General features: G+C 71.3%; 103 protein-coding genes, 1 tRNA gene and 1 pseudogene (1 of these 105 only partly in view). 59 read left to right on the top strand and 46 right to left on the bottom strand.

From position 1 onward, the window contains the following. The 5 genes in view from ABZ354_RS19220 to ABZ354_RS19200 are tightly spaced (at most 13 nt apart) and all read left to right on the top strand, a layout consistent with a single transcriptional unit that may run on beyond the window. Positions 1-341, top strand: the end of a protein-coding gene (locus ABZ354_RS19220) for a nitrate- and nitrite sensing domain-containing protein (protein WP_358658187.1). It extends 2,701 nt beyond the left edge of the window; 341 of the gene's 3,042 nt are visible here — the last part of the coding sequence; the start codon falls outside the window, past its left edge; it ends in the stop codon at positions 339-341. Continuing rightward, the gene (locus ABZ354_RS19215) at positions 338-841 is read left to right on the top strand and encodes a roadblock/LC7 domain-containing protein (RefSeq protein WP_358658185.1); all 504 of its coding nucleotides are present in this window, start codon (positions 338-340) and stop codon (positions 839-841) included. The genes ABZ354_RS19220 and ABZ354_RS19215 overlap by 4 nt, the downstream gene beginning before the upstream one ends. Then, positions 838-1,260, top strand: coding sequence for a DUF742 domain-containing protein (locus ABZ354_RS19210; RefSeq protein ID WP_358658183.1), 423 nt, complete (start codon positions 838-840; stop codon positions 1,258-1,260). Before ABZ354_RS19215 ends, ABZ354_RS19210 begins: the two co-directional genes overlap by 4 nt. Beyond that, the gene (locus tag ABZ354_RS19205; RefSeq protein ID WP_358658181.1) at positions 1,241-1,879 is read left to right on the top strand and encodes an ATP/GTP-binding protein; all 639 of its coding nucleotides are present in this window, start codon (positions 1,241-1,243) and stop codon (positions 1,877-1,879) included. Before ABZ354_RS19210 ends, ABZ354_RS19205 begins: the two co-directional genes overlap by 20 nt. Before the next feature lie 13 nt (positions 1,880-1,892). Beyond that, positions 1,893-3,155 (top strand): styrene monooxygenase/indole monooxygenase family protein, encoded by a 1,263-nt coding sequence (locus ABZ354_RS19200; RefSeq protein WP_358658179.1) that lies wholly within the window; start codon positions 1,893-1,895, stop codon positions 3,153-3,155. On the opposite strand, the gene ABZ354_RS19195 is transcribed toward ABZ354_RS19200, so the two are convergent. The 11 genes and pseudogenes from ABZ354_RS19195 to ligD form a co-directional block, all read right to left on the bottom strand. Further along, positions 3,119-4,318: an NlpC/P60 family protein gene (locus ABZ354_RS19195; protein ID WP_358658177.1), complete on the bottom strand. Its 1,200-nt coding sequence runs from the start codon at positions 4,316-4,318 to the stop codon at positions 3,119-3,121. The genes ABZ354_RS19200 and ABZ354_RS19195 overlap by 37 nt on opposite strands. A gap of 103 nt (positions 4,319-4,421) precedes the next feature. Next, positions 4,422-4,760 carry a hypothetical protein gene (locus tag ABZ354_RS19190; protein ID WP_358658175.1) on the bottom strand — a complete coding sequence of 113 codons (339 nt, stop codon included), beginning with the start codon at positions 4,758-4,760 and terminating at the stop codon, positions 4,422-4,424. Between the two features lie 10 nt (positions 4,761-4,770). Beyond that, the gene (locus ABZ354_RS19185) at positions 4,771-5,424 is read right to left on the bottom strand and encodes a TetR/AcrR family transcriptional regulator (protein ID WP_358658173.1); all 654 of its coding nucleotides are present in this window, start codon (positions 5,422-5,424) and stop codon (positions 4,771-4,773) included. A 49-nt stretch (positions 5,425-5,473) separates the two neighbouring features. After that, complete coding sequence (locus tag ABZ354_RS19180) at positions 5,474-6,412, bottom strand: diiron oxygenase (protein WP_358658171.1); 939 nt, start codon at positions 6,410-6,412, stop codon at positions 5,474-5,476. Between the two features lie 140 nt (positions 6,413-6,552). Next, complete coding sequence (locus tag ABZ354_RS19175; protein ID WP_358658169.1) at positions 6,553-8,013, bottom strand: penicillin-binding protein 2; 1,461 nt, start codon at positions 8,011-8,013, stop codon at positions 6,553-6,555. Further along, on the bottom strand, positions 8,010-9,506 hold the full coding sequence (locus ABZ354_RS19170) for an FtsW/RodA/SpoVE family cell cycle protein (RefSeq protein WP_358658167.1): 1,497 nt from the start codon (positions 9,504-9,506) through the stop codon (positions 8,010-8,012). Before ABZ354_RS19170 ends, ABZ354_RS19175 begins: the two co-directional genes overlap by 4 nt. Positions 9,507-9,549: 43 nt before the next feature. Next, entirely contained in the window at positions 9,550-10,083 is a 534-nt protein-coding gene (locus tag ABZ354_RS19165; RefSeq protein ID WP_358658165.1) for an SH3 domain-containing protein, read from the bottom strand. Between the two features lie 508 nt (positions 10,084-10,591). After that, positions 10,592-11,836: pseudogene (locus ABZ354_RS19160) on the bottom strand (ATP-binding protein); the annotation flags it as partial. Continuing rightward, positions 11,833-12,639: a hypothetical protein gene (locus tag ABZ354_RS19155; RefSeq protein WP_358658163.1), complete on the bottom strand. Its 807-nt coding sequence runs from the start codon at positions 12,637-12,639 to the stop codon at positions 11,833-11,835. The pseudogene ABZ354_RS19160 and the gene ABZ354_RS19155, both read right to left, overlap by 4 nt. Positions 12,640-13,017: 378 nt before the next feature. Beyond that, a complete protein-coding gene (locus ABZ354_RS19150; RefSeq protein WP_358658161.1) occupies positions 13,018-13,521 on the bottom strand; it encodes a dual specificity protein phosphatase family protein in 504 nt (167 codons plus the stop codon). Positions 13,522-13,768: 247 nt separating this feature from the next. Next, complete coding sequence (gene ligD / locus ABZ354_RS19145) at positions 13,769-14,659, bottom strand: non-homologous end-joining DNA ligase (protein WP_358658159.1); 891 nt, start codon at positions 14,657-14,659, stop codon at positions 13,769-13,771. Positions 14,660-14,721: 62 nt separating this feature from the next. Here ligD and ABZ354_RS19140 point away from each other — a divergent pair, with 62 nt between their 5' ends. The 3 genes from ABZ354_RS19140 (at position 14,722) to ABZ354_RS19130 (ending at position 16,713) form a co-directional block, all read left to right on the top strand. After that, positions 14,722-15,798 (top strand): Ku protein, encoded by a 1,077-nt coding sequence (locus ABZ354_RS19140; RefSeq protein ID WP_358658157.1) that lies wholly within the window; start codon positions 14,722-14,724, stop codon positions 15,796-15,798. A 300-nt stretch (positions 15,799-16,098) separates the two neighbouring features. Next, on the top strand, positions 16,099-16,485 hold the full coding sequence (locus tag ABZ354_RS19135) for a hypothetical protein (RefSeq protein ID WP_358658155.1): 387 nt from the start codon (positions 16,099-16,101) through the stop codon (positions 16,483-16,485). Between the two features lie 42 nt (positions 16,486-16,527). Then, a complete protein-coding gene (locus ABZ354_RS19130; RefSeq protein ID WP_358658153.1) occupies positions 16,528-16,713 on the top strand; it encodes a hypothetical protein in 186 nt (61 codons plus the stop codon). 573 nt (positions 16,714-17,286) lie between these two features. Here ABZ354_RS19130 and ABZ354_RS19125 read toward each other — a convergent pair. Beyond that, a tRNA-Arg gene (locus ABZ354_RS19125) sits at positions 17,287-17,358 on the bottom strand. Between the two features lie 275 nt (positions 17,359-17,633). Between ABZ354_RS19125 and ABZ354_RS19120 the strand changes: the two genes are divergently transcribed. The 26 genes from ABZ354_RS19120 (at position 17,634) to ABZ354_RS18995 (ending at position 44,819) form a co-directional block, all read left to right on the top strand. Next, on the top strand, positions 17,634-18,164 hold the full coding sequence (locus ABZ354_RS19120; RefSeq protein WP_358658215.1) for a response regulator: 531 nt from the start codon (positions 17,634-17,636) through the stop codon (positions 18,162-18,164). Positions 18,165-18,282: 118 nt separating this feature from the next. Then, on the top strand, positions 18,283-19,671 hold the full coding sequence (nrtL, locus tag ABZ354_RS19115; RefSeq protein WP_358658151.1) for an ArgS-related anticodon-binding protein NrtL: 1,389 nt from the start codon (positions 18,283-18,285) through the stop codon (positions 19,669-19,671). 22 nt (positions 19,672-19,693) lie between these two features. Beyond that, entirely contained in the window at positions 19,694-21,085 is a 1,392-nt protein-coding gene (lysA, locus tag ABZ354_RS19110) for a diaminopimelate decarboxylase (protein ID WP_358658149.1), read from the top strand. A gap of 204 nt (positions 21,086-21,289) precedes the next feature. Then, positions 21,290-22,618, top strand: a complete 1,329-nt coding sequence (locus ABZ354_RS19105; protein ID WP_358658213.1) for a homoserine dehydrogenase — start codon at positions 21,290-21,292, stop codon at positions 22,616-22,618. A 6-nt stretch (positions 22,619-22,624) separates the two neighbouring features. Next, a complete protein-coding gene (gene thrC / locus ABZ354_RS19100) occupies positions 22,625-23,683 on the top strand; it encodes a threonine synthase (protein ID WP_358658147.1) in 1,059 nt (352 codons plus the stop codon). Positions 23,684-24,053: 370 nt separating this feature from the next. Further along, positions 24,054-24,971, top strand: coding sequence for a homoserine kinase (gene thrB / locus ABZ354_RS19095; RefSeq protein ID WP_358658145.1), 918 nt, complete (start codon positions 24,054-24,056; stop codon positions 24,969-24,971). A 402-nt stretch (positions 24,972-25,373) separates the two neighbouring features. Then, complete coding sequence (gene rho / locus ABZ354_RS19090) at positions 25,374-27,425, top strand: transcription termination factor Rho (RefSeq protein ID WP_358658144.1); 2,052 nt, start codon at positions 25,374-25,376, stop codon at positions 27,423-27,425. Between the two features lie 398 nt (positions 27,426-27,823). Then, positions 27,824-28,045: a hypothetical protein gene (locus ABZ354_RS19085; protein WP_358658142.1), complete on the top strand. Its 222-nt coding sequence runs from the start codon at positions 27,824-27,826 to the stop codon at positions 28,043-28,045. Between the two features lie 207 nt (positions 28,046-28,252). Next, on the top strand, positions 28,253-29,467 hold the full coding sequence (locus ABZ354_RS19080) for an LCP family protein (protein ID WP_358658140.1): 1,215 nt from the start codon (positions 28,253-28,255) through the stop codon (positions 29,465-29,467). A gap of 131 nt (positions 29,468-29,598) precedes the next feature. Beyond that, complete coding sequence (gene rpmE, locus ABZ354_RS19075) at positions 29,599-29,820, top strand: 50S ribosomal protein L31 (RefSeq protein ID WP_053761958.1); 222 nt, start codon at positions 29,599-29,601, stop codon at positions 29,818-29,820. Positions 29,821-29,924: 104 nt separating this feature from the next. Then, positions 29,925-31,001, top strand: coding sequence for a peptide chain release factor 1 (gene prfA / locus ABZ354_RS19070; RefSeq protein WP_358658138.1), 1,077 nt, complete (start codon positions 29,925-29,927; stop codon positions 30,999-31,001). Positions 31,002-31,081: 80 nt separating this feature from the next. Continuing rightward, on the top strand, positions 31,082-31,921 hold the full coding sequence (gene prmC, locus ABZ354_RS19065) for a peptide chain release factor N(5)-glutamine methyltransferase (protein ID WP_358658212.1): 840 nt from the start codon (positions 31,082-31,084) through the stop codon (positions 31,919-31,921). A 52-nt stretch (positions 31,922-31,973) separates the two neighbouring features. Next, positions 31,974-32,621, top strand: a complete 648-nt coding sequence (locus tag ABZ354_RS19060; protein ID WP_358658136.1) for an L-threonylcarbamoyladenylate synthase — start codon at positions 31,974-31,976, stop codon at positions 32,619-32,621. Further along, the gene (locus tag ABZ354_RS19055; protein WP_358658134.1) at positions 32,618-33,295 is read left to right on the top strand and encodes a protein-tyrosine-phosphatase; all 678 of its coding nucleotides are present in this window, start codon (positions 32,618-32,620) and stop codon (positions 33,293-33,295) included. Before ABZ354_RS19060 ends, ABZ354_RS19055 begins: the two co-directional genes overlap by 4 nt. 69 nt (positions 33,296-33,364) lie before the next feature. Next, a complete protein-coding gene (gene glyA, locus ABZ354_RS19050) occupies positions 33,365-34,603 on the top strand; it encodes a serine hydroxymethyltransferase (protein WP_358658132.1) in 1,239 nt (412 codons plus the stop codon). Between the two features lie 139 nt (positions 34,604-34,742). Beyond that, positions 34,743-36,065 carry an MraY family glycosyltransferase gene (locus ABZ354_RS19045; RefSeq protein WP_358658130.1) on the top strand — a complete coding sequence of 441 codons (1,323 nt, stop codon included), beginning with the start codon at positions 34,743-34,745 and terminating at the stop codon, positions 36,063-36,065. Positions 36,066-36,394: 329 nt separating this feature from the next. After that, positions 36,395-36,832, top strand: a complete 438-nt coding sequence (locus ABZ354_RS19040; protein ID WP_358658128.1) for a hypothetical protein — start codon at positions 36,395-36,397, stop codon at positions 36,830-36,832. 273 nt (positions 36,833-37,105) lie between these two features. After that, positions 37,106-37,876 carry a F0F1 ATP synthase subunit A gene (atpB, locus tag ABZ354_RS19035; protein ID WP_358658210.1) on the top strand — a complete coding sequence of 257 codons (771 nt, stop codon included), beginning with the start codon at positions 37,106-37,108 and terminating at the stop codon, positions 37,874-37,876. Positions 37,877-37,950: 74 nt separating this feature from the next. Further along, entirely contained in the window at positions 37,951-38,187 is a 237-nt protein-coding gene (atpE, locus tag ABZ354_RS19030; RefSeq protein ID WP_309062190.1) for an ATP synthase F0 subunit C, read from the top strand. Between the two features lie 41 nt (positions 38,188-38,228). Continuing rightward, a complete protein-coding gene (locus ABZ354_RS19025; RefSeq protein WP_358658126.1) occupies positions 38,229-38,783 on the top strand; it encodes a F0F1 ATP synthase subunit B in 555 nt (184 codons plus the stop codon). Beyond that, the gene (locus ABZ354_RS19020; RefSeq protein WP_358658124.1) at positions 38,780-39,601 is read left to right on the top strand and encodes a F0F1 ATP synthase subunit delta; all 822 of its coding nucleotides are present in this window, start codon (positions 38,780-38,782) and stop codon (positions 39,599-39,601) included. Before ABZ354_RS19025 ends, ABZ354_RS19020 begins: the two co-directional genes overlap by 4 nt. A 155-nt stretch (positions 39,602-39,756) precedes the next feature. Beyond that, positions 39,757-41,346 (top strand): F0F1 ATP synthase subunit alpha, encoded by a 1,590-nt coding sequence (gene atpA, locus ABZ354_RS19015; protein WP_358658122.1) that lies wholly within the window; start codon positions 39,757-39,759, stop codon positions 41,344-41,346. 21 nt (positions 41,347-41,367) lie between these two features. Then, the gene (locus tag ABZ354_RS19010) at positions 41,368-42,285 is read left to right on the top strand and encodes a F0F1 ATP synthase subunit gamma (protein WP_358658120.1); all 918 of its coding nucleotides are present in this window, start codon (positions 41,368-41,370) and stop codon (positions 42,283-42,285) included. Then, on the top strand, positions 42,285-43,721 hold the full coding sequence (gene atpD, locus ABZ354_RS19005) for a F0F1 ATP synthase subunit beta (protein ID WP_358658118.1): 1,437 nt from the start codon (positions 42,285-42,287) through the stop codon (positions 43,719-43,721). Before ABZ354_RS19010 ends, atpD begins: the two co-directional genes overlap by 1 nt. A 111-nt stretch (positions 43,722-43,832) precedes the next feature. Beyond that, positions 43,833-44,207, top strand: coding sequence for a F0F1 ATP synthase subunit epsilon (locus ABZ354_RS19000; protein WP_358658116.1), 375 nt, complete (start codon positions 43,833-43,835; stop codon positions 44,205-44,207). Between the two features lie 165 nt (positions 44,208-44,372). Beyond that, positions 44,373-44,819, top strand: coding sequence for a DUF2550 domain-containing protein (locus ABZ354_RS18995; protein WP_358658114.1), 447 nt, complete (start codon positions 44,373-44,375; stop codon positions 44,817-44,819). Positions 44,820-44,936: 117 nt separating this feature from the next. On the opposite strand, the gene ABZ354_RS18990 is transcribed toward ABZ354_RS18995, so the two are convergent. The 3 genes from ABZ354_RS18990 to ABZ354_RS18980 all read right to left on the bottom strand — a co-directional run bounded on the left by ABZ354_RS18990 (position 44,937) and on the right by ABZ354_RS18980 (position 48,860). After that, entirely contained in the window at positions 44,937-46,763 is a 1,827-nt protein-coding gene (locus tag ABZ354_RS18990; RefSeq protein ID WP_358658112.1) for a glycoside hydrolase family 18 chitinase, read from the bottom strand. 184 nt (positions 46,764-46,947) lie between these two features. Further along, entirely contained in the window at positions 46,948-47,589 is a 642-nt protein-coding gene (locus tag ABZ354_RS18985; protein WP_358658110.1) for a response regulator transcription factor, read from the bottom strand. Continuing rightward, entirely contained in the window at positions 47,586-48,860 is a 1,275-nt protein-coding gene (locus ABZ354_RS18980) for a histidine kinase (RefSeq protein WP_358658108.1), read from the bottom strand. Before ABZ354_RS18980 ends, ABZ354_RS18985 begins: the two co-directional genes overlap by 4 nt. 152 nt (positions 48,861-49,012) lie before the next feature. Between ABZ354_RS18980 and ABZ354_RS18975 the strand changes: the two genes are divergently transcribed. Then, complete coding sequence (locus ABZ354_RS18975; protein WP_358658106.1) at positions 49,013-49,570, top strand: hypothetical protein; 558 nt, start codon at positions 49,013-49,015, stop codon at positions 49,568-49,570. Here the strand turns inward: ABZ354_RS18975 and ABZ354_RS18970 are convergent. The 3 genes from ABZ354_RS18970 to ABZ354_RS18960 are packed head-to-tail and all read right to left on the bottom strand — an operon-like array spanning position 49,567 to position 51,732. After that, a complete protein-coding gene (locus ABZ354_RS18970) occupies positions 49,567-50,139 on the bottom strand; it encodes a cob(I)yrinic acid a,c-diamide adenosyltransferase (RefSeq protein ID WP_358658104.1) in 573 nt (190 codons plus the stop codon). The two genes, ABZ354_RS18975 and ABZ354_RS18970, sit on opposite strands and share 4 nt — an antisense overlap. 13 nt (positions 50,140-50,152) lie before the next feature. Further along, positions 50,153-50,902: an ABC transporter permease gene (locus ABZ354_RS18965; RefSeq protein ID WP_358658102.1), complete on the bottom strand. Its 750-nt coding sequence runs from the start codon at positions 50,900-50,902 to the stop codon at positions 50,153-50,155. A gap of 47 nt (positions 50,903-50,949) precedes the next feature. Beyond that, the gene (locus ABZ354_RS18960) at positions 50,950-51,732 is read right to left on the bottom strand and encodes an ATP-binding cassette domain-containing protein (protein WP_358658100.1); all 783 of its coding nucleotides are present in this window, start codon (positions 51,730-51,732) and stop codon (positions 50,950-50,952) included. Between the two features lie 90 nt (positions 51,733-51,822). Between ABZ354_RS18960 and ABZ354_RS18955 the strand changes: the two genes are divergently transcribed. After that, positions 51,823-52,458 (top strand): TetR/AcrR family transcriptional regulator, encoded by a 636-nt coding sequence (locus tag ABZ354_RS18955; RefSeq protein ID WP_358658098.1) that lies wholly within the window; start codon positions 51,823-51,825, stop codon positions 52,456-52,458. A gap of 55 nt (positions 52,459-52,513) precedes the next feature. Here the strand turns inward: ABZ354_RS18955 and ABZ354_RS18950 are convergent, their stop codons facing one another. Beyond that, complete coding sequence (locus tag ABZ354_RS18950) at positions 52,514-53,161, bottom strand: 1,4-alpha-glucan branching protein (RefSeq protein WP_358658096.1); 648 nt, start codon at positions 53,159-53,161, stop codon at positions 52,514-52,516. A 355-nt stretch (positions 53,162-53,516) separates the two neighbouring features. On the opposite strand from ABZ354_RS18950, the gene ABZ354_RS18945 reads away from it, so the two are divergent. The 3 genes from ABZ354_RS18945 (at position 53,517) to ABZ354_RS18935 (ending at position 57,780) form a co-directional block, all read left to right on the top strand. After that, positions 53,517-54,365 (top strand): 3-hydroxyacyl-CoA dehydrogenase family protein, encoded by an 849-nt coding sequence (locus ABZ354_RS18945; RefSeq protein WP_358658094.1) that lies wholly within the window; start codon positions 53,517-53,519, stop codon positions 54,363-54,365. 181 nt (positions 54,366-54,546) lie between these two features. Continuing rightward, a complete protein-coding gene (locus tag ABZ354_RS18940; RefSeq protein ID WP_358658092.1) occupies positions 54,547-54,870 on the top strand; it encodes an STAS domain-containing protein in 324 nt (107 codons plus the stop codon). A 276-nt stretch (positions 54,871-55,146) separates the two neighbouring features. Then, positions 55,147-57,780 carry an ATP-binding protein gene (locus ABZ354_RS18935; protein ID WP_358658090.1) on the top strand — a complete coding sequence of 878 codons (2,634 nt, stop codon included), beginning with the start codon at positions 55,147-55,149 and terminating at the stop codon, positions 57,778-57,780. Positions 57,781-57,873: 93 nt separating this feature from the next. On the opposite strand, the gene nucS is transcribed toward ABZ354_RS18935, so the two are convergent. After that, the gene (nucS, locus tag ABZ354_RS18930; RefSeq protein ID WP_358658088.1) at positions 57,874-58,545 is read right to left on the bottom strand and encodes an endonuclease NucS; all 672 of its coding nucleotides are present in this window, start codon (positions 58,543-58,545) and stop codon (positions 57,874-57,876) included. A 290-nt stretch (positions 58,546-58,835) separates the two neighbouring features. Here nucS and ABZ354_RS18925 point away from each other — a divergent pair, with 290 nt between their 5' ends. Then, positions 58,836-59,228: an SCO5389 family protein gene (locus ABZ354_RS18925; protein ID WP_358658086.1), complete on the top strand. Its 393-nt coding sequence runs from the start codon at positions 58,836-58,838 to the stop codon at positions 59,226-59,228. A 70-nt stretch (positions 59,229-59,298) separates the two neighbouring features. Here ABZ354_RS18925 and ABZ354_RS18920 read toward each other — a convergent pair whose 3' ends face one another. After that, positions 59,299-60,327 carry an LLM class flavin-dependent oxidoreductase gene (locus tag ABZ354_RS18920; RefSeq protein WP_358658085.1) on the bottom strand — a complete coding sequence of 343 codons (1,029 nt, stop codon included), beginning with the start codon at positions 60,325-60,327 and terminating at the stop codon, positions 59,299-59,301. Positions 60,328-60,594: 267 nt separating this feature from the next. On the opposite strand from ABZ354_RS18920, the gene ABZ354_RS18915 reads away from it, so the two are divergent. Beyond that, positions 60,595-60,933 carry an ATP/GTP-binding protein gene (locus ABZ354_RS18915; protein WP_358658083.1) on the top strand — a complete coding sequence of 113 codons (339 nt, stop codon included), beginning with the start codon at positions 60,595-60,597 and terminating at the stop codon, positions 60,931-60,933. A gap of 19 nt (positions 60,934-60,952) precedes the next feature. Here the strand turns inward: ABZ354_RS18915 and ABZ354_RS18910 are convergent, their stop codons facing one another. From ABZ354_RS18910 to mce, 7 genes are all read right to left on the bottom strand, one after another. After that, positions 60,953-61,822: an ABC transporter permease gene (locus tag ABZ354_RS18910; RefSeq protein ID WP_358658081.1), complete on the bottom strand. Its 870-nt coding sequence runs from the start codon at positions 61,820-61,822 to the stop codon at positions 60,953-60,955. Continuing rightward, positions 61,819-63,078, bottom strand: a complete 1,260-nt coding sequence (locus ABZ354_RS18905) for an ABC transporter ATP-binding protein (RefSeq protein ID WP_358658080.1) — start codon at positions 63,076-63,078, stop codon at positions 61,819-61,821. Before ABZ354_RS18905 ends, ABZ354_RS18910 begins: the two co-directional genes overlap by 4 nt. A 131-nt stretch (positions 63,079-63,209) precedes the next feature. Next, complete coding sequence (locus ABZ354_RS18900; protein WP_358658079.1) at positions 63,210-63,980, bottom strand: ABC transporter permease; 771 nt, start codon at positions 63,978-63,980, stop codon at positions 63,210-63,212. Between the two features lies 1 nt (position 63,981). Next, positions 63,982-64,944 (bottom strand): ATP-binding cassette domain-containing protein, encoded by a 963-nt coding sequence (locus ABZ354_RS18895; RefSeq protein WP_358658077.1) that lies wholly within the window; start codon positions 64,942-64,944, stop codon positions 63,982-63,984. An 87-nt stretch (positions 64,945-65,031) separates the two neighbouring features. After that, on the bottom strand, positions 65,032-65,967 hold the full coding sequence (locus ABZ354_RS18890) for a cellulose-binding protein (RefSeq protein WP_358658075.1): 936 nt from the start codon (positions 65,965-65,967) through the stop codon (positions 65,032-65,034). Between the two features lie 182 nt (positions 65,968-66,149). After that, positions 66,150-69,998, bottom strand: a complete 3,849-nt coding sequence (gene scy / locus ABZ354_RS18885; RefSeq protein ID WP_358658073.1) for a polarized growth protein Scy — start codon at positions 69,996-69,998, stop codon at positions 66,150-66,152. Positions 69,999-70,231: 233 nt separating this feature from the next. Beyond that, complete coding sequence (mce, locus tag ABZ354_RS18880) at positions 70,232-70,672, bottom strand: methylmalonyl-CoA epimerase (protein ID WP_358658071.1); 441 nt, start codon at positions 70,670-70,672, stop codon at positions 70,232-70,234. Between the two features lie 148 nt (positions 70,673-70,820). Between mce and ABZ354_RS18875 the strand changes: the two genes are divergently transcribed. Both ABZ354_RS18875 and meaB read left to right on the top strand, forming a co-directional pair. Then, entirely contained in the window at positions 70,821-72,029 is a 1,209-nt protein-coding gene (locus ABZ354_RS18875; RefSeq protein ID WP_358658069.1) for an acetyl-CoA C-acetyltransferase, read from the top strand. Between the two features lie 131 nt (positions 72,030-72,160). Then, positions 72,161-73,117, top strand: a complete 957-nt coding sequence (gene meaB, locus ABZ354_RS18870; protein WP_358658208.1) for a methylmalonyl Co-A mutase-associated GTPase MeaB — start codon at positions 72,161-72,163, stop codon at positions 73,115-73,117. A gap of 153 nt (positions 73,118-73,270) precedes the next feature. Here meaB and ABZ354_RS18865 read toward each other — a convergent pair whose 3' ends face one another. Further along, entirely contained in the window at positions 73,271-73,891 is a 621-nt protein-coding gene (locus ABZ354_RS18865; protein WP_358658067.1) for a PepSY domain-containing protein, read from the bottom strand. A gap of 131 nt (positions 73,892-74,022) precedes the next feature. On the opposite strand from ABZ354_RS18865, the gene ABZ354_RS18860 reads away from it, so the two are divergent. Continuing rightward, on the top strand, positions 74,023-74,691 hold the full coding sequence (locus tag ABZ354_RS18860) for a response regulator transcription factor (protein ID WP_358658065.1): 669 nt from the start codon (positions 74,023-74,025) through the stop codon (positions 74,689-74,691). Further along, positions 74,688-76,208: a HAMP domain-containing sensor histidine kinase gene (locus ABZ354_RS18855; RefSeq protein WP_358658063.1), complete on the top strand. Its 1,521-nt coding sequence runs from the start codon at positions 74,688-74,690 to the stop codon at positions 76,206-76,208. Before ABZ354_RS18860 ends, ABZ354_RS18855 begins: the two co-directional genes overlap by 4 nt. 3 nt (positions 76,209-76,211) lie before the next feature. On the opposite strand, the gene ABZ354_RS18850 is transcribed toward ABZ354_RS18855, so the two are convergent. The 4 genes from ABZ354_RS18850 to ABZ354_RS18835 form a co-directional block, all read right to left on the bottom strand. Next, entirely contained in the window at positions 76,212-76,688 is a 477-nt protein-coding gene (locus ABZ354_RS18850; protein WP_358658061.1) for a MarR family transcriptional regulator, read from the bottom strand. A gap of 95 nt (positions 76,689-76,783) precedes the next feature. Further along, positions 76,784-77,581, bottom strand: coding sequence for an AIM24 family protein (locus ABZ354_RS18845; RefSeq protein WP_358658059.1), 798 nt, complete (start codon positions 77,579-77,581; stop codon positions 76,784-76,786). Then, entirely contained in the window at positions 77,578-78,228 is a 651-nt protein-coding gene (locus tag ABZ354_RS18840; protein WP_358658057.1) for an AIM24 family protein, read from the bottom strand. The genes ABZ354_RS18845 and ABZ354_RS18840 overlap by 4 nt, the downstream gene beginning before the upstream one ends. Position 78,229: 1 nt before the next feature. Further along, positions 78,230-78,862 (bottom strand): AIM24 family protein, encoded by a 633-nt coding sequence (locus tag ABZ354_RS18835; protein ID WP_358658206.1) that lies wholly within the window; start codon positions 78,860-78,862, stop codon positions 78,230-78,232. A gap of 261 nt (positions 78,863-79,123) precedes the next feature. Between ABZ354_RS18835 and ABZ354_RS18830 the strand changes: the two genes are divergently transcribed. The 3 genes from ABZ354_RS18830 (at position 79,124) to ABZ354_RS18820 (ending at position 83,483) form a co-directional block, all read left to right on the top strand. Continuing rightward, positions 79,124-79,471, top strand: a complete 348-nt coding sequence (locus tag ABZ354_RS18830) for a DUF3817 domain-containing protein (RefSeq protein ID WP_358658055.1) — start codon at positions 79,124-79,126, stop codon at positions 79,469-79,471. 160 nt (positions 79,472-79,631) lie between these two features. Next, the gene (locus ABZ354_RS18825; protein WP_358658053.1) at positions 79,632-81,524 is read left to right on the top strand and encodes a cellulose synthase catalytic subunit; all 1,893 of its coding nucleotides are present in this window, start codon (positions 79,632-79,634) and stop codon (positions 81,522-81,524) included. 3 nt (positions 81,525-81,527) lie between these two features. Next, positions 81,528-83,483: a kelch motif-containing protein gene (locus ABZ354_RS18820; protein ID WP_358658051.1), complete on the top strand. Its 1,956-nt coding sequence runs from the start codon at positions 81,528-81,530 to the stop codon at positions 83,481-83,483. Between the two features lie 25 nt (positions 83,484-83,508). On the opposite strand, the gene ABZ354_RS18815 is transcribed toward ABZ354_RS18820, so the two are convergent. Beyond that, positions 83,509-84,504 carry a glycoside hydrolase family 6 protein gene (locus ABZ354_RS18815; protein ID WP_358658049.1) on the bottom strand — a complete coding sequence of 332 codons (996 nt, stop codon included), beginning with the start codon at positions 84,502-84,504 and terminating at the stop codon, positions 83,509-83,511. Between the two features lie 187 nt (positions 84,505-84,691). Between ABZ354_RS18815 and ABZ354_RS18810 the strand changes: the two genes are divergently transcribed. The 3 genes from ABZ354_RS18810 (at position 84,692) to ABZ354_RS18800 (ending at position 87,390) form a co-directional block, all read left to right on the top strand. Continuing rightward, entirely contained in the window at positions 84,692-85,201 is a 510-nt protein-coding gene (locus ABZ354_RS18810) for a MarR family transcriptional regulator (protein ID WP_358658047.1), read from the top strand. 65 nt (positions 85,202-85,266) lie between these two features. Next, positions 85,267-85,605, top strand: a complete 339-nt coding sequence (locus tag ABZ354_RS18805; protein ID WP_358658045.1) for a DUF3817 domain-containing protein — start codon at positions 85,267-85,269, stop codon at positions 85,603-85,605. Between the two features lie 84 nt (positions 85,606-85,689). Continuing rightward, positions 85,690-87,390: a methylmalonyl-CoA mutase family protein gene (locus tag ABZ354_RS18800; RefSeq protein WP_358658043.1), complete on the top strand. Its 1,701-nt coding sequence runs from the start codon at positions 85,690-85,692 to the stop codon at positions 87,388-87,390. A gap of 105 nt (positions 87,391-87,495) precedes the next feature. Here the strand turns inward: ABZ354_RS18800 and ABZ354_RS18795 are convergent, their stop codons facing one another. Beyond that, positions 87,496-88,125, bottom strand: a complete 630-nt coding sequence (locus ABZ354_RS18795) for a TetR/AcrR family transcriptional regulator (protein WP_358658041.1) — start codon at positions 88,123-88,125, stop codon at positions 87,496-87,498. A gap of 285 nt (positions 88,126-88,410) precedes the next feature. On the opposite strand from ABZ354_RS18795, the gene ABZ354_RS18790 reads away from it, so the two are divergent. The 4 genes from ABZ354_RS18790 (at position 88,411) to ABZ354_RS18775 (ending at position 92,625) form a co-directional block, all read left to right on the top strand. After that, a complete protein-coding gene (locus ABZ354_RS18790) occupies positions 88,411-89,385 on the top strand; it encodes a tetratricopeptide repeat protein (protein ID WP_358658039.1) in 975 nt (324 codons plus the stop codon). A gap of 620 nt (positions 89,386-90,005) precedes the next feature. Next, the gene (locus ABZ354_RS18785; RefSeq protein WP_358658037.1) at positions 90,006-90,638 is read left to right on the top strand and encodes a DUF6230 family protein; all 633 of its coding nucleotides are present in this window, start codon (positions 90,006-90,008) and stop codon (positions 90,636-90,638) included. A gap of 189 nt (positions 90,639-90,827) precedes the next feature. After that, positions 90,828-91,391: a DUF6114 domain-containing protein gene (locus ABZ354_RS18780; protein WP_358658035.1), complete on the top strand. Its 564-nt coding sequence runs from the start codon at positions 90,828-90,830 to the stop codon at positions 91,389-91,391. Then, positions 91,381-92,625: a hypothetical protein gene (locus ABZ354_RS18775; protein ID WP_358658033.1), complete on the top strand. Its 1,245-nt coding sequence runs from the start codon at positions 91,381-91,383 to the stop codon at positions 92,623-92,625. Before ABZ354_RS18780 ends, ABZ354_RS18775 begins: the two co-directional genes overlap by 11 nt. 120 nt (positions 92,626-92,745) lie before the next feature. Here ABZ354_RS18775 and pyk read toward each other — a convergent pair whose 3' ends face one another. The 3 genes from pyk to pta form a co-directional block, all read right to left on the bottom strand. Beyond that, positions 92,746-94,173 (bottom strand): pyruvate kinase, encoded by a 1,428-nt coding sequence (gene pyk, locus ABZ354_RS18770; RefSeq protein WP_358658031.1) that lies wholly within the window; start codon positions 94,171-94,173, stop codon positions 92,746-92,748. Between the two features lie 141 nt (positions 94,174-94,314). Then, entirely contained in the window at positions 94,315-95,523 is a 1,209-nt protein-coding gene (locus tag ABZ354_RS18765; protein ID WP_358658029.1) for an acetate kinase, read from the bottom strand. After that, the gene (pta, locus tag ABZ354_RS18760) at positions 95,520-97,676 is read right to left on the bottom strand and encodes a phosphate acetyltransferase (protein ID WP_358658027.1); all 2,157 of its coding nucleotides are present in this window, start codon (positions 97,674-97,676) and stop codon (positions 95,520-95,522) included. Before pta ends, ABZ354_RS18765 begins: the two co-directional genes overlap by 4 nt. A gap of 359 nt (positions 97,677-98,035) precedes the next feature. On the opposite strand from pta, the gene ABZ354_RS18755 reads away from it, so the two are divergent. Then, complete coding sequence (locus ABZ354_RS18755) at positions 98,036-99,061, top strand: ATP-dependent 6-phosphofructokinase (RefSeq protein ID WP_358658025.1); 1,026 nt, start codon at positions 98,036-98,038, stop codon at positions 99,059-99,061. Positions 99,062-99,088: 27 nt separating this feature from the next. Here ABZ354_RS18755 and ABZ354_RS18750 read toward each other — a convergent pair whose 3' ends face one another. From ABZ354_RS18750 to ABZ354_RS18740, 3 genes are all read right to left on the bottom strand, one after another. Next, positions 99,089-99,979, bottom strand: a complete 891-nt coding sequence (locus ABZ354_RS18750) for a carbohydrate ABC transporter permease (protein WP_358658023.1) — start codon at positions 99,977-99,979, stop codon at positions 99,089-99,091. Between the two features lie 5 nt (positions 99,980-99,984). Next, positions 99,985-100,794 carry a sugar ABC transporter permease gene (locus ABZ354_RS18745; protein WP_358658204.1) on the bottom strand — a complete coding sequence of 270 codons (810 nt, stop codon included), beginning with the start codon at positions 100,792-100,794 and terminating at the stop codon, positions 99,985-99,987. Positions 100,795-100,919: 125 nt separating this feature from the next. After that, entirely contained in the window at positions 100,920-102,347 is a 1,428-nt protein-coding gene (locus ABZ354_RS18740; RefSeq protein WP_358658021.1) for an extracellular solute-binding protein, read from the bottom strand. 334 nt (positions 102,348-102,681) lie between these two features. Between ABZ354_RS18740 and ABZ354_RS18735 the strand changes: the two genes are divergently transcribed. After that, entirely contained in the window at positions 102,682-103,245 is a 564-nt protein-coding gene (locus ABZ354_RS18735) for a hypothetical protein (RefSeq protein ID WP_358658019.1), read from the top strand. Positions 103,246-103,595: 350 nt separating this feature from the next. Here the strand turns inward: ABZ354_RS18735 and ABZ354_RS18730 are convergent, their stop codons facing one another. Together ABZ354_RS18730 and ABZ354_RS18725 are read right to left on the bottom strand one after the other, a co-directional pair. Further along, the gene (locus ABZ354_RS18730; protein WP_358658017.1) at positions 103,596-104,273 is read right to left on the bottom strand and encodes a response regulator; all 678 of its coding nucleotides are present in this window, start codon (positions 104,271-104,273) and stop codon (positions 103,596-103,598) included. After that, complete coding sequence (locus ABZ354_RS18725; RefSeq protein ID WP_358658015.1) at positions 104,270-106,003, bottom strand: sensor histidine kinase; 1,734 nt, start codon at positions 106,001-106,003, stop codon at positions 104,270-104,272. The genes ABZ354_RS18730 and ABZ354_RS18725 overlap by 4 nt, the downstream gene beginning before the upstream one ends. 160 nt (positions 106,004-106,163) lie before the next feature. Between ABZ354_RS18725 and ABZ354_RS18720 the strand changes: the two genes are divergently transcribed. Together ABZ354_RS18720 and ABZ354_RS18715 are read left to right on the top strand one after the other, a co-directional pair. Then, the gene (locus tag ABZ354_RS18720; protein ID WP_358658202.1) at positions 106,164-107,633 is read left to right on the top strand and encodes a cation:dicarboxylase symporter family transporter; all 1,470 of its coding nucleotides are present in this window, start codon (positions 106,164-106,166) and stop codon (positions 107,631-107,633) included. Positions 107,634-107,887: 254 nt separating this feature from the next. Then, complete coding sequence (locus tag ABZ354_RS18715; protein WP_358658013.1) at positions 107,888-110,383, top strand: ATP-dependent DNA helicase; 2,496 nt, start codon at positions 107,888-107,890, stop codon at positions 110,381-110,383. 134 nt (positions 110,384-110,517) lie between these two features. Here the strand turns inward: ABZ354_RS18715 and glgB are convergent, their stop codons facing one another. The 3 genes from glgB to ABZ354_RS18700 all read right to left on the bottom strand — a co-directional run. After that, entirely contained in the window at positions 110,518-112,920 is a 2,403-nt protein-coding gene (gene glgB / locus ABZ354_RS18710) for a 1,4-alpha-glucan branching enzyme (RefSeq protein WP_358658011.1), read from the bottom strand. A 22-nt stretch (positions 112,921-112,942) separates the two neighbouring features. Beyond that, the gene (locus tag ABZ354_RS18705; RefSeq protein WP_358658009.1) at positions 112,943-114,364 is read right to left on the bottom strand and encodes a maltokinase; all 1,422 of its coding nucleotides are present in this window, start codon (positions 114,362-114,364) and stop codon (positions 112,943-112,945) included. A gap of 116 nt (positions 114,365-114,480) precedes the next feature. Next, positions 114,481-115,032 (bottom strand): alpha-glucosidase C-terminal domain-containing protein (locus ABZ354_RS18700; protein WP_358658007.1); only part of this gene is annotated, 552 nt, incomplete at its 5' end.

The raw sequence follows: 115,032 nt of genomic DNA, 5'->3' as shown, positions 1-115,032 counted from the left end.
CCGGCCCGTACGCCATCGGGCCCGACACACACGATCGCGCGCCCGACGAGGGCAGCGAGTCCGAGCCGCCGCCGGTCACCGAGAAGGGCCTGCCCAAGCGGACCCCCCGGATCAGCGCGCCCACCGAGGCACCGCGTCCGCGCGCCGGCTCCGTCGACGCCGAGGCGCTGCGCCGCAGACTGGGCGGGTTCCACCAGGGGGCGCAGGCCGGACGGCGTGACGTCGAGGTGGAGATCGCCGAACAGACCGCCCAGACGAAGGGGCCTCAGGCGGGACCGACTGGAGAATCCGGGGAATCCGAAGTAGCCACGGGGGGCACCGTCGAGGAGGCAAGCAGTTGACAGCTCCCACTACCTTCGGCCTGAGCACTGAGGCCCGCAACCTGCACTGGCTGCTGACGAACCTCGTCGAGGAGGTGCCCGGCATCCTCTCCGTCGCGGTGGTGTCCTCCGACGGTCTGCTGCTGCTGTCCTCGGACCCCGGCCGCAACGCCGCGGCACGCGAGGCACGCGGCGGCACGGCCGGCGGCCCGCGCGGCTCGGCGGCGGACCTCGCCACGATCGTCTCCGGCATCGGCAGCCTCACCATCGGCGCGGCCAAGCTGATGGACAACGGCCCCGTCCGGCACACCATGGTGGCGATGGAGGAGGGCAGCCTCTTCGTCATGTCGATCAGCGACGGTTCGCTGCTCGGAGTGCACGGCTCCGCGGACTGCGACATGAGCGTCGTGGCGTACCACATGGCCCTGTTCGTGGGCCGTGCCGGGCACGTCCTGACGCCCGAACTCCGCAGCGAGCTCAGAAAATCCCTGGAGTCCGAGCCGACGGTGAGCGACCGATGAGCAGCAGCGCCCAGCACAACCTCCCCAGGCGCGGTGCGGAGCGCAAACCCGCCCGTGTGCGTCCCTATTCGCTCACCGGGGGCCGCACCCGCTTCGGGCACGTGCTGCTCGTGGAGACGTTCGTCGCGAGCACGGCGGCACTCGACGCACCCGAGGAGCGCAAAGAGCTGACGAACGGTACGCTCACCTCCCGCGTGATGCCGGAGATGCGGGCCATCGTCGAACTGTGCCGCCGCATGCGCACGGTGGCCGAGATCGCCGCACTGCTCAAGATGCCGCTCGGCGTGGTCCGGGTGCTGCTGAGCGACCTCGCGGACCAGGGAAAAATCCGTGTGTACGGGACCGGGACCGGCCATGGCGCGGGCCGGCCGGACCGCGTTCTGCTGGAAAGGGTGCTGAGTGGACTCCGTCGTCTCTGACTCCGCTGCTGGCGTTTCCCCACTCGTCGAACCCGACGAGCCGTTGCTGCCCTGGCAGACGGACCGGGCCAGAGCACCGATCGCGACGAAGATCGTGGTGGCGGGCGGGTTCGGCGTCGGCAAGACCACGCTGGTCTCCGCCGTCTCCGAGATCACGCCTCTGCAGACCGAGGCGCTGATGACCGAGGCCAGCGAGGAGCACGACGACCTCACGGCCACGCCGGAGAAGCTGACCACCACGGTGGCCATGGACTTCGGCCGCATCACGCTCGACGACGACCTCGTGCTGTACATGTTCGGCACGCCTGGCCAGCAGCGCTTCTGGTTCATGTGGGACGACCTGGTGCGCGGCGCGATCGGCGCCGTCGTGATGGCCGACACCCGCCGCCTGAAGGACTGCTTCCCCGCGCTCGACTACTTCGAGAGCTGCGGACTGCCGTACGTCGTCGCCGTCAACCACTTCGACGGGAGCAGGCTCTACGAGCCGGAGGACGTCCGGGAGGCCCTGACGATCCCGCCGCACATACCTGTCATGATCATGGACGCGCGCCGCCGGATCTCGGTGATCGAGACCCTCCTGGCCCTCGTCGGTCACGCGCTCGACGAAACCCCCGAGTAGGAGAACCACCCGCATGCGGAAGATACTCGTCGTCGGAGCCGGACAGTCCGGCCTCCAGATCGCCCTCGGACTCCAGTCGCACGGGTACGAGGTCACCTTGATGTCCAACCGGACCGCGGACGAGATCCGCGCCGGGCGGATCATGTCGACGCAGTGCATGTTCGACATCGCGCTGCAGCACGAACGCGACCTTCAGCTCAACTTCTGGGAGTCCCAGGCCCCGAAGGTACGAGGTCTCGGCGTGTCGGTGGCCGTCCCCGGCTCGTGGGCCGAGGGTCCCGCGCAGCGCGCGATCGACTGGTTCGGACACCTCGACGCGTACGCCCAGTCCGTCGACCAGCGGGTGAAGATGGCCGGCTGGATGGAGACGTTCGCGCAGCGCGGTGGCCAGCTCGTCATCCACGGCGTGGCGGTCGGCGACCTCGACTACTTCTCCCGCGCCTACGACCTCGTGCTCGTCTGCGCCGGCAAGGGTGAGCTCGTCCAGATGTTCGAGCGCGACCCGGAGCGCTCCCCGTACAGCGAGCCGCAGCGCGCCCTCGCCGTCTCCTACGTGCACGGTCTCGGCCCCCGCCCGGAGCACCCGGACACCGAGGGCGTCCGCTGCAACCTGGTGCCGGGCGTCGGCGAGCTGTTCATCATGCCGTGCCTGACCACCTCGGGCCGCTGCGACATCCTGTTCTGGGAAGGCATACCCGGGGGACCGCTGGATGCCTTCAACGGCGTCAAGGACCCGGCGGAGCACCTCTCCCTGACCCTGGAACTCATGGAGCGGTACACCCCCTGGGAGTACGCGCGGGCCACCAAGGTGGAACTGACCGACGCGGGCGGCACCCTCGCCGGCCGTTACGCCCCCACCGTCCGCAAGCCCGTCGGCCGGCTGCCCGGCGGCGGCGCGGTGCTCGGCGCCGCCGACGTGGTCGTGGCGAACGACCCGATCACCGGCCAGGGCTCCAACTCGGCGTCCAAGTGCGCCGCCGCCTACCTCGCCTCGATCGTGGAGCACGGCGACAAGCCGTTCGACGAGGACTGGATGGAGCGGACGTTCGACCGCTACTGGCAGACGGCCCAGCACGTCACCAAGTGGACGAACGCGATGCTGGCGCCGCCGCCCGAGCACATCCTGAACCTGTTCGGCGCCGCCACGGAGCTCCGGCCCGTCGCCGACCGCATCGCCAACGCCTTCAACGACCCGGCCGACTTCGAGAACTTCTTCTACGAGCCGGACAAGACCCGGGACTACCTGGCGGAGCTCTCCGTGCCCGCGGGGGCGTAAGGCCCGTACCCCTCGTCCGGTCCTTCCGTGGCCCGCTCGGGGAGCTCCGGTGGCGCGTACCGCGCCAGGGGCTCCCCGTCCGGGTCGGGGCGTACCGCGCCCAGCACCGGGTTGGCCGCGACCGGCGAGACCTTGATCCTCGCACCGGGACGGGGCGCGTGCACCACCAGGCCGTCGCCCAGGTAGAGGGCGACGTGCGTGGCCTCGGGGAAGTACACGACGAGGTCACCGGGCCGCAACTGGCGCATCGGGACCCGTTCCAGCCGCGCCCACTGCTCCTGGCTGGTGCGCGGGACGGGCGTCCCGGCGTGCGCCCAGGCCCGGGAGGTCAGCCCCGAGCAGTCGTACGTCCGCGGCCCCTCGGCGCCCCATTCGTACGGCTTGCCGAGCTGGCGCACCGCGAAGCGCACCGCACGCCTCCCGGCCGCGGTGGGTTTGCGGACGCCGCTGAGCGCGCCGGACGCCACGATCCGCTTCTGCGCCCTCGCCACGCCGGCCTTCTCCAGCTTCGCGACCTCGGTGAGCTGGTCGTCGGTGAGGGAGGCGAGCAGTTTCTCGACCTTTTTCAGGCGCCGCCGGACGTCGTCGCGTGTCCTCTTGCGCCGCTCGGTCAGGACGAGCTGCGCGTCGAGGGCCGCGCGCGACCTGCGAGCGACCCTGTCCGCCCTCTTCTCGCTGCCGGTGAGCCGCTCCACCGTCTCGGCCCGGCCACGGGCCACCCGCCCGATCACCTGTCCCTCGTCGAGGGCGCGCTGCGGGTCGCGGGCCAGCAGCAGGCGTACGTAGGGGGAGATGTCGGTGCTGCTCTGGTACTGCTGGCGGGCCAGCCGTCCGGCGGCGCGCCGGCTGTCGTGCAGCGCGAGCCGGGCGCGGGCGAGTTCGCGTTCGAGGCGGGCGGTCTCGGCGCGCCGCTTCCTCAGCCGTTCCCCGGTCGTGTTGTACGCCTCGGTGGCGCGTTCGGCCTCGCGGTACAGCTGCTGAAGGTCCCTCAGCAGTCCGGCGACGGGCCGCTCGGGCGGGTCCTTGGGACCCGGTCCGGGTTCGGACGCGGACCGGCCGCCGGGGTCCGCGGGCTGCGGTGCGGCCGTCGCCGGGACGGCGACGAGGACGGCCTGGGCCGCCACCGCAGCCGCACAGACCAGACGCAGAAGCCTTCCTGACACGTCATCACCTCCGGTGCGGGGCGGCTCCTCCGCTCCGCACCGCGAGCATCGGCCGTGCCCGCGCGGTCCGCGCGCCGGGTGTGCGCGGTTCGGCGCAACCCCGTCACCCGTCGGTGTCCTCCGGCTTGCCGCCCGGCGTGGCGTCCGGCGGAGCGTCCGGCCGGGTCTCCCGACGGGGTGCCGGCTTGGACCACGGCCACTTCGGACCGCCGCCGTCCGCACCCTCGGGGTCGTACGCGTACTTCCAGCGGCGGGTGAGGCCGACGCGACCGCTCGGGTCCCGGGGCACGCGGCGGTAGACGAGGACCGTGGGCGGGCCGCCGTGCGGGTCGGGGACGGGGATGCGGTACGTCCTGGGCGGGTGGCCGGTCATGCCGGTCAGCACGGGCAGCACGCGGCCGTCCATGGGCCCGCCCTCGAACGGGGTGTCTTCGCTTCTCACGCCACCAGTGTCAGACATCCCCGGAGAACGTGAGGACCAGCGCCTCCGTCTGCGGGTCGCGCCGGGCGGTCACCGACAGCAGTGCGAGGAACTGCTCCACGAGCCAGTCCCGCAGCTCGTCGGCGGGCGGCTGTTTGTCCTCGTCGAGCCAGATCAGGGACGCCGCCTCGACGGCCGTGATCCACATGCGGACCGTCATGCGCAGCCGGGTACCGGGTTCGCTGACACCGAGATGGCTGAGGATGTGCTCGGCGGCGCCACGCCGTACGCCGTCCACGATGGCGCTCGTCCGGGACGTCTCGGCGACGCTGCCGCCCCGCAGCAGGGCGCTGAAGCCGGCGTCGTGATCGGCGACGAACGCGAGATAGCGGTCCAGGGCGCTGGACAGCCTGGTGAGCAGAGGGCCCTCGCGGGGCTCGTCGAAGCACTGCTCGAGTTCCTCGGCGGCGGACCTGAGGGCGGCCTCGTACAACTGCTGCTTGCCGCCCGGGAAGTAGCGGTACACCAGCGGACGGGACACGCCCGCCCGCTCCGCCACGTCGTCCAGGGAGACGTCCTCCGGGGCGCGGTGGGCGAAGAGGGACAGCGCGGCGTCGAGGAGCTGACTGCGGCGCTCCTCGACGCTGAGCCGGCGGTAGGCGGGGCCGGCGGCCTGCGGGGTCATGCCCGCAGCGTAACCGGTGCCGCCCACCGCGACCCGGTCTGCCGCAGGGTCAGGCAAGCAGGCCCGACGACCGCCACAGCTTGCGCCCCACGCCGCGCAGTACGCCGATGTCGTCCAGGAAGTCGGTCAGGCGACCGGCGCCCTTCTGCATGACCTCGCGGCGGTGGGCGCTCGCCTTGACCTGCGCCATCGCCTCCCGCTTGTCGAGGCCGACGTTCGTGTACACGTCCGGGTTGACGAACGCGACCGAGAAGACCCGGGCGAACTCGCCGGAGGTGAGCCGGGTGAACTCCTGCGACCACTTCGGCGCCGTCACCATCTGGCGGCGCAGCTCCTCACGGGCGTAGCGCACGTGCCGCGCCTCCTCCACGACGTGGATCTTCGTGACACCGCGGATCAGCGGCTGGACGCGCTCGTCGGGGAAGGTCAGGCGCTGCATCCAGTCGAGGATCTCCTCGCCGAGCAGGGTCGCGGTGAACGAGCCGGGCGTGGTGGAGATGGTCTTGAACAGCCGGCCGAGGTTCTGGTGGACGCGGCTGACCGGATACCAGGGCGTCCCGCCGCGCTCGATGAGCCGCGCGAACATCTTCGAGTGCCGGCACTCGTCCTCGATCTCGGTCAGCGCGTACCGCACGTGGGCGCTCGTCGCCGCCTTGTCGTAGATGTGCCGGCACAGCAGCTGCATGAGGATGATCTCGAACCAGATGCCGAGGGAGGCGAGCGCGGCGGCCTCGTGCCGGGACAGCGAGATGCGCTGTTCCTCGCTCATCCGCTTCCACATCGGGGTGCCGTACAGCGACACCAGCTCCGGCGGCCAGAACCACTTGCCCTCCTCGAAGGGCGCTTCCCAGTCCAGCTCCTTGTCCGGGTCGAAGGAGTGCCTGGCCGACGAGGCGAGCAGCCGTTCGGCCACCTGCTCCCGGTCCTTGAGCAGGCCGAGCGCGTCACGCAGCCCTTCGAGCGCGTCGGCTTCCGTCAGGGTCGTCATGCTGGTTCCACCTCGTCGTGCGGGGGCGTGTCTGGGTTACCGGCGGTTCACCTCCCTTATGAGACTGCGTGTCAGTAAGGTCGTCAATCCCTTCCGCGCGATTTGTTTCGACCGGCCTCCGCCCGGCGCGGCCACCCGCCCTACGTCCTGCCGAGCACCGCCTCCATCACCGCCCGCGCGACGGGTGCCGCCACCCCGCCGCCCGTGATGTCCCCGCGCCGCGCCGAGCCGTCCTCCACGACCACCGCGACCGCCACCTTCGGTTCCATGTCGCGGTCCGCCCGCGCCCACGACACGAACCAGGCGTACGGCGTGCCCGCGTTGCCGAGGCCGTGCTGGGCGGTGCCCGTCTTGCCGCCGACCGTCGCACCGCGCACCGCCGCGTTCCGCCCGGTGCCGCGCTCCACGACGTCCCGCATCAACGCCCGCAGCCGTACGGCCGTCGCCGGGTGCATCGCCTGCCGCGCCGGGCGCGAACCGGCCGTCCGCAGCGTCTCGCCACCCGGCCGCGTCGTGCGCTCCACGAGGTACGGCGCCCGCACCCGCCCGCCGTTCGCGACCGCCGCCGCCACCGTCGCCATCTGCAGCGGCGTGGCACGCGTGTTGTACTGCCCGATGGACGACAGCGCCAGCTGCGCCCCGTCCACCGACGTGTCGAAGGTGCTGCGCGCCACGGGGAACGGAATGCGCAGGTCACCGTCGTTGAAGCCGAACGCCTCCGCCGTCGCCGCCATGTCCCGCACCCCCACGTCCACGCCGAGCTTCGCGAACACCGTGTTGCACGACCAGGTGAACGCGTCCCGCAGCGAGGCGTTCCGGCAGCCGCCGGTCTCGTTCGCCAGCCGCGTCGTCGTCCCCGGCAGGGTGTACGGGTCGGGGGAGCGGGTCGGCTCGTCCAGGTTCCGGATCACACCCGCGTCCAGCGCCGCCGCCGCGGTGACCACCTTGAACGTCGAACCCGGCGGATACGTCTGCCGCACCGCCCGGTTCAGCATCGGCCGGTCCGCGTCGCCGTTCAGCCGCGCCCACGACCGCGCCACCGACGCGCCGTTCCCCGACAGCTCCTGGGGGTCGTACGACGGCGCCGACACCAGGGCCAGGATGCGGCCCGTGGCCGGCTCCACGGCCGCGACGGCGCCCTTGCGGGAACCGAGCCCCTTGAACGCCGCGCGCTGCGCCGCCGGGACGATCGTCGTCTCCACGTCGCCGCCCGGACTGCGGCCGCGCGTCAGGTCGTTCCACAGCGGGAACGGCGTCAGCACCGGGTCGGAGCCGGAGAGCACCCCGTCCTCCGCCCGCTCCAGCAGCGACGTGCCGTACAGCTGGGAGGCGAAGCCGGTGACCGGCGCGTACAGCGGGCCCTCGGCGTACGTCCGCTCGTGGCGCAGCGGCTCGGCGGTGTCGCGCGAACCGGTCACCGGCCGCCCGCCGACCAGGATGTCGCCGCGTGGCTCCCGGTACCGGGCGATGTCCTGCCGCCGGTTCGCGGGATTCGCGTCGTGCGCCGGGCCCCGCACCACCTGCACCCGCGCGGCGTTCACCAGCAGCGCGGCCAGCAGCAGCGCGCAGAACAGCGCGGCGTGCCGGATGTGGCGGGTCACGACGGGGTCACCGGGTGCGGGCCGGGTTCGGCGTGCCGCGGGTCGTGAGGGGGCCGGGGGCTCAGGTGGGCCGGGGGCGGCCCGGGTCCGGTGTCGGACGCGTGGTGAAGCTCGTGGCCCGGGTGGACCGGCCGCGGCTCGGGTTCCTCGTCGTGCGGGCGGCGGGCCGAGTCGCTCACGCGGGCCAGCAGTGCCACGATCGCCCAGTTGGTGACGACCGACGAGCCGCCCTGGGCCAGGAACGGCATCGCCATCCCGGTCAGCGGGATCAGCCCCGTCACGCCGCCCGCGATCACGAACACCTGGAGCGCGACGAGCGAGGACAGCCCGACGGCGAGCAGCCTGCCGAACGGGTCGCGCAGCTCCAGGCCCGCCCGGTAGCCGCGCTCGACCAGCAGCCCGTACAGCAGGAAGATCGCGGACAGACCCGCCAGGCCCAGCTCCTCGCCCGCCGTGGCCAGGATGAAGTCCGACTTGGCCGCGAAGCCGATGAGGACGGAGTGGCCGAGGCCGAGCCCGGTGCCCAGCATGCCGCCGGCCGCGAACGCGAAGAGGGACTGCGCGAGCTGGTTCGCCCCCTCGCCCGCCTCGATCGACGCGAAGGGGCTCAGCCACTCCCGCACCCTGCCGTGCACATGCGGTTCCAGCCGGCCCACGGCCACCGCGCCCAGCGAGGCCAGCGACAGGCCGACGGCGATCCAGCCGGTGCGGCCGGTGGCGACGTACAGCAGGACGACGAACAGGCCGAAGAACAGCAGGGAGGTGCCGAGGTCGCGTTCCAGGACCAGCACGCCGACACTCAGCAGCCAGACGGTGAGGATCGGGCCGAGCACCCGCCCGGTCGGCAGCCGCACGAACCAGAGGCGGCGGCCCGCGTACGCCAGCGCGCCGCGGTTGGCTGCCAGGTACGCGGCGAAGAACACCGCCAGCAGCACCTTCGCGAACTCGCCCGGCTGGAGGGAGAAACCGGCGATCCGCACCCAGAGCCGAGCGCCGTTCACCGCCGGGAAGAAGATCGGCAGCGTCAGCAGGCCCAGCGCCGCCACGACGGAGACGTACGCGTACCGCCGCAGCACCCGGTGGTCCCGCAGCACCAGGACGACCACGATGAACAGGGCCACGCCCAGGGTCGACCACACCAGCTGGGCGGGGGCGTCGCGGTCGCCCGGCGTCTCCAGGTCGAGCCGGTGGATCAGGACCAGCCCGAGCCCGTTGAGCAGCACGCCGATCGGCAGCAGCAGGGGATCGGCGTACGGGGCCCTGAGGCGCACCGCGAGATGCGCCAGCAGGGCGAGCGCGCCGAGCCCGGCGCCGTAACGGGCGGCGCCGGGCGGGAGAGAGCCGTGTCGTGCGAGGCCGACAGCGCAGTAGCCGTACACGCAGAGGAGCACGGCCAGGACGATGAGGGCCAGTTCGACACCACGGCGCCCCGAGAGGCGGGCGGCGGACGCCACGGGCTCCGCCGTCGCCAGGGTTGTTCCGGCCTCGCTCATGCCTGGAACCTACCCAAAAGGGGCGTGTGGTGTCCTTCGGGCATCAGCACCAGCGCGGCGCGGGACCGATGTTGTCGATGTAGCGCGCCGCGCCCCAGGCCCAGGTGCCGTCCGGGAGCAGGTACCAGAGCGGGTTGCCGTCGATCGTCTCGCCGCCGGTCTTGCAGTAGATGTTCACGATGTCGCCCCGGTGGGCGTACCGGATGATCTGCGAATTCCGGTTCGGCGCGCTGCGCAGCAGGAGGGTGCTCGCCGTCACGACCCCCCGGTAGTAGCGGGACGAGCTGCCGTCGCCACCCATGGCGCCCGTGCCCTCGGCGGCACCGGCGTCGGGGGCCTGCCCGGCGGTGTCCGTGTCGCCGGTGGCGTCGGCGGTGCCGGGATCGTCGGCCATGCTGTCGGCCATGCCGGTGCCGTCGGCCGTGCCGTTGTCGTTCGTGGTGTCGTCGCTGTCGTAGGTGCGGCTGCCGCTGCCCGTGCCGTTGCCCCAGTCGGCGTGTGCGACGGCGGGCGTGGCGGCCGTGGCCGCGAGTACCCCGGCGGCGGCTGCTATGGCAAGGCGGGAACGCAGGGACATGGGAATACCTCCATGTGCGGGCGAAGAGGGTCAAACCTCACTGATCGCCACGGTAGAGTCACCCACGGTGCGGTGCGCGCCACGCTGCGCCATCGGGAGGGCACGCGGTCGGTTCCCCGTCGACCTCTTCGACTGCCGGGAGCGCGGACGGCTCGTCGGCTTACGGCGTGGCCGGTTGACCGGGTTGGTCCGGGGTCGGCTCGTCGGCTCGGACTGCGACTGGCCTGTGGGACGGGTCCGGGGTCGGCTCGTCGGCTCGGGCCGGGGCCGGTTGAACGGGTTGGCCCGTGGGCCGGTCTGCGGACCGGTCAGGGAAGCCGTCTGGGGACGGCCGGTCGGACGGGTCCCTGTGCGGGTCCTCGGGCTGGTTCCGGTGCGGAATCCTGGGCGGGTCCCCGTACGGGATGTCGGGCGGGTTCCCGAACGGGACCTCGTACGGATCCTTGTAGGGGTCCTCGTGCGGAGCCTCGTACAGCGCCTTGTACGGGTCCGCGAACGGGGCCCCGGGCGGCAGGCTCAGGCCGGCCACCGCCCCGCCGCCCTGGGCGTTCGCGAACCGCAGCCGGGCGCCCAGCACCTCGGCCTGCCCCAGCGCGATGGTCAGCCCCAGCCCGTGCCCCCTCGCGCCCCCTTCCGTACGGAAGCGCTGCGGCCCGTGCGTCAGCAGGTAGTCGGGGTAGCCGTCGCCGTGGTCCCGCACGGTGACCTCCGGACCGTCCACGGTCACCACCACGGGTGCCTGTCCGTGCCGCAGCGCGTTGGCCACGAGGTTGCCCAGCACCCGCTCCAGCCGCCGCCGGTCCGTCTCGACCACCGTGTCCCGTACGACCCTGACCTCCGCACCGCCTCCCGAGGCCCGCACCACGCGCTCCGCCAGCGGCCCCAGTTGCTCGGAGTCCGCCTCCAGCCGCTCCCGGCCGGTGTCCAGCCGGGAGATCTCCAGCAGGTCCTCGGTGAGGGTGCGCAGCGCCGCCACCCGGTCCTGCACCAGCTCGGTCGGGCGGCCCGGCGGCAGCAGTTCGGCCGCCGCGTGCAGGCCCGTCAGCGGCGTACGCAGCTCGTGCGCGACGTCCGCCGTGAAGCGCTGTTCGGCGAGCAGCTTGGCCTGCAGCGAGGCCGCCATGGAATCCAGGGCGGCGGCGACCGCGGCCACCTCGTCCGGGCGCGTCGCGTCCCGCTTCGCACGCGGGTCGCCCACCCGCGCGTCCAGGTCGCCCGCGCTGATCCGCCGGGCCACCCGCGCCGTGGCGTGCAGCCGACGCGTCACCCGCGTCACCGCGAACGCCCCCACCAGCACCGTCGCCCCGATCGCCAGCACCGACGACCACAGGATGGCCCGGTCGAGGCCGTCGATGGTGCGGGCCTGCTGCGAGTAGTCGACCGCGACGGCCAGTGCCCGCCGGCCGTCCACGGGGCCCGCCGCCCACATCGTGGGCCGCCCCTCGTGATGGGCGACCATCGTGCCGCGTTCCCCGCCCACCGCCAGCGCCCGCAACGACTCCGGCAGCCCCGGCGGATCCACCTGCGCCCCGGACACGAGGGAGTCGCCCGCCTGGTACGCGGCGGTGGCCTCCGACAGCCGCGTGAGCGCGAGGCCGCGCGCCTCGTCGACGGTCTGCCCCGTCACCGACACGTGCACCAGGACCCCCAGCAGCGCGGCGAGCGCACAGCACATCACCGTGATGAACACGGCGGCCCGCACCGCGAGCGCCGCCGTCCAGCGGGGCAGGAGCGACCGACGGGGCCGCCTCACGGCGCGCTCACCGCCGGGGCGGGGGAGTCGGGGGGAGGCGAGTCCGAGGGGGAGGCGTTCGGCCGTGAGGTGCCCGAGGGAGAGGTCTCGGCCCCCGGGGGCGAGGTGTCCGAGGGACGGGGCCGTCCGGACGGTCGCCGGCCACCGGTGGGCAGCATCTCGTCGTGCGTGAGCAGCATCGCCCGCTGGTCGGGGTCCCAGGTCCACTGGAGCCGGTACTCGTACCCCGAGACCTCCGACGGCGCCCGGACGATCACCGACCGCCCGGCCAGCTCGACGGCGCTCACCGCGTCGTCGTTCTCCATGACCCGCACCAGCCGGCGCCGGTGGTCGACCGTGTAGACGCGTACGGCGGTCATCCTCGCCGGCCGCAGCGAGAACCCCAGCGTCATGTCCTCGCGCCCGTCACCGGTCAGATCCCGGTAGTACGGCTCCAGCACCGGGCACGCCGAGCGTCCGGCGCCGCCGCAGTCGCGGAACACCCGGGCCGTCTCGCGGTACGGCGCCTTCGCCCCGGAATAGTCCTCGGGGTGCGCGGCGATCTCCGCCCGTACGACGGCCACCGGGTCCGCCTCGCGGATGTCGCCCCCGGGGACACGCACGCCCTTCACGATCTCCGTCTCCGCCTCGTCGTAGTCCCAGGCAGGACTGGACGCCGGGGTCATCGAGGGCCACAGCCGCGCCGGACCGACCGCGGTGGGCGTCGCCCCCGCCCCCTCCAGACTGCCGGCGTCCCCACAGCCCGCGACCGCCGCCCACAGCAGAGCGACGGCGGCGATACGCGCGGGGCGACGGGACGGCACGGTGCTCCTGGCTCCTGGGAATCGACGACGCGAAGGCCCGTACACCTTATTCGCGCGGGCGTCCGGCCACACGGGGCACGGACCTCGTACCTTCGATCGGGAGGGCCGGCTTCGGAGCTGTTGAGCGGTGGGCAGCCCCGATCTCGGCGAGCGGGAGGCCGGACCCCGTGTCCGTCGAGTGGGAGACGGACTCCATACCCGCCGAGCGGGAGGTTGGCCCCCGTATGCGCCGAGCGAGAGGCAGACCCCGATGCCCCGCCGATCGGGAAACGCGACCCCGAACGCGCCGATCGGGAGGCCGGACCCCCGTTTCCGGCTGGGATCCCGGACCTCCCGTCCCCGCCTGGGGCCCCGGACCGCAGGTCACGTCCGGGACCCCTACTCGGCGAGCTCCTCCAGCAGCCGTGCCGTGGTCAGCCCGGCCCGCAGGTACTCCACGAACAGCTCGTTGTGCAGCGCCCACGACGAGCGGCGGGCCCGGATCAGCCGGATCGCGTCGTCGGGGGACATCCCCTTGCGCGTCAGGGCGTGCGCGACGACGATCCCCGACCGGTTGTACCCCTGACAGCAGCGGACCAGGACCTTGCGGCCCCCTTCGAGCGCGGCGCACGCGGCCTCCGCCAGCCGCATGACCCCCGCGAGCTGCGTGCCGTCGAGCGGCCCGTCGGGGATCGGCCACACCTGATGCTCCACGCCGGGATCGGGCCCGTGCCCCGGCATCCTCACCAACGACTGCACAAGATCGAACTGGCCTCGCACCACGGCGAACTCCAGCTGCCCGGAGTGCCCCTTGAACTCGTACCCGCCCATCCACAGTCCGGGCACGATCTCGTCCCAGGGGCGATCCGGTGCCGGTACGGGTTCTGTCCTGCGCGTACGCAACAGCGCCTCGCCTCCCCACCCCTTCCGGGGTCTGCCCGGCGGATCAGGTCAACTCCTGTCAAAGGTAGCCCGGTTCTTGCCCGTGGAGTATCCCGCCTGTTCGGGGACGGCGGAGTGACGGCGCACGAACGGACCCGCGGAACCCGGCGGGAGGGGGACCCACGGCTCGGACACGGGGGACCCGGAGGGAGGGGGCCCCACGGCACGGACACGGGGGAGGGAGACACACGAAACGTGGAAGACGGGGTCAGGACAGGGGCAGGACGCCGGCCCGCTCGCCGCCCTCGAACAGCGGCGCCATGAGGTCCCCGTAGTCCTGGAGCCGGGGCGGGATGTCCCGGGCGAGGAAGGCGAGCTGCGCGGGATCACCACAGTCCGCGACCTCCTCCCAGGTGACGGGCGCGGAGACGAGAGGCTCGGCGCGGGCGCGCAGCGTGTACGGCGCCGCGGTGGTCTTGCGTGCGGCGTTCTGACTCCAGTCGACGAACACCTTGCCGGGCCGCAGGCTGCGCGTCATCCGGTGCAGGACGAGCCGCGGCATGGCCGTCTCGGCCTCGACGGCGAGTGCCCTGGCGTACTCGGACACGCGCTCGGAGGACGCCCCGCGCACGGCGGCGAGCAGATGCAGCCCCTTGGACCCGGAAGTCTTGGTGTGGGCCTCGAAGCCGTCGGCCGCCAGCCGCTCCCGCAGCCAGAGGGCGACCTCGCAGCAGTCCACGACGGTGGCGGGCGGGCCGGGATCGAGGTCGAAGACGATCCGGTCGGCGAGAGCGGGCTCCCGCGCCACCCACTGGTGGGTGTGGAACTCGGCGACGAGATTGGCGGCCCACATCAGGCTCGGCAGATCCTCCACGAGCACCATCCGGGCCGGGCCCTCGGAGCGGGGGACCTCGGCGGTGGTGACCCAGTCGGGCGTACCGGGCGGCACGTTCTTGGTGAAGAAGACCTGTCCGTCGGGCCCGTCCGGATATCGCAGGAAGGACACCGGCCGATCCCTCAGGTGGGGCAGCAGAACGTCGGCGACGGTCGCGTAGTAGTGCAGCACCTCGCCCTTGGTGAAGCCGGACGCGGAATACAGCACTTTCTCCAGGTTGCTGAGCGCGACCCGCCGCCCCGCCACCTCTGTGATCGGCGTCATACGATGAGAATCCCACGAAAACGGTACGAACCAGTCGCCGACCCCGTCGAAAGGGTGCTGACGTGAGATCCATATGGAACGGAGCCGTCTCCTTCGGCCTGGTGAGCATCCCCGTCAAGCTGGTCAACGCCACCGAGAACCACGCGATCTCGTTCCGCCAGATCCACACGCAGGACGGCGGCCGCATCCGCTACCGCAAGTTCTGCGAGCTGGAGGACCGCGAGGTCACGGGCGCCGAGATCGGCAAGGGCTACGAGGACGCGGACGGCACGATCGTTCCGATCACGGAAGAGGACCTGTCCCACCTGCCCCTGACGACGGCCAAGACGATCGAGATCGTGGCGTTCGTCCCGGCGGACAGCATCGACCCGCTCCAGATGGACGCGGCGTACTACCTGGCGCCGGGCGGAGCGCCGGCGGCAAAGCCGTACACGCTGCTGCGCGAGGCCCTCAAGCGCAGCAACAAGGTGGCGATCGCCAAGTTCGCCCTGCGCGGCAGGGAACGCCTCGGCATGCTGCGCGTGGTCGGCGACGCCATCGCCATGCACGGCCTGCTCTGGCCGGACGAGGTCCGCGCCGCCGAGGGCGTGGCGCCCGACACGGCCGTCACGGTCCGCGACAAAGAACTCGACCTGGCGGACGCCCTGATGAACACCCTGGGCGAGGTCGATCTGGAGGATCTGCGCGACGAGTACCGCGAGGCGGTCGAGGAGGTCGTCGCAGCGAAGGCAGCGGGCGAGGCGCCCCCCGAATCCCCGGGAGCCGCGGCCGGCGGCAAGGTCCTCGACCTGATGGCGGCCCTGGAGAGCAGCGTCCGCTGGGCGAAGGAAGCACGGGGCGGGGAGGCCGAGGTCCACGACCTCCCGCCGAGCAGGCGACCGGCGTCGAGGCCGACACCGAAGGAGACGGGCGCGAAGAAGTCGACGTCGACGGCGAAGAAGACGACGGCCGCGAAGAAGACGACGTCGGGAACGAAGAAGTCCACATCGACGACGGCGGCGAAGAAGACGGCGGCGAAGAGGACGGCGGCGAAGAGGACGGCGGCGGCGAAGAAGACAACGGAGAAGGCAACGGAGAAGAAGGCAACGGCGAAGAAGACCCCGGCGAAGAAGACGCCACAACGCAAGCGCTCGACCTGAGGCCTGAACCTGAGACCTGGACGACGAACGAGAACCGCAACCGGTGAACCACGCCCCACCGGCCGGAGAACCACGGGCCGGGGACCCACCGAGCCGGAGGCCCACAGAGCCGGGAACGGAGGGAAGGGTGCGGATCGCATCCGCAAATAGCAGGCAAGTGAAACCATATACACAAGTACCGGCCGACGAATCGATAAGTACGCAAGGGCATCCGGGGTGTAACGCATCTACGCCAACGGGACGCAGAAGGAGGGGAGAGAAACCCGTCACCCCGTCCCCCACGCATCAGATCGGATTCCTGTGAGCGGCCACGACCCGGTACCCGGATACCAGTCCCACGACCCGCAGTCCTACGACCCGCCCTACGACCGGCAGCCCCCGCGCCGCGAGCGCGCCCCGCGCGACAGCCGGGCGGCAGTACGCCGAACAGCCCTGACGATCTGCACGATCGCGGACACGGCAGCCGGCATCCTCGGCCTCTGGATCGTGCTCTACCTGCTGGACGCGAATGAGGCGAACGGATTCGTCGATTTCGTGCACGGCACGGCGGACTGGCTCTCCGGATGGGCACAGGACATTTTCACGATGGACACAGAGGGCCTTCGAGTGGCCCTCAATTACGGCCTCCCGGCCATCGTCTATCTCGCGATCGGCCACGGAATAGCGGCCCGCCTCAACCGCGCCTGACGGCACGGGGCCTGTGCGACAGCGAAAGGAAGAAACGGCACCGTGACAAGCATCCCCACCGAAGGCAACCACCCGCCGATCTACGAACACCTGATCCGCGAACTGGGCGACGCGGTGGCAGAAGCCCAGCGAGCAGCCGCCCACACCCAGCACAAGGCGGCGCAACTCCTGGGCCCCCGCCACCCGCCCCACGCCAACGCGGCGCAGGCCCCCCACCGCCACCGCTGACATCCCACGGGCCATTGCCGCTCCCGCCGGAACTCGTTGAGGAAACCGCCGCCCTGGGCGCGTACCCCACCGCGCTCGGACGCGGCCGACCACGACAGGCTCTCAGCGGAAGGCCCCACATGCCCGACACCGACGTCCACGTACGCATCGGAGAACACCGCTACGCGTACCACACGGACCCGTCCTGCCCAGCCCTGACGGGCAAGCAGGAAACTTACCGAGGTCAGACGACGATGCCGCGCCGGCAGGCGGAGGAACAGTCCTTGAAGCCCTGCGTCCGCTGCAAGAGCTAGCTTCCACGTGAGCCCTCGACCCGCAAGGGCCGGGGGCTTCACCACGTCCCGACCATCCGGCACGGGCCCTTGGCTGCCGCCTGCGCCTACCGCGTCGCATCCCGCCCCACAGACGGACGGCTGCCCCAGCGGTTGCGTCCCTGGCGGCCCCCGCCGGTGCCGTCACGGACGCCCCTGCCCCGGGAGCCCTCTAATCCGCGCCATCAGGACGTCACACACGCGAAGACCCCGTCCTCAGCGTTCTCGCTGGTGGCGGGGTCTTTGGGCACTTCCTGCGAAGTGCCCCCGGCAGGATTCGAACCTGCGCACACGGCTCCGGAGGCCGTTGCTCTATCCCCTGAGCTACGGGGGCGTGTCGCGGTGCTGGCTGTTGCTCGCGGCGACGGGTAGAACACTACCAGCTCGCTCGGGGTGGTCATGAACCGGTTTCTCGCACGTCGACCCGGTCGTCAGCCCCGCCGCAGCGCCCGCGCCCAGCCCCGCTCCAGCCCGCCCGGCCTGTCCCCCCAACCTCGTCTGCTCCCACCCCTACCCTCGCTCCCACCCCGGCATCCCACCCCGGCATCCCGCGCCCCGCCACACCTGTCCCCGTCAGCCCCGCCCCAACATCCCCCGCACGGGGTGGAAGTGGGGAAAACCCGGACGCGCCAGCCGGTCTCGACCTACTCTCGAGTGGTGCCAGGCGCTTCGGGCCGGGTCCTCGTTGTGGACGACAACAAGGTCATCCGGCAGCTGATCAGGGTCAATCTCGAGCTCGAGGGGCTCGAGGTCGTGACCGCGGCCGATGGTGCCGAGTGTCTTGAGGTTGTCCATCAGGTGCGACCCGACGCCGTCACCCTCGATGTCGTCATGCCTCGGCTCGACGGCCTACGGACCGCCGCGCGGCTGCGTGCCGACCCGCTCACCCGCGATCTTCCCCTCGCCATCATCAGTGCCTGCTCGCAGTTCGAGGTCGAGGCCGGCCTCGAAGTCGGCGTCGACGCCTTCCTCGCCAAGCCCTTCGACCCCGCCGAGCTGGTCCGTGTCGTACGGCGGCTGGTCGAGATGGAAGGGCGGACGGAGCGAGGCGACGGCGACGGTGGTCGTGGTGCTGCCTCCAGTGGGTTCGGCGGTGTGCTCGATGCCGGAGAAGCCGAGGCCGAGCCGGCCGGCAGCTGACGCAGCCGCGCCGCCGTCCGTCGGCCTTTCTCCATCCAGCCCACCTGCACCGTCCACATGCCGGGACCTCCCGAAACCAGTTCGCTCCTTCACCCCCTTCCTCCCCTACGCTTGCCCGGTGACCCCCGCCGAGCTCTCCCGCACCGTGCTGCACGCCGTGCGGCGTGCTGTCGACGGGGGAGAGCTGAGCGTGAGCGTTCCTGAGCGGGTCGTGGTCGGGCCTCCTGGGCCCGGCGGGTGTGGTGATTACGCCACCAACGTCGCCCTGCAGCTCGCCCGGCCCGCCGGGCAGCCGCCCCTGCGCGTCGCGGGGATCCTCAAGGCGCACCTTCTGGAGCTCGGCTCCGATCACGCCGTCGAGGATGTCGTCGTCACCCCTCCCGGGTTCCTCAACATCCGCCTACGGGACAATGCCGCCGCCGCGCTCGTCGCCGAGATCCTGAGGTGCGGTGCCCGGTACGGGCACGCTCATGACGACGGACACCGGGCCTGCGGGGCCGGCCTCACCCTTCACGCCCCCTACGAAGTCCGCGCCCTCGTCGTCATGGACGTCGTCGCCCGCCTCCTTCGCGCCCAGGGGGCTGACGTGCGGACCTTCTGCGGACAGACCGTACGCACCGTCGGTGACGTACGCACCGTCCGTGACGTACGCACCGTCGGAGACGCACGCACCGTCGGTGACGCGCCGCCGGAGGAGGCACCGCAGAAGGCGCCGGACGGCGCACCGGGCGATGCGCAGTGGGTCCGGGTCCTCGGACTCGAGGCCCTCGTCGGTCAAGGGATCGGGCAACCGGGACATCCGCTCCCCGGTGGCATCCCCATCCCCATCCCCATCCGCCCCGTTCCCGCTCCCGCCGACCCCACTCCCCTCGGCCGGGACGCCGCCCGCTGGGCGCTGCTGCATCCCGCGGCCCACGACCGGCCCCGCCTCGGCGAGGAGCATCTCGTCCAGCGGGAGAACAACCCCCTTTTCCGGGTGCGGTACGCCCATGCCCGTACCCGCGCCCTACTCCGCAACGCCGCCGATCTCGGCTTCACATCCGAGCCCGGCTCCCCCGAGCCCGGCTCCCCCGAGCCCTCCACCCCCGAGGCGGGCCCGCCGGCGGAAGCCCGCCCCGGCACCATCACCGGCCGCACCGCCAACACGGGCCGCACCGACCCCACCGCCAACACCGGCCGCACCGACCCCACCGGCCGCACCGCCCCGACGAGTGCCACCGACCCCGTCGGCACCACCGGGACGACCGTGCCCCCCCTCCTCACCGTCCTCGCCGACCACCCCCGCATCCTCCGCGCCGCCGCCACCGCCTACGCGCCCGATCGCCTTGCCCGGCACCTCGTCGACGTCGCCGATGCCGTGCTGCCCTTCCTGCCCGCCGTGCTGCCCGTGGGCGAGGAGAAACCCTCGGCCGCCCACCGCGCCCGGCTCGCTCTTGCCGAAGCCGCCGGGACGGTGCTGGCCGGCGGCCTTTCCCTGCTCGGCATCGACGCACCCGACCACCTCTGAGACGTAGAGAGCCACCGGAGAAATGAGCCGATCCGCACACCCCGCCGGGCCCCGTCACGCCGACGTCCTGCCCGAGGGGCACTACACCGCCCCGCCCACCGATCTCAACGCCCTCGACCCCAAGGTGTGGGCGCAGACCGTCACCCGGGACGAGGACGGGGTCCTCACCGTCGGCGGGATGGACGTGAAGAGCGTCGCCGAGGAGTTCGGCACCCCCGCGTACGTCCTCGACGAGGCCGACTTCCGGGCCCGGGCCCGCGCCTGGCGTGCCGCCTTCGGGCCCGACGCCGACGTCTTCTACGCCGGCAAGGCATTCCTGTCCCGTGCCGTCGTGCGGTGGCTGGACGAGGAGGGACTCAATCTCGACGTCTGTTCCGGGGGGGAGCTGGCCACCGCTCTGTCCGCCGGGATGGCCCCCGAGCGGATCGCCTTCCACGGCAACAACAAGGACACCGGTGAGATCCGGCGGGCCGTCGAGGCCGGTGTCGGGCGGATCGTGCTCGACTCCTTCCAGGAGATCGTGCGCGTCGCCCACATCGCCCAGGAACTCGGCAAGCGGCAGCGCGTGCAGATCCGCGTGACCGTCGGCGTCGAGGCGCACACCCACGAGTTCATCGCCACCGCGCACGAGGACCAGAAGTTCGGGATTCCGCTGGCGGGCGGGCAGGCCGCGGAAGCCGTACGGCGGACGCTGCAGCTCGACGCGCTCGAGCTCATCGGAATCCACTCGCACATCGGGTCGCAGATCTTCGACATGTCCGGGTTCGAGGTCGCCGCCCACCGCGTCGTCGGACTGCTCAAGGACATCCGCGACGAGCACGGTGTCGAACTGCCCGAGATCGATCTCGGCGGCGGCCTCGGCATCGCCTACACCAGCGGCGACGACCCCCGTGAACCGCACGAGATCGCGAAGGCGCTCGGCGAGATCGTCGTCCGCGAGTGCGAGGCCGCCCGGCTGCGCACCCCCCGCATCTCCGTCGAGCCGGGACGCGCCATCGCCGGACCCACCGCGTTCACGCTGTACGAGGTCGGCACCGTCAAGCCCCTCGACGGGCTGCGGACGTACGTCTCCGTCGACGGCGGCATGTCGGACAACATCCGGACCGCTCTGTACGACGCCGAGTACACCGTCGTACTCGCCTCGCGTCGTTCCGACGCCGGGCCGATGCTGACCAGGGTCGTCGGCAAGCACTGCGAGAGCGGTGACATCGTGGTGCGGGACGCGTTCCTGCCCGCCGACCTGGCACCCGGTGACCTGCTCGCGGTGGCGGCGACCGGGGCGTACTGCCGGTCGATGGCCAGCAACTACAACCACGTGCTCCGCCCGCCGGTCGTCGTCGTCCGCGACGGCGAGGCCCGGGTCATCATGCGCCGTGAGACGGAGGACGACCTGCTGCGCCTCGACGTCGGCTGAGGGCTCCGGACGTAGGCGGACGCGGCGTGGTGTGCCAGGAGCGCGGCGTGTTCCGCCCGGTCGAGGAAGATCTCCGGTCTGCCCGGGCGCCAACTTGAAATCGACATCTCACGATCCGGACGGGGCGCAGGAAGTCCCGTCCGGTGAGTGAGACTGGGTCAACCGTATTTGCGTATTCGGTATGTGAGGAATCGAGGTCGGATGATGCGTACGCGTCCGCTGAAGGTGGCGCTGCTGGGCTGTGGAGTGGTCGGCTCAGAGGTGGCGCGCATCATGACGACGCACGCCGACGACCTCGCCGCCAGGATCGGGGCCCCCGTCGAACTCGCGGGCGTCGCCGTGCGCAGGCCGGACCGGGTGCGTGAGGGCATCGACCCGGCCCTCGTCACCACCGACGCCACCGCCCTCGTCAAACGCGGCGACATCGACGTGGTCGTCGAGGTCATCGGCGGCATCGAGCCCGCCCGCACGCTCATCACCACGGCCTTCGAGTGCGGCGCGTCCGTCGTCTCCGCCAACAAGGCCCTCCTCGCCCAGGACGGCGCCGCGCTGCACGCCGTCGCCGACGAGCACGGCGGGGACCTCTACTACGAGGCCGCCGTCGCCGGCGCGATCCCGCTGATCCGGCCGCTGCGGGAGTCCCTCGCCGGCGACAAGATCAACCGGGTCATGGGCATCGTCAACGGGACGACCAACTTCATACTCGACAAGATGGACTCCACCGGCGCCGGCTACCAGGAGGCCCTGGACGAGGCCACCGCCCTCGGGTACGCGGAGGCCGACCCGACCGCCGACGTCGAGGGCTTCGACGCCGCCGCCAAGGCCGCGATCCTCGCCGGCATCGCCTTCCACACGCGCGTGCGCCTCGACGACGTCTACCGCGAGGGCATGGCCGAGGTCACCGCCGCCGACTTCGTCTCCGCCCGGGAGATGGGCTGCACCATCAAGCTGCTCGCCCTCTGCGAACGGGCCGCGGACGGTGCGTCGGTCACCGCGCGCGTGCACCCCGCGATGATCCCGCTGAGCCACCCGCTGGCCAACGTCCGCGGCGCCTACAACGCCGTGTTCGTGGAGTCCGACGCCGCGGGCCGGCTGATGTTCTACGGCCCCGGCGCCGGCGGCGCGCCCACCGCTTCCGCCGTCCTCGGCGACCTCGTCGCCGTCTGCCGCAACCGCCTCAGCGGCGCGACCGGCCCCGGCGAGTCCGCGTACGCCGCGCTGCCCGTGTCGCCCATGGGTGACGTGGTCACGCGCTACCACATCAGTCTGGACGTGGCCGACAAGCCGGGTGTGCTCGCCCAGGTCGCCACCGTCTTCGCCGAGCACGGCGTGTCCATCGACACGGTTCGGCAGCAGGGCAAGGACGGAGGTGCCGCGCGCTCGGGCGAGGAAGCCGGGAGCGGGGGAGGAGCCTCCCTCGTCGTGGTCACCCACCGTGCGTCCGACGCGGCCCTCGGCGGCACCGTCGAGGCGCTGCGCAAGCTCGACACCGTGCGCGGTGTCGCCAGCATCATGCGGGTTGAAGGAGAGTAACCAGCAATGACCCACCAGTGGCGCGGAATCATCGAGGAGTACCGGGACAGGCTGCCGGTCTCCGACACCACGCCGGTCGTGACGCTCCGCGAGGGCGGCACGCCCCTCGTGCCCGCGCAGGTGCTCTCCGAGCGCACGGGCTGCGAGGTCCACCTCAAGGTGGAGGGCGCCAACCCGACCGGGTCCTTCAAGGACCGCGGCATGACCATGGCCATCTCCCGGGCGAAGGAGGAGGGCGCCAAGGCCGTCATCTGCGCCTCCACCGGCAACACGTCGGCCTCCGCCGCCGCGTACGCCGTGCGCGCCGGGATGGTCTGCGCGGTCCTCGTGCCGCAGGGCAAGATCGCGCTCGGCAAGATGGGCCAGGCTCTGGTGCACGGCGCGAAGATCCTCCAGGTCGACGGCAACTTCGACGACTGTCTGACCCTGGCGCGCGCCCTCAGCGACAACTACCCCGTGGCGCTGGTGAACTCGGTCAATCCGGTGCGTATCGAAGGCCAGAAGACGGCCGCGTTCGAGATTGTCGACATGCTCGGCGACGCGCCCGACATCCACGTCCTGCCGGTGGGCAACGCGGGCAACATCACCGCGTACTGGAAGGGCTACCGGGAGTACGCCGCCGACGGCATCGCCGCGCGCACCCCGCGCATGTGGGGCTTCCAGGCCTCCGGGTCGGCACCCATCGTGCGCGGCGAGGTCGTCAAGGACCCGACGACCGTCGCCACCGCCATCCGGATCGGCAACCCGGCCTCCTGGCACTACGCCCTGGCCGCGCGCGACGAGTCCGGCGGCGTCATCGACGAGGTCACGGACCGGGAAATCCTGCGCGCCTACCGCCTGTTGGCCGCGCAGGAGGGCGTCTTCGTGGAGCCCGCGTCCGCCGCGTCCGTCGCCGGTCTGCTGAAGGCCGCCGAACAGGGCGGGGTCGACCCGGGCCAGAAGATCGTGTGCACCGTGACGGGCAACGGTCTGAAGGACCCGGACTGGGCCGTCGCCGGCGCCCCGCAGCCGGTCACCGTGCCCGTCGACGCGGCCACGGCGGCCGAACGCCTCGGCCTGACCTGACAGCCGGCGCGCGTCCGAGACAGCCACGGACGACACACGCGTACGCCTACGACGCACCCGGCGGCGCGGGTGGCGAAGGACGCGTAGGACGGCGCTTACCTGGGGAATGCTTCCCTGCGGGGGTGCACAGGGGGCTTGCGACACGCATCGTGCGCCTCCTGTGCGCCCTATGTCGCCGCAGAACCCACCTTCGATAGGCTGTACCGAACCCGCCCGCCGCGCATGCCGCGGTGCCGCGCTGTCTCCGCGGCCGACAGCGGCCGGTCGCCCGGCCGGCAGCATGACCCCCGGGTTCTCGTACGTCATCGGATGTCCATCGACAATCGAACGTCATTCGACAGTCACGCAGCTCAAGGAGAGTCAACGAGCGATGGCCGGTCCAGCGTTCCGCGCCGCCGCCGTCCGGGTGCGCGTCCCCGCCACCAGCGCCAACCTCGGCCCGGGCTTCGACGCCCTCGGCCTCGCGCTGGGGCTCTACGACGACGTGGTGGTCCGGGTGGCCGACTCCGGGCTGCACATCGACATCGCGGGAGAGGGTGGCGAGACCCTCCCGCGCGACGAGAGCCACCTGCTCGTACGCTCCCTGCGCACCGCCTTCGACGTCCTCGGCGGCCAGCCGCGCGGCCTGGAGATCGTCTGCGCCAACCGCATTCCGCACGGCCGCGGCCTCGGTTCCTCCTCGGCCGCCATCTGCGCCGGAATCGTCGCCGCCCGCGCCGTGACCATAGGCGGCGAGGCCCGCCTCGACGACGCGGCGCTGGTCGAACTCGCGACCGAGATCGAGGGGCACCCGGACAACGTGGCGGCCTGTCTGCTCGGCGGTTTCACCCTGTCCTGGATGGAGTCGGGCGCGGCGCGCGCGATCAGGATGGAACCCGCCGACTCCATCGTTCCGGTGGTCTTCGTCCCCGGTAAGCCGGTCCTGACCGAGACCGCCCGCGGGCTGCTGCCGCGCTCCGTCCCGCATGTCGACGCCGCCGTCAACGCGGGCCGCGCAGCGCTGCTGGTGGAAGCGCTGACGCGTCGCCCCGACCTGCTGCTGCCCGCCACCGAGGACCGTCTCCACCAGGAGTACCGGGCCCCCGCCATGCCCGAGAGCGCGGCACTGGTCGAGCGGCTGCGGTCGGTCGGCATCCCGGCGGTCATCTCCGGCGCCGGACCCACGGTCATGGCACTCGCCGGAGCCGACACCGCCGACAAGGTCGAGGCGCTGGCCGGCGAGGACTGGGCGGCGAACCGGCTGGGCCTCGATGCGCAGGGGGCGAGCGTGCTGCCGCTTGCGCCATGACACCCGCTTGCCGGATTTCGAGAGGGGGAATGTTTGTTGGATCCGGTAGTGTTAATCTCAAGTCTGCACCCGACCCCACCATGGCGAGGTGCCTCGTGTCCCCGTTCGGGACAGACATTCTTCCGGGAGCCCCCCAAGTCACCCTGTGTTCGACACCTCGTATGCGGACAGTACGCGGTGCGTGAGCACTGAGCGACCCGCCGGGCATGCTCCGGAGCAGGTGCGACCACGCCACGTGACACTCGGTGCCACGCCTCGAGGAAGCGCCATCACCAGAAACCTCTTCCGCCGCTTTGGCGGACCACCGCCCCGGCACGGTCACGCAGAAGAGGACCGTAGCCGGACAGCACAACCGGTCGCCGAGCCAGACAGGCCGACGTCCGCTCCAGGGAAGGACCCTTCGTGAGCGACACCACCGATCTGATGGGCGCACGTGTCGAGGAGACCGCTGCCGCGCCCGCCACGGACGCCTCCGCGCCTGCCACCGGTGCCGGCTCCCGGCGGCGCCGCGGTACCGGCCTCGAGGGCATGGTGCTGGCCGAGCTGCAGCAGGTCGCATCCGGCCTCGGCATCAGGGGCACCGCGCGGATGCGCAAGAGCCAGCTGATCGAGGTCATCAAGGAGGCGCAGGCGGGAGGTGGAGCCGCCCCGGCCGCCAAGGCCGACGACGCGGCGGAGACCAAGCCGAAGCGCCGGACCACCTCGCGGACGCGCACGGGTGACGAGGCCGCCGCCGAGAAGAAGGCGAAGAAGCCGGCCGAGGCCGCCGAGCAGTCCGAGCGGCAGATCGAGATCCCCGGCCAGCCCGCCGGAGGCCCCGCCCGTGGTGAGGCCGAGCGCGGCGGGGACGAGCCCGCCCCGGCCGAGCGCCGCCGGCGCCGTGCCACGGCCGACGCCGGTGCTCCCGGCGGCACCGAGACGGTCGCCGCCGAGGCGAAGAACGAGCCGAAGGCCGAGACCCCGGCCCAGCAGGGCGAGGGCAAGGGCGACCACCGCGCCGACAGCAAGGGCGACGGTGACGGTGGCGAGGGCCGCCGCCGGGACCGCCGCGAGCGCGGCCGTGACCGCGATCGGGACCGTGACAGGGACCGTGACCGCGGGGACCGCCGCGGCAAGGGCGACGACCAGCAGAACCAGCAGCAGGGCCAGAGCGGCCAGAGCCAGCGTCAGCAGGGCGGTGGCGGCGGACGGCAGCAGCAGCAGGACGACGACGACTTCGAGGGCGGCCGCCGTGGCCGTCGCGGCCGGTACCGCGACCGCCGTGGCCGTCGCGGCCGCGACGAGATCGCGCCCGAGCCGCAGATCGCCGACGACGACGTCCTGATCCCCGTCGCGGGCATTCTGGACATCCTCGACAACTACGCGTTCATCCGGACCTCCGGCTACCTGCCCGGCCCGAACGACGTGTACGTATCCCTCGCCCAGGTCCGCAAGAACGGCCTGCGCAAGGGCGACCACATCACCGGTGCCGTGCGCCAGCCGAAGGAGGGCGAGCGCCGCGAGAAGTTCAACGCGCTGGTCCGCCTCGACTCCGTCAACGGCATGGCGCCCGAACACGGCCGTGGCCGCCCGGAGTTCAACAAGCTCACCCCGCTGTACCCGCAGGACCGCCTCCGCCTGGAGACGGACCCGGGTGTGCTCACCACCCGCATCATCGACCTCGTGTCGCCGATCGGTAAGGGCCAGCGCGGTCTGATCGTGGCCCCGCCGAAGACCGGCAAGACCATGATCATGCAGGCGGTCGCCAACGCGATCACGCACAACAACCCCGAGTGCCACCTGATGGTCGTCCTCGTCGACGAGCGTCCGGAAGAGGTCACCGACATGCAGCGGTCGGTGAAGGGCGAGGTCATCTCCTCGACCTTCGACCGCCCGGCCGAGGACCACACCACGGTCGCCGAGCTCGCCATCGAGCGCGCCAAGCGCCTGGTGGAGCTGGGTCACGACGTCGTCGTCCTGCTCGACTCGATCACGCGTCTGGGCCGTGCGTACAACCTCGCGGCGCCTGCCTCCGGCCGCATCCTGTCCGGTGGTGTCGACTCCACGGCCCTCTACCCGCCGAAGCGGTTCTTCGGTGCGGCCCGCAACATCGAGGACGGCGGTTCGCTGACCATCCTCGCCACCGCGCTGGTGGACACCGGGTCCCGCATGGACGAGGTGATCTTCGAGGAGTTCAAGGGTACCGGCAACATGGAGCTCAAGCTCGACCGGAAGCTCGCCGACAAGCGCATCTTCCCCGCGGTGGACGTCGACGCGTCCGGCACCCGCAAGGAGGAGATCCTGCTCGGCAGCGACGAGCTGGCCATCGTCTGGAAGCTGCGCCGGGTGCTGCACGCGCTCGACTCCCAGCAGGCGATCGAGCTGCTTCTCGACAAGATGAAGCAGACCAAGTCGAACGCCGAGTTCCTGCTGCAGATCCAGAAGACGACGCCGACGCCGGGCAACGGCGACTGACGTTCCGTTCCGGAGCAACGTGGGCCGTCTCTCGGCCCGCGAGTCGACCGTGAGTTGTCTCGCCCGCGCGGCGAAGCCGTCTGTCCCGCACAGCCCCGCGCCCCTTCGGGCGCACAGGAGGGCCGTCCTGTTCGTCAGGGCGGCCCTCCTGCCTGTCCCCGCACGGGTGCTTGCTCCGTTCGCCGGGGCCGCCCCCGCGCTGCCGGGACCCACGGTCCAGCCCGCCACCAGCGCGACCTCGCCGGCCGGTCGGAGCGGCGCGTCGCGGTGCCGTCGCCGGTGACGCACCGCAGGTGAGACCCCGGAAGCAGACCCCGACCGGGACGGCCGAGAAGACCTGGTCCCCGTCCACCGTGACCACCACGGCGACATGTACTGGACGCACTACGCGCAGGCCGGTGGCTCCTGGGCGACCCACCGGATCGGCCGGCGACCGCAGGACCTACAGCCGCGTCATCGCCCCCGGCGACGTCTTCGGCCACGCCGGGGCGGACTCCCCGGGCCGCACGACCGGCGGCACGCTCCACCTCCGCAAGGGCACCGTCCGGGCCGCCAGAGAGACCTTCGCCACGGGGGTGCCCGTCCGCGCCGGCTTCCACCGGTACGGCCTCCGGTGCTGAATCCGCAGGTGAGACCGGCTCTCCGGGGCCGGCACTCTCACGCTCCGTGCCCCACCGGCCACGTCGGCCGGCACAGAGCGTTGTGCGAGTCTGTCCGCCGGCACCCCATCAGAACGGACAAAAGGCGACGATGGTGAGCAACAATGCCCACTCTGAGTCTGGAACTGAACGCAGGGGGTAACCGACCGGACGAGAACCGAGGAGCACATGTCTGCCGAGAGCACGCCGGGCCATCCGGGCACGCCGAACCGCTTCAGTACGCCGGGGCACCCCGACGCCGCGGGAGAGACCCTCGCCAGGGGCGGGTCGCGCCACCGCGCCAACGGGCGCCGCCGCACGCCCCGCGGGAAGCGGCACAAGGGACTGAGGATCACGGCCTGGGTCGCGGCCGGCATCGTCGCCCTGGGCGGCACCGGTGCCGGATACCTGTACTTCAAGCTCAACGGCAACATCAGCAGCATCGACATCGACCAGCTCCTCGGCGCCGACCGGCCCGACAAGGCCGACGACGGCTCCCAGAACATCCTCGTCCTCGGCTCCGACACCCGCTCCGGCGACAACGAGCAGCTCGGCGGCGGCACCGACGACGGCACCGCCCGCTCGGACACCGCGATGGTCGTCCACGTCCACCGGGGCCACAAGAAGGCGAGCGTGGTCTCCATTCCGCGCGACACCCTCATCGACCGCCCCCGGTGCAGCGGCGCCGACGGCGACACGCACGGCGCCGCCAAGGACGTCATGTTCAACTCCGCGTACTCCACCGGAGGCGCCGCCTGCGCCGTGAAGACCGTCGAGACCCTCTCCGACCTGCGCATGGACCACTACCTCGAGGTCGACTTCGCGGGCTTCGAGAAGCTGGTCGACGAACTCGGCGGCGTAGGCATCACCACCACGAAGAGCATCGACGACCCCGACAGCCATCTGCGGCTGAAAGCGGGCACCCACCGGCTGAGCGGCGAGCAGGCCCTCGGCCTGGTCCGCACCCGGCACGGCGTCGGCGACGGCTCCGACCTCGGCCGCATCCAGCTCCAGCAGGCCTTCGTCAAGGCGCTGGCCACCCAGGTCAAGGACATCGGCGTGTTCACCAGCCCCAAGAAGCTGTACGACCTCGCCGACACCGCCACCAGGGCCGTCACGACCGACTCCGGCCTGGCCTCCGTGAACTCCCTGACGTCCTTCGCGAACGGCTTGCGGGACATCACCCCGGAGCACCTGCGCATGGTCACCCTGCCGGTCCGCTACGACCCGGCCGACCCCAACCGCGTCCTCGTCCAGAAGAAGAAGGCCCGGCAGCTCTGGCACGCTCTGAAGAAGGACCGCCCGATCCCGCGGACGGTCACGGCGGGCACGGCCACCGGCGAGGCCGGAGGCGTGGTGAGCGCCCCATCGGTGAGCGCCCCACGAGCCACGCGGAGCCCGTAGGGAATAGGTGACGGCAACCCCCCGTTTTGGGGGAAGACGCCAGTCCCTGGCAGACTGGTACGTCGGCCCCGGTTCACGCTCCCGCACCCCGCGGCGGCGACCCGGCGCCCTCCCGAAACCTAGGAGACACCTTGAAGCGCGACATCCACCCCGAGTACGTCGAGACGCAGGTCAGCTGCACCTGTGGCGCGTCGTTCACCACCCGCAGCACGATCCAGTCCGGCACCGTCCGGGCCGAGGTCTGCTCCGAGTGCCACCCGTTCTACACGGGCAAGCAGAAGATCCTCGACACCGGTGGCCGTGTGGCCCGCTTCGAGGCCCGCTTCGGCAAGGCCGCCGGCTCCAAGAAGTAGCGAGCACCGAACCGCCGGTCCACGGCCGCGCCCCGCGAGGCGCGCCGGGACCGGCGTTTTTGGTCGCCCGCCCTTCCCTCTCACCGCTGTATCAGGAGCCCAAGATGTTCGAGGCCGTCGAGGAACTCGTCGCCGAGCACGCCGACCTGGAGAAGACGCTCGCCGACCCGTCGGTCCACTCCGACCAGGCCAACGCGCGCAAGCTGAACAAGCGCTACGCCGAGCTCACCCCGATCGTCGCCACGTACCGCTCCTGGAAGCAGACCGGCGACGACATGGAGACCGCGCGCGAGTTGGCCGTCGACGACCCGGACTTCGCCGCCGAGGTCAAGGACATGGAGCGGCAGCGCGAAGAGCTCACCGAGAAGCTGCGCCTGCTGCTCGTCCCGCGCGACCCCAGCGACGACAAGGACGTCATCCTCGAGATCAAGGCGGGCGCGGGCGGCGACGAGTCCGCCCTGTTCGCCGGCGACCTGCTGCGGATGTACCTGCGCTACGCCGAGCGCGTCGGCTGGAAGACCGAGATCATCGACGCCACCGAGTCCGAGCTGGGCGGCTACAAGGACGTCCAGGTGGCCGTGAAGACCAAGGGCGGCCAGGGCGCCACCGAGCCCGGGCAGGGCGTGTGGGCACGCCTGAAGTACGAGGGCGGCGTGCACCGTGTGCAGCGCGTGCCGGCCACCGAGTCGCAGGGCCGCATCCACACCTCCGCCGCGGGTGTGCTCGTCACGCCCGAGGCCGAGGAGATCGACGTCGAGATCAACCCCAACGACCTCCGCATCGACGTGTACCGGTCCTCCGGACCCGGCGGCCAGTCCGTCAACACCACCGACTCCGCCGTGCGCATCACGCACATTCCGACCGGAGTCGTCGCCTCCTGCCAGAACGAGAAGAGCCAGCTGCAGAACAAGGAGCAGGCGATGCGTATCCTGCGCTCCAGGCTGCTCGCCGCGGCGCAGGAGGAGGCGGAGAAGGAAGCCGCCGACGCCCGCCGCAGCCAGGTCCGCACCGTCGACCGCTCCGAGAAGATCCGCACGTACAACTTCCCGGAGAACCGCATCTCGGACCACCGCGTCGGCTTCAAGTCGTACAACCTCGACCAGGTCCTGGACGGCGAACTCGACGCGGTGATCCAGGCCTGCGTCGACGCGGACTCGGCCGCCAAGCTGGCCGCCGCGTAACCCGCGCAACTCAGGTACGAGCACTCCGGAGGACTCGCGTGCAGCAACATCTTGGGGGGCGACCCCCGAACCCCCGCGGCGTGCTGCTCGCCGAGGTGGCCCAGGCCACCCAGCGGCTCGCCGACGCCGGCGTGCCCTCGCCGCGCACCGACGCGGAGGAACTCGCCGCGTTCGTGCACGGCGTCAAGCGCGGCGAGCTGCACACCGTCAAGGACACCGACTTCGACGCGCGCTACTGGGAGGTCGTCGCCCGCCGCGAGGCCCGCGAGCCCCTCCAGCACATCACCGGCCGCGTCTACTTCCGCTACCTGGAACTCCAGGTCGGGCCCGGGGTTTTCGTGCCGCGTCCGGAGACCGAGTCGGTGGCCGGCTGGGCCATAGACGCCGTACGCGCCATGGACGTCGTCGAGCCGTGCATCGTCGACCTGTGCACCGGCTCCGGCGCCATCGCGCTCGCCCTCGCCCAGGAGGTGCCGCGCTCCCGGGTGTACGCCGTCGAGCTGTCCGAGGACGCGATCGGGTGGACCCGCAAGAACGTCGAGGGCTCCCGGGTCGAACTGCGCCAGGGCGACGCCCTGACCGCGTTCCCCGACCTCGACGGCCAGGTCGACCTCGTCATCTCCAACCCCCCTTACATTCCGCTCACCGAGTGGGAGTATGTGGCACCCGAAGCACGGGACCACGACCCGGAGATGGCCCTGTTCTCCGGCGAGGACGGCCTCGACCTGATCCGCGGCATCGAGCGCACCGCCCACCGGTTGCTGCGCCCCGGCGGAGTCGTCGTCGTCGAGCACGCCGACACCCAGGGCGGCCAGGTGCCGTGGATCTTCGCCGAGGACCGGGGCTGGACCGACGCCGCCGACCACCCCGACCTCAACAACCGCCCGCGGTTCGCGACCGCCCGCAAGGCGTTGCCGTGAGCACCCGCCGGACTTCACCCCCGCAGCACGTGTACGAGGAGGCCCGCTAGACATGGCACGGCGATACGACACCAATGACGCGACCGACCGTGTGACCGGTCTGCGCGAGGCAGCGTCCGCCGTCCGTCGTGGCGAGCTCGTGGTGCTGCCCACGGACACGGTGTACGGCCTCGGCGCCGACGCGTTCTCCTCGGAGGCCGTCGCCGACCTGCTGGAGGCCAAGGGCCGCGGCCGGAACATGCCCACCCCCGTCCTCATCGGTTCACCGAACACGCTGCACGGCCTCGTCACGGACTTCTCCGAGCAGGCCTGGGAACTCGTCGACGCCTTCTGGCCGGGCGCGCTCACCCTGGTCGCCCGCCACCAGCCGTCCCTGCAGTGGGACCTCGGCGACACCCGGGGCACGGTCGCCGTCCGCATGCCGCTGCACCCGGTCGCCATCGAGCTGCTGACCGAGTTCGGCCCGATGGCCGTCTCCTCGGCGAACCTCACCGGCCACCCCGCCCCCGAGGACTGCGACGCCGCCCAGGAGATGCTCGGCGACTCCGTCTCCGTCTACCTGGACGGCGGCCCCACCCCCGGCAACGTCCCGTCGTCCATCGTCGACGTCACCCGCGAGGTACCGCTGCTGCTGCGCGAGGGTGCCATCCCGGCAGATGAGCTGCGCAAGGTGGTACCCGACCTCGAGGTGGCCAATTGACGCCCCCTGACCCGGGGCGTGGCATAGGCAACGGGGCTTTCAACGCGGAGGAGACGACGACCTTCGGGTTTCCCCGCGACAGCTTCCGCATCCTCCACGTCAGCACCGGCAACGTGTGCCGCTCGCCCATCAGCGAGCGGCTGACCCGCCATTTCGTGCAGGAGCGGCTCGGCATCCTGGGCGGCGGGCTGATCGTGGAGAGCGCGGGCACCTGGGGCCATGAGGGCGCCCCCATGGAGGCCAACGCGGAGACCGTGCTGGCCGACTTCGGCGCGGACGCCTCCGGCTTCACCGGTCGGGAACTCCTCGACGACCACGTGATCCGCGCCGACCTGGTGCTGACCGCGACCCGCGACCACCGCGCCCAGGTCATCTCCATGGGCCACTCGGCCGGCCTGCGCACCTTCACCCTGAAGGAGTTCACACGCCTGGTGCGGGCCATAGACCCGGCGACGCTCCCCCCGCTGGAGGAGGGCGTGGTCATGCGGGCGCGCGCCCTGGTCCGCGCGGCGGCCGCACTGCGCGGCTGGCTGCTGGCCCCGACGGCGGAGGCCGACGAGGTCTACGACCCGTACGGCGCCCCGCTGACCTTCTTCCGGTCCATCGGCGACGAGATACACCAAGCCCTGGACCCGGTGGTGACGGCGCTCACGGGCGTGACCACGAGCGCGTAGCAACGCGGGCATTCGTGACGTCCCGGGCCTACATTGGACATACGCCGCCGTCCACGCCCGGAGCCCGCCATGACGGTCACCCCTGCCACCGAGGCCGACGCCCTGCGCCGCCAGGACCCCGAGCTCGCCGACGTGCTGCAGGGCGAGCGCGAGCGGCAGATGACGACGCTCCAGCTGAGCGCCGCCGAGAACTTCACCTCGCCCGCCGTGCTGGCCGCGCTCGGCTCGCCGCTCGCCAACAAGTACGCGGAGGGCTACCCGGGGGCCAGGCACCACGGCGGCTGCGAGATCGTCGACGTCGCCGAGCGCCTCGCCGTAGAGCGGGCCAGGGCCCTGTTCGGCGCCGAGCACGCCAACGTGCAGTGCCACTCGGGTTCCTCGGCGGTGCTGGCCGCGTACGCCGCGCTGCTGCGCCCCGGCGACACCGTGCTCGCCCTGGGCCTGCCGCACGGCGGCCACCTCACACACGGCTCGCCCGCGAACTTCTCCGGCCGCTGGTTCGACTTCGTCGGCTACGGCGTGGACGCGGAGACCGGGCTGCTCGACCACGACCAGGTCCGCGCGCTCGCGCGGGCGCACCGCCCGAAGGCGATCGTGTGCGGCTCGATCGCCTACCCGCGCCACACCGACTACGCGTTCTTCCGGGCCGTCGCCGACGAGGTGGGCGCGTATCTGATCGCGGACGCGGCGCACCCCATCGGGCTGGTGGCGGGGAGGGCGGCACCCAGTCCGGTGCCGTACGCCGACATCGTCTGCGCGACCACGCACAAGGTGCTGCGCGGGCCGCGCGGCGGGATGCTGCTGTGCGGCGCGCACCTGGCCGAGCGCGTCGACCGGGCCGTGTTCCCCTTCACACAGGGCGGTGCGCAGATGCACACCATCGCCGCGAAGGCGGTCGCGTTCGGCGAGGCGGCGACGGAGGACTTCGTCCGGTACGCGCACCAGGTCGTCGCCAACGCGCGGATGCTGGCGGCAGGCCTCGCCTCCGAGGGGCTCGCCGTCACGACCGGCGGTACGGACACCCACTTGCTGACCGCCGACACGGGCCCGCTCGGCGTCGAGGGACGCACCGCGCGCGGCCGGCTCGCGGCGGCGGGGCTCGTGCTGGACTGCTGTGCGCTGCCGCACGGCGACACCCGCGGCCTGCGGCTCGGCACGGCCGCGGTCACCACGCAGGGCATGCGGGAGCCCGAGATGGCGCAGGTCGCGGAGCTGCTCGCCGGGGTGCTGCGGGGTGACGTGGAGCCCGCGCGGGCGCGTGCGCGGGTACGGGCGCTGACGGCTGATTTCCCGCCGTATCCGGCCTGAATCGGGTGATGCCGGGGTAGGCGGAGCGGCGTGCACAGCCATACGTGCAACCATCGTCGCTACCCGGAAGTCCCTACCCATATGCGCACCTCGCTAGGGTGTGGGGCTGGAATGGCCAGCGAGACCTGTGGGGAAGCCCGTGCGTGAATATCTCCTGACGCTCTGCGTCACGGCCGCGGTGACGTATCTGCTGACAGGGCCGGTACGGAAGTTCGCGATCGTTGCGGGGGCGATGCCGGAGATCCGGGCACGGGACGTGCACCGGGAGCCGACCCCGCGGCTCGGCGGGATCGCCATGTTCTTCGGACTGTGCGCGGGCCTGCTGGTCGCGGACCACCTGACCAACCTGAGCGAGGTCTTCGAGAACTCCAACGAGCCCCGCGCGCTGCTGTCGGGTGCCGCCCTGATCTGGCTGATCGGTGTCCTGGACGACAAGTTCGAGATCGACGCCCTGATCAAGCTGGGCGCGCAGATGATCGCGGCGGGTGTGATGGTCGTCCAGGGTCTGACGATCCTGTGGCTGCCGGTGCCCGGCGTCGGCACGGTCGCGCTCACGCAGTGGCAGAGCACGCTGCTGACGGTGGCGCTGGTCGTCATCACGATCAACGCGGTCAACTTCGTGGACGGCCTCGACGGCCTCGCGGCGGGCATGGTGTGCATCGCGACGGCGGCGTTCTTCATGTACGCGTACCGCATCTGGTACTCGTACGGCATCGAGGCGGCGGCGCCCGCCACGCTGTTCGCGGCGATCCTGATGGGCATGTGCCTGGGCTTCCTGCCGCACAACATGCACCCGGCGCGGATCTTCATGGGCGACTCGGGCTCGATGCTGATCGGCCTGGTGCTGGCGGCCGGCGCGATCTCCATCACCGGGCAGGTCGACCCCGATGTGATGAACCTCTTCTCCGGTTCCGAGCGCAACACCGTCCACCAGACGGTGCCCGTCTACATCCCGCTGCTGCTGCCGCTGACGATCATCGCCGTGCCCGCCGCGGACCTGATCCTGGCGATCGTGCGCCGTACCTGGCGCGGCCAGTCGCCCTTCGCCGCGGACCGCGGCCACCTGCACCACCGCCTGCTGGAGATCGGCCACTCCCACAGCCGCGCGGTGCTGATCATGTACTTCTGGTCGGCCCTGATCTCCTGCGGCACGCTGGCCTACTCCGTCAACTCGGCGTCCATGTGGATCGTGCTCGGTGTGGTCTTCCTCAGCACGGTCGGTCTGGTGCTGCTGCTCCTGCCCCGCTTCACACCGCGCGCCCCGCGCTGGGCCTACCGCTTCGTGCCGCCGCGCTACCGCCGTCACGCGGTCGCCGAGCAGCCGGAGCCCGCGCCGCAGCACACGCACCCGGACTCGGAGCGGGGGCCGGAGGCGGCCGACCAGGAGGAGCGCCCGAAGGTCGGCGCCGGCCTCACGGTCAACGGCGCGACGGCCATCGGGGCCCGCTCCCACCCGAGGTGAGAATGCCGGTCGTTGGGACGCCCAAGGTAAGAATCTGACGAGAGCATTGCCAACTCGTGAGACTGCGATGGGTGTGCAAAGTCGCCCAATAACAGACAAGGTCCCCGCTGTCGCGCGCAGACGTGCAGGTTCACTCTCATGTGTGACAGCGAGCACACCCAGTAGGTAAAGACCTCATCAAATAGTTTGTGATACCGTTCACGAGAACCCCGGACAGAGTGGAAAGACCGCAGTGCGACGGTCCATTCGCGTGAGGAATTCACACTCGTTCCCGGGGCTACGCTCGTCCATGACGACACCCTGCCCCCTGTGAAAGCGGAGTTGCCGCCATGCCCTCCAGCGACGTCCGGAACCTTCTGCAGTGCGCCGTACCCACGGCCGCTGCCGGTGCGGTTGCCGTTGCCGTCAGCGGTGCGGTGGCCGGCGGCAAGGGTGCGCTCGGTGCGGCGCTCGGGACCGTGCTGGCCGTCCTGTTCATGGGAATCGGCCTGTACGTCCTGCAGTGGGCGGCCAAAACGCTTCCGCAGCTGTTCCAGGCCATGGGGCTGATGCTTTACGTCGCCCAGCTCCTGCTGCTTCTGATCTTCGTCGCCCTGTTCAAGGACACGTCACTCTTCAACGCGAAGGCATTCGCGCTTTCGCTCGTCGTCGCGACCGTCGTATGGATGGCCGCGCAGGCCCGGGCGCACATGAAGGCCAAGATCTTCTATGTCGATCCGGAGCCCGTGAAGAGCGACAGGTCCGAGAAGACGGGGTCGTCGTCGTGACGAGTAGGGGCGCGATAAAGAGCATCCAGAACTCCTGCTATCGTCCGGTGCCAACTGCGGCATCGCGGGCGCGGGCATTTGAGCTGACGCCTGCTCAATCGCGAGGCTCGAAGCCCCTCAGCCGCCCTCACATCCGTAACACCTGTCCGGTGCCGACCCGCGGCTGCGTGCCGCGCCGACACAACGAGGTTGCCGTACCTATGCGTCACGCCGAAGGAGCCCGCGGTGAGTGCTGACCAGACCCAGCTCGCCTTTGACTGGAGCTGTCGGATCATGTCCGACAACGGGTGTGGTTTTCCGGCTCCGGGCCTGCACTCGTTCCTCTTCCAGCCGATCGCCACTGCCGGCGGGTTCGAGTTCAACAAGGTGATGCTGCTCGCGCTCATCACCACCCTCCTCGTCGTCAGCTTCTTCTGGGCGGCCTTCGGCAAGGCCAAGGTGGTGCCGGGCAAGCTCCAGATGATCGGTGAGGCCGGCTACGACTTCGTCCGCCGCGGCATCGTCTACGAGACCCTCGGCAAGAAGGAGGGCGAGAAGTACGTCCCCCTGATGGTCTCGCTGTTCTTCTTCATCTGGATCATGAACATCTGGTCCGTGATCCCGCTGGCCCAGTTCCCGGTGGCCTCGATCATCGCCTTCCCGGCGGTGCTCGCCGCGGTCGTCTACGTGGTGTGGCTCGGGCTCACCTTCAAGAAGCACGGTTTCGTCGGCGGGTTCAAAAACCTCACGGGCTACGACAAGTCGCTCGGCCCGGTGCTGCCGCTGGTCGTGGTGATCGAGTTCTTCTCGAACGTCCTGGTCCGCCCCTTCACCCACGCGGTCCGGCTCTTCGCGAACATGTTCGCCGGCCACCTGCTGCTCGTGATGTTCACCGTCGCCAGCTGGTACCTGCTGAACAGCTACATGATCCCGGCCGCGGGTGTCTCGTTCGTCATGACGGTCGTCATGATCCTCTTCGAGCTCTTCGTCCAGGCCGTCCAGGCGTACGTCTTCGTCCTGCTGGCCTGCTCCTACGTTCAGGGCGCTCTCGCCGAGCACCACTGAGCCACCCCCTCACAACCCACCAGCCGTCCGGTGGCCAACCCCCACCGGTTCGCAACAGAGAAGGAAGATTCAGCATGGCTGCCACTGAGACCCTTGCCGCTGTCTCCGGTTCCATCGGTTCCATCGGCTACGGCCTCGCGGCCATCGGCCCCGGCATCGGCATCGGCATCATCTTCGGTAACGGCACCCAGGCCCTCGCCCGTCAGCCCGAGGCGGCCGGCCTGATCCGCGCCAACCAGATCCTCGGCTTCGCCTTCTGTGAGGCGCTCGCCCTCATCGGCATCGTTATGCCGTTCGTGTTCGGTCAGTAAGACTCCTTACTGACCGACACGTATCGACGAAAGGCACTGATGTGATCGCCAACCTGGTACAGCTGGCGGCCGAGCACGCGGAGAAGCAGAACCCGCTCCTGCCGCCCGGCCCCGAGCTGCTCGTCGGCACCATCGCCTTCGCCATCGTGTTCTTCTTCTTCTGGAAGAAGCTGCTTCCGAACATCAACAAGGTTCTGGAGGAGCGCCGAGCGGCGATCGAAGGCGGTATCGAAGAGGCCGAGGCGATGAAGACCGAGGCCCAGAGCGTGCTCGAGCAGTACAAGGCTCAGCTCGCCGAGGCCCGGCACGAGGCCGCCCGTCTGCGCCAGGAGGCGCAGGAGCAGGGCGCCGCGCTCATCGCCGAGATGCGTGCGGAAGGCCAGCGGCAGCGCGAGGAGATCGTCACCGCCGGTCACGCCCAGATCGCGGCCGACCGCAAGGCCGCCGCGTCCTCGCTCCGCCAGGACGTCGGCCTGCTCGCCACCACGCTGGCCGGCAAGCTGGTCGGCGAGTCCCTCGAGGACCACGCCCGGCAGAGCCGCGTCATCGACCGCTTCCTCGACGAGCTCGAGGAGAAGGCCGAGGCCGCCCGATGACAGCTCACGGAGCGAGCCGCGAGGCCCTGGCAGCCGCACGGGAGCGTCTCGACGCGCTGACGGACTCCACGTCCGTGGATGCGGCGCAGCTCGCCGGCGAGCTGGCCGCCGTCACCGCGCTGCTCGACCGCGAGGTGTCGCTGCGTCGGGTCCTGACCGACCCGGCGCAGGCCGGCGAGGCCAAGGCCGAGCTGGTGCAGCGCCTCATCGGCGGCCAGGTCGGCGGCCCGACCGCCGACCTGGTGTCCGGCATGGTGCGCTCCCGCTGGTCGCGTTCGCGCGACCTGGTGGACGCGCTGGAGGAGCTGGCCGACACCGCCGACCTCACCGCCGCGCAGAAGACCGGCGCGCTCGACAACGTCGAGGACGAGCTGTTCCGGTTCGGCCGGATCGTCTCCTCCAACACGGAGCTGCGCGCCGCGCTGACCGACCGCAAGGCCACCATCCCGGCCAAGAGCGAGCTGCTGCGCAGCCTGCTCGGCGGGCGGGCCGACGCGACGACCGAGCGTCTGGTGACGCGTCTGGTGACCGCGCCGCGGGGACGTAGCCTGGAAGCGGGACTCGAGTCCCTGTCCAAGCTCGCCGCGGACCGGCGCAGCCGCATGGTGGCCGTCGTCACCTCGGCCGTCCCGCTGAGCGACACGCAGAAGCAGCGCCTGGGCGGTGTCCTGGCGAAGCTCTACGGCCGCCAGATGCACCTCAACCTCGACGTGGACCCGGCGGTCCTCGGCGGGATCCGGGTGCAGGTCGGCGACGAGGTCATCAACGGCTCCCTCGCGGACCGGATCGAGGACGCCGGCCGCCGCATGGCGGGCTAGGCGTACCGAGGCACCCCAGCAACAGAACACGCAGTACGTACTTACGGCCCTGGTTGGGCCGTGCAGAGGATTCACCTCTCATTGGGGGGAGTCCCGACTCGTGGAATACCCCCCAAGTGAAACTTCGGGCCCAACAAGGAGAGCAGGGAACCCAGATGGCGGAGCTCACGATCCGGCCGGAGGAGATCCGGGACGCGCTGGAGAACTTCGTCCAGGCGTACAAGCCGGACGCGGCCTCGCGCGAGGAGGTCGGTACGGTCACCCTTGCCGGCGACGGCATCGCGAAGGTCGAGGGTCTTCCCTCGGCCATGGCCAACGAACTGCTGAAGTTCGAGGACGGCACCCTCGGTCTCGCCCTCAACCTCGAGGAGCGCGAGATCGGCTGCGTCGTCCTCGGTGAGTTCAGCGGCATCGAGGAGGGGCAGCCGGTCACCCGTACCGGTGAGGTGCTCTCCGTCGCGGTCGGCGAGGGCTACCTCGGCCGCGTCGTCGACCCGCTCGGCAACCCGATCGACGGCCTCGGCGAGATCGAGACGTCCGGCCGCCGCGCCCTCGAACTGCAGGCCCCCACGGTCATGCAGCGCAAGTCGGTGCACGAGCCGATGGAGACGGGCTACAAGGCCGTCGACGCCATGACCCCCATCGGCCGCGGCCAGCGTCAGCTGATCATCGGCGACCGCCAGACCGGCAAGACCGCCCTGGCCGTCGACACGATCATCAACCAGCGCGACAACTGGCGCTCGGGCGACCCGAAGAAGCAGGTCCGCTGCGTCTACGTCGCCATCGGCCAGAAGGGCTCGACCATCGCCTCCGTGCGTGGCGCCCTCGAGGACGCCGGCGCGCTGGAGTACACGACGATCGTCGCCGCCCCGGCGTCCGACCCGGCGGGCTTCAAGTACCTCGCGCCCTACACCGGTTCGGCCATCGGCCAGCAGTGGATGTACGAGGGCAAGCACGTCCTGATCATCTTCGACGACCTGTCGAAGCAGGCCGACGCCTACCGCGCCGTGTCGCTGCTGCTGCGCCGCCCGCCGGGCCGCGAGGCCTACCCGGGTGACGTCTTCTACCTGCACTCCCGCCTGCTGGAGCGCTGCGCGAAGCTCTCCGACGCGGAGGGCGCCGGCTCGATGACCGGTCTGCCGATCGTCGAGACCAAGGCCAACGACGTCTCGGCGTTCATCCCGACCAACGTCATCTCCATCACCGACGGCCAGTGCTTCCTGGAGTCCGACCTGTTCAACGCCGGTCAGCGTCCGGCCCTGAACGTCGGTATCTCGGTCTCCCGCGTCGGTGGCTCCGCCCAGCACAAGGCGATGAAGCAGGTCTCCGGCCGCCTGCGCGTGGACCTCGCCCAGTTCCGTGAGCTGGAGGCGTTCGCCGCCTTCGGTTCCGACCTGGACGCGGCGTCGAAGGCGCAGCTGGAGCGCGGTCAGCGCATGGTCGAGCTGCTCAAGCAGGCTCAGTACCAGCCGATGCCGACCGAGGACCAGGTCGTCTCCGTATGGGCCGGCACCACCGGCAAGATGGACGACGTTCCGGTCAACGACATCCGTCGCTTCGAGAAGGAGCTCCTGGAGTTCCTGCACCGCAAGGAGCAGGGCCTCATGACCTCCATCAAGGAGGGCGGCAAGATGTCGGACGACACGCTGACCGCCGTCGCGGACGCCATCGCGGAGTTCAAGAAGCAGTTCGAGACCTCCGACGGCAAGCTGCTCGGCGAGGACGCTCCGTCCGCCGCCAAGTGACGTAAGGAAGGGACCTGACTCATGGGAGCCCAGCTCCGGGTCTACAAGCGTCGCATCCGATCCGTCACCGCGACCAAGAAGATCACCAAGGCGATGGAGATGATCGCCGCCTCGCGCGTCGTCAAGGCGCAGCGCAAGGTGGCGGCCTCCACGCCGTACGCGACCGAGCTCACCCGCGCAGTCACGGCGGTCGGTACCGGGTCGAACACGAAGCACCCGCTGACCACCCAGGCCGAGACGGTCACCCGGTCCGCGGTGCTGCTCCTGACGAGCGACCGCGGTCTCGCCGGTGCCTTCAACTCCAACGCCATCAAGGCCGCGGAGCGGCTGACCGAGCGCCTCGAGCGCGAGGGCAAGCAGGTCGACACGTACATCGTCGGCCGGCGCGGTGTCGCCCACTACAACTTCCGGGAGCGCAAGGTCTCGGAGTCGTGGAGCGGCTTCACCGACGAGCCGACGTACGCGGACGCCAAGAAGGTCGCGGCTCCGCTCATCGAGGCCATCGAGACGGACACGGCCGACGGCGGTGTGGACGAACTCCACATCGTCTACACCGAGTTCGTGTCGATGATGACGCAGACGGCGCAGGACGACCGTCTGCTGCCGCTCAGCCTCGACGAGGTCGCGCAGGAGGCCGCGCCCAAGGGCGAGATCCTCCCGCTGTACGACTTCGAGCCCTCGGCGGAGGACGTCCTCGACGCCCTGCTGCCGCGCTACGTGGAGAGCCGGATCTACAACGCGCTGCTCCAGTCGGCCGCTTCGAAGCACGCCGCCACGCGGCGCGCGATGAAGTCGGCCACAGACAACGCCGGGGACCTCATCGAGAGGCTCTCCCGGCTTGCCAACGCGGCCCGCCAGGCCGAAATCACCCAGGAAATCAGCGAGATCGTCGGTGGCGCGAGTGCCCTGGCCGACGCGACCGCGGGGAGTGACAACTAATGACCACCACTGTTGAGACGGCCACGGCGACGGGCCGCGTCGCGCGGGTCATCGGCCCGGTCGTCGACGTGGAGTTCCCCGTCGACGCGATGCCGGAGATCTACAACGCCCTGCACGTCGAGGTCGCCGACCCGGCGAAGGCGGGCGAGAAGAAGACGCTGACCCTGGAGGTCGCCCAGCACCTGGGTGACGGCCTGGTCCGCACCATCTCGATGCAGCCCACCGACGGCCTGGTCCGCCAGGCCACGGTCACCGACACCGGCACGGGCATCACCGTCCCGGTCGGCGAGTTCACCAAGGGCAAGGTGTTCAACACCCTCGGCGAGGTGCTGAACGTCGACGAGAAGTACGACGGCGAGCGCTGGACCATCCACCGCAAGGCGCCGAACTTCGACGAGCTCGAGTCGAAGACCGAGATGTTCGAGACCGGCGTCAAGGTCATCGACCTTCTCACCCCGTACGTCAAGGGTGGAAAGATCGGTCTGTTCGGTGGTGCCGGCGTCGGCAAGACGGTGCTCATCCAGGAGATGATCTACCGCGTCGCCAACAACCACGACGGTGTCTCCGTGTTCGCCGGTGTCGGTGAGCGCACCCGTGAGGGCAACGACCTCATCGACGAGATGAGCGAGTCCGGCGTCATCGACAAGACCGCGCTGGTCTTTGGTCAGATGGACGAGCCCCCGGGCACGCGTCTGCGCGTCGCGCTGGCCGGCCTGACCATGGCCGAGTACTTCCGTGACGTCCAGAAGCAGGACGTGCTGTTCTTCATCGACAACATCTTCCGCTTCACGCAGGCGGGTTCCGAGGTGTCGACCCTGCTCGGCCGCATGCCCTCCGCGGTGGGCTACCAGCCGAACCTGGCCGACGAGATGGGTCTCCTCCAGGAGCGCATCACCTCGACCCGCGGTCACTCGATCACCTCGATGCAGGCGATCTACGTTCCCGCGGACGACCTGACCGACCCGGCCCCGGCCACCACGTTCGCCCACCTCGACGCGACGACGGTTCTGTCCCGTCCGATCTCCGAGAAGGGCATCTACCCGGCCGTGGACCCGCTGGACTCCACGTCCCGCATTCTGGACCCGCGCTACATCGCGCAGGACCACTACGAGTGCGCCATGCGTGTCAAGGGGATCCTGCAGAAGTACAAGGACCTCCAGGACATCATCGCGATCCTCGGCATCGACGAGCTCAGCGAGGAGGACAAGCTGGTCGTCCAGCGTGCCCGCCGCGTCGAGCGCTTCCTGTCCCAGAACACCCACGTCGCCAAGCAGTTCACCGGCGTGGACGGTTCGGACGTGCCGCTGGACGAGTCGATCGCCGCGTTCAACGCGATCTGCGACGGTGAGTACGACCACTTCCCCGAGCAGGCGTTCTTCATGTGCGGCGGTATCGAGGACCTGAGGAAGAACGCGAAGGAGCTGGGCGTCTCCTGAGCATCGCGCTCTTGGTGAGGGGGCGGGTGCGTCCCGCCCCCTCACTCACGCCCACTAGACTTGTAACCAACACCCGGCAGTCCCGCCGGGTGGTGACCCGAGGAGCCACCCTTGGCTGCTGAGCTGCACGTCGAGCTGGTCGCCGCAGACCGCCAGGTCTGGTCCGGCGAGGCCACCCTGGTCGTCGCGCGCACCACGTCCGGCGACATCGGCGTCATGCCCGGTCACCAGCCGCTGCTCGGTGTGCTGGAGTCGGGCCCGGTGACCATTCGTACGAGTGACGGTGGAACGGTCGTAGCCGCGGTGCACGGCGGTTTCATCTCCTTCGCGGACGACAAGCTGTCGCTGCTGGCCGAGATCGCCGAGTTGTCGGACGAGATCGACGTCCAGCGTGCGGAGCGGGCGTTCGAGCGCGCCAAGTCGGAGGCCGACGCCTTCGCGGAGCGCCGTGCGGACGTCCGTCTGCGGGCGGCGGCCGCGCGCTGAACCCTGGAGGTCCTGCCCAGGCCCTTCGGGGTCCTGGGACAGCCGCGACGCGATGATGTCACTCAGCCGCGGTCGGCACCGGAGCAATCCGGAGCCGGCCGCGGCTGAGGCAGATCTGGGTGATTTTTACGTTCCGTTATCTAGGAGACGGGGAGGTCGGTGCCGATGGTCCTCGCTCTGACTGTGTGCGGAATCATCGTCGTCCTTGTACTGCTGCCGCTCTTCCTCCTCGGCCTGCGCCGCAGGCTCATCCAGCGGTCCGGGGGGACGTTCGACTGCAGCCTGCGCTGGGGCGCGCCCGAGGACGGCGACACCAGCAGCAAGGGCTGGGCGTACGGGGTGGCGCGGTACAACGGTGACCGGCTGGAGTGGTTCCGCGTCTTCTCCTACGCGCCGCGTCCGCGCCGCATCCTGGAGCGTTCCGCGATCGAGGTGGCCGGCCGCCGTGTTCCGGAGAGCGAGGAGGAACTGGCACTCCTGGCGGACCATGTGGTGCTGGCCTGTCTGCACCGCGGGACGCGGCTCGAACTGGCGATGAGCGAGGACGCGCTGACCGGGTTTCTGGCCTGGCTCGAGGCGGCGCCGCCCGGGCAGCGGGTGAACGTGGCGTAGGGGGCCGGGCCGGCGAACGCCTCCCTCCTGCGGGCCGGCGACATGACGGGGCCGCCCGCCGCGCGGTCCTTCGCGTGGCGGGCGGCCGTGGTGCTGCGGTGGCCGGGGCTCAGTGGGTCACCCGAGGCCGCCGTCGATCGCGCTCACCAGTTCGCCGTTGCCGGTGTCGCCGCTGAACTCCCAGAAGAAGGCGCCGCCGAGGCCCTGGTTCTTGGCCCAGGCCATCTTGCTGTTGATGGTGGCGGGGGTGTCGTAGGACCACCAGTTGGTGCCGCAGTGGGCGTAGGCCGTGCCGGCGACGGTTCCGGTGGCGGGGCAGGAGTTCTTGAGGACCTTGTAGTCCTCGATGCCCGCCTCGTAGGTGCCGGTGGCCGGGCCGGTGGCGGTGCCGCCGGGGGCCGCTTGGGTGACGCCCGTCCAGCCGCGGCCGTAGAAGCCGATGCCGAGGAGGAGCTTGGCGGACGGGACGCCCTTGGCCTTGAGCTTGGCGATGGCCGCGGCGGAGGTGAAGCCCTCCTTGGGGATGCCGCTGTACGAGGTCAGGGGCGAGTGCGGGGCGGTGGGGCCGGTCTTGTCCCAGGCGCCGAAGTAGTCGTAGGTCATGACGTTGTACCAGTTGAGGTACTGGGCGGCGCCGCCGTAGTCGGCCGCGTCGATCTTGCCGCCGTCGGTGCCGTCGGCGGTGATGGCGGCGCTGATCAGGTAGTCCTGGCCGAATTCGGCACGCAGCGCCTGGGTGAGGGTCCTGAAGGCCGCGGGACCGGAGGTGTCGCAGGTCAGGCCGCAGGCGTTCGGGTACTCCCAGTCGATGTCGATGCCGTCGAAGACGTCGGCCCAGCGCGGGTCCTCCACGACGGCCTTGCAGGACTTGGCGAAGGCGGTGGCGTTGGCCGCGGCCTGGCCGAAGCCGCCGGAGTAGGTCCAGCCGCCGAAGGAGTACAGCACCTTGATGTGCGGGTACTTCGCCTTGAGCTCGCGGAGCTGGTTGAAGTTGCCGCGCAGGGGCTGGTCCCAGGTGTCGGCGGCGCCGCTGACGGACTGGTCGGCGGTGTAGGCCTTCTCGTACGCGGCGAAGGTGTCGTCGACGGTGCACTGACCGTTCTTGACGTTGCCGAACGCGTAGTTGATGTGGGTGATCTTGGCGGCCGAGCCGGACGTCACGAGGTTCTTGACGTGGTAGTTGCGGCCGTAGACGCCCCACTCGGTGAAGTAGCCGAGCTTGACCTTGTCACCGGTGGGAGGCGGCTCCTCGCCGCCGCCGCCGGTGGTGTGGACCCGGACGGATCCGCCGGCCGGACCGGTCTGGTCGGCGGTGTCGCGGGCCCGGACGCTGTAGGAGTAGTCGGTGCCGGCGGTCAGGCCGCTGTCCGTGTACGACGTGCCCGTCACCGTGGCGACCTTGGCGCCGTCGCGCAGGACGTCGTAGTTCTTGATGCCCTTGTCGTCGGTGGCCGCGGACCAGCTGAGCTTCACCGAGGTGTCGGTGATGCCGGACGCGGTCGGAGTGCCGGGGGCGGAGGGGGCGGAGTCGCCGGGGACCGAGCCGCCGTCACAGCTGCCGCCGTTGAGCTTGCAGTTGGAGGGGGAGCCGGTGCCGGCTCCGTTGAAGCCGAAGGAGATGGAGGCGCCGGGCGCGAGGGTGCCGTTCCAGGACTTGTTCTTGCCGGTCCAGTGGGTGCCGGAGGAGGTGACGTCGGCGTCCCAGGCGGAGGTGACGGAGGTTCCGGAGGGGAAGTCCCACTCGACGGTCCAGGAGCTGAGGCTGGTGGTACCGGTGTTCTTCACCGTCCACTTGCCCTCGAAGCCGGTGCCCCAGTCCTGGGTCTTGGCGTAGGTGGCGGTGGCGGAGGTGGCCGCCTCGGCGGGGCTTGCGAGAGAGACCAGTCCGGCTAGCGGGAGCAGCAGGGTCGCGAGTCCCGCGACCGCTCTCTGTCTGAAGCGCACGATGCGCCTCCTTATGTTGTTGTCGGGGGCGTGACTGCCATCAGGCCCGCAGTGCCGCGAGAATAGAAAGGTCTGGACCAGAGGTCAAGAGGTCTGGACCAGTGTCCTTCTTGTCCTGCTAGATCCCCGACCGGTGTTCCGCTCGGCCCTCGACGTCGTTCCGCTGGAGCCCGGCAGCCCCGCCTCAGACCCCCAGCTCCCGCGCCAGTACCGCCGCCTGCACCCGGCTGCGCAGGCCCAGCTTGCCCAGCAGGCGGCTGACGTGCGTCTTCACCGTCGCCTCGGCCATGTCCAGGCGGCTCGCGACGTCCGCGTTGGACAGTCCCTCACCGAGGCAGGACAGCACCTCGCGCTCGCGCCGGGTGAGGCCCTCCAGCACGGCCGGATCGGTCCGCGGCTCCCGTACCGGCGTCGCCGCGAACTCGGCGATCAGACGCCGGGTGACCGCCGGGGCGACCATGCCCTCCCCGCGGGCGACCGTCCGCACCGCCTCGATGAGGTCGCGCGCCTCGGTGTTCTTGAGCAGGAAACCGGCCGCGCCCGCCCGCAGCGCGCCGAAGACGTACTCGTCCAGGTCGAAGGTGGTCAGCACCAGCACGTCCGCCAGTCGCTCCGCGACGACCTGCCGCGTCGCCGACACCCCGTCCAGACGCGGCATCTGTACGTCCATCAGCACGACGTCCGGGCGCAGTTCGCGGGCCAGCGCCACCGCCTGCTCCCCGTCCGCGGCCTCGCCGGTCACCTCGATGTCGGGGGCGCTGCGCAGGATCAGGACGAGGCCGGCGCGTACGGCGGACTGGTCCTCGGCGACGAGGACGCGGATCATGCGACATCTCCTTCGGTCAGTCTGCCGGCACCGCCGGGTCCGGCGGGATCGGTCGGATCGGTGAGGGGGAGCGTGGCGCGTACGGTCCACACCGCGCCGCCGCGACCCGTGCCCGCGGTGCCCGCGCCGTCGGGCGCCGACCCGCCCGGCCCCGCCGTGAACGTGCCGCCGAGCAGCGCCGCCCGCTCCCGCATGCCCACCAGTCCCGCTCCGGAGCCGGGGGCGCGCGGGCCCTCCCGGTCGCCGTAGGGGCTCGTGACCCGGACGACGAGGGTGCCGTCGGCCCGGCGCAGCCGTACGTGCACGGGTCCGGGCGCGGCGTGCTTGAGCGCGTTGGTCAGCGACTCCTGCACGATCCGGTACGCGGCCAGCTCGACCGGCGTGGGCACCGCCTCACCCGTCCCCTCGCCCCCCGTGTCCAGACGCGCGTCCAGCCCGTTGGCGCGGGCCCCCGCCACCAGCGCGCCGAGCCCGTCCAGCGTGGGGGTGGCGGCGGGCTCACGGTCGGCGGAACCGTCGCGCAGGATGCCGATCAGGCGGCGCATCTCGCCCAGTCCGGCGACGCTGTTCTCGCGGATCACCGTGAGCGCGTCCCGTGAGGTGCCGGGGTCGTCCAGGGACAGTGCGGCCGTGGAGTGGATGGCGATGGCGGAAAGATGGTTGGCGACCATGTCGTGCAACTCGCGGGCCATCCGGGCGCGTTCCGCGAGCACCGCCTGCACGCGGTCCGTCTCGGCCAGCAGGGCCGTCTGCTCGGCCCGCAGCCGCGCGGTCTCGGCGGCCTCCCGGTGGTTGCGGACGATCAGACCGGTCGAGGCAGGCGCGAACGCGACGACGCCGACGGCCACACCGATCAGCAGCGCCTCCGGCTCCCGCCACATCGCGTACGGCACGACGGTCGCGACGACGGTGAGCAGGCCGGTGACGCGCGGGATGCGGCGGGCCGAGGCGGGGGTGCCGTACAGGACGGCGGCGTACATGAGGTCGGTGTACATCACGACCGTGGCCAGGTTGCCCTGCGTCAGGACGTCCGCGGTGACGGCGACGGTGCCGGTCAGCAGGGCCGTGCGCGGGGCGGCCCGGCGCAGCAGCTCGCAGCCGGTCGTGACCGCGAGGGGCAGCAGAACGGGCCAGCGGCCCTCCCACAGCACGCTCGGCTCGCCGGCCGGGCGCATCGCCAGCCCGATGCCCCACAGGACGAGCCCGCCGAGCAGTCCGGCCAGCGCGGCCCACACGTCGAAGCGGTGCGGGCGGGGGAGTCGTACGGCCATGGCACCATCCAACACGCGCCGGACGCCGTGCGCCTGATGCTCGAGGACGGTCCGCGACTACATCGAAGGATGCAGCCGGGGTTCGTCACCGGCGACGACGCCGTACGCCGGTCCCGACGGGAGCCTGGAAGGGTGAACGAAGGGAGTACGTCGTGATGGTCGCCCTGGTCGTCGCCTGCGAAGTGGCCTTCTGGGTCCTGCTGGCCGCCGGTCTCGCCTTCCGCTACGGGCTGCGCATGCCGCGCACCGGCCTGGCGCTGCTGCTGTGCGAGCCGCTGCTGGAGGTCGTGCTGCTCGTGGTGACGGCGACCGACCTGAAGAACGGCGGCGAGCCGGACTGGAAGCACGGTCTGGCCGCCGTCTACATCGGCTTCACCGTCGGACTCGGTCACTCCACGGTCACGTGGGCGGACGCCCGGGTCGCGCACCGCTTCGCCGGCGGTCCGCCACCCGTGACGCCGCCGAAGTACGGCATGGCGCGCGCCGCGCACGAGTGGCGGACGGCGGCCCGCTGGATCGTCGCGTCCGGCGTCGCCCTCGCGCTGCTCCAGGCGGCGGCCTGGTACGTCGGCGACGACGGCGACACCGGGTCGCTGCGGACCTGGCAGACGAGGCTGCTGTGGGTGATCGGCATCAACCTGGTCGTCGCCGCGAGCTACACCCTGTTCCCCAAGCGAGAGCCGGGCAAGGAGCCCGCCGGTTCGCGCTAGCGCTCGCCGCCCGGCACCCACAACACGTCCCCGACCTCCTTGTTCGCCGTCCGCGCCAGGATGAACAGGAGGTCGGAGAGGCGGTTGAGGTAGGTGGCGGTGAGCGGGTTCATGGTCTCGCCGTGCACCTCCAGGGCGGCCCAGGTGGAGCGCTCGGCCCGCCGTACGACCGTGCAGGCCTGGTGCAGCAGGGCGGCGCCCGCCGTGCCGCCCGGCAGGATGAAGGACCGCAGCTTCTCCAGCCGCTCGTTGAAGTGGTCGCAGTCCGCTTCGAGACGGTCGACGTAGAACTGCTCGACCCGCAGTGGCGGGTACTCCGGGTTCTCCACGACCGGCGTCGACAGGTCCGCGCCCACGTCGAAGAGGTCGTTCTGGACGCGGACGAGGACCGTGACGACCTCGTCGTCCAGACCGCCCAGCGCGATGGCACTGCCGATCACCGCGTTCGCCTCGTTGGCGTCGGCGTACGCGGAGATCCGCAGGTCGGTCTTGGCGACCCGGCTCATGTCGCCGAGGGCGGTGGTTCCCTGGTCGCCGGTCCTGGTGTAGATGCGCGTCAGATTGACCATGCCGCCAGCGTAGTTACGCTCCGGCCGTTCGGAACACGCGTGTGCCCACTGTCACGGCGAGCGTCGCGAATCCGGCGGCCACCAGGGAGCCGTACAGCATGTGTGGCGTCGCGTACTGGCCCACGTACGCGTCCCGCACCGCGTCCACCAGATAGCGGAACGGCATGAGGTGCGACAGCACGTCCAGCCAGGCCGGGCCCAGCGTCATCGGCAGCATCAGCCCGGACAGCAGCATGCACGGCATGGTGAGCGCGTTGATCGTCGGGCCGAACTGCTGCGGCGTACTGACCTTCATCGCCAGCGCGTACGACAGCGCGGCCAGCGCCACCGTCAGCAGCGCGACGAAGCCGAAGCCGATCAGGATGCCGGGCAGCGGCGCCCGCAGCCCCATCGCCAGCGCTGCCAGCACCAGCAGCACGGCTTGGAAGACGAAGACGGTGGCCTCGCGCAGCACCCGGCCCAGGAGCAGAGCCAGACGGCTGACCGGCGTGACCCGCATCCGGTCCACGATGCCCTGCCCCTTCTCCAGGATGATCATGAACCCGGCGAACGACGCACCGAACAGAGCGAGCTGGAGCAGCAGGCCGGGCACCAGCACCTGCCAGGAGTCGCCCCTCCCGCCGAGCGGCAGATCGGTGAGCAGCGGACCGAAGAACAGCAGGTAGAGCAGCGGCATCAGCACGCCGAAGAGCAGCGCGAAGCGGGAGCGGAGCGATTGCCGCAGGTAGCGCCCGTAGATGAGCGCGGTGTCGTGGAGCAGCATCAGAGAGAGTCCTGGGGGTCCTGGGGGTCCTGGGGTGCCTTGCGTTCTCATACGGCCATGGGGGTCGCGTCGGGCCGGGGTGCGCTGCGTCCGGTGATGGCCAGGAACGTGTCCTGGAGCGAGGCGTCCAGAGAGCCGCCGTACTCCAGCTTCAGCGCGGCCGGGGTGCCCTCGGCGACGACCACGCCCTGGTCCACGACGACCAGCCGGTCGGCGAGCGCGTCGGCCTCGTCCAGGTAGTGGGTGGTGAGGAAGACGGTCGTGCCGTGGTCGTCGCGCAGCCGCCGGACCAGGTCCCACAGGTCGGCGCGGCTGCCCGGGTCGAGGCCGGTCGTCGGCTCGTCCAGGAACAGCACCCGGGGCCGGTGCGTGAGCGCCATCGCGATGTCCAGCCGGCGCCGCTGACCTCCCGACAGCGCGCCGCAGTTGCGGTCGAGCAGCTCTGTCAGCCCGAGATCGCGGGCCAGCTCCTCCGCCCGTCCGGCCGCCCGCACCTTGCTCAGGCGGTACAGCCGCCCCTGCGTGACGAGCTCCTCCCGTACGGAGATCTGCGGGTCGACGCCGCCGGACTGCGCCACGTAGCCGCAGGCCCGCCGTACCCCGGCCGGGTCGGCGGCCAGGTCGCAGCCGGCGACGGTGGCCGCGCCGCCGGTCGGTGGGAGCAGCGTCGTGAGCATGCGCAGGGTGGTGGTCTTGCCCGCGCCATTGGGCCCGAGGAAGCCGAGGATCTCGCCCTCGTGGACGGTCAGGTCGATGCCTCGTACGGCCTCCACCGGGCCGCTTTTCGACTGGAAGGTACGGGCCAGACCGGCCGTACTGATGATGGTCATGGGCCCAGAAAAGCAGAGTCGCTGAAAGTTTGCAATGCGTCCAAGATTGCATGAGGCCCAGTTATTGCCGGGCCTGCCTACGATGAGGGCATGGCAGAAGGGCTCAGGGAGCGGAAGAAGCGCGAAACCAGGCAGCGGATCTCGGACATCGCCACGGGGCTGTTCCTGGAGCACGGTTTCGTGACCGTGACGATGGCGGAGGTGGCGGAGGCCGCCGACGTCTCCGTGAACACGGTCTACAACTACTTCCCGGCCAAGGAGGACCTCTTCTTCGACCGCTCCCAGGGCGTCGTCGACCAGCTCTCCCGCTGGGTACGGGGCCGGGACGACGGCGAGTCGGCCGCCGACGCGGTGCTGCGCGAACTGCGCCGTGAGATCGAGGCGGTGTCCCCGAGGGTGGGCCTGATCGAGGGCTACGACCGCTTCATGCGCGTCATCCACGAGTCGCCGCAACTGCGTTCCCGGCTGTGGAGCCTCCAGCAGGAAATCCAGGACAACCTGGAGGCGACGCTGCGCGAGGAGACGGCGGCCACCGCCGGAGACCCGCTGCCGGGCCTCGTCGCCGGCCAGATCTGCTGGATCCACAGCACGGTCTTCGTCGCGATCGGCCGGGAGATGATGAAGGGCCGCGCGCCGGCCGAGGTCTCACGCGAGGCGCTCGTCCTCGTCGACGACATCGAGGACCTGCTGAGCGACAGGGTGCTCGGGTACGCGGCGCGCGGCTGACGAACCGCGGGACGACAGGTTCTGCCGGCCTGTCAGCCCGCGGTCCGGACAGGGCTCATGCCCCGGGCGTGGCGTGCAGGACGAAGAACACGCCGTGGGCGCGCGTCCCGCCGGGCCCCTCCCACCCGCCCGCGACATGTCCGACCGCACCCGGCTCGGCGGGGGCCGGTCGCGGCGTGCGCAGGACACGCAGGGTCGTGCCGCCCGTCGCGGACAGCTCGGTGTGCTCCTCCGTGTCGGTCACGGCGCCGAACTCCGTCGGTACCGGGCCCTCACCGGCGTACGCGCGCGTGACCTCCCGGTCCGGCGTGTCGGTGAGACTCTGCGCCTGCGGCTCCGCCTTGCCCGCGAGCAGCGCGGCCAACTCCGCGACCAGCACCGGGTCGTGACAGCCGTCGTAGACCCAGCGCCTGCCCAGTACGCCGTGCTCGGCGGTGCCGATCAGGTTCTCCTCGGCCCCGTCGAGCGGAGCGCCCCGGTAGGTCAACGGCACCAGGTACGCCGTCGGTTCGGCTCCCGCCGTGTCGGTGACGACCATGAACTCGATGCCGACCGCGCCCTCCGGGTCGTCCAGCCTGAACCCGCCGGCCTTCGCCAACTGCGGCTCCCCGGCGCCCCCGTGGTACCAGGGCCGTGACGGCAGCCAGGCGCCCAGCAGTTCCAGCTTGGTCGGGGTGAGGGTGGTGCGGTGGATCACGGCCATGCCGGACTTCTCCTCCGTCTGGTGATGCGCAGCCGATCGCCCGCACATGCCGCGGGCGCGCTGCTCGTCCTCCACCGTACGTCCGCGGGTCCGGCCCCCCATGGTCCGGGGCGTTCGCCGACCTGCCGGGCGCCCGACGCCGCGCCGTCCGCGGCAGCGGGGATCGGGCCGGATCCAGGGGGCGGCAGGTCACCGTCGTCCCCTATGCCCGGCCTGCGTTCCGCTGTCCCGCCGCCGTCGATGTGATGTCCGTCATGTGAGACGTGACGCGCGTTACTAACCCGTCACAGCACGGCTCACTGGCGCTAATGTCCGGCCGAGAGGCAGTCGGACAGCGCGTATCAGGGGAGTCGCAGTGGCAGGGAAGCTCGCCGTCATCGGGGCCGGACTCATGGGTTCCGGCATCGCCCAGGTCTCCGCACAGGCGGGCTGGGACGTCGTTCTGCGCGACGTCACCGACGAGGCGCTCAAGCGCGGCACGGACGGCATCAAGGCGTCGTACGACAAGTTCGTCAGCAAGGGGCGGATGGAGGCGCACGACGCCGACGCCGCCCTCGCGCGCATCACCACGACGACCGACCTGGACGCCGTCGCCGACGCCGACATCGTCGTGGAGGCCGTCTTCGAGAAGCTGGACGTCAAGCACGAGATCTTCCGGACGCTCGACAAGATCGCCCGCGAGGACGCCGTCCTCGCCTCCAACACCTCCGCCATCCCGATCACCAAGATCGCGGCCGTGACGGAGCGTCCGGAGCGCGTCGTCGGCACGCACTTCTTCTCGCCGGTGCCGATGATGCAGCTGTGCGAGCTGGTCCGCGGCTACAAGACGAGCGACGAAACGCTCGCCACGGCGCGGGAGTTCGCCGAGTCGGTCGGCAAGACGTGCATCGTCGTGAATCGGGACGTGGCCGGCTTCGTGACCACCCGTCTCATCTCCGCGCTCGTCGTGGAGGCGGCGAAGCTGTACGAGTCGGGCGTCGCCAGCGCCGAGGACATCGACATCGCGTGCAAGCTCGGCTTCGGCCACGCGATGGGCCCGCTCGCCACGGCGGACCTGACGGGCGTCGACATCCTGCTGCACGCCACGAGCAACATCTACACCGAGTCCCAGGACGAGAAGTTCGCCGCGCCGGAGCTGATGCGCCGGATGGTTGATGCCGGTGACATCGGGCGCAAGAGCGGGCAGGGCTTCTACAAGCACTGACGTGACGTCAAGCGCCGAAACGCGTTGAAACCCTTGGAGGGTCACACCCGAGGGTGAATTCGGTATCGGTTCGCTTACAGACTGCAACCACTGACGGGTCGACCCCGTCAGAGGTTGCATTACCGGCACCACACTTGGACCCACATTCGCGGAGCACCAGACGCACGCACGGGGAGCGCATATGCACATCAGGGGCGACCACGCCGAGCTGGTCGTCGAGGGCCGCCTCGACGTTCGCAGCGCGGCGGACGCCCGAACGGTCCTGCACTCGGCCGTCGACGACGGAGCCGGTGATCTCGTGCTGGATCTGTCAGCGCTGGACTCCTGGGACGCCACCGGACTGGGCGTGATCATGGGAGCCCACCGGCGTGCCGGACGCTGTGGCCGGCGGCTCGTCCTGCGTGACGTGCCGCCGCAGATGCAGCGCCTGCTGGTGGCCACCCGCCTGCACCGGATCCTGGCGATCGAGGGCGGCCTCGCCGTGGAGTCCCTGCCCCGTGTCTGACGCTCCGACGGGTGTGAAGCGGGCTGCGCGGGAGACCCGCTCAAGGCCCGGCGAAACGTAACGTCGGGGTCGTCGGGGTCAATCCTCACGAGACCGTGATCTCTCGGGCGCCCCGGCACCCCGGGCTGTCGGAGATACTGAGCGAAGGTTTAGGGTTCGGCTGCCCGCTGCCTCAAGACCCCACGAGCGGGCCCGGACCAGAGCGACAGCGCGGTGTGCGGCAAGGCCGGCCGGGAGGGGCTCTACGGCACACGACGCTTTTGGGGGCTTGAACCTATGGACCCGAACAGCCGGGGACCCGAGGAGTACGGCCACGACGGTGCCGACCACGGCCGTGGCGACTACGAGCGCGCCCCGTACGACCGTGCCGGCTACGACGCTGCCGAGTACGACGGCGCCGGAAGCGGCACCGGCGACGGCGTCGGCAGCGACGGTGACGGTTCCGACTACGACGGTTCCGACTACGGCGTCGCGCACTACGAGGGTGCCGGTCACAGCCCGAGCCGCCCCGCGCCCCGGGAGTCCCACACCCCGGACCTCGTCCCGCACGCGCCCGCCCTCGCCCGCACCGTACAGATCGTCTCGGGCGACCTCCTGCTCACCGTGAACCCCGTCGACGGCAGCGAGATCGAGGTCTGCCCGCCCGGCGAACAGCCCGGCAGGCCCCCGAAGTACACCGCCTCCGAGCGCGCCGCCGCCGACCGCGCCGCCAGGCCGCCCGTGCCGCCGGGCCCGCCGCAGCCCGCGCTGCCGCTGCTCCAGCGCCACGACGAACGCGAACACCTCGTCCGGCTCCTCGCCCGCGGCCGTTCCGTACGCCTCACCGGGCCCGCCGGCTCCGGCCGCAGCACCCTCCTCGACATCGTCGCCGAGGACTGCACGGACCTCGCCCCCGACGGCGTCGTACGCCTCAGCGGCCGTCACCGCACCTCCGACGAACTGCTCCACGACCTCTTCCACACCGTCCACCACGCGCCCCTGCACCGCCCGGAACGGGACGAACTGCTCAGCTGCGTCCGGGAGATCGGCGCGGTCGTCGTCCTCGACGACATCGAGTTCGGCGGCGCCGGCCTCGACGCCCTGCTGGAGGCCACGCCCGAGTGCGCCTTCCTCATGTCGGCCACCCCGGACGTGCCCGCCCCGTCCGACGACTCCGGCGTCGAGGAGGCCACCCTCCCCGGGCTGGAACGGGCCGCCGGGCTGGACCTGCTGGAGCGTGTCGTCGGACGGTCCCTCACCGAGGACGAGTCCAACTGGGCCGGCGACCTCTGGTTCGAGTCCGAGGGCCTGCCGCTGCGCTTCGTCCAGGCCGGCGCCCTACTGCGGCAGCGCGACCGGCTGCGGGCCGACGGCTCCGCCGCGGACGAGTACGACGGCGTCCTCGGGGACGCCCGGCCCGACGACATGCTCGTCTGGCCGGGGTCCGGCGACGAGATACTCCTGCCCGGGCTCGGCCAGGCCGCTGCCCCCGCGCCGCTGCTCGCCTCCCGGCTGAGCGACTGCGCGCGCGAAGCGCTGCGGTTCGCGGTCGCCCTCGGCGGAGAGGTTCCCCACCCGGCCCATCTGCCCGCCCTCGTGGGCGACACCCACGCCGACGCCGGCCTCGGCGAGCTGACGGACTGCGGGCTGGTCTCACCGGTCGGCTCCCGCTACCGGCTCGCCGCCGGGGTCCACGCCCAGCTGGAGGCCGCCGGATACGCCGACGACGTCGGGGGCCGCGCCCGTACGGTCGCCCAGCACTACGCCTGGTGGGCCGGACATCCCTCGGTCACGCCCGAGCGCGTGTGCGTGGAGGCCGACGCGATCCTCGCCGCCCTCGGAGTGCTCGCGCCGCTCACCACGGCCGGGGACGACGAGGACAGCATCGCCGTCCGGCTGGCCCGTACGGCTGCTCCCGCGTTCGCCGCGGGGCTGCACTGGGGCGCCTGGGAGCGGGCGCTGCGGTCCGGCGCCGAGGCCGCCCGGCTCGCCGGTGACGTCGTCGAACAGGCCTACTTCCACCACGAACTCGGCGTCCTCGCGCTGTGCGGCGGCCACCACGACCGGGCCCGCGCCGAACTGGAGGCGTCCATCGGCCTGCGCGGCGCCCTCTCCGACAAGCGGGGCACCGTGGCCGGTCGGCGCGCCCTCGCGCTCGTCGCCGACCGGTCCGGCATCGCCTCCGGCTTCGCCCTGGCAGCGGGGGAGGCGGGGGCGGACGCGGGGCGGGAGAAGTCGCGGTCGCGCGGTGGGCCGGCGGCTTTCCCGCCGGTCAAACCGCGCGCCGGTGGCACGTCGGGCGTCGTCACGCATCGCGCGTCGCGGAAACCCGCCGGGCCGGGGAGGGCGCGCGGCGGCGTCAGGAACCTCGCCCGGCGGAACGCGGTCGCGGGCGGGGCGGGGGCGCTGCTCGTCGCCGTACTGGCGACCGTGGTGACGCTGGGCGCGACGTCCGGGAAGGACGGGGAGAGGCCCTCCGACAACGTCGGAGTCGACCCCTCCGTCAGCCAGGACCTCGACGACGGGAATCTGGCGGACACCCCCGAGAACGCAGGGGACACCGGGGAGGCGACGAGCCGGCCCTCCCAGCCGGGGCCCGACGGGACGCTGGGCACGTCCGACGACCCGACGCAGCACGTGTCGTCCTCGGCCGGGTCGTCGCACGCGCCCGGCGGGACGCGGAGCCCCAGCAGAACGGCTTCACCGTCGAAGTCGCCCACGAAGCGGCCGACGAAGTCTGCGACGCCGACGAAGCCGCCGTCGCCCTCGCCGTCCACGACGAAGCCGACCGCGACTCCTTCGGACACTCCCACGCCGACCGCGTCCGAGACGTCGACCAGTCCGACGTCGACCGGCTCGACGAGTGCGCCGAGCAGTACCGGCGCGAGCTCCAGCGCCACCGAAGCGAGCAGCCCGCCGCCGTCGATCTGAGCGTGGCGGGCGGGTGCGGGGCCCGGCGCCGTCGGGGCGCCGCCCTGTTCGGGGCGGGCGCCGCCCTGCGGCGTGCCAGCTCGCCGCCGCGCGTCAGAACAGCTTCAGCTTGTCGTCCTCGATGCCCCTGAGCGCGTTGTAGTCCAGGACCGCGCAGCCGATGCCGCGGTCGGTGGCCAGGACCCGGGCCTGGGGCTTGATCTCCTGCGCGGCGAAGATGCCGCGGACCGGGGCCAGGTGGGGGTCGCGGTTCAGCAGGTCGAGGTAGCGGGTGAGCTGCTCGACGCCGTCGATCTCACCGCGGCGCTTGATCTCCACCGCCACGGTCCGCCCGTCGGCGTCGCGGCACAGGATGTCGACCGGGCCGATCGCTGTCGGATACTCGCGGCGGATGAGCGTGTAGCCCTCGCCGAGCGTCTCGATGCGGTCCGCGAGCAGCTCCTGAAGGTGTGCTTCCACGCCGTCCTTGATCAGACCCGGGTCCACGCCCAGTTCGTGCGTGGTGTCGTGGAGGATTTCCTCCATCGTGATGATGAGCTTCTCGCCCCCCTTGTTGACGACGGTCCACACACCCTCGTCGTCCCCGCCGCCCTCCTTCAGGGTGCAGGGCGGCGACATCCAGTTGAGAGGCTTGTAGGCCCTGTCATCTGCATGAATGGACACGCTGCCGTCCGCTTTCACGAGGATCAGGCGAGGGGCCGACGGAAGGTGGGCGGTGAGCCGTCCGGCGTAGTCCACGGAGCAGCGGGCGATGACGAGACGCATGGTCGGCAACGCTACTCGACCGGTGCCGGTGCACGCGATTCGCCTACCCCGGGCCGGTAGGAAAGGGCTCAGTGGGGCGCCCCTAATTTCCCGGTACCCACCTGTTCGTTTGTGGCCGATTGTGTGTGCAAGGGGACGTCTCCATCTGCCTGTTCGCCTGGTGCCGCCACCATCGGGTGCTTACCGTAGTGAACGGGAGGTCGTGACGTGTGTACGCAGCGTGTTCGGCATCGCGCACTCCCTTTACTGTCCGGCAACCCCTGTTCTACGGGGGTGCGAGAGGAGAACCCATGTCGCTCGACGTCTCACCGGCCCTACTCGAGAAGGCCGAGCGAGGCGAGGTCGACGAAGCTGAATTCGTCGACTGCGTCCGGACCTCCCTGCCCTATGCGTGGGAGATGATCAGCTCCCTGGTGGCTCAGCTGAAGGTCGACGGCGGAGACTTCGCCGACAACCAGACGCCCCCGCCGGACGAGCAGGCGCGCGGTCAGCTGCTGCGCGCGCTCGCCAGCGACGCGATACGCGGCGCCCTGCAGCGGCACTTCGGTGTGCGACTGGCCTTCCAGAACTGCCACCGGGTGGCGGTGTTCCCGCTCGAAGCCACGGTCGACGAGAAGCTCGCCCGCTTCACCTCGGTCCGCAGCCAGCTGCTCAACCAGTCGCCGGAGTTCCGGGACTGCTGACGCGGGAGAGCGAGCTTGCCGCTCCAACGCGGGAGGTGCGGTGGTACCGGAGCGGCAAGCTCTTCACCCGTCAGTGCAGTTGGGGGAGTACGTCCGTGCCCAGTCGGCGGATGTTCTCCTCCGTGGCCGCCAGGTCCCCGGATCCCTCCACGAGGAGGGCGAAGCGGGAGATGCCGGTCCGCTCGCTCGTCGCCGCCAGCCGGTCGGCGCACAACCGGGGCGTGCCCACCGGGTGCAGTCCGCAGAGCAGCTCGGTGTAGGCCAGCGGGTCGCGCTGCTGACGGATCCTTCCGTCGACGGTGACATGGGCGTCCAGTCCTTGTTTCAGCCAGCCCGGCATGGTTTTGAGCAGCGTCTCCGCCGCGTCCGTGCGCCGGTCGGCGATCTGGCAGACGCCCGCCGAGACATGCGCCGCGCGCCGGATGTCGTCCTCGCCGTGGCCCGCCGCGCGCGAGTGCCGCTCCCACAGGGTGACCATCTCGGCCTTCTCCTCGTCCCCGACGTGCATGCCCAGCAGCATCGCCAGGCCGCGCTCGGCCGCCAGCCGCACGCTCGCCGGCGAGGTGCAGGCGACCACGACCTCCGGCCCTGCGGTGTCCGACAGGGACTCCGACGGCCTCGGTACGACGGCGACCTCGCGGAACCTGTACCGCTCGCCGTCGGCGCCCACCCGCGGTTCGCGCAGCCACCGCAGCAGCAGATCCAGCGACTCCGGGAAGCCGCTCTCGTACGCCGCGAGGCCCGCGCCGAACACCTCCAGGTCGACCCACGGGCCGCCGCGGCCGAGGCCCAGGGAGAACCGGCCGCCGCTCGTCATGTGCAGCAACGCGGCCTGTTCGCCGAGCGTCACCGGGTGGGCGGTGGGCAGCACGCTGACCGCCGTGCCGACCCGGATGCGGTGGGTGCGGCCCAGTAGTAACGCCGCGAGGGTGACCGCCGACGGGCAGGTGCCGTACGGCACGAAGTGGTGCTCGGCCAGCCAGACGGCGTCGAGCCCGGCCTCCTCGGCGACCTCGGCCGCTCGGACCGCGCGGTGCAGTGCCTCTCCCTGGCCCTGGCCCGGGAACTGGGCTGCCAAAACGAAACTTCCAACGCGCATGCTTTTCCTGCCTCCTGGCTCCGACGCGGAGCTCCCCCGCAGGGCATAACCGCCTGACACGTGCCGAGGACACGGCCGGACGGGGTAATTTGCCGATTGTCTGCAGAATTTGACCCAGACGTGTACGAAGTGCGATGTTCCTGCGGAGGGTGCCCCCGCCCGGCGCCGACAGGGGACTTGTGACGGATTGGTTCTCTTCGAATACCCCCGGTGGGGACACGTAGGCTGGACACCGGCCCATTCCTGTATAGCCCCGAGAGGTGTGCTGTGTCCCCGCGTCGCAACCGGCCCAAAGGGGCCCAAGGTGCTGTGTCGGGCCGGAGCGCGGAGGACGACCGCCCCGTCCGCTACGGCGGCTGGCAGTCCACGGAGGACTGGCAGGGCGAGGAATGGAACGTGCGGCAGGTGGCCGGTGCGAGCGCCCAGGGCAAGTCGTACCGCTGCCCGGGCTGCGACCAGTTGATCCCGGACGGGGTGCCGCACGTCGTGGCCTGGCCCGCGCATTCGGGCGTCGACGAGCGGCGGCACTGGCACAAGTCCTGCTGGAACGCCAAGGACCGCCGCACCACGCGGGTGCAGCGGTCCCGTAACGCGCCGCGCTTCTGAGCACTCCGGCCCGGGCGGGTCAGACGTCCCGCTTCTCCAGCAGCGCGTACGCGCCGGCGAACACCGCGGCCGTCACCGCCAGGATGACCCACAGCGGGTCCCAGCCCGACAGGCCCGATTCGCTGAGGGAATTGGCGTAGAACACGCTGAGCTGGTTCGGGATGGAGTACTCGAACAGCGCCTCGCGCACGTCCTCCAGGGACGACGAGAACATGAACAGCGCGATTACCAGCGGTGCGAGGACCGCGCCGATCATGAGAGTGATGGCACCCGCCGAGTGCCGGATGACCGAGCCGACGACGAGCGACAGCAGGCCGAGCAGCGCCAGGTAGAGCGAGACGCCGACCGTGCCCTTCAGCCATTCTCCGCCGGACGGCTCGCGGGCCCCCGTCAGCATCGCCACCTGCGCGACGGCGACCAGCGCCGTGGACACCAGCGACACGACGAACGCGACGGCGAAGAACACCAGCGCCTTCGCCGTCAGGACCCGCCCGCGCGACGGGCAGGCGACCGTCGTCGTACGGATCATGCCGGTGCCGTACTCCGAGGCCGTGGTCAGCACGCCGAGCGTGATCACGCACATGCTGCCCAGCAGCAGGCCGAAGAAGCCCAGCGACAGCGGGTTCTCCCCCGACAGGTCGCCCTCGGAGGACGAACTCGCGACGACCGCGCCGGCCAGCAGGCCGACGCCCACCACGAGCAGCACGAACACGCCGAGCGTCCACATCGTCGAGCGCACCGACCGGATCTTCGTCCATTCGGAGGCGATCGCGTGCCCGAGGTGTGTGCGCACGACCGGGATCGGCGAGGTGTAGGTCGGGTACGCGGAGCCGGACGACGCCGGCCAGTGCGGCGCGGCCTGCGGCATCGGGTGCTGGGGCGTGCTCATCGTGCGTCCTCGGGCTTGGTCAGGTCGGCGGTGGCCGCGGAGGCGGCGGGTGCGGCAGGGGGCTGGGCGGGCGCCGGCGGAGCCTGAGGTGCCTGGAGCGCCGGTGCCTGAGGTGCCTGGGGTGCGCCCTGCGCGTACGGGTTCGGGCCCGCCGCTCCCGGCGCCGCGGCGGGCTGCCCGCCGTACGGGCCCGGCGCCCGGCCCTGGTCCGGGTGCCGGCCCGGGTTCTGGAACTGCGGGGGCGCAGGCGCGTACCAGTTCGGCTGGCCCTGGCCCGGCACCGGCATCGGCGGCTGCATGTCCGGCGGCAGCGCCTGCTGGAGGCCCGCCCTCTGGTCGATGGTGGAGCGGTAGTCCACCGCGCCCTGCGTCATCCGCATGTACGCCTCCTCCAGCGAGGCCTGGTGCGGCGACAGCTCCCACAGCCGTACGTCCGACTCGTGCGCGACGTCGCTGATGCGGGACAGCGGCAGTCCCGTCACGCGCAGCGCGCCGTCCGGCTCGGGCAGGACACCCCCCCCGGCCTCGGTCAGTGCCGACGCCAGCTTCTCCCGCAGCTGCGGCTCCGCCTCCGGGGTGCGCACGCGCGCGAAGTCGGCCGAGTTCGCGGAGATGAACTGCGACACGCTCATGTCGGCGAGCAGCTGACCGCGCCCGATGACGATGAGGTGGTCGGCGGTCAGCGCCATCTCGCTCATCAGGTGGGAGGAGACGAAGACCGTACGGCCCTCGGCGGCCAGCGCCTTCATCAGGTTGCGCACCCAGAGGATGCCCTCGGGGTCGAGGCCGTTGACCGGCTCGTCGAACAGCAGCACCTGCGGGTCGCCGAGCAGCGCGGCGGCGATGCCGAGCCGCTGCCCCATGCCCAGCGAGAAACCCTTGGAGCGCTTCCTCGCGACCTCCTGCAGGCCGACCACGCCGAGCACCTCGTCCACGCGGCGGGCCGGGATGCCCGAGAGCTGCGCCAGGCAGAGCAGGTGATGGCGGGCGGACCGGCCGCCGTGCACGGCCTTGGCGTCGAGCAGCGCGCCGACCTGACGGGGCGCGTTCGGCAGCTTGCGGTACGGAAAGCCGCCGATCGTCACGTGTCCCGCGGTCGGGTTGTCCAGGCCGAGGATCATGCGCATCGTCGTCGACTTGCCCGAGCCGTTCGGCCCGAGGAAGCCGGTGACGGCGCCGGGCCGCACCTGGAAGGACAGGTTGTACACAGCGGTCTTGTCGCCGTAGCGCTTGGTCAGGCCGACTGCTTCGATCATGCTCCGCACCCATCGAAAGGTTCGGGGACAGCAGGCACACGCCCCCGTAAGGCTTAGGAGGATATCCGGGCGCCGGCGGTTCCCTTCAAGAGCGGGTATGACTGTTCCGGACCGGATCGGTGCCTTCGTGACTACGCGTCGCGCTGCTTGATCACGAGGTACCCGCCGACGACCGCCGCCAGCACCCACAGCGCCATGATCCCGAACCCGCCCCACGGGCCGTACGGGGTGTCGTCGTCCACCGGCGGCACCACCCGCAAGATCCTGCTGCCGGCCTGGTCGGGCAGGAAGCGGCCGACCTTCTTCGTCGCGGAGACGTTGCCGAGGACGGCGGAGATCAGGAAGAAGAACGGCATCAGGATGCCCAGCGACAGCATCGGCGAGCGCAGCATCGCGGCCACCCCCATGGAGAACAGCGCGATCAGCGTCATGTAGAGGCCTCCGCCGATCACCGCGCGCAGCACACCGTCGTCCCCGATCGAGGCCCGGTGCTCGCCCAGCATCGCCTGTCCCAGGAAGAACGCCACGAAGCTGGTGACGAGGCCGACGACGAGCGCCAGGGCCGTCGCCACGGCGAGCTTGCCGAACAGGAACGTGCCGCGCTGCGGTACGGCCGCCAGCGAGGTGCGGATCATGCCGCTGCTGTACTCGTTCGACACCACGAGCACCCCGAACACGATCATCGCGAGCTGCCCGAGGCTCATCCCGGCGAAGCTGATGAACGTCGGGTCGAAGGACAGCCGGTCCCGCGCGTTCAAGCTGTCGAACTCGCTCCTAGACAGGGCCGCGATCAGCATGCCGAGGGCGATCGTGACGACCACGGCGATCGACAGCGTCCACACCGTCGACGACACCGACCGGATCTTCGTCCATTCGGAGCGCAGGACCTGGGCAGCCGCCATGTCAGCCCCTCCTCCAACCGTCGCCCCACCCCGCCGGCGGAGCCGGTGAGGTCGGCGCGCCGGTGTGTGCGTGGTACTCCACCGACTCCGCCGTCAGCCGCATGAAGGCCTCCTCCAGCGACGCCTGCTGCGGGCTCAGCTCGTGGAGCACGACCTGATGCCGCGACGCCAGCTCCCCGATCTGTTCGGCCCCCGCCCCGTCCACCTCCAGCGCCCCGCCGCCCGACTCCACGGCCGTGACACCCGCGTCGTGCAGCACGTCCCGCAGCCGCTCACGCTGCGGCGTGCGAATCCTGACGTACGAGCGCGAGTTCCGCGCGATGAAGTCCGCCATGGAGGTGTCCGCGAGCAGCCTGCCCTGGCCGATCACCACCAGATGGTCCGCCGTCAGCGCCATCTCGCTCATCAGGTGGGAGGAGACGAACACCGTACGGCCCTCCGCGGCCAGCGACTTCATCAGCGTCCGGATCCAGTGGATGCCCTCCGGGTCGAGCCCGTTCACCGGCTCGTCGAACATCAGGATCCGGGGATCGCCCAGCAGCGCGGCGGCGATCCCGAGACGCTGACTCATGCCCAGCGAGAACCCTTTGGCCTTCTTCCGCGCCACCGCCGACAGGCCCACCGCCTCCAGCACCTCGCCCACCCGCCGGGAGGGGATGCCGTTGCTCTGCGCCATCCACAGCAGGTGGTGGTAGGCGCTGCGCCCGCCGTGCATGCCCTTGGCCTCCAGCAGCGCGCCGATGCTCGTCAGCGGGTCCCTCAGCCGGTCGTAGTGCCTGCCGTCGATACGGACGTCGCCCGCGGTCGGCCGGTCCAGGCCCAGCAGCAGGCGCATCGTGGTCGACTTGCCCGCGCCGTTCGGCCCGAGGAACCCCGTGACGACACCCGGCCGCACGGCGAAGGTGAGGTTGTTGACCGCCACCTTCTCGCCGTACCGCTTCGTCAGCCCCTCCAGCTCGATCATGGTGGCCACGCTAAAACGGGACGAGGCCCTCTGCCACCGCAGTGGCAGAGGGCCTCGCTACGTACTCAGACGTCGCGCGTCCGGACGTTACCGGGACTGCTGCGCCGGAACCCCGCGGGAGACCGACTCGTCCTCGCTCGGCGAGCTCGCCGCCGCGACCGCCGCACCGGTGAGCGTGGCGAGCATCTCGCGCACGTTCGTCAGCTGGGCGTTGATGGAGTCGCGACGGTTCGTCAGCGCCGCCAGCTCGCGCTCGGATTCCGAACGGATCCGGTCGGCCTTGGCGTTCGCGTCCGCCACGATGTCCTCGGCCTGTCGCTGCGCCGTCTCCACGGTCTGGCGGGCGCGGCGCTCGGCGTCGGTGCGCAGCTTCTCCGCCTCCAGGCGCAGCTGCTCCGCCCGGTGCTCGATCTCCGCGAGGCGCTTCTCGGCCTTGGCCTGACGCGACGCCAGGTCGCGCTCGGACTGCTCGCGGCGCTTGGCGAGGTTCGTCTCGAAGTCCGCGGCGGCCTGGGCGGCCTTCGCGCGGGTCTCCTCGAAGAGGGCGTCCGCCTCCTCGCGCTTGGACTGCGCGTCCTTCTGCGCGTCCGAACGCATCTGGGCGGCCTCGCCCTGGGCCTTCTCGACGATACGGACGCCTTCGTCCTCCGCCTTCGACTTGCGCTCGGAAGCGTAGGCCTCGGCGTCGTTGCGCACCTGCTGGGCCGCCGACTCGGCGAGCTCACGGTGCTGCTCGGCCGCGCGCCGGGCCTCCTCGCGGAGGTCCTTCGCCTCTTCCTCGGCGAGGCGGAGGATCTTCTCGACACGCGCACCGAGACCGGCGTACGACGGCTCGCCGTCGTTGACCAGGGCCTGGGCGTTCTGCGTCTCGAGGTGGAGCTCCTCGATGCGCTTTTCCAGAGCGGTGATGCGGGCGAGAGCGCTGTCACGGTCGGAGACGAGCTTGGAGATACGTTCGTCCACCTGAGCGCGGTCGTACCCACGCCGCACAAGCTCGAAGCCGTAGGGGGAAGTGTCGCTCATGGGGTTCCTGTCGAATGAGACCGGTGAGGTGATAGGGGAATCCTAGGGGTCCGAACGGCGTGTCATCGAGCAGAAGCCCGATTGGTCGGGAGAATGACACCTCTTTTGGGTGGCTGATCGCCGCACGGCTTGCCAAAGAGTTGGTCAAAGGCTTCAGCAGACAGCACAGACTGCTTCCTCCGCTAGCTTTCCGACGACTTGCCACCCGAACGTGTCGCGCCCGCCGCCGCGCCCGCCTTCACCCCGGTGTCCTTGCCCCCGCCCGGCGCCTCGAAGGACTCCAGGGCCTCCAGGACGTCCTGGACGCGGGAGATCTCGGCGTTGATGTCCTCGCGACGCCGCACCAGGGTCTCCAGCTCGCGCTTGCCCTCGTCCACTGTACGACGCGCCTCGCGGATCGCCTCGGCCTTGAGCTCCTCGGCCTCCCGGACCAGGGTGGCCTTCTTCTGCTCGGCCTCCTTGAGCAGTCCCTCGGCCTTCTTCACCGCGGCGATACGGACCTTGCCCGCCTCCGAATTGGCCTCCGAGACGAGCTCCTTGGCCTTCGCCTGCGCCTTCGCCAGCTGCTCCTCGGCGGCCTTGATGAGCGCGTCACAGCGGTCGCCCGCCGACTTCATCGTCTCCGAGGCCTCGCGACGGGCCCGCTCGTGCAGCTCCTCGATCTCCGAGGTGATCCGGTCGCGCAGCTCCTCTGCCCGCCGCCGGATCTGCGTCGCGTCCTGACGGGCACCCACCAGCAACTCGTCCGCGTCCGTACGGGCCTTCTCCACACGGGAATTGCCCTCGACGGTCGCCTCCGAGACCAGCCGCTCGGCCTCCTTGCGGGCCGCGCCCACCATCGTGTCGGCCTGCGCCTCCGCGTCCGCGGTCGTCTTCAGTGCCTGCTGCTGAGCCTCGCTCAGCAGCTTGTCGGCCTCCGCCGTGGTCTCCGTGATCAGCTTGTCGACCTGCTCGGCCGCTTCCGAGCGCCGCTTGTTGGAGTCCCGGCGCGCCTCGTCCAGCGTCCGCTCGGCCTCCTGCCGCGCCGACGACACCAGCCGCTCCGCCTCCGCGTCCGCGTCGGACTTGACGCGCTCGGCCTCACCGCGCAGCCGCTCGGCGTGCTGCTGGGCCGCACCGACCGTCTCCGCGGCCTCCGCCCGCAGCCGCTCCGCGTCCTCGGAGGCGTCCGCGAGGAGCTTCTCGGCCTTCGCGACCGACTCGGCCCGGACCCGCTCCGCCTCGGCGGCCGTCTCCGTCGTGAGCCGCTCGGCCTCGCTGGTGGCCTCCGTGATGAGCGTGTCCACCTGCGTCGCCGCGTCCGACCGGATGCGGTTGGCGTCCTCCCGGGCGTCCGCCCGGGTGCGCGACGCGTCCTGGTCGGCCTGAGCGATCGTCTCCGAGGCCTGCGTGCGCGCCCGCTGGGCGTGCTCGGACGCTTCCGTACGCAGCCGCTCGGCCTCCGCGATGGCCTCCGACACGGTGCGCTCGGCCAGCGCCTTGGCGGCCTCCGTCTCGTCCTGAGCCTCGCGCCGGAGCCGATGGGCGTCCTCGCCGGCCCGCTCCCGCTCCGCGTAGGCGTCGGCCCGGACCCGGTCCGCCTCTTCCCCGGCCTCCCGCCGGGTGCGCTCCGCGGCGTGCTCGGCGGCGCTGCGCAGACCGGCGATCTCCTCCTGCGCCTGCTCGTGCAGCCCGGACACGGAGTCCCGTACCTGCTGGGCGTGCTGCTCGGCCGCCGCCACCATCTCGGTGGCGCGCCGGTCGGCCTCCTCGACCAGGCGCACGGCCTCGGTCTGCGCCTCCTCCACGCGAGTGCGCGCGGACGCCAGCAGCTCCTCGCTCTGCTCCCGGGCCCGCAGCCGCTCCTGGTCCGCCTCGTCCCGGGCGGATCCGAGGAGTTCCTCGGCCTCGCGGCGGCGCCGGGCCGCCTCCTCCTGCGCCGCGGCCAGCGTCTCGGACGCCTCCGCGCCCAGCCGCTCGGCGGCGGCCTGCGCCTCGGCCCGCATCCGGTCCGCGCTGTCCTGGGCCTCCGACTTCAGCCGCTCGGCCTCCGCCGAGGCCTCCGACCTCAGACGTACGGCGACGGCCTCGCCCTCGGCACGTGACGCGGACGCGTCGGCGGCGGCCTCGTCGCGCAGCCGCTCCGCCTCCGCCTCGGCCTGCTGCTGCAGCGTACGGATGCGCTCGGCGGCCTCGGCGCGCAGCCGCTCGGTCTCCTCGGACGCCTCCCGGCGCATCCGGGCGGCCTCCTCGCGGGCCTCGCTCAGCGCCTGCTCGGCAGCCGCGAGCCGCTCCTCGGCCTCCATGCGGAGCCGCGTCAGCTCCTCGGCGGCCTCCGCCTTGCGGGCCGCCATGCCCCGCTCGGTCTCCTCGCGCAGCTCCCGCGCGTCCCGCTCGGCGTCGGCCCGCAGCGCCTCGGCCTGCTCGACGACCTCCTCGCGGTGCTGCTCGGCCTCCTGGCGCGTGCGCTGCAGCGTCTCCTCGGCCTGCCGGCGCAGCGTCGTGGCGCGCTCGATGGCCTCGGTGCGGACCTTCTCGCTGTCCGTCTGCGCCGTCGTGCGCAGTTCGTCCGCGTCGGCCTTGGCCTTGGCCAGCAGCTCCTCGGCGGACTTCGCGGCCTCCTCGATCTGCGCCACGGCCTCCTTGCGGGCCCCGGCGCGGATCTTCTCGCCCTCTTCGACGGCGTCGGCGCGCAGTTGCTCGGCCTCGCCGCGCAGCCGGCGGGCCTCCTCCTGCAACTCGACCGTCTTGGCGCGGTACTCCTTGGTGTCGTCCTTCGCCGCGCCCTTGAGCTCCTCGGCGATGTCGTGCGCCTCGGCGCGCAGCCGGTCCGCCTCGGCCTCGGCCTCCGAACGGATCCGCTCGGCCTCCTCGGCGGCGGCCTTCGTGGTCTTCTTGGCGTCCTCCGACGCCTTGTTGAGGACGTCCTCGGCGGTCTTCGCGGCCTTGGACAGCTGCGACGCCGTCTCCTCGGCGGTGATCGTGCGGGCCTTCTCGGCGGCCTCGGCGACGATCTTCTCGGCCTCCGCGCGGGCGTCCGCGACGACCTGCTCGGCGTCCGCCCTGGTGGACTCGGCCTCCTTGGTGGCCTCGCTGACCAGCCGGGCGACCTGCTCCTTGGCGGTGCGCGTACGCGTCTCGTTCGCCGACTCGGCGCTCGCGAGGGCCTTGGAGGCGGCCTCCTTGGCCTCGGCGACCAGCTTCTCCGCCTCGGCACGCGCCTCGCGCAGTGCCGTGTCGGCCTCCGCCATGCGCTGCTCGGCGGTCCGGCTCAGCTCCTGGGAGCGGCGGCGCGCGGTCTCCGACTCCGAGGCCGTCGACGTACGCAACTGTTCGGCGTGGTCGGTGGCCTCCTGGGCCTGCGTCGACGCAGCGTTCAGCAGTCGCTCGGCGTCCGTGCGGGCCCGGCGCAGCAGATGCTCGGCCTCCGCGCGGGCGGACTCGGCCTCGCTCTGCAGCCGCTGACGTGCCTCCGCGGTCAGCCGCTCGGCCTCCGCGCGGGCGGCTGCCATCGCCTGCTCGGCCTCGGCGCGGGACTCCTCCAGCAGCCGGCGTGCCTGCTGCTCGGTGCGCGCACGCAGTTGCTCCGCCCACGCCACGTTCTCGTTGACGTGCGACTCGACGGTCTGGCGGCGCTCGGCGAGCTCCTGGTCGAGCTGCTGGCGGCGGGTGACCGCCTCCTGGTGCAGCTCCGCCTGGAGACGGGCCGCCTGCTCGGCGTGCTCCTGCAGGATGCGCTGGGTCTGCGCCCGCGCCTGGCTCAGCTCGCGCTCGGCGTCGGCGCGGATCTGGTCGGCCTGCACCTGCGCGTTGCGCAGCAACTGCTCGGCCTGGTACCCGATGTCGGCGCTGTCGTAGGCCGGCCGGGACATGATGGTGCGCCGTGCCTCGTGCAGCTTGGCCCGCAGCACCTCGACCTGGTAGCCGAGGTCCTCGGCGTGCTGGATCGCCTTTTCCCGCTCGGTCTTCAGCCGCTTCATCTCGGCTTCGAACCGAGTGAGGTGGTCGACGTCAGCCGCCGGCTCCCGCTCCTGGCTCTCGTAGCCCCGCACTGCGCGGTCCCATCCGTCCCCTGGTCGCAAGTCTTTCCGAACGAGCTCCGTCCGTCCGCGAACGGGGCCCCCGGGGAATGGTGTCAGATCAGCGGCGGCGCATGGGCTGCTGCCTCGACGCTCGTCCCCCGAAACCCGGACCCCGGACAGGTTCCGTCGCCGAGGCGGCGGAACGTGGTCGCCCCGGTTGGGCGGCGACCACACCCAACCCTACCGGCCCTTATGTACGGCGGTCAGTGCTCAGGCGACTCAACAGGCGCGGAAGTGACCAGTTCTGTCAGAACACCGTGGCAATCCTTGGGGTGCAGAAAGGTGATCCGTGACCCCATGGAACCGCGCCGGGGCTCGTCGTACAGCACGCGTACGCCCTTGTCCTTGACGTCGGCGGCCTCCGCGTCGACGTCCGGCGTGCCGAAAGCGATGTGGTGGACTCCCTCGCCGTTCTTCGCCAGCCATTTGGCGACCGTGGAGTCCTCGCGGGTGGGTTCCAGAAGTTGCAGATAAGAAGCCCCGCCGTCGGACGTCCCGTTGATCTTCAGCATGGCCTCGCGCACGCCCTGCTCCTCGTTGACCTCGGAGTGGAACACCTCGAAGCCGTACGTGGCACGGTAGAACTCGACAGTGCGGTCCAGGTCGAAACAGGCGATTCCGATGTGGTCGATTCGCGTCAGCATGGATTCAGTGCACCGCTCCGGTGGTGGTTACGCAACGTGCGCGCGATCACACCGAAAGCCCGATGACGGGCGGGATACTGCTCAGTACATTCAAGTAAACCCTCGTTCACTCCTCGGCTGTGCAGGCCGGTAAGGGGATCGCAAGCTCATGTCATCAGGAACTTCCGGTACGACCGGTTCGGTGATCGTCGCGGGCGCGCGTACGCCCATGGGACGGTTGCTGGGCTCGCTGAAGTCCTTCTCCGGAGCCGACCTCGGCGGCTTCGCGATCAAGGCCGCCCTCGACCGTGCGGGGATCGGCGGCGACCAGGTCCAGTACGTGATCATGGGGCAGGTGCTCCAGGCCGGGGCGGGGCAGATCCCCGCACGTCAGGCCGCCGTCAAGGCGGGCATCCCGATGAACGTCCCGGCGCTCACCATCAACAAGGTGTGCCTCTCCGGTCTCGACGCCGTCGCGCTGGCCGACCAGCTGATCCGCGCCGGCGAGTTCGACATCGTCGTCGCCGGCGGCCAGGAGTCCATGACCAACGCCCCGCACCTGCTGCCGAAGTCCCGCGAGGGCTTCAAGTACGGCGCGGTCGAGATGCTCGACGCCATGGCGCACGACGGCCTGACCGACCCGTGGGAGAGCATCCCGATGGGCCAGTCCACCGAGAAGCACAACACCCGTCTGGGCATCGGCCGCGAGGCGCAGGACGAGATCGCCGCGCTGTCCCACCAGCGCGCCGCCGCCGCGCAGAAGAACGGCATCTTCGAGGCCGAGATCACCCCGGTGGAGATCCCGCAGCGCAAGGGCGACCCGGTGCTGTTCAGCAAGGACGAGGGCATCCGCGCCGACACCACCACCGAGGCCCTCGGCAAGCTCCGCCCGGCCTTCGACAAGGGCGGCACCATCACCGCCGGTTCCTCCTCGCAGATCTCGGACGGTGCGGCGGCCGTGGTCGTGATGAGCAGGGCGAAGGCCGAGGAACTGGGCCTGGAGTGGATCGCCGAGATCGGCGCCCACGGCAACGTGGCCGGGCCGGACAACTCGCTGCAGTCCCAGCCGTCCAACGCGATCGCGCAGGCCCTGAAGAAGGAGGGCCTGGGCGTCGCCGACCTCGACCTCATCGAGATCAACGAGGCCTTCGCCGCCGTCGCGGTGCAGTCAATGAAGGACCTCGGAGTGTCAGCGGAAAAGGTGAACGTCAACGGGGGCGCCATCGCCCTCGGCCACCCCATCGGCATGTCCGGCGCGCGCCTGGTGCTGCACCTGGCGCTGGAGCTGAAGCGGCGCGGCGGCGGGATCGGCGCGGCGGCGCTGTGCGGCGGCGGCGGTCAGGGCGACGCCCTCATCGTGCGGGTACCGAAGGCCTGAGACCGAGGTCCGCCGTACCGGCTCGGGGCCCGGGCCCGGCACCCAGGGGTTCCGGGCCCGGGTCCCGACCCGGTCGACAGGGCCGAAGCCGGCCGAATCTCTCTCGTGAACCGATCATGAACGGAGCTGTGATGCAGGACGTCTCCACGCTGGTGGCCCAGGCCAGGGACGGCAGGCCGCGTGCCGTGGCCAGGCTGATCTCCCTGGTGGAGGGCGCGTCCCCGCAGCTGCGTGAGGTGATGGAGGCCCTGGCCCCGCTCACGGGCAACGCGTACGTCGTCGGGCTCACGGGCTCGCCGGGTGTCGGGAAATCGACGTCCACCTCGGCGCTCGTGACGGCGTACCGCAAGCAGGGCAAGCGGGTCGGTGTCCTGGCCGTCGACCCGTCGTCGCCGTTCTCCGGGGGCGCCCTGCTCGGTGACCGCGTCCGCATGTCGGAGCACGCGTCCGACCCTGGTGTCTACATCCGCTCCATGGCCACCCGCGGCCACCTCGGCGGCCTGGCCTGGGCCGCCCCGCAGGCCATCCGCGTCCTGGACGCCGCGGGCTGCGACGTGATCCTGGTGGAGACCGTCGGCGTCGGCCAGTCGGAGGTGGAGATCGCCTCCCAGGCCGACACGTCCGTGGTGCTGCTCGCCCCCGGCATGGGCGACGGCATCCAGGCGGCCAAGGCGGGCATCCTGGAGATCGGCGACGTCTACGTCGTCAACAAGGCCGACCGGGACGGCGCCGACGCCACGGCCCGCGAGCTGAACCACATGCTCGGCCTCGGCGAGTCCCGGGGCCCCGGCGACTGGCGCCCCCCGATCGTCAAGACGGTCGCCGCGCGCTCCGAGGGCGTCGACGAGGTCGTGGAGGCCCTGGAGAAGCACCGCGCCTGGATGGAGGAGCGGGGCGTCCTGGCCGAACGCCGGCTGGCCCGCGCGTCCCGCGAGGTCGAGACGATCGCGGTGACCGCCCTGCGGGAACGCATCGGCGACCTGCACGGCGACCGCCGCCTCAGCGCCCTGGCGGAACGCATCGTGTCGGGCGACCTGGACCCGTACCGGGCGGCGGACGAGCTGGTGGCGGGCATTACGGAGGGCTGAGCCCGGACGTCTCCCGGGGGCCGCGTGCGTGTGGGCGCGGCGGGCAGTACGGAGGGCTGAGTCCGGACGTCCCCGGGGGCCGCGGTGCCCGCGGGCGGCACGGGCCGCGGGCCCGCACGACGTCGTGGCGCGGTGACGCGAGGCAGGTGTGCGTCACTCGTCGTCGGAGCGGTCGGCCGTGACCCTGCCACTGTGCGGGTCCACCCGCCAGCCGGAGCCGTCCCGGGTCTCGACCTCCCAGGCCGCGTCCCGGTCGTCGTCGAGATCGACGGACGTCACCGTGCCCCTGCCGCCCACGGCCCTCGCGGCCTCCTCGGCGGTCACGCCCGTACCCTTCAACGCGGCGCGCACCTCGGCCGCGTCGTCCTCGTCCTCCGCCCGGTCCCCCGTCACCCTGCCGGTGCCGGGGTCGACCCGCACGCTGCGCCAGGCGCCGTTCCCCGACAGCACGTCGACCTCCCAGACGGCCCTGCCGCCGCGGTCGTCGCCGTGGTCGAGATCGGCTGAGACGGCGGTGCCCGGTGTGTGCCGCAGCGCTGCGGCGACGGCGTCGGCGGCACCCACTCCGGCGGACTTCACCGCCCGGGCGTCGTCACCGTCCCGCCGGTCGTCGGAGTCGTCCCGGGCATCGCCCCGCGTGTCGTCGTCCCGCCGGTCGTCCGCGGACACCCTGCCGCCCCGGTCGTCGTCCCCCGACACCGCCAGGGCCGTGAGGGTGCCGCCGCCGGCCAGCGCGGCTGCCGCGACGAGGGCGATCACGATGGTGCGCTTCATAGCTGGTTCCTCCCGAGTCGTCCGTGCCGGAGACTTTCGTCCCGACCACCACGACTCTCGCCCACCGACGCTGAGAGGAACCTGAAGCCACCTGAAGAGATCTTCAGCTTCATCTTGGCACCCTGTACCGCATGCGCCTGTTGATCGTGGAGGACGAGAAGCGGCTCGCCGTCTCCCTCGCCAGGGGACTGACGGCCGAGGGCTACGCCGTGGACGTCGTCCACGACGGCCGCGAGGGCCTGCACCGGGCCACGGAGAGCACGTACGACCTCGTGATCCTCGACATCATGCTGCCCGGCATGAACGGCTACCGCGTCTGCGCCGCCCTGCGCGCCGCCGGCCACGACGTACCGATCCTGATGCTCACCGCCAAGGACGGCGAGTACGACGAGGCGGAGGGCCTGGACACCGGGGCGGACGACTACCTCACCAAACCGTTCTCCTACGTCGTCCTCGTCGCCCGTGTGAAGGCGCTGCTGCGCCGCCGGGGCCGGGGCGCCGGGGCCCGTCCGGTGCGGGTGCACGGCGATCTGAAGGTGGACACGGCCGCGCGCCGCGTCCTTCTCGGCGGACACGAAGTCGCCCTGACGGCGAAGGAGTTCGCGGTGCTGGAGCAGCTCGTCGTCCGGGCCGGGGAGGTCGTGTCCAAGGCCGACATCCTGGAGCACGTCTGGGACTTCGCGTACGAGGGCGATCCGAACATCGTCGAGGTGTACGTCAGCGCGCTGCGCCGCAAGCTGCGCGCCGGACTGATCCGCACGGTGCGCGGCGCGGGCTACCGCCTGGAGGCGGGACGATGAGACGGCTCCGAGGACCGCGAAGGGAGCCAGGACCCCGACGGCGCCTCTTCGGCTCCGTGCGGTCCCGGGCCGCGCTCGCCGCGACGCTCGTGGTCGCGGTGGCCCTCCTCGCCGCCGGGACGGCCGTCCTGCTGTCCCTCAGGGCGGGCCTGCTCGACCAGGCGGGCACCCGGGCGGAACGCACCGCGCGGGAGGTCGCGACCGAGCTCGCCGCCGGGCGGACGTACGGTCAGCTGTCCCTGGACGACGACGACCGGCCCGTCCAGGTCGTCACCGAGGACGGCTCGCTGGTCGCCGCGAGCGAGGACCTGGAGCGGATCAGCGGCACGCCGACGACCGCCGTCCGACCGGCCCGAGGAGGCGGCGGCACGGAGGCCGGCGACGACTCCGACTCTGATTCCGGCCACTCGGGCCACGGCGGCTCGGGTCACGGCTCCGGCTCCGACGACCCCCCGGAGCTCGGCGAGATCGACGACGCCGACTTCTTCGACGGTTCCGCCACGATCGACGGCGACGCGGCCGACTACCGGTTCGCGGCCGTCCCCGTGGAGGTGCGGGGCCGGGGCGAGCTCACCGTGTACGCCGGTGCCCCGCTCGACGCCGAACAGAGCGCCGTGAACACCGCGCTGACCGGCATGCTGACCGGCTTCCCGCTGCTGCTCGGCGTCGTGGCGGGCGTGACCTGGCTGGTCACCCGGCGCGCGCTGCGCCCGGTCGAGGGCATCCGGCGGGAGATGGCCGCGATCACCGCGTCCGAGGACCTGTCGCGCCGGGTCCCGGTACCGGGCACGCACGACGAGATCGCCCGCCTGGCCCGCGCGACCAACGAGACGCTGGCCGCGCTGGAGACGTCCGTGGAGCGCCAGCGCCGCTTCGTCGCCGACGCCTCGCACGAACTGCGCAGCCCCATCGCGTCACTGCGCACCCAGCTGGAGGTGGGCGCCGCGCACCCCGGCCTGCTGGACGTCGACGGCGCCGTGCAGGACACCGTACGGCTGCAGCGGCTCGCCGCCGATCTGTTGCTGCTGGCGCGGCTGGACGCGGGGGAGCGGCCGGTCGCCGACGCCCGCGTGGACTTGGCGGCGCTGGCGCGGGAGGAGGCCGCGGGCCGGGACGGGGTGCGCGTGACCGTACGGACGGAGTCCGCGGAGGTGGCCGGATCGCGGGGGCAATGGGCGCGCGTGGTCGCCAATGTGCTGGACAACGCGCAGCGGCATGCCCGGTCGGCGGTCGAGGTGACCGTGCGGGGCGAGGGCGGGCGGGTCGTCGTCGCGGTGGCGGACGACGGCGACGGCGTCCCGGAGGCGGACCGGGAGCGGATCTTCGAGCGGTTCGTCCGGCTGGACGCGGCGCGCAGCCGCGACGACGGGGGCGCCGGTCTGGGGCTGGCCATCGCGCGCGACGTCGCCGTCCGGCACGGCGGCACACTTACGGTCGGCACGGCCCCGGCGGGCGGAGCCCTGTTCGAACTCCGCCTGTGCCGGGCGCAGGCGCACGCCGCGGAGGGCCCTGGGTGACGGTCAGACGCGTCCGCGCTGGACGCGCAGGTGCTCCGCGATGGGCTTGAGGGACGTGTCGAGTTCCGCCAGGGCGTCGGGGGACAGCAGGTCGATGAAGTGCTTGCGCACGGACGCCACGTGGTGCGGCGCGACCCGCTTCATCGTCTCCATGCCGTGCTCGGTGAGCACCGCGTACAACCCGCGCCGGTCGGACTCGCAGTTCTCGCGCCGGACCAGATTCGCGTTCTCCATGCGGGTGATCTGGTGGGAGAGGCGGCTCTTGGACTGGAGGGTGGCGGAGGCGAGGTCGCTCATCCGCATCCGCAGGTCCTCCGACTCGGACAGATTGACCAGGATCTCGTAGTCGTTCATGGTCAGCCCGAACGGCTGCAGATCCTTCTCGAGCTGGTACGTCAACAGCCTGTTGACCTCCAGGTGGATGCGCCAGGCGCACTGCTCGGCGTCGGTCAGCCAGTTGATGGCCGTCTCTGTCTCCATGGATGAAGTCTACCTAAAAGGTTGAATGGCGTACTAGCGAGGGGTGGTGGGTGCGGCGAGCGAGCCCTTCGTCGTCACACTCCGCAGATTACCGCTCACAGCCCGAAGCGACGCTGGAGGTCTCCGAGCTGGCCGGGAAGACGCGGTGCTCCCGACGGCGGTACGCGCGGAGCGGTCGCGCCGCCGCCCGGCACCCCCGGTGCCCCCGGAATCGCACCCGTCGCCTGCTCCGTCACCAGGGTCTCGCTCGACTGCAGCAGTACCGTTCCCGCGCCCGCGAACTCGAACTGGTGCTCCTCCCCCGAGGCCCCGCCCAGGCCGGTCAGCGCACGCAGACCGCCCATCAGCCCCGTCATGTAGCCGTGGTCGTAGTGGTGGCAGGGGGACGGGCAGTCGGCCCAGCCCACGAGAGCCTGCGGATCCACCCGGATCGGAGGCTCCATGAACACCACCGGCCCGTTCGACGTGGCGACGAACTTGCCGGTTCCGATCAGCGTCAGAAAGCCCGGCACGATGGATTGCTTGAGCGAGAGACTTGGCTGAAAAGCAAGCAGGTTGCCCGCGCGAATGGTCAGGTTGCCGTCGTCCAAGTCATACGAATTCACGTCGAAGGCCCGGTCGGCCAGCAGCATTTTGCCCGACCCTTCGGCCACCACCCAGTCGCTCGCGTGCAAAGGCGAATGGAACGAGGTGCGCACCAGGCGCTCCAGACGCCCGTGCCCGATCCCGTTGAACTCGATCGTCCCGTAGTAGGCGATCATCTTGCCCTTCTGCAGGAACCACTGGCTCCCCTTCAACTCCACGCAGAAGGAGTACGCATCGACGTTGTCGTCGGCGGGCAGCGTCGCCGGGTCGTACACGGGCGGGCCTCCCGCGGCCCCGTATGTGCTCACAGCTTCTCCTCCGAGGCCTGGACGTACACCGCGCCGCTGCCGCTCAGCTCCAGCTGGAACGCCTCGCCGGAACCGCGGCCCACCATGTCGCGCCAGCCCAGCGCGGCCGACAGCTTGTTGCGTACGTCGCCGTGGTGGGCGACGTAGGCCTGCGGGTCCACGTGCACCGGGCGCTGCGGTGTGATCGGGATCTCGATGACCCCGCCGTGCGCCATCACGGCCACCGAGCCCTGCCCGCGCAGCGTCGTCGTGAACAGCCCCTGCCCGCTGACCTGGCCGCGCACCATGCCCATCACGCCGCCCTGCGAACCGAGGAACACCGTGCCCTGCTCCAGGGTGCCCTCGAAGGCGAGGAGCCGGTCCGCCTCGACGTACAGGGTGTCGCCCGCGAGGTTGATCACCTGGACGTGGTGGCCGCCGTGCCCGAACAGCACCGTGCCGTTGCCCTCGACCGTCATCAGGGGCGTGTCCTCGTCCGCCACGCGGCGCCCGATCATCGACATGACACCGCCCCGGCCGCCCGCGATGCTGGGCGTGAACGACACCTCGCCCCGGTACGCGAGCATCGCCCCGCGCTGGCTGAACAGCCGCGCTCCGGGCCTCACGGTCGCCTCGACCATCTTCGCGTTGATCTCCCGGAAAGGCATGTCACACGTCCCCCGCGATCGTGGCCCGCTCGCTCGGCTGCACGTACACCAGGCCGTCCCCCTCGAACCGGATCTGGAAGGCCTCCCCGCCGCCCTCCCCGAGGAACGTGCGGAACGTCACCCCCGACTGGAAGGTCTGCCGCAGATTCCCCTGGTGGGCGATGTACGCCCCCGGATCAACGGTCAGCGGGTACTGCGGGCCGACCCGCAGCACGACCGCCGCCCCCAGCGACGTGATGGCCGCCTGCCCGTGCCCCTCCACCGTCGTGGTGAACAGGCCGTTGCCCTGCGAGGCACCGCGCAGCCCGGTGAACGACGTGCCGGTCCGCAGCCCGGCGTCGGTCGCCAGCAGGTTGCTGGACTCCACGAACAGCTTGTCGCCCCGCAGACCGACGAGGTTGATCTCGGCGGCACCGTCCGCGAACCAGCAGGTCCCGTGCCCCTTCACCTCCATCACCGTCATCTGCTCGCCGGTGAGCCGCCGGGTCACCATCCCCCGTACGCCCTCGCCGCCGCCGCTCAGCTTCTTGAACGCCATCTGCCCGTCGTACGCGACCATCGAGCCGTTCTTCGCCTTCACGGCGTCCCCGGTCATGTCGACGGCGAGCACCCTGCTGCTCTGAAGTCGGAACATCGCCACGCCAGTGACGGTAACCCCGGTGACGCCGAACGGACAGATCCCTCCGAAAGAACCGGCCCTCCGGGGCCCGTCGCCCGCGGTGTGCGTTCCGGCCCGGCACCGGTCGCCGGCCCCCTCCGGAACGCGCCCCGGACCCCCTCCCGGGGTTACTTGTCGCCGTTTGCCACAATGGGCCGGGCGCTTGTGCGCCCGTTCACAAACGCTTCGACGGCTCTCCCGTCGACTCCCGCCGACCTACCGAAGGTGACCCGATCCGTGGACATCAAGACCGCCACCGCCCTCCGCCGCCTCCGCCTGGTCTCGGCGCCCGAGGCGATCTCGTTCCTGCTGCTGCTCCTGTGCTCCGTGCTGAAGCGGACCACCGACTTCAACGCGGTGCCGGTCATGGGGGCGGTCCACGGCATCCTGTTCATCCTGTACGTGATCTTCTGGGCGGACGCCTGGAACCGCGCCCAGTGGCCGCTGAAGAAGGCCGCCCTGTACGTCGTGCTGTCGGTGCTCCCGGCCGGCGGGTTCCTCGCCGAGCGGAGGCTGCGGCGCGAGGCCGAGGACGCGGTGATCGCGTCCCGCGCACGCGACGGAGAGGGCGCCGTCGGCGTCTGACGGCCGCCCGCTTCGTGCCCCCTTCCGTGACCCCGGTTCGACAGAGCCGGGGTCTTCTCACGGTCCGAGGGGCTGAGCGTGTATCGCCCACCCACGTGGCCCTCCACGGCTCGACACCCCGACACCTGTCCCTTTTTGTGGGGGTATCGGTGCTTCGATCATGCCGCAATCACTGGAGGGCGCTGTGCCGTCGGAGGGTTACGACTACGACACCCACAGCCTGATCGCGGGACCGCTCACCGAGCCGTCCCGCAACGCGTACCAGGTGCAGTACACCTCGCTCCTCTCGCGCGAGCCGCACCCCATGAGAGCCGTCGCGCTCATGACCCTCGCGCCCCTCCTCACCGGTGCCCTGCTCCTCTACCTGATCTGGCCCACCCACTGGGTCGACCGCGAGGGCGGCGAGGAATGGCTGGTCGGACTCGACGTCACCATGCTCATAGCCATCGGCCTCATCGGCCTGTTCATGGTCGTCAACGTCACCTCCGTCGCCCACGCCACGATGGTCGCCCGCGACCCCGTCCCCGTCACCCCCGAGCCCGGCACCCGCGTCGCGTTCCTCACCACGTACGTGCCCGGCAAGGAACCCCTGACCATGGTCCGCGCCACCCTCGAGGGCGCCACCCGGATCACCCACGACGGCACCCTCCACGTCTGGCTCCTCGACGAGGGCGACGACGAGCAGGCCAAGGCCCTGTGCGCGGAGCTCGGCGTACGGCACTTCACGCGGCACGGCATCCCCGAGTGGAACCAGGACAAGGGCGTCCACAAGGCCCGTACCAAGCACGGGAACTACAACGCCTGGATCGCGATGCACGGCGACGAGTACGACTTCTTCGCCTCCGTCGACACCGACCACGTCCCGCTCCCGAACTTCCTGGAGCGGATGTTGGGCTACTTCCGCGACCCGGACGTCGCCTTCGTCGTCGGCCCGCAGGTGTACGGCAACTACCACAACCCCGTCACCAAGGCCGCCGAGTCGCAGCAGTTCCTCTTCCACGCCCTCATCCAGCGGGCCGGCAACCGCTACCGCGCCCCCATGTTCGTCGGCACCAACAACGCCGTACGCATCCGTGCCGTCAAACAGATCGGCGGCCTGTACGACTCCATCACCGAGGACATGGCCACCGGCTTCGAACTGCACCGCACCCGCAACCCCCGCACCGGCCACCACTGGCAGTCCGTCTACACCCCGGACGTGCTCGCGGTCGGCGAGGGCCCGGCCTCCTGGACGGACTTCTTCACCCAGCAGATGCGCTGGTCGCGCGGCACCTACGAGACGCTGATCAAGCAGTACTGGAAGGCCCCGCTCAGCATGCCCCCGGGCCGGCTGTTCTCGTACACGCTGATGCTCGTCTACTACCCGATGACGGCGGTCAACTGGCTCCTCGGCATCCTGAGCTGCTTCCTGTTCCTGTGGTTCGGGGCCTCGGGCACCCAGGTCGCCGCCTCCGTCTGGCTGATGCTCTACAGCGACGCGGCGGCCCTCCAGGTCGGCCTCTACCTGTGGAACCGCCGCCACAACGTCTCGCCGCACGAGCCGCAGGGCTCCGGCGGGCTGGCCGGCATGGCGATGTCGGCGCTGTCCGCGCCGATCTACCTGAAGTCCTTCACGGAGGCGCTGCTGCGCCGCCCCAGCCGGTTCGTCGTCACGCCGAAGGGCGGCGACGCGAGCCCCGACCGACTGCTCACCTTCCGCATCCACCTCTCCTGGGCGGCGCTCCTCGCCGCGTCCCTCACCGCCTCGGTCTTCCTCGGCCACACCCATGCGGCGATGCGCACCTGGGCGTTCCTGGCGACGCTGATCTCCCTCGCCCCGGTCGCGGCGTGGGCCGCCACCGTGCTGAGGGAGCGCCGGGGGCACCTCGGAGACACCACCCGGAACCCGCTCCGCGGCCGCCGGGCCGCCGCGGCGGCGGGCGCGGTCGGCCCGGAGCGCCCGGACCGGTCTCCGCTGCCCGCCACCGGTCGCGTCGGCGAGGGCCACGAACCCGCCTACGTGACGACCGGGGCCACCTCCCCGGCGACCGGCACCACGACAGGAGGCAACTAGTCCATGGCACCCCAGCTGTCCAGCAGGACCAAGAAGACGGTCCTGGGCGTCTCAGGCGTCGCGATCCTCCTCGGCCTCAACGCCCCGGCCGCCCTGGACTTCGCGGGCGACCAGTACCACGCGTACAAGATCGCCCAGCCCGAGTACAAGGCGAAGTACGGCTCCTGGAGTTACGTCGACATCCCGGAGAAGTTCCGCACCAACGCCATCCACGCGGCGCTCCTGCACACCGGCAAGGTGCTGATCGTGGCCGGCTCCGGCAACGAGCAGAAGAAGTTCGACGCCGGGTCCTTCGACACCGTGCTGTGGGACCCGGTGAAGAACACCTACAAGAAGATCCCGACCCCGGAGGACTTCTTCTGCAGCGGCCACGCCCAGCTGCCCGACGGCCGCCTGCTGGTGGCCGGCGGCACCGCCCGCTACGAACTCCTCGACGGCGAGGTGGAACGCGCCGGCGGCGGCATGCGCGTGAAGAACGAGAGCCCCGACCGGGCGGTGTTCCTGAAGAAGGGCACCCGCTTCCGCTCACCCGCCGGCGTCGAGTACGTCACCCGGTTCGACGTCACCGTCCCGAAGGCCAAGCGCACCTTCAAGGTGACGTACGACAGGTCCGGGGCGATGCGGCCCTGGAGGACGAGCGTCACCGCGAGCGAACGGCGCGTGTGGGTCGAGGCCGTCGAGAAGGGACCGCTGTCCGTCACCGAGAAGCAGGCGCAGTACGAGATCGTCGGCCTGAAGGGCGAGCGGGCCGCCAACGTCTACGGCCTGTCGGAGAAGATCACCCTGGAGAAGCAGGACTACCAGGGCATCCGCGGGGCCTACGAGTTCGACCCGGTCGCCGAGAAGTACGTACCGGTCGAGCCGATGGACAAGGCCCGCTGGTACCCGACCCTGGTCGGCCTGGAGGACGGCCGGGTCCTCGCCGCGTCCGGTCTGGACGACGTCGGCATGATCGACCCCGGCGACAACGAGATCTACGACCCGAAGACGAAGAAGTGGACGCCGGGGCCGAAGCGGTACTTCCCGACGTACCCGGCGCTGTTCCTCACCAAGGGCAACAAGCTGTTCTACTCGGGCTCCAACGCCGGTTACGGCCCCGCCGACGAGGGGCGCGAGCCGGGGCTGTGGGACCTGGAGAAGAACACCTTCAAGAAGGTGCCGGGACTGAAGGACAAGGACCAGCTGGAGACCTCGTCGTCGCTGATGCTGCCGCCCGCGCAGGACCAGAAGGTGATGGTGCTGGGCGGCGGGGGCGTCGGCGAGTCGAAGAAGTCGACCCCCCGCACCGCGGTCGTCGACCTGAAGAAGGCCGACCCGGAGTTCGTGGCCGGCCCGGACCTGCCGCAGGGCACCCGCTACCTGAACAGCGTGATCATGCCGGACGACTCGGTGTTCACCACCAACGGCTCCCGGGACTACCGGGGCCGCAGCGCCAGCAACATCCTCAGGGCGCAGTTCTACGACCCCGAATCGAACAGCTTCACGGAGGCCGCGGCGCCCACGGTGGGCCGCAACTACCACTCGGAGGCCCTGCTGCTGCCCGACGGGCGGGTCGTCACGTTCGGCTCCGACCCGCTCTTCGACGACCAGCAGAACACCAAGCTCGGCCACTTCGAGCAGCGCATGGAGATCTTCACGCCGCCCGCGCTGCACCGCGCCGCCGCGAACAGGCCCGTACTGAAGGACGGTCCGAAGACCCTGGACGCCCGGCACCGCGTGACGTTCCGTACGGCGCACCCCGAACGCGTCGTGAAGGCGCGGCTGATGCGGCCGAGCGCGGTGACGCACACGACGGACGTCGAGCAGCGCTCCATCGCCCTCGGCGTGACGAAGCAGGGCGACGCGGTGACGTTCGAGGTGCCCCGGGACCGGGCGCTGGTGCCGCCCGGCTGGTACATGCTGTTCGTGACGGACGCCGACGGAACGCCGTCCGAGGCCAAGTGGGTCCACGTGAAGTGACCCCGGCCCTCTCACGGACGGCTCGTCACGCCCTGGAGTTGCGCGCCAGCTCCAGGGCGTACTCCGGCCACCACCGTCCGGCGGCGGGCCCGCCCTCGCAGGTCCCGTCGGACTCGCCTGGCCGCTTGATCCACAGGTAGGCGTCCAGAGCGGGCTCGTCCGTCTCGGTCGTCGGGTGGGTACCGAGGGCCCGGCCGGGCGGGTTGCACCAGGAGCCCTCCAGCGGGCCGTTGCCGTTGCGGCTGGTGTCGACGACGAAGTGCTTGCCTCCGAGGCCCTTGGACAGTTCCCGGCCGTACCCGGCGGTGACCTCGTTGGTCTGGAAGTTGGAGACGTTGAGCGCGAAGCCGTCGGCGTTGCCGATCCCGGCCCGCTGCAGCGGGGCGACCAGCCTGCCGGGGTCCTTGATCCAGTCGGGGTTGCCCGCGTCCAGGTACACCTTGGTGTGCGGCTGCTGCTTGAGCCGGTCGACGGCCTCCGTCAGCAACTGCTCGCGCTCGGCGTGGTCCTGCCCGGGTGTGCAGCCGTCCACGATGTGCGCGACGGCGTCCGGCTCCAGCACGACGAGGGCCTTCGCGTCGCCGATCGCGTCGGCGAAGCTCCCGATCCACTGCCGGTAGGCGTCCGCGTCGGCCGCGCCGCCCGCCGAGTGCTGGCCGCAGTCCCGGTGCGGGATGTTGTAGGCGACGAGGACGGCCGTCCGGCCCGCCCGGCCCGCGGCCACCGCCGCCGCCCGCACCTGCGGTGCCGGGTCGGTCTCACCGGTCGGCCACAGGGCGGCCGGGTGGTCGGCGATCCTCCGGAGCAGGTCGGCGTCCCCGGCACGGCCCTCCTGCCGCCAGACCCGGATCTGCCGTGCCGCGGGGCTCGCCGGGTCGACCCAGAACGGGGAGGCGTCGGGGACCGACTTCCGGGAGGCGGCACCGGCGAAGGAGGTCTCGTCGGCGTCCGGTGTGTCCGAGCAGCCCGCCGTGAGGCCGAGCAGCGCGAGCGCCGCGAGGGTGTGGATCAGCCGGGACATGCTGCTCCCTGGGGGAGAGGTGACGCGGAAAGGGGAGAGATCGCCAGCGATCGTGACACAGCGGGGCAGGCGTCCGGCGGACCGACATGGTCTCGACGCGGCCGGGGCCGGCCCGGCCACCCGCACGGCGGGACCGAAGGGCGAGACGGGGACGGCCGGTATATGACCGGCCGGTATGGTCTGGGGCGTGCCGAAGCCGCTCAGTCTGTCCTTCGACCCCATCGCCCGCGCCGACGAACTCTGGGAGCAGCGCTGGGGAGGCGTGCCGTCGATGGCCGCCATCACCTCGATCATGCGCGCGCACCAGATCCTGCTGTCGGAGGTCGACGCGGTGGTCAGGCCGTACGGGCTGACGTTCGCCCGGTACGAGGCACTGGTGCTGCTGACTTTCTCCAAGTCGGGCGAGCTGCCGATGTCCAAGATCGGCGAGCGGCTCATGGTGCACCCGACGTCGGTCACGAACACCGTGGACCGGCTGGTGACGTCGGGCCTGGTGGGCAAGCGCCCCAACCCCAACGACGGCCGCGGCACCCTCGCGTCGATCACCGACAAGGGCCGCGAGGTGGTCGAGTCGGCCACCCGGGACCTGATGGCGATGGAGTTCGGCCTCGGTGCCTACGACGCCGAGGAATGCCGCGAGATCTTCGCCATGCTCCGCCCGCTGCGCCTGGCCGCACGGGATTTCGAGGAGGAGTGACCGGGCGGTCGACGGAGTCGGCCCCGGGGCAGGATCTCCCGGAACGCGCGGTTACGCTCGACGGCATGAAACGAAGCGTGCTGACCCGCTACCGCGTCATGGCGTACGTCACAGGCGTGCTGCTGATCCTGCTGTGCCTCGGCATGATCGCCAAGTACCTGCTCGACCTGGACGGTGCCACCGACTTCACGCGCGTCGTCGGCATCGCCCACGGCTGGCTGTACGTGATCTACCTCGTCTTCGCCTTCGACCTGGGCGCCAAGGCGAAATGGCCGGTCAGCAGGCAGTTGTGGGTGCTGCTCGCCGGGACCGTCCCGACGGCCGCGTTCTTCGTGGAGCGGAGCGTCAGCCGCGAGCTGGACGCGAAGACCGCGGAGCCCTCGCCCGTGGCCGCCGAGGTCTGACCGGTTCCGATCGCACCGCCGTACGGAGGACCGTACGGCGGTCTCCCATCGACATTTACTAGGACGTCCAAGTAAATTCGAAGCATGGACGCTGACGCCATCGAGGAGGGCCGCCGTCGCTGGCAGGCCCGGTACGACGCCGCACGCAAGCGCGACGCTGACTTCACCACGCTCTCCGGCGACCCCGTGGAGCCGGTGTACGGGCCCCGGCCCGGTGACAGGTACGACGGATTCGAGCGGATCGGCTGGCCGGGGGAGTACCCCTTCACCCGCGGGCTGTATCCGACCGGCTACCGAGGGCGTACGTGGACCATCCGGCAGTTCGCCGGCTTCGGCAACGCCGAGCAGACCAACGAGCGCTACAAGATGATCCTCGCCAACGGCGGCGGGGGCCTGTCGGTCGCCTTCGACATGCCGACCCTGATGGGCCGCGACTCCGACGACCCGCGCTCGCTCGGCGAGGTCGGGCACTGCGGCGTCGCCATCGACTCGGCCGCCGACATGGAGGTGCTGTTCCGCGACATCCCGCTCGGGGACGTCACCACCTCCATGACGATCAGCGGGCCCGCCGTGCCCGTCTTCTGCATGTACCTGGTCGCCGCCGAGCGTCAGGGTGTCGATCCCGGCGTCCTCAACGGCACGCTGCAGACCGACATCTTCAAGGAGTACATCGCCCAGAAGGAGTGGCTGTTCCAGCCCGAGCCGCACCTGCGCCTCATAGGCGATCTCATGGAGTACTGCGCGGCCGGCATCCCCGCCTACAAGCCGCTGTCCGTCTCCGGCTACCACATCCGCGAGGCCGGCTCGACGGCCGCGCAGGAGCTGGCGTACACGCTGGCGGACGGCTTCGGATACGTCGAGCTGGGGCTGAGCCGGGGTCTCGACGTCGACGTCTTCGCGCCCGGCCTGTCCTTCTTCTTCGACGCGCACGTCGACTTCTTCGAGGAGATCGCCAAGTTCCGCGCCGCCCGCCGCATCTGGGCCCGCTGGATGCGCGACGTGTACGGCGCGAAGAGCGAGAAGGCGCAGTGGCTGCGGTTCCACACCCAGACCGCCGGTGTCTCCCTGACCGCGCAGCAGCCGTACAACAACGTCGTCCGTACGGCCGTGGAGGCGCTGGCCGCGGTGCTCGGCGGGACGAACTCGCTGCACACCAACGCCCTCGACGAGACGCTCGCACTGCCCAGCGAGCAGGCCGCCGAGATCGCGCTGCGCACGCAGCAGGTGCTGATGGAGGAGACCGGCGTCGCGAACGTGGCCGACCCGCTGGGCGGCTCCTGGTACATCGAGCAGCTCACGGACCGGATCGAGGCCGACGCCGAGAAGATCTTCGAGCAGATCAAGGAGCGCGGGCTGCGGGCCCACCCCGACGAGCGGCACCCGATCGGGCCGGTCACGTCCGGGATCCTGCGCGGCATCGAGGACGGGTGGTTCACCGGGGAGATCGCCGAGTCGGCGTTCCGGTACCAGCAGTCGCTGGAGAAGGGCGACAAGCGGGTCGTCGGCGTCAACTGCCACACCGGGTCGGTGACCGGGGACCTGGAGATCCTGCGGGTCAGCCACGAGGTGGAGCGGGACCAGGTGCGGGCGCTCGGGGAGCGGAAGGGCGCGCGGGACGACGCGGCCGTGCGTTCCGCGCTGGACGCGATGGTGGCCGCCGCGCGGTCCGGGGGGAACATGATCGAGCCCATGCTGGACGTGGTGCGCGCGGAGGGGACGCTGGGCGAGATCTGCGGGGTGCTGCGGGACGAGTGGGGTGTGTACACGGAGCCCGCGGGCTTCTAGGCGGGGCGTCGGGGCGGGCCGCCGGGATGGGTCCGCCCCCGCCGCCCTTCCCCTTCCCGGGCCCCGGGGGATGAGATCCGGCCTTGGCCCCGAAGGGCACCGTCCTCAGGCGCCGGACGGTCCGTTTCCCGCCAGGCCCGTCAGGAGGACCCTCGTCAGGCTGCGGACCCACTCCTCGTCCGCCGGTTCGGCGCTGACGAGGGTCCGGTGGACCACCGCTCCCGCGACCATGTCGAAGATCAGGTCGACGGCGCGGGCGGCCTCCGCCGGGTTCTTGGCCGGGGGCAGTTCGCCGCGCTGTTCCGCGCGGGTTCTGCCCTCGACCACCAGGCGCTTCTGGCGGTGCACGATCGAGGCACGGATGCGCTCGCGCAGGGCCTCGTCGCGGGCGGATTCGGTCACCACCGCCAGGAAGCCGCTACGGGCCTCTGGGCGGGCCAGGATCGCCGCGAACTGCAGGACCACGCCCTCGATGTCGGCGGCGAGGCTGCCGCGGTCGGGGAGGCGGAGTTCGTCGAAGAGTTCCGCCACCGCGTCCACGACGAGTTCGTTCTTGCCGGCCCAGCGGCGGTAGAGCGTCGTCTTCGCGACACCGGCGCGGGTCGCCACGTCGCCCAGCGTGAGCTTGGACCAGCCGAGCTCCACCAGGGCCTGCCGCGTCGCGGCCAGGATCGCGGCGTCCGCGGCGGCACTGCGCGGGCGTCCGGTACGGCCCGCAGGGGTGCGGCGTTGCATTCTCTGACCATATCCGGCCAGATCCGCACGACCGTGAGGGAGATCACCGGGGCTCCCTGTCCGGCCGAGCGCCCATGGCATTACGCTACGAGCCGTAGCGAAAGCGGGCGGGGGGACGTACCCGCCGGCGACGGCCACGCGGCGCGGGTGGGGACCCGGCGCCGGACGCGAACGCTGACGCGACATCAGGGACGGCAGGTGCGCGGCGGCAGGCGACACCAAGCTGTCAGGCCGCTTTTCACGGCGGTTTTCACATGTGCGGGCCGGACGGGGGAGGATGGACGCATGCAGCCACGGAACATGTCCATGAGCGGAGTCGTCGACCTCGCCGCGGTGAAGGCGGCCCAGGAGGCCAAGGCGAAGGCGGAGCAGGCGCGCGCCCAAGCGGCCCGGCAGGGCGGCGGGCCGGGAGCGGTCTCCCCGGCCGATCTCGTCATCGACGTCGACGAGTCCGGCTTCGAGAACGACGTCCTGCAGCGTTCCACCGAGGTCCCGGTCGTCATCGACTTCTGGGCCGAGTGGTGCGGGCCCTGCAAGCAGCTCAGCCCGGTCCTGGAGCAGCTCGCCGTCGAGTACAACGGGCGTTTCCTCCTCGCCAGGATCGACGTAGACGCCAACCAGATGCTGATGCAGCAGTTCGGGGTGCAGGGCATCCCGGCGGTGTTCGCGGTGGTGGCCGGGCAGGCCCTGCCGCTCTTCCAGGGCGCGGCCGGCGTGGAGCAGATCCGTCAGACCCTGGACCAGCTGGTGCAGGTCGCCGAGCAGCGCTTCGGACTGACCGGCCTGGTCGTCGACCCCGAGGCGGAGCCGGGCGCGGCCCCGGCCCCCGAGCAGCCGGCCGGACCGTACGACGCCGATCTGGAGGCGGCCGTACGGGCGCTGGACGCGGGCGACTTCGGCGGCGCGGTCCAGGCGTACAAGAACGTGCTCGCCGAGGACCCGGGCAACTCGGAGGCCAAGCTGGGCCTCGCCCAGGCGGAGCTGCTCCAGCGCGTGCAGGGACTCGACCCGCAGCAGACGCGCCGGGACGCGGCCGACAGGCCGTCGGACGCGCGGGCCCAGATCGCCGCGGCGGACCTGGATCTGGTGGGTGGTCACGTGGACGACGCGTTCGGGCGGCTCATCGACACCGTGCGCGTCACGTTCGGTGACGAACGGGATGCCGTACGGCTGCGGTTGCTGGAGCTGTTCGAGGTGGTGGGCGCCGAGGATCCCCGGGTGATCACCGCCCGCCGGGCCCTCGCGAGGGCCCTCTTCTGATCAGGTGGTAAACGCGGGCCGCTGTGGTGCCCGGGTGAAAGAACGGCTACGGGACCGTCACCGCGGCCGCGTTTTACCAAAACTTGGTAATCGCGGCCGCTGTTACTGCCAGTAAGTCGAGGGCATGGATCCGTTAGTTTCTGTCCCGTCATCGACGGTTTTGTTCAGGGGGTGGGTGCCACCCTGCGTCGCCGGTTGAACCCTCTGCGTCGCCGCTCGGTTATCCGGCCGTTACTAGCGAGTAACGAACCCCCTTGTGCGGGCGGCGAGAATGCACCACGATCGGCCACGCTCGGTCCATTCCCGCTTCCCCGACAGCCGGTCGGGCCGCGGGAGTTCCTGGGTCCCCACCGAGCAGAGCCGACGGCGGTGTCGCCGGCTCTTGGGCAGGGGGGTCTTCGCCTCCCGGCGAAGCCTGTCCAGCAAGGTTGTGCGTGATGCGTGTCAGGCGCGACCAGTGGTTGTCGCTCGGGGGTGATCGCCGGTGATTCGGGCGCTGTGTGCGCCTCCGAGTGCGGGCGCTCTCCTTCCCGAGGACGTAGCACTTCTCCCATCCCTGCCCGGCTGAGCCTCCACGTGGCAGCCCGGGCCAGGAGATGTACGTCCGAGAAGGAGGAAATATGGAGTCCCAGGTGCGTGGCGGGACCAGATGGAAGCGGTTCGCCGTCGTGATGGTGCCCAGCGTGGCCGCCACGGCTGCGATAGGTGTCGCCCTCGCGCAGGGCGCTCTCGCCGCGTCGTTCAGTGTTTCCGGTCAGTCGTTCAAGGTGACGACCGACCGGCTCGACGGTCAGGGCTTCTCCCAGTACGGGGCGATCGACTCGGGCTACACGCTCGACGGCAAGAAGACGGCTCACCCCGTCGCCGTCTCGGCGTTCAAGAGCGCGACGATCAAGAACCTGTGCCAGTCCGTCGTCACCCCCGACGTGCCGATCCTCGGCAACGTCAGCCTCATCCTGAGGGCCGGCGGTGGCAGCACGCCGGTCAAGGCCGAGAACCTCTACATCGACGTCGCCGACCTGAACGCCGATGCGACGTTCAGGAACATCGACATCGGTGTGGCCGCCAAGGACGCCAGCAAGGGTCCCGGCATCGCCAAGGGTGAGACGGCCAACCCGTACGGGTTCGCCCAGCAGGCCGACTCGGTCACCCTGACCGACGTGAAGCAGACGGCGTGGGCGACCACCGCCGGAACCTTCAAGCTCAGCGGTCTGAAGATGTCCCTGTCGACGGGTGTCAAGGAGTGCTACTGAGCACGCCTTGACGGGCGGGGGTGCCGACGGCACCCCCGCCTGTCGACTACCTGCTCGGCCTTCACACGCCGCACACCCGGCGCGCACAGCACGTACAGCACGCGCCGCACGTACATCGCGTACGTCGCGTACAGCACACGAAGTACCACCTCACCACCACAGCAACGCCGTTCCAGGGAGCTGTTTTCCATGAGCGCCGAGACTCCTGCCGCCATCGGCCAGTTCACCCGCCGGAGGCAGCAGTTCCGTGCCTGGCGGGGCCTGCGGCCGTTCTGGGCCGGCCTGTTCGTCATGCTCGGCGGACTCCCCATCGCCTACTTCCCGTACGCGAACCTCCAGATCGGTCACCTGACGCTGGCCATGGCCACGACCGCGGGCGCCGGGTCCCTGATCATCGGCGTGCTGCTCGTCGTACTGGGCTTCAGCCTGTGGTTCCAGAAGCACGTGCGCGTCTTCGCGGGCGTCGCGGCGATCCTCCTGGCGCTGGTGTCCATTCCCGTGTCGAACCTGGGCGGGTTCCTCATCGGCTTCCTCTTCGCGCTGATCGGCGGGGCGATGGCCGTGTCGTGGGCGCCCGGCGTGGAGCCGAAGGAAGAAGCCCTCCGCGAGGAGAGCCAGGACGAGGCCGACCCCTTCGAGGGTGTGGTGCCGAGCAGCGCCTTCTCCTCGGGCACGGGCAGGGTGGGCGAGCCGAACGATCTGTCAGGAACGAGCCCGGCCAACGGGGCGAACGGGAGGCACAGTGCCGGCTGACGAGGTGACCCACGGGATGGATGTGGACGCGTCCCGTGCGAGAACCGGGCCGCGCCACGCGGCACCCAAGAAGCCGCTGTTCACCAGGTTCCACATGCCTGCAGGCAAGGCGATAGCCCTGGCGGCGATGCCCACAGCGGTCCTTATGGGCATGGGGTTCACCCCCACGCTGGCCATCGCCGACAACAACGACGCGGTGAAGCCGACGTCGAACAGCCTGACGGCCGAGGAGTACAAGGACTGCGTCGCGGCCCTGAAGGACGCCGACAAGAAGGACTCGCCGTCCGCCACGCCGTCGCCCTCGGCGAGCGCCTCCGGGGACGAGAAGAAGCCGGAGCCCGGCCCCTCGGCCACGTCCGGCGACCCGGACGCGGGTACGTCCTCTTCGCCGGATTCAGGTTCCGGCGACGAGCCGTCCCCGTCCGCGTCCAAGGACAAGGAGCCCGCCCCCTCGCCGTCGGAGAGCGACGCCGACGGTGGCCTGCTGGGCGGTCTCGGCGACGCCCTGGGCGGCCTCCTGGGCGGCGGCAAGGACTCCAAGGCCCCGAGCCCCACGGCGTCCGCCTCCGGGAACACGGCCTCGTCCCCCACCGGTGACGCCGGTGGCGCCGTGAAGGAGATTACCGACAAGGTCACCGGCACGGTGCGGGACACCGTCGAGGGGGCCAAGGACAAGGTCACCGAGACGGCCGAGGACGCCACCGAGGGCGCCAAGGAGGCCGTACCGACGCCGTCGGCGAGCCCGGCGACCGACCCGGACGACTGTCCGGTCGCCACGGACGCCGAGGGCGGGATCGACAACACCGTCCCGCTGCCCGACGACCCGTGGTACCTGGACGCCAGCTCGCTGCTGCTGAAGGGCGCCGACTACAAGGGCGTCGTCGAGGTGAAGACCGCCAACGGCGGCACCAAGAAGGTGCTGAAGTACGTCATATCCGACGGCACCGACATCGGCGACCTGCACCAGACGGTCAAGGACAAGCAGTCCGGCAAGACCTACCACGTGCAGGCGGCCAAGGGCTCGACGTCCAAGATCCGCGACGGCGAGACCGTGATGTACACGGAGAGCATCTCCGGCAACCTGCTCGGGCTGGTCCCGATCACGTTCACCCCGGACTTCCCTCCGCCGCTGAACATCCCGCTGATCTACTTCACCAAGGTGAAGGTCGTCCAGGCCGGCCAGTTCGGCGGCACGCTGCAGGTCCCGGGGCTGCACCAGTACATCACCGACTGAGCCGCAGCACCTCCCGAGGACGCGTCCAGGACCCGTCCGGGAGCCGTGACGACGCTGAGGGCGCCCCCTGTCCACCAGGGGGCGCCCTCAGCGCCGTTCGGGACCGGCCGGCCGGCCGGGTCAGCTCCCGGTGCTGCCCAGGTGGTGGACGCGCACCATGTTGGTGGTGCCGGGCACGCCGGGCGGGGAACCGGCCGTGATCACCACGATGTCGCCGTCGTTGAACCGGCCCAGCTTGACCATCTCCTGGTCCACCAGCTCGACCATCTCGTCCGTGCTGTTCACGAAGGGCACCACGTACGGTTCCACGCCCCAGCTGAGTGCCAGCTGGTTCCGGGTGCCCTCGTCCGTGGTGTACGCGATGACCGGCTGCGCGGCGCGGTAGCGGGACAGCCGGCGGGCCGTGTCGCCGGACTGGGTGAAGGCCACCAGGCCCCTGCCGCCGAGGAAGTCGGCGATCTCGGCGGCGGCGCGCGCCACCGAACCACCCTGGGTGCGCGGCTTCTTGCCCGGCACGAGCGGCTGCAGGCCCTTGGACAGCAGCTCCTGCTCGGCCGCGGTGACGATCTTCGACATCGTGCGGACCGTCTCGATCGGGTACGCGCCCACGCTCGACTCGGCGGACAGCATGACCGCGTCGGCGCCGTCCAGGATCGCGTTGGCCACGTCGGATGCCTCGGCGCGCGTCGGACGGGAGTTGGTGATCATGGACTCCATCATCTGGGTCGCCACGATCACCGGCTTGGCGTTGCGCCGGCACAGCTCGATCAGGCGCTTCTGCACCATCGGGACCTTCTCGAGCGGGTACTCGACGGCGAGGTCGCCGCGCGCGACCATGACACCGTCGAACGCCATCACGACGTCCGCCATGTTCTCCACCGCCTGCGGCTTCTCCACCTTGGCGATGACGGGGACGCGGCGGCCCTCCTCGTCCATGACGCGGTGCACGTCGGCGACGTCCTTGGCGTCCCGGACGAACGACAGCGCGACCATGTCGCAGCCCATGCGGAGGGCGAAGCGCAGGTCGTCGACGTCCTTCTCGCTCAGCGCGGGCACGTTGACGGCCGTACCGGGCAGGTTGATGCCCTTGTGGTCGGAGATGACGCCGCCCTCGATGACGATCGTCCGCACCTGCGGGCCCTCGACCTCGGTGACCTTCAGCTCGACGTTGCCGTCGTTGATGAGGATCTGGTCGCCCTTGCCGACGTCGCCGGGCAGGCCCTTGTAGGTGGTGCCGCAGATCGTACGGTCGCCGGGGACGTCCTCGGTGGTGATGGTGAACTCGTCACCGCGCACCAGCTCGACCGGGCCCTCGGCGAAGGTCTCCAGGCGGATCTTCGGCCCCTGCAGGTCGGCGAGGACACCGATGGCCCGGCCGGTCTCCCCGGCGGCGGCCCGGACCCGGTCGTACCGGCCCTGGTGCTCGGCGTGGGAGCCGTGGCTGAAGTTGAAGCGGGCCACATTCATACCGGCTTCGATCAGCGCGACGAGCTGCTCGTGGGAGTCGACCGCGGGGCCGAGAGTACAGACGATTTTCGAACGGCGCATAGGGTGATCCTATCGGTTTGTTTCGCTACGGAATATTCCGTCTGGCGGAAAGTACAAATGGGCGGGTTCGCGCTCAGGCGTGTATGCGAAGGCCGGTGACGAGGTGTATTGCCCGGTCGTTCTCCGTCGTCCGGCCAGGCCTCAGTCGTTCTTCTCGACCAGTGCGTATGTCTGTGCCGCGATTTCCCTTTCCTCGTCCGTCGGGACCACGGCCACGGCGACGCGCGCGTGCGCGGGTGAGATCAGCCGCGGCCCGTCCGCGCGCTCCGCGTTCCGTTCGCCGTCGACCACGATGCCCAGCTCCGCCAGGCCCGCCACGGCAGCTTCCCGAACGGGTGCCGCGTTCTCGCCGACCCCGGCCGTGAAGGTGACCGCGTCCACCCGTCCGAGCACCGCGTAATAGGCGCCGATGTACTTCTTCAGCCGGTGGATATAGATGTCGAACGCCAGTTTCGCCCGCTCGTCGCCCTCGTCGATCCGGCGGCGGATCTCCCGCATGTCGTTGTCGCCGCAGAGTCCGACGAGCCCGCTCCTCTTGTTAAGGAGATCGTCGATCTCGTCCGCTGACATTCCACCGACGCGCATCAAATGGAAGACGACGGCCGGATCCGTGTCACCGGAGCGCGTACCCATCACCAGGCCCTCCAAGGGCGTCAGCCCCATGGAGGTCTCCACGCAGCGCCCGCCCCGCACGGCGGAGGCCGACGCCCCGTTGCCCAGGTGCAGCACGATCACGTTCACGTCCTCGGGCGCCCGGCCCAGCAGCCGGGCCGTCTCCCGGGACACGTACGCGTGCGACGTGCCGTGGAAGCCGTAGCGGCGGATGCGGTGCGCGTCGGCGGTCTCCACGTCGATCGCGTAGCGGGCGGCCGGCTCCGGCATCGTCGTGTGGAACGCGGTGTCGAAGACGGCGACCTGCGGCAGGTCCGGCCGCAGCGTCCGGGCGGTACGGATGCCGGTCAGGTTGGCGGGGTTGTGCAGGGGCGCCACCGGGATCAGCCGCTCGATCTCGGCGAGTACGGCGTCGTCGATCACGGTCGGCTCGGTGAACCGCCGCCCGCCGTGCACCACCCGGTGCCCGATCGCGGCCAGTTCGGACGAGTCGAGCCCCAGGCCGTCCCTGGCGAGTTCGGCGGCCACGGCCTTCAGGGCGGCGTCGTGATCGGGGACGGCCCCCGTCGACTCCCGTGCCGTGCCGTCCGCGACCGGCGTGTGCCTCAGCCGGGACGTCTCCTCGCCGATCCGCTCGACGAGCCCCACCGCGAGCCGGCGGCTGTCCCGCATGTCGAGCAGCTGGTACTTGAGGGAGGAGGAGCCGGAGTTGAGGACGAGGACGCGGGTGCCGGTCACTGGTCGGTCACCTTCCGGGTCGGGGCCGGGGCCGCGGGCGGGCTCCCGGCCGGGGCGGTGGTCGTGTTCTCGGCCGCCGGGGCCGTCGGGGTCTGGGCCTGGACGGCCGTGATGGCGACGGTGTTGACGATGTCCTGGACGAGGGCGCCCCGGGACAGGTCGTTGACCGGCTTGCGCAGGCCCTGCAGGACCGGTCCGACGGCGACGGCCCCGGCCGAGCGCTGCACGGCCTTGTAGGTGTTGTTGCCGGTGTTGAGGTCGGGGAAGATCAGCACGCTCGCCTGCCCGGCCACCTCGGACCCGGGCAGCTTCGTCGCGGCGACGGTCGGCTCGACGGCCGCGTCGTACTGGATGGGCCCCTCGACGCTCAGGTCCGGGCGGCGCGAGCGGACCAGTTCGGTCGCCCGCCGCACCTTGTCGACGTCCGCGCCCGAGCCCGACGTACCGGTGGAGTACGACAGCAGGGCGATGCGCGGGTCCACGCCGAACCGGGCGGCGGTCGTGGCCGACTGGACGGCGATGTCGGCGAGCTGCTCGGCGTCCGGGTCGGGGTTCACGGCGCAGTCGCCGTAGACGAGGACCTTGTCGGCCAGGCACATGAAGAAGACGGAGGAGACGATCGAGGCGTCCGGCCTGGTCTTGATGATTTCGAAGGCCGGGCGGATCGTCGCCGCCGTGGAGTGCACCGAGCCCGACACCATGCCGTCGGCGAGGCCCTCCTGCACCATCAGGGTGCCGAAGTAGTTCACGTCGGAGACGACGTCGTACGCCAGCTCCACGGTGACGCCCTTGTGGGCGCGCAGGGCGGCGTACCGCTCGGCGAACGCGTCGCGCAGTCCGGAGACGGCCGGGTCGATGAGCTGGGCGTCGCCGAGGTCGATGCCGAGGTCGGCGGCCTTCTTGCGGATCAGGTCGACCGGCCCGAGCAGCGTCAGGTCGCACACGCCCCGGCGCAGCAGCACCTCCGCCGCGTGCAGCACGCGCTCCTCGGTGCCCTCCGGCAGGACGACCCGGCGCCGGTCCGAGCGGGCCTGCTCCAGCAGCTTGTGCTCGAACATCATCGGCGTGACGCGGTCGCTGCTCGGCGCCGAGACCCGGTCCAGCAGACCGCCGGTGTCGACGTGCCGCTCGAAGAGGCCGAGCGCGGTCTCCGCCTTGCGCGGGGTCGCGGCGTTCAGCCTGCCCTCCAGGGTGAACAGCCGCTCGGCGGTCGGGAAGCTGTTGCCGGGCACCGACAGCACGGGCGTGCCGGGGGCGAGCCGCCCGGCGAGGGTGAGGATGTCGTCGCCGGGGACCTCGCCCAGGGTGAGCAGCACCCCGGCTATCGGCGGGGTGCCGGCGCTGTGCGCGGCGAGCGCGCCGACGACCAGGTCCGCGCGGTCGCCAGGGGTGACCACCAGGCAGCCCGGGGTCAGGGCGCTCACGAAGTTCGGCAGCATCGCCCCGCCGAACACGAAGTCCAGGGCGTCGCGCGACAGTCCCGAGTCGTCGCCGAGCAGCACCCTCGCGCCGAGCGTGTGCCCGATCTGGGCGACCGTGGGCGCGGACAGGGCGGGCTCGTCGGGGAGCACGTAGCAGGGCACGGGCAGCCGGTCGGCGAGCCCCTCGGCGATCGTGCCACGGTCCTCGCGGGCGACCCGGTTGGTGATCATCGCGAGCACGTCGCAGCCGAGGGTGTCGTACGCGCGGAACGCGTTGCGGGTCTCGGCGAGCACGGACTCGGCGGACTGCCCCCGGCCGCCGACCACGGGGACCACGGAGGCGCCGAACTCGTTGGCGAGGCGGGCGTTCAGCGAGAGCTCGTCGGGGAACTGCGTGTCGGCGTAGTCGGTACCGAGGACGAGGACGACGTCGTAGTCGCGGGCCACCAGGTGGAACCGGTCGACCAGCGCGGCCACCAGCTCGTCCGTGCCCTGCTCGGCCTGGAGGGCGGACGCCTCCTCGTAGTCCATGCCGTAGACCGTCGCGGGGTCCTGGGAGAGCCGGTAGCGGGAGCGCAGCAGCTCGAAGAGACGGTCGGGCCCGTCGTGGACGAGCGGCCGGAAGACGCCCACCCGGTCCACCTGCCGGGTCAGCAGCTCCATGACCCCCAGCTCGACGACCTGGCGGCCGTCGCCGCGGTCGATTCCGGTCACGTACACGCTGCGCGTCACGTGCGCTCTCCGTTCTTCGTCATGTGCTTCGCCGGCACGTTCTTCGTCGTCGGATGGCGGCGGTCGAGTGGCCGGCGGTCGAGTTGCCGGATCGAGTTGCCGGCGGTCGGGTCGGGGGCGGTGCGGCGGCGGCAGCCGGGTTCGGCCGCCGTCCTGTCGTCCGGCGGACATCCTGGTCGGTGTCGTAGAAATCTTGTCGACGTCATAAAAATGGCTCACCGAGGTGAGCGGAACCACCTTGACAATACCTTCGGTGATGGGTAAGGCGCCCGTCGCGGGACGGTCGGCATCGCTCCGCGGGGCATGGAACAATCGGCAGTGGCTCACCGGTGTCCACAGCGAGCAGGAGACACAGCACGATGCGTATCGGAGTTCTCACCGCAGGCGGCGACTGCCCCGGCCTGAACGCAGTGATCCGGTCGGTCGTGCACCGAGCGGTGGACCACTACGGCGACGAGGTCATCGGCTTCGAGGACGGCTACGCCGGACTCCTCGACGGCCGCTTCCGCTCGCTCGACCTCAACGCGGTCAGCGGCATCCTGGCCCGCGGCGGCACCATCCTCGGCTCCTCCCGGCTGGAGCGCGACCGGCTCCGCGAGGCCTGTGAGAACGCCTCCGACATGATTCACGAGTTCGGCATCGACGCGCTCATCCCGATCGGCGGCGAGGGCACCCTGACCGCCGCCCGCATGCTGAGCGACGCGGGCCTGCCGGTGGTCGGCGTCCCGAAGACCATCGACAACGACATCTCCTCGACCGACCGCACCTTCGGCTTCGACACGGCCGTCGGCGTCGCCACGGAGGCGATGGACCGGCTGAAGACCACCGCCGAGTCCCACCAGCGCGTGATGGTCGTCGAGGTCATGGGCCGGCACGCCGGCTGGATCGCCCTGGAGTCCGGCATGGCCGCCGGCGCCCACGGGATCTGCCTGCCCGAGCGGCCCTTCGACCCGGCCGACCTGGTCAAGATGGTCGAGGAGCGCTTCTCGCGCGGCAAGAAGTTCGCGGTGATCTGCGTCGCCGAGGGAGCCCACCCCGCCGAGGGCAGCATGGACTACGGCAAGGGCGCGATCGACCAGTTCGGACACGAGCGCTTCCAGGGCATCGGCACGGCTCTCGCCCACGAGCTGGAGCGGCGCCTCGGCAAGGAGGCCCGGCCGGTCATCCTCGGCCATGTGCAGCGCGGCGGCACCCCGACCGCGTACGACCGGGTGCTGGCCACGCGGTTCGGCTGGCACGCGATGGAGGCCGCGCACCGCGGCGAGTTCGGCCGGATGACGGCGCTGCGCGGCACGGACATCGTGATGGTGCCGCTGGCAGAGGCCGTGACCGAGCTGAAGACGGTCCCGAAGGACCGGATGGACGAGGCGGAGTCGGTCTTCTAGGCCCGGCCGTTCGAAGCCTCCTCGCCTCTATCCCTTCACGGCGCCGCCGAGGGCGAAGCCGCTGCCGAGGCGTCGGGCGATGAGTACGTACAGCAGGATCACCGGCGTCGAGTAGACGATGGAGAACGCGGCGAGCTGGCCGTACGCGACCATGCCGCGGTTGCCGAAGAACTCGTTGATGCTGACGGACGCCGGCATCTGGTCCGGGGTGAGCAGCAGCATGAAGGGGACGAAGAAGTTCCCCCACATCATCACGAACGAGAAGACGGTCACGACCGAGACCCCGGGCCCCATCAGCGGCAGCACGATCCGCAGCAGCGACTGCCACGACGACGCCCCGTCCGTCCAGGCGGCCTCCTCCAGCTCCTTCGGCACGCCGTCCATGAAGTTCTTCATCAGCCAGATGGCGAAGGGCAGCTGGGACGCGGCGAAGAAGAAGATCGTGCCCTGCATGGTGTCGATCAGGTTCACCCGCACGAACAGGGCGTAGACCGGCACCATGATCGCCGTGACGGGCAGGCTCGTCGCGAACAGGATCGTCAGCAGGAACGGCCGGTTCAGGCGGGAGCGGAACCGGGACAGCGGGTACGCCGCCAGCGCCGCGCACACCACGGTCAGCGCCGTCGCGCCGCCGCACAGCAGCAGGCTGTTCATGAGCGGCGTGAAGGTGACCTCGTCGGTGAGGATCGCGTCGAAGTTGTCCAGGGTGAGCCCGTCGGGCGCCTTCACCCGCAGGTCCGCGCGCGGATCGAGCGCCGACAGCAGCACCCACAGCAGGGGCAGCACGAAGGCGGCGGCGACGGCGAGCAGCCCGGCGTCGGCGGCGAGGCGGCGGGCGGTACGGCGGGAGGCGAGGGTGCGGGCGCCGTGCGCCGTGCCGGGTGCGGGGGTCGTACGGGTGGTGGTCTTGTGGGCCATGCCCGTCACACCTCCGTGCGCAGCAGGCGCAGGTACACGGCCGAGAACAGCGAACCGATCAGCAGGAGCAGCAGCGCCACCGCGGTGCCGTAGCCGATCAGGCTCTTCTGGAAGGCCTGCTCGTACATGAACAGCGGCAGCGTCTGGCTCTTGCCGCTGGGGCCGCCGCGCGTCATGACCCAGATCAGCCCGAAGACGGAGAGGGTCTGGAGGGTGTTGAGCATGAGGTTGGTGCCGATGGAGCGGCGGATCATCGGCAGCGTGACGTGCCACATGCGGCGCCAGCCGCCCGCGCCGTCCACCTCGGCCGCCTCCGTGACCTCCTTGGGGATCTCGTTGAGGGCGGCCGAGTAGACGAGCATGGAGAAGGCGGTGCCACGCCAGACGTTCGCGAAGGAGACGGCCAGGATCGGCAGCGTGAACAGCCAGTTCTGGGACGGCAGGTGCAGCCCGTCGAGGACGGCGTTGAGGGTGCCCTCGCGCCGGAAGAACGCGTACAGCAGGAACCCGGCGACGACCTCCGGCAGCACCCAGGCCGTGATCACGATGCCGCCGGTCAGCGTGCGCACCGGCTTCGACGCCCGCTGCATGAGCGCGGCGAGCGCGAGACCGAGGGTGTTCTGCCCGAGGAGCGACGAGATGACCGTGAAGACGAGCGTCAGCCATACGGCGTTCAGGAACGCGTCGTCCTGGAAGGCCCGCCGGAAGTTCTCCAGCCCGACGAACGATTCCTCGGCCTGCCCGGTCAACTGCAGGTCGGTGAACGCGATGACCACGCAGTAGACGATCGGGCCGGCCAGGAAGAGGAGGAGCAGGACGACGGAGGGGGAGACGGGGAGGGCGCGGAGAAGGGAACGCGAGAGGGGGAGGGGACGGCGAGGAGGACGGTCGGGGGACGGGCGGGGGGAGCGGCGTTTCGTCGTTGCCGGACGTGCTGCGGTCACTTCTTGACGACCTGGTCGTCGGTGGCGTCCCTGAGCGCGTCCTCGTAGCCGTCGGCGGCTTCGTCGACCGACATGTCGCCGGTCGTCACGCCCTCCATCGCCTCCTGGATGGCGGTGGAGACCTTCGGATACGCCGGGTAGGCGGGCCGGTAGTGGGTGTGCGGGACGAGGCCGGTGAAGAACTTGGTGCCGGCCTGGGCGTTCGTGTACGACGGGTCGTCGGCGACGTCCTTCCGTACGGCGATCCCGGAGTTGGCGACGTACCACTTCTCGGCGTTCGCCTTCGTCTGCATCGTCTTGATGAAGTCGAAGGCGAGGTCGGCGTTGCCCGCCTTGGCGGGGATCGCCCAGGTCCAGCCGCCCGACATGCTCACCTTGCCGGGCGCCTGCCCGTGCTGGGTCGGCATGTGCGCGAGCCCCAGCTCCTTCGACCACTCGGGCCACTCGTGCCCGCTGCCCGGCAGCCAGTCCTGCGGCAGCCAGGAACCGTCGAGCGCGATACCGAGCTTGCCCTCCGGCAGCAGCTCACCGCGGATCTTGGTGGAGAAGTTGGGGTCGAGCGCGTCGGAGATCTCGGGCCCGAGTTTGTCGCGGTAGACGGTCTCGACGAAGGCGAGCGAGTCCTTGAACCCCTTGCCCGGGGCGATCCACTTCCTGCTGTTCTGGTCGTAGAGCGGGTCGTCGGCAGCGGCGTCCCCCGTCCCGTACAGCAGCATCTGGAAGCCCTGCATGGTGGCCATCTCACCGGCGGGCTTGCCGGTGTAGACGTTGAGGGGGACGGTGCCGGGGACCTTCTTCCTGATGGTGCGGGCGGCGGCGAGGATGTCGTCCCAGCTCTTGGGCTGCCAGTCGGCGGGCAGGCCCGCTTTCGCGAACACATCCTTGCTGAACCAGAGGCCGCGGGTGTCGGTGCCGTCCGGCACGCCGTACGTCTTGCCGTCCTCGCCGCGCGCCGCCGCCTTGGCGGTGTCGATGAAGCTGCCCCAGTCCTTCCACTTGGCGAGGTAGGGGTCGAGGGGCTTGAGATACCCGCTGGTGATGTCGGAGTTGATGAGGAAGGTGTCCTCGTAGACCAGGTCCGGCGCGGTCTTCGGGGAGCGCAGCATCTGCTGGAGCTTGGTGTAGTACTCCGAGTCCGCCGCCTTGATCGGCACCAGCTCGACCTTCTTGCCGGGGTGCGCCTTCTCGAACTCCTTCTTGACGCCGGCGAGGTAGGTGTCCATCACCTTGACGGAGTTGTCCGTCGATTGCTTGTACGACACCTTGATCGTGTCCGGGTCGCTGCCGGAACCGCCGCCGCATGCGCTGAGCAGGGCGGGCAGGAGAGCGGCGGTGGCCACGAGGGCGACGGTTCTGCGGGTGGGGACGGGGGAGAGGACCAGGTGGCGGGCAGTCTTGCGGGGGCGGACGGCGGTGGGGCGCACGGGCACGACCTCCTACGGGCTCACGACGCTGTGGCCTGGACGGCTGGCGTGGTGAACGTAAGAGGAGTGGTCTAGTCAGGTCAATGTGCGTGCGGGGTTTAGATCGCGGGGTGGGGTGACCTGCGGGGCGGGGGGTGACCTGCGGGGCGGGGTGGGTGCGCCGGAGGCGCGGGGGTTCGCGGGGTGCGGGGTGCGCGTCTTCCCGGACCGCTCCGGCATGAGCGAAGCGGCATGAGGCTCACCGCTGAAATGACATACCAGCGGTAGGGAAAACCTGTCGAGGCTCCGGCGGTTACGGTGGGGCCTCGCGTCAGGCGCCGGGGAGGGGCATCGCATGTCTGAGCAGGACATCACCGTCGGGCAGTTGCTGCTGGCGGAGTATCAGACCGTCAAGGACGAGCAGAAAGCGCGGATCGGGTTCCGGGACAATCTGCTGTACGTGACCCTCGCGGTCGTGGCCGCCGTCATCGCCGCAGCCGCGCAGGCCGAGCAGCCCGCCATGCTGCTCGCGCTGCCGCCGGTGTGCGTCGTGCTCGGGTGGACCTACCTCGTCAACGACGAGAAGATCACCGCCATCGGGCATTACGTCAGAGACCAGCTCGGGCCCCGGCTCGCCCGGCACGCCGCCGCCGCTGACGACGCCTTCCCCACGTTCGGCTGGGAGGCCTACCACCGCGGCGACACCCGGCGCCGGTCCCGCAAGACCATTCAGGCCGTGATCGACCTGACCGCGTTCTGCGGGGTGCCGCTGGCCGCGCTCGTCGTCTTCTGGGCCGACGGGAAGAGTGGCGCGCTGCTCCTCGCGCTCTCCGTGATCGAGGCGCTCGCGGTGGCCGGCCTCGGGGCGCAGGTTCTGTTGTACGCGCGAGCGCCGAGGCAGGCGCGAACCGCCGCCTGACCCGAGTCCGCGCCGTGTTCCAGGCTGTTGGGGCGCCCACGGTGAGAGACCGGGGTGCGGAACAAACGCGGCATCGCTCCGAGGGAGGTGGGGCGGGTGGAGGAGGAGGCGACGGCGGGGTGCGGCGGGACTTCTGAGGCCTTCCAGGAGTTCGAGGGCCGGCCCCACGCAGGCCGGCCTCGGGCAAACCTGGCCGTCACCCGCACAGTTGCCGACCGCCCCGCCGAGGCCCGCGCCCTCTCCCAAGCCGCTCACGCCTTCGACCGCGGGGGATGCATCCACCGAGGCCGCCAAAGCCCGCGCCCGCGCCAAAGCCCGCGCCCGCGCCCGCGCCGTCGAGCTCGACACCCCTAACGCCACCGATAAACCAGCTCCGGTCGCCCCACCTGCCCGTACAGCGGCCGCCGTTCGGCCCGTCCCGACTCCACCAGGTGCTCCAGATATCGCCGCGCCGTGATCCGCGAGATTCCCACCAGCCCCGCCAGCGCCGCCGCGGTAAGTCCCTCCGCCGCCTCCCGCAGCGCCCCCGTGACCCGTTCCAGCGTCGGCGCGCTCAACCCCTTCGGCAGCGCCGCCGGACCGGGCGCCCGTAGTGCCGCCAGTGCCCGGTCCACCTCCTCCTGGCCGCTCGCCTCACCCACCGCGGCGTGGAACTCGGCGTACCGCGCCAGCCGGTCCCGCAGGGTCGCGAAGGTGAACGGTTTCAGGACGTACTGGACCACTCCCAGGGACACCCCCTCCCTCACCACCGCCAGGTCCCGCGCCGACGTCACCGCGATCACGTCGGCCTGGTGGCCGGCGGCACGCAGGGACCGGGCCAGTTGCAGGCCGTGCACGTCCGGCAGGTGCAGGTCCAGCAGCAGCAGATCCACCGGAGTGCGGTCCAGGGCACGGCGGGCCTCCGCCCCGCTGTGTGCCTTGCCGACGGCGGCGAAGCCCGGCACCCGGCCCACGTACATCACGTGCGCGTCGGCGGCGACCGGGTCGTCCTCGACCACCAGGACGCGGATGGGCTGCCCCTCCGTCATGCGCCGACACCTCCCGTGCTGGCCGGCTCGCGCAGGGGGAGCCGTACCTCGAAGGCCGCGCCGCCGTCCTCCGCGTTCCCTACCGTGAGGGAGCCGCCGTGGCGGTGGACCGCCTGGCGGACCAGGGCCAGGCCCAGGCCGCGTCCGCCGGGGCCGGAGGCCGGCTTGGTCGAGAAGCCCCGCCGGAACACCGCCTCCAGATGCGCCGGGTCCACCCCCGCCCCGGTGTCCGACACCCCCAGCACCAACTCCGCCGCACCCTCCCCGGTCTCCCCGGTCACCTGGGCCTCCCGGGTCTCCCCGTTCTCCCGGTCCCCGGGGCGCTCCCCGGCCCTCGTGTCCTCCGGGTACCCCGTGCCCTCCGTCCTCCGTGTGTACGCCGTCACCGTCACCCTCGCCCGTCCCGTCCCCTGCGCCGCGTCCACCGCGTTGTCGATCAGGTTGCCGAGGATGGTGACCAGGTCGCGCGCGGGCAGGTCGGCCGGGAGGAGGCTGTCGTCCAGGCGGCTGTCCTCGGACACCTCGAGTTCCACGCCCCGCTCGTTGGCCTGCGCCGTCTTGCCCAGCAGCAGCGCGGCGAGGACGGGCTCGCGCACCGCGGCCACGACCTGGTCGGTCAGCGCCTGGGCCAGTTCCAGTTCGGCGACCGCGAAGTCCACCGCCTCCTCCGCCCGGCCCAGCTCGATCAGCGAGACGACGGTGTGGAGGCGGTTGGCCGCCTCGTGGGCCTGGGAGCGCAGCGCCTGTGTGAAGCCGCGTTCCGAGTCGAGTTCGCCCATCAGGGACTGGAGTTCCGTGACGTCTCGTAGCGTGACCACCGTGCCTCGGCGTTCGCCGCTCGACACCGGGGAGGTGTTCACCACCAGTACGCGGTCCGCCGTCAGGTGGACCTCGTCCACGCGCGGCCGGGACGCCAGCAGCGCGCCCGTCAGCGGCGCCGGCAGGCCCAGCTCGGCCACCGATCTGCCCACCACCTCGCCGGTCACCCCCAGCAGCTCTCGTCCGCCGTCGTTGATCAGCGCCACACGGTACTGCCCGTCCAGCATCAGCAGCCCCTCCCGCACCGCGTGCAGTGCCGCCTGGTGGTAGTCGTGCATGCGGCTCAGCTGGGTCGCGTTCATGCCGTGGGTGTGGCGGCGCAGCCGGGCGTTGATCACGTACGTGCCGACCGCGCCCAGCAGCAGCGCGCCCGCCGCCACGCCCACCAGCGCCGTCAGCTGTCCCCGTACCCGCTCGCTTATGGCGTCGACGCGGATGCCCGCGCTGACCAGGCCCACGATCCTGCCGTCGTCCCGTATCGGGGTGACCGAGCGGACGGACGGGCCGAGGGTGCCGGTGTACGTCTCGGTGAAGCTGTGCCCCATCAGCGCGGGCGCCGTGTGGCCCTGGAAGCGCTGCCCGATCTGTTCCGGGTCGGGGTGCGTCCAGCGGATGCCCCCCGGGTTCATGATCGTGACGAAGTCGACGTCGGCGTGGCGCACGACCCGCAGCGCGTACGGCTGGAGGGTGGCCGACGGGTCGCCGGTGCGGATCGCCTCCCGTACGGACGGCGAGTCCGCGACCGTGCGTGCCACCGCCGCGGCCTGCCGGCCCGCCGCCTCCTCGGCCTGGCTGCGGTCACTGACGTAGGTGAACAGCGCGTACCCGGCGACGACGACCGCGATCAGCACGGCCTGCATCGCGAAGAGCTGGCCCGCCAGGGAGCGGGGCCGGGGGGCGGGTATGCGCATGCGTTTCAGTGTGCCTGCCCGTACGGCGGTGAACTCAATGAACGGAAGGGTGACCGTGCGCACAGCCCACGCCATAGTGCACCGCATCCCCCCGTGTCTCCCCGTTCGACGAGAGACCCAGAACACCCACCACCCCCCGGACGTGAGCCGCACGCCGGTGATGCCGACGACGTCGTCAAGGAGGGCCGCCGTGACCAGCGCAGCAGCCGATACGTCACCCACCGAACCACCCAAGTCCCCGAAGATCCCCGTGAGGCGGGACCGCACCCACTACCTCTACATCGCGGTGATCATCGCGGTCGCCCTCGGTGTCGCCGTGGGTCTGATCGCGCCCGACTTCGCGGTGGAGCTGAAGCCGATCGGGACCGGCTTCGTGAACCTGATCAAGATGATGATCTCGCCGATCATCTTCTGCACCATCGTGCTGGGCATCGGCTCCGTGCGGAAGGCCGCCAAAGTCGGTGCCGTGGGCGGTATCGCGCTCGGCTACTTCCTGGTGATGTCGCTGGTGGCGCTGGCCATCGGCCTGATCGTCGGCAACATCCTGGAGCCCGGCTCGGGCCTCGCCATCACGGACGTCGTGAAGGAGACCGGCCACGCGCAGGTCGACGCCGAGGCGAAGGACACCACCGAGTTCCTGCTCGGCATCATCCCGGTGACCATCGTGTCCGCTTTCACCGAGGGCGAGGTCCTGCAGACCCTGCTGATCGCCCTGCTGTGCGGCTTCGCGCTGCAGGCCATGGGCGGCGCCGGGCGGCCCGTGCTGCGCGGCGTCGAGCACATCCAGCGCCTCGTGTTCCGCGTCCTCGCGATGATCATGTGGGCGGCCCCGGTCGGCGCGTTCGGCGCGATGGCCGCGGTCGTCGGCTCGGCCGGCGTGGACGCGCTCAAGAGCCTCGCCGTCCTGATGCTCGGCTTCTACATCACCTGTGTGCTGTTCGTCTTCATCGTGCTCGGGGTGATGCTGAGGGTCGTCTCCGGGCTGAACATCCTCACGCTGTTCAGGTACCTGGGCCGCGAGTTCCTGCTGATCCTGTCCACGTCCTCGTCGGAGTCCGCGCTGCCGCGGCTCATCGCGAAGATGGAGCACATGGGCGTCAGCAAGCCGGTCGTCGGCATCACCGTCCCGACCGGCTACTCCTTCAACCTCGACGGCACCATGATCTACATGACCATGGCCTCGCTGTTCATCGCCGACGCCATGGGTACGCCGATGTCGCTCGGCGAGCAGATCCCGCTGCTGCTGTTCCTGCTGGTCGCGTCCAAGGGCGCGGCGGGTGTCACCGGCGCCGGTCTCGCGACGCTGGCCGGCGGTCTGCAGTCGCACAAGCCGGCGATGGTGGACGGCATCGGCCTGATCGTCGGCATCGACCGCTTCATGAGTGAGGCCCGCGCCCTGACCAACTTCGCGGGCAACGCCGTCGCCACCGTCCTGATCGGTACCTGGACCAAGGAGATCGACAGGGCGCGCGTGGACGACGTCCTCGCCGGGCGGATCCCGTTCGACGAGCAGACGCTGCTGGACGACGGCCACGGCGGTCACGTGCCGGCCGAGGCCGGCGGCGGCCACGGCGGTGCGGACTCCGAGGTGCCGGGCCAGGGTGGCGGGAAGGCACTCACCCAGGCCTGAGCGACGGCGGGCGGCGGCCCGGACCCCGCCGCCCGCACCCCCGGCCCGGATCGCCCGCGGGCCCGCGCCTGAACCGCGGATCCGCGGGCGCTCCGTCCGTCCGGCCCCGGACAGCCAGGCCGCCCCTGCGCAAAAAAATCCCCCGGCAATTGCGCCCGGGGGATTTCTTTGCGTATATTCAATGATTCGCGACTTCATAAAAAATGCGGTCGCAGGAAGTTCACTGAGCACAGCATATCCGGGCGGGAGCGGAATTGTCAAACAGCGACAACAGCGAATGTGCCGACGGCGAATTGCGGCACGAGCAGGAATTCGTCGACGGACTGTACGCCCGCGTGGACGCGCTGCGCGGCGACGCCGAGATCGCGGTCACGGACGCGCTCGGGCAGGGCCACACGCCCCGGCAGGCCAGGCTGGAGCGGGACATCCTCGTCGCCGAGCGGTCCGGGCTGCTCGCCGCGCTGAACGCGGTGGACGGTTCCCTGTGCTTCGGCCGCATCGACCTCACACCCGAGGCGGCGGCGAGGGCGGCCACGGCGGCCGAAGAATCCCCGGAAACCGGGGAATCCGGTGCGACCGGCAAAACCCGTACGACTGAGGAAGCCCGTACGACCGGGGAAGCCCGTACGACCGGGGAATCCGGGGCGGCCTGCGCCACCTACCACATCGGCCGGATCGGGCTGCGCGGCGACGACGCCGAGCGCACCCCCGTGCTCATCGACTGGCGCGCCGACGTCGCCCGCCCCTTCTACCTGGCCACCGGACACACCCCGATGGGCCTGAGGCGCCGGCGGCACATCTCCACCGACGGGCGCCGCGTCACCGGCCTGCACGACGAGATCCTCGACCTTGGCGACGACACCCGCACCGGGCACGAGGACCCGACCGGCGACGCCGTACTGCTCGCCGCCCTCAACTCGGCCCGCACCGGCCGCATGGGCGACATCGTGCGCACCATCCAGGCCGACCAGGACCGCATCATCCGGGCACCGCACCGCGGGGTGCTGGTCGTGGAGGGCGGTCCCGGCACCGGCAAGACCGCCGTCGCCCTGCACCGCGCCGCCTACCTGCTGTACGAGCACCGTGAGCTGCTCGCGAAGCGGGCCGTGCTGATCGTCGGGCCGAACCCGGCCTTCCTCGGCTACATCGGCGAGGTGCTGCCCTCCCTCGGGGAGACCGGCGTCCTGCTCGCCACGGTCGGCGAGCTGTACCCCGGGGTGCGCGCCAGCGCCTCCGACACGCCGGAGGCCGCCGCCGTGAAGGGCCGCGCCGGCATGGCGGACGTCCTCGCCGCGGTCGTAGGCAGCCGGCAGGCGCTGCCCGACCCCGTCCTCACCGTCGAGCACGAACGCGAGGTGCTGATGCTGGACGACGGGCTGGTGGGCGTCGCCCGCGAACGCACCCGCGCCACCGGGCTGCCGCACAACGCGGCCCGCGAGCACTTCGAGGGGCACATCCTCAACACGCTCACCGACCTGTACGCCGAGCGCATCGGCACCGACCCGTTCGACGGCACCAGCCTGCTGGACCCCAGCGACATCACGCAGATCCGCGACGACCTCGCCGACAACCCCGAGGTCTGGTCGGCGATCGACCGGCTGTGGCCCCGGCTCACCCCGGAGCGCCTGGTCGCCGACTTCCTCGCCGCGCCCGAGGAGTTCGTGACCGCGCCCTCCGCGACCGCGCCGTCGACCGCGTCCTCCGCGGCCGGGAAGGGCGGGTCCGGGGGATTCCTCACCGCCGAGGACGCCGACGCCGTCCGCCGCCCGGTGACCCGGCGGTGGACGATCTCGGACGTTCCGCTGCTGGACGAGGCCGCCGAACTCCTCGGCGAGGACGACCGCCTGATCCGGGAGCGCGCCGAGCGCGAACGGCGGGCGCAGGTCGCCTACGCGCAGGGCGTCCTGGACGTTTCGTACGCGTCGCGCACCTACGAGTTCGAGGACAAGGAGGATTCCGACCCCGAGAGCTCCGAGGTGCTGTCCGCGCACGACGTCATCGACGCCGAGCGGTTCGCCGAACGCCACGAGGAGGAGGACCGGCGCAGCGCCGCCGAGCGCGCCGCGGCCGACCGCACCTGGGCGTTCGGGCACATCATCGTGGACGAGGCGCAGGAGCTGTCCCCGATGGCGTGGCGGCTGCTGATGCGGCGCAGCCCCACCCGCTCCATGACCCTGGTCGGCGACCCGGCGCAGACCGCCGAGGCGGCAGGGGTCGGCTCCTGGGAGGACATCCTCCAGCCGTACGTCGAGGACCGCTGGGAGCACACCCGCCTCGGCGTCAACTACCGCACCCCCGCCGAGATCATGGATTTGGCGGCAGCGGTCGTACGGGCCGGGAAGCCGGACTTCGAGCCGCCCGGTTCGGTGCGTTCCACGGGCGTACGGCCCTGGGTCCGCCGCGCCGGGGACCTGCCCGGCGCCGTCGCCGAGGCGGTCGCCGAGCTCACCCCCGACGAGGGGCGCCTCGCGGTGATCGCCCCGCGCGACCTGCACCGCCGCCTCGCCGCCCGGCTGGAGGGCGTGACGGCCGGTGCCGAGCCCGACCTGGCCCGACGAGTCGTCCTGCTCGATCCGCGGCAGGCCAAGGGGCTGGAGTTCGACTCGGTCCTCGTGGTCGAACCGGGCCGCTACGGCACGAGCGACCTGTACGTGGCGCTGACCCGGGCCACGCAGCGACTCGGCGTGCTGCACACCGGCGAGCTGCCCCCGGGGCTCACCCGGCAGCCGGGTGAGGGCCTGTCGTTGTGATCGCCCCGGCGCCGCGCGTCCGGCGCGCACATCTGCCGCGTTGTCGTCGGTCGCCGACGCTCCGCGTCGACGCCCTCCTCCGCCGTGCAGCCGCGCACCAGACCCCGCTCGGGTCGGCTGCGAAGCCCCGCGTCCTACAGCCGGCCTGACCCAAACGACAGGGCCTCCGGCTGGGCCGGGCGCAGCCAGAGGGTCGACAGGGGCGGCAGGGTCAGGCGGATGCTCGCCGGGCGGCCGTGCCACCCCTGCGGCTCCGGCTCGACCGGCCCGGAGCCGTCGCCCGGACGGCCGGTGACGCCGCTGCCGCCGTAGCGTTCCGCGTCCGTGTTGAGGACCTCGTGCCAGGCCGGGACGTCGTCGGGGACGCCGATCCGGTAGTCGGGCCGGACCACCGGCGCGAAGTGGCACACCACCAGCAGCGGCGCGCCCTCGGCGTCGTACCGCAGGAACGCCAGGACGTTGTCCTCGGCCGCGTCCCCGGCCACCCACGCGAAGCCCGCCGGGTCGGTGTCGCACTGCCACAGTGCCGGCGTCGACCGGTACCCGGTGTTCAGGTCGCGCACCAGGTCCCGTACGCCCCGGTGGTCGGCCTGCGCGCCGTAGCCCGGGTCGAGGAGCCACCAGTCGGGCCCGTGCGCCTCCGACCACTCCGCGCCCTGGGCGAACTCCTGGCCCATGAAGAGGAGCTGTTTGCCCGGGTGGGCCCACATGTAGGCGAGGTACGCGCGCAGCCCGGCGCGCTGCTGCCACCAGTCGCCCGGCATCTTCGACACCAGCGACCGCTTGCCGTGCACCACCTCGTCGTGCGAGATCGGCAGCACGTAGTTCTCGCTGTACGCGTACACCATGGAGAACGTCATCTCGTGGTGGTGGTGCGTACGGTGCACGGGGTCGTGGCGCATGTACTGGAGCGAGTCGTGCATCCAGCCCATGTTCCACTTCAGCCCGAACCCGAGGCCGCCGAAGCCGCTCGGGCCCTCGTGGTGCGTGGCCCGCGTGACGCCGTCCCAGGCCGTCGACTCCTCGGCGATCGTCACCACGCCCGGCACCCGCCGGTACAGCGTCGCGTTCATCTCCTGCAGGAACGCCACCGCGTCCAGGTTCTCCCGCCCGCCGCGCTCGTTCGGCGTCCACTGGCCCGGCTCGCGCGAGTAGTCCAGGTACAGCATCGAGGCGACCGCGTCCACGCGCAGCCCGTCGATGTGGAACTCCTCGCACCAGTACAGGGCGTTCGCCACCAGGAAGTTGCGCACCTCGCGCCGGCCGAAGTCGAACTCCAGCGTGCCCCAGTCGGGGTGGGCCGCCCGCAGCGGGTCGGCGTGCTCGTACAGCGGAAGGCCGTCGAACTCGGCGAGCGCCCACGCGTCGCGCGGGAAGTGCGCCGGCACCCAGTCCATGATCACGCCGATGCCTGCCCGGTGCAGCGCGTCCACCAGGTACCGGAAGTCGTCCGGTGTGCCGAGCCGGGCCGTCGGCGCGTAGAAGCCGGTCACCTGGTAGCCCCAGGAGCCACCGAAGGGATGCTCGGCGACCGGCATCAGCTCCACGTGCGTGAAGCCCAGGTCGCGGACGTACGCGGGCAGCTGCCCGGCGAGCTGGCGGTACGTAAGACCCGGCCGCCAGGACGCGAGGTGCACCTCGTACACGGACATCGGCGCCTGGTGCGCGGGCGGGTCCGCGCGCCGCGCCAGCCATTCCGCGTCGCCCCAGGCGTACGGCTCGCAGGCGGACGACGTGACGATCGACGCCGTGGCGGGCGGGGTTTCCGTGCGGCGGGCCATCGGGTCGGCGCGCAGCGTGTGCGAGCCGTCGGGCCGGGTGATGTCGAACTTGTACAGCTCGCCCTCCCCGACGCCGGGCACGAACAGCTCCCACACACCCGTCCCGCCCAGTGACCGCATGGGGTGGCCGGTGCCGTCCCAGAAGTTGAAGGTGCCGGCCACGCGCACGCCCCGCGCGTTCGGCGCCCAGACGGAGAAGCGGGTGCCGGCCACGCCCCGGAGGGCCGTCGGGTGCGCGCCGAGCACCGTCCACAGCCGCTCGTGCCGTCCCTCGCCGATCAGATGCAGGTCGAGCTCGCCGAGGGTGGGCAGGAAGCCGTAGGCGTCCTCGGTGTCGTGGACCGTCCCGTCGTACGTCACCAGCAGGCGGTACGCGGGCACGTCCGGCAGGGGGAGCAGCCCCGAGAAGAAGCCCTCCCCGTCGTCGCGCAGCTCGGCCCGCAGGTCCCCGGCGACGACGGTCACCGCCCGCGCGTACGGCCGGAAGGCGCGCACGGCGACACCGCCGCCGCCCGGCAGCGGGTGGGTGCCGAGCACGGAATGCGGATCGTGATGGGTACCGGCGAGCAGCCGGTCGCGGTCGGCGGCGGTGACGGCCGTGACGGTGGTCGTCGGAGGAGCCGCGGCGGCCCGGGGCGGGGCGGTCCGTTTCGCGGCCGTCCTCTTCCCGGCGGCTGTCTTCCTTCCCGCGGCCGTCTTCTTCTCGGCGGCCGTCTTCTTCCGTTCCGGACCGCTGGACAGGGGTCGGGGGGTCACGGGCGGAGCCTCCTCGGCGAAGTCACATCAGGTCGGTGCCGTCGGGCATGGCCAGCCGGCGTATCGCGGACAGCGGCACGGGCAGCCAGTCGGGGCGGTGCCGGGCCTCGTAGACGACCTCGTACACCGCCTTGTCCGTCTCGTAGGCCCGCAGCAGCACGGGATCGGTACGGGGATCCCGGCCCGCGACGGCCGCGTACCCGGTGCAGTACGCGGCCCGGCAGGCGCGGGCCCAGTCCGGGGCCGGCGGGTCGGCCGACTGCGCGGCGTAGTCGAAGGACCGCAGCATGCCCGCGATGTCCCGCTCGGCGGGCTGCGGCATGCGCCGCTCGGCCAGCGGCCTGGACGGCTCGCCCTCGAAGTCGATCAGCCACCAGTGGCCGGACGGCGAGCGCAGGCACTGCCCGAGGTGCAGGTCGCCGTGGATGCGCTGCGCGGTCCAGGTGCGGCCCTCGGCGGCCAGGTCGCCGAGCGCCTCGTACGCCGCGTGCAGGCCCGCCGCGTAGGGGCGCAGCGTGGGCACCGCCTGCACGGCGTCCTCGAGGCGTTCGACCATGCCGTCGACCAGGGCCTCCAGCTGGCTGTGCCCGAGTGTGGCGGTGGGCAGGGCGTCGGCGAGTGCCGTGTGCACCTCGGCCGTCGCGCGCCCCAGCTCACGGGCCGGGTCCGTGAAGTCCGCGCCCTGGGCCAGCCGGTCCAGCGCCAGTTCCCAGCCGTCGGCCGCGTCCCGCACGAACGGCTGGAGGACACCGAGGACGTACGGTTCGCCGCCCAGGTCGGCGACCATCCACGCCGCCGGGGCGGGCACCCGGGGGCTGCCGCGCCGGGCCAGCGCCAGGGGCAGTTCCAGGTCGGGGTTGATGCCGGGCACGATCCGGCGCAACAACTTGAGAATGAACGCGTCCCCATAGACGACCGACGAGTTCGACTGTTCGGCGGTCACCACGCGCGGCACCAGGCCGGCCGGTATATCGGTGTCCGGGCCCGTTCCCGCGTTCCGCTCCCGCTCGAAACGGAGCCCGCCGATCCGTGCCCGGGTGCGCAGCGCCTCCAGGAGCAGTTCGGCGGGCCGGGTGTCGTGGAGGGCGTCGTAGACCGTGTGCCCGGCGAGCGTGCCCTCCGTGGCGTGCCCTATCAGCGCGGGCGCCAGCCGGGGAGGCAGCGCCTCGCGCACGCCTATCAGGAGCTGGTAGCAGTCGCCGGGCAGGCCGGGGGAGCCGTGCGCCGGCACGAGTGGCTGGTGGGCGCGGACCAGCAGGTGGTACAGGCCGAGCCGGGAGCCGGCCGGCAGCAGTTCGGTCGCCGAGACCGGCGTGAACCCGGTGACCGGCCGTCCCTTGCCCGCGAACCAGCGCTGCCGCGGCAGCCACTCGCGCAGCAGGGGGTCCAGTGACGCAAGGAGGCCGGGCGGGGCGGTGACAGCACGTGTGACGGCTTCCGACATGGCGTCGCGTCCTTTCCCCGGGCGGTCGGGGGGTTACTGATGCGTGCCCCGGGCGAAGCGGGAGAAACACCCCGTCCCGCCCGGAGCCTTGGAGTGGTGCCGTGCGGTCGGCTGTGTTAAGCCGACAGGGCCGCGTGCGTGTCCTGCGCGGCCTCGGGGCGCAGCCGGAACCAGTAGAAGCCGTGGCCACCGAGCGTGAGCAGGTACGGCAGTTCGCCGACGGCCGGGAAGCGGACACCGCCGAACAGCTCGACCGGATGCCGTCCCCCGAACCGGCTGAGGTCCAGCTCGGTGGGCTGCGCGAACCGGGAGAAGTTGTGCACGCACAGCACCAGGTCGTCCTCGTACTCGCGCAGGAAGGCCAGCACCGCCGGGTTCGAGGAGGGCAGCTCGGTGTACGAGCCGAGGCCGAAGGCGGGGTTCTGCTTGCGGATCTCGATCATCCGCCGCGTCCAGTGCAGCAGCGACGACGGCGAGGCCATGGACGCCTCGACGTTGGTGACCTGGTAGCCGTGGACCGGATCCATGATCGTGGGCAGGAACAGCCGGCCCGGGTCGCAGGACGAGAACCCGGCGTTGCGGTCGGGGGTCCACTGCATGGGGGTGCGCACGGCGTCGCGGTCGCCGAGCCAGATGTTGTCGCCCATGCCGATCTCGTCGCCGTAGTA

It is taken from the genome of Streptomyces sp. NPDC005925 (assembly GCF_040638805.1).
Taxonomy (GTDB): Bacteria; Actinomycetota; Actinomycetes; order Streptomycetales; family Streptomycetaceae; genus Streptomyces.
Note: the sequence above shows the minus strand (reverse complement) of the source record. Positions and strands in the feature narration are given on the sequence as shown.

Coding starts and splice junctions, on each gene's coding strand:
- ABZ354_RS18750 (WP_358658023.1), bottom strand. CDS start 99,979: ATGGCCCACAAGACCACCACCCGTACGACCCCCGCACCCGGCACGGCG.
- thrC (WP_358658147.1), top strand. CDS start 22,625: ATGACCCACCAGTGGCGCGGAATCATCGAGGAGTACCGGGACAGGCTG.
- ABZ354_RS18785 (WP_358658037.1), top strand. CDS start 90,006: ATGGAGTCCCAGGTGCGTGGCGGGACCAGATGGAAGCGGTTCGCCGTC.
- thrB (WP_358658145.1), top strand. CDS start 24,054: ATGGCCGGTCCAGCGTTCCGCGCCGCCGCCGTCCGGGTGCGCGTCCCC.
- ABZ354_RS19010 (WP_358658120.1), top strand. CDS start 41,368: ATGGGAGCCCAGCTCCGGGTCTACAAGCGTCGCATCCGATCCGTCACC.
- nucS (WP_358658088.1), bottom strand. CDS start 58,545: ATGCGTCTCGTCATCGCCCGCTGCTCCGTGGACTACGCCGGACGGCTC.
- ABZ354_RS18735 (WP_358658019.1), top strand. CDS start 102,682: ATGTCTGAGCAGGACATCACCGTCGGGCAGTTGCTGCTGGCGGAGTAT.
- atpA (WP_358658122.1), top strand. CDS start 39,757: ATGGCGGAGCTCACGATCCGGCCGGAGGAGATCCGGGACGCGCTGGAG.
- ABZ354_RS18935 (WP_358658090.1), top strand. CDS start 55,147: ATGGACCCGAACAGCCGGGGACCCGAGGAGTACGGCCACGACGGTGCC.
- ABZ354_RS19020 (WP_358658124.1), top strand. CDS start 38,780: ATGACAGCTCACGGAGCGAGCCGCGAGGCCCTGGCAGCCGCACGGGAG.
- ABZ354_RS18805 (WP_358658045.1), top strand. CDS start 85,267: ATGAAACGAAGCGTGCTGACCCGCTACCGCGTCATGGCGTACGTCACA.
- ABZ354_RS18705 (WP_358658009.1), bottom strand. CDS start 114,364: ATGTCGGAAGCCGTCACACGTGCTGTCACCGCCCCGCCCGGCCTCCTT.
- meaB (WP_358658208.1), top strand. CDS start 72,161: ATGCAGGACGTCTCCACGCTGGTGGCCCAGGCCAGGGACGGCAGGCCG.
- ABZ354_RS18790 (WP_358658039.1), top strand. CDS start 88,411: ATGCAGCCACGGAACATGTCCATGAGCGGAGTCGTCGACCTCGCCGCG.
- ABZ354_RS18950 (WP_358658096.1), bottom strand. CDS start 53,161: ATGGCCGTGATCCACCGCACCACCCTCACCCCGACCAAGCTGGAACTG.
- ABZ354_RS18755 (WP_358658025.1), top strand. CDS start 98,036: ATGCGTATCGGAGTTCTCACCGCAGGCGGCGACTGCCCCGGCCTGAAC.
- ABZ354_RS19180 (WP_358658171.1), bottom strand. CDS start 6,412: ATGACGACCCTGACGGAAGCCGACGCGCTCGAAGGGCTGCGTGACGCG.
- ABZ354_RS18720 (WP_358658202.1), top strand. CDS start 106,164: ATGCCGACGACGTCGTCAAGGAGGGCCGCCGTGACCAGCGCAGCAGCC.
- ABZ354_RS18725 (WP_358658015.1), bottom strand. CDS start 106,003: ATGCGCATACCCGCCCCCCGGCCCCGCTCCCTGGCGGGCCAGCTCTTC.
- ABZ354_RS19200 (WP_358658179.1), top strand. CDS start 1,893: ATGCGGAAGATACTCGTCGTCGGAGCCGGACAGTCCGGCCTCCAGATC.
- ABZ354_RS18905 (WP_358658080.1), bottom strand. CDS start 63,078: ATGATCGAAGCAGTCGGCCTGACCAAGCGCTACGGCGACAAGACCGCT.
- atpE (WP_309062190.1), top strand. CDS start 37,951: ATGGCTGCCACTGAGACCCTTGCCGCTGTCTCCGGTTCCATCGGTTCC.
- ABZ354_RS19165 (WP_358658165.1), bottom strand. CDS start 10,083: ATGTCCCTGCGTTCCCGCCTTGCCATAGCAGCCGCCGCCGGGGTACTC.
- ABZ354_RS18730 (WP_358658017.1), bottom strand. CDS start 104,273: ATGACGGAGGGGCAGCCCATCCGCGTCCTGGTGGTCGAGGACGACCCG.
- ABZ354_RS18965 (WP_358658102.1), bottom strand. CDS start 50,902: ATGCTGCTCCACGACACCGCGCTCATCTACGGGCGCTACCTGCGGCAA.
- ABZ354_RS18875 (WP_358658069.1), top strand. CDS start 70,821: ATGTCATCAGGAACTTCCGGTACGACCGGTTCGGTGATCGTCGCGGGC.
- ABZ354_RS18800 (WP_358658043.1), top strand. CDS start 85,690: ATGGACGCTGACGCCATCGAGGAGGGCCGCCGTCGCTGGCAGGCCCGG.
- ABZ354_RS18925 (WP_358658086.1), top strand. CDS start 58,836: ATGTCGCTCGACGTCTCACCGGCCCTACTCGAGAAGGCCGAGCGAGGC.
- ABZ354_RS18835 (WP_358658206.1), bottom strand. CDS start 78,862: ATGTTCCGACTTCAGAGCAGCAGGGTGCTCGCCGTCGACATGACCGGG.
- ABZ354_RS19040 (WP_358658128.1), top strand. CDS start 36,395: ATGCCCTCCAGCGACGTCCGGAACCTTCTGCAGTGCGCCGTACCCACG.
- ABZ354_RS18985 (WP_358658110.1), bottom strand. CDS start 47,589: ATGATCCGCGTCCTCGTCGCCGAGGACCAGTCCGCCGTACGCGCCGGC.
- ABZ354_RS18940 (WP_358658092.1), top strand. CDS start 54,547: ATGCACATCAGGGGCGACCACGCCGAGCTGGTCGTCGAGGGCCGCCTC.
- ABZ354_RS18920 (WP_358658085.1), bottom strand. CDS start 60,327: ATGCGCGTTGGAAGTTTCGTTTTGGCAGCCCAGTTCCCGGGCCAGGGC.
- ABZ354_RS19105 (WP_358658213.1), top strand. CDS start 21,290: ATGCGTACGCGTCCGCTGAAGGTGGCGCTGCTGGGCTGTGGAGTGGTC.
- ABZ354_RS18970 (WP_358658104.1), bottom strand. CDS start 50,139: ATGGTCAATCTGACGCGCATCTACACCAGGACCGGCGACCAGGGAACC.
- ABZ354_RS19210 (WP_358658183.1), top strand. CDS start 838: ATGAGCAGCAGCGCCCAGCACAACCTCCCCAGGCGCGGTGCGGAGCGC.
- ABZ354_RS18890 (WP_358658075.1), bottom strand. CDS start 65,967: ATGAGCGACACTTCCCCCTACGGCTTCGAGCTTGTGCGGCGTGGGTAC.
- ABZ354_RS18900 (WP_358658079.1), bottom strand. CDS start 63,980: ATGGCGGCTGCCCAGGTCCTGCGCTCCGAATGGACGAAGATCCGGTCG.
- ABZ354_RS18960 (WP_358658100.1), bottom strand. CDS start 51,732: ATGACCATCATCAGTACGGCCGGTCTGGCCCGTACCTTCCAGTCGAAA.
- ABZ354_RS19060 (WP_358658136.1), top strand. CDS start 31,974: ATGGCACGGCGATACGACACCAATGACGCGACCGACCGTGTGACCGGT.
- ABZ354_RS18795 (WP_358658041.1), bottom strand. CDS start 88,125: ATGCAACGCCGCACCCCTGCGGGCCGTACCGGACGCCCGCGCAGTGCC.
- ABZ354_RS19080 (WP_358658140.1), top strand. CDS start 28,253: ATGTCTGCCGAGAGCACGCCGGGCCATCCGGGCACGCCGAACCGCTTC.
- ABZ354_RS18955 (WP_358658098.1), top strand. CDS start 51,823: ATGGCAGAAGGGCTCAGGGAGCGGAAGAAGCGCGAAACCAGGCAGCGG.
- lysA (WP_358658149.1), top strand. CDS start 19,694: ATGAGCCGATCCGCACACCCCGCCGGGCCCCGTCACGCCGACGTCCTG.
- prfA (WP_358658138.1), top strand. CDS start 29,925: ATGTTCGAGGCCGTCGAGGAACTCGTCGCCGAGCACGCCGACCTGGAG.
- atpD (WP_358658118.1), top strand. CDS start 42,285: ATGACCACCACTGTTGAGACGGCCACGGCGACGGGCCGCGTCGCGCGG.
- ABZ354_RS18995 (WP_358658114.1), top strand. CDS start 44,373: ATGGTCCTCGCTCTGACTGTGTGCGGAATCATCGTCGTCCTTGTACTG.
- ABZ354_RS18980 (WP_358658108.1), bottom strand. CDS start 48,860: ATGGCCGTACGACTCCCCCGCCCGCACCGCTTCGACGTGTGGGCCGCG.
- ABZ354_RS18840 (WP_358658057.1), bottom strand. CDS start 78,228: ATGCCTTTCCGGGAGATCAACGCGAAGATGGTCGAGGCGACCGTGAGG.
- pyk (WP_358658031.1), bottom strand. CDS start 94,173: ATGCGCCGTTCGAAAATCGTCTGTACTCTCGGCCCCGCGGTCGACTCC.
- ABZ354_RS19170 (WP_358658167.1), bottom strand. CDS start 9,506: ATGAGCGAGGCCGGAACAACCCTGGCGACGGCGGAGCCCGTGGCGTCC.
- ABZ354_RS18910 (WP_358658081.1), bottom strand. CDS start 61,822: ATGAGCACGCCCCAGCACCCGATGCCGCAGGCCGCGCCGCACTGGCCG.
- ABZ354_RS18815 (WP_358658049.1), bottom strand. CDS start 84,504: ATGTCCCGGCTGATCCACACCCTCGCGGCGCTCGCGCTGCTCGGCCTC.
- glyA (WP_358658132.1), top strand. CDS start 33,365: ATGACGGTCACCCCTGCCACCGAGGCCGACGCCCTGCGCCGCCAGGAC.
- ABZ354_RS18825 (WP_358658053.1), top strand. CDS start 79,632: ATGCCGCAATCACTGGAGGGCGCTGTGCCGTCGGAGGGTTACGACTAC.
- atpB (WP_358658210.1), top strand. CDS start 37,106: ATGTCCGACAACGGGTGTGGTTTTCCGGCTCCGGGCCTGCACTCGTTC.
- ABZ354_RS19185 (WP_358658173.1), bottom strand. CDS start 5,424: ATGACCCCGCAGGCCGCCGGCCCCGCCTACCGCCGGCTCAGCGTCGAG.
- mce (WP_358658071.1), bottom strand. CDS start 70,672: ATGCTGACGCGAATCGACCACATCGGAATCGCCTGTTTCGACCTGGAC.
- ABZ354_RS18780 (WP_358658035.1), top strand. CDS start 90,828: ATGAGCGCCGAGACTCCTGCCGCCATCGGCCAGTTCACCCGCCGGAGG.
- ABZ354_RS18855 (WP_358658063.1), top strand. CDS start 74,688: ATGAGACGGCTCCGAGGACCGCGAAGGGAGCCAGGACCCCGACGGCGC.
- ABZ354_RS18865 (WP_358658067.1), bottom strand. CDS start 73,891: ATGAAGCGCACCATCGTGATCGCCCTCGTCGCGGCAGCCGCGCTGGCC.
- ABZ354_RS18860 (WP_358658065.1), top strand. CDS start 74,023: ATGCGCCTGTTGATCGTGGAGGACGAGAAGCGGCTCGCCGTCTCCCTC.
- ABZ354_RS18820 (WP_358658051.1), top strand. CDS start 81,528: ATGGCACCCCAGCTGTCCAGCAGGACCAAGAAGACGGTCCTGGGCGTC.
- ligD (WP_358658159.1), bottom strand. CDS start 14,659: ATGACGCCGATCACAGAGGTGGCGGGGCGGCGGGTCGCGCTCAGCAAC.
- ABZ354_RS18850 (WP_358658061.1), bottom strand. CDS start 76,688: ATGGAGACAGAGACGGCCATCAACTGGCTGACCGACGCCGAGCAGTGC.
- ABZ354_RS18895 (WP_358658077.1), bottom strand. CDS start 64,944: ATGATCGAGCTGGAGGGGCTGACGAAGCGGTACGGCGAGAAGGTGGCG.